The organism is Halolactibacillus alkaliphilus, assembly GCF_900115465.1.
In the GTDB taxonomy this organism is placed as follows: domain Bacteria; phylum Bacillota; class Bacilli; order Bacillales; family Amphibacillaceae; genus Halolactibacillus; species Halolactibacillus alkaliphilus.
In genome coordinates this window covers 21394-133614 of the sequence record NZ_FOWN01000005.1, presented here as the reverse complement: position 1 = coordinate 133614, position 112221 = coordinate 21394, and the positions used below count along the sequence as shown (strand labels likewise).

General features: G+C 37.8%; 110 protein-coding genes, 2 tRNA genes, 1 other RNA gene, 1 pseudogene, 1 riboswitch and 4 other annotated features. Of the genes and pseudogenes, 10 read left to right on the top strand and 104 right to left on the bottom strand.

From position 1 onward, the window contains the following. From tnpA to gpr, 5 genes are all read right to left on the bottom strand, one after another. The coding region (gene tnpA, locus BM163_RS03915) for an IS200/IS605 family transposase (RefSeq protein WP_143088178.1) at positions 1–195 on the bottom strand (195 nt) is incomplete at its 3' end. Between the two features lie 394 nt (positions 196–589). Beyond that, positions 590–2404 (bottom strand): translation elongation factor 4, encoded by a 1815-nt coding sequence (gene lepA / locus BM163_RS03910; protein ID WP_089800447.1) that lies wholly within the window; start codon positions 2402–2404, stop codon positions 590–592. Between the two features lie 86 nt (positions 2405–2490). After that, on the bottom strand, positions 2491–2703 hold the full coding sequence (locus tag BM163_RS03905) for a hypothetical protein (protein ID WP_089800445.1): 213 nt from the start codon (positions 2701–2703) through the stop codon (positions 2491–2493). A 70-nt stretch (positions 2704–2773) separates the two neighbouring features. Beyond that, positions 2774–3709, bottom strand: coding sequence for a stage II sporulation protein P (spoIIP, locus tag BM163_RS03900; protein ID WP_089800443.1), 936 nt, complete (start codon positions 3707–3709; stop codon positions 2774–2776). 59 nt (positions 3710–3768) lie between these two features. Continuing rightward, positions 3769–4791, bottom strand: coding sequence for a GPR endopeptidase (gpr, locus tag BM163_RS03895; protein ID WP_089800441.1), 1023 nt, complete (start codon positions 4789–4791; stop codon positions 3769–3771). Positions 4792–4962: 171 nt separating this feature from the next. Between gpr and rpsT the strand changes: the two genes are divergently transcribed. Then, the gene (gene rpsT / locus BM163_RS03890) at positions 4963–5229 is read left to right on the top strand and encodes a 30S ribosomal protein S20 (protein ID WP_089800439.1); all 267 of its coding nucleotides are present in this window, start codon (positions 4963–4965) and stop codon (positions 5227–5229) included. An 84-nt stretch (positions 5230–5313) separates the two neighbouring features. Here rpsT and holA read toward each other — a convergent pair whose 3' ends face one another. The 12 genes from holA to BM163_RS03830 all read right to left on the bottom strand — a co-directional run bounded on the left by holA (position 5314) and on the right by BM163_RS03830 (position 15153). Further along, entirely contained in the window at positions 5314–6333 is a 1020-nt protein-coding gene (gene holA / locus BM163_RS03885; protein WP_089800437.1) for a DNA polymerase III subunit delta, read from the bottom strand. A 123-nt stretch (positions 6334–6456) separates the two neighbouring features. Continuing rightward, on the bottom strand, positions 6457–8454 hold the full coding sequence (locus tag BM163_RS03880) for a DNA internalization-related competence protein ComEC/Rec2 (RefSeq protein WP_170243622.1): 1998 nt from the start codon (positions 8452–8454) through the stop codon (positions 6457–6459). 303 nt (positions 8455–8757) lie between these two features. Continuing rightward, on the bottom strand, positions 8758–9219 hold the full coding sequence (locus tag BM163_RS03875; protein ID WP_089800432.1) for a ComE operon protein 2: 462 nt from the start codon (positions 9217–9219) through the stop codon (positions 8758–8760). Between the two features lie 23 nt (positions 9220–9242). After that, a complete protein-coding gene (locus BM163_RS03870) occupies positions 9243–9884 on the bottom strand; it encodes a helix-hairpin-helix domain-containing protein (protein ID WP_089800430.1) in 642 nt (213 codons plus the stop codon). A gap of 227 nt (positions 9885–10111) precedes the next feature. Next, positions 10112–10846: a class I SAM-dependent DNA methyltransferase gene (locus BM163_RS03865; protein WP_089800427.1), complete on the bottom strand. Its 735-nt coding sequence runs from the start codon at positions 10844–10846 to the stop codon at positions 10112–10114. Between the two features lie 2 nt (positions 10847–10848). Continuing rightward, complete coding sequence (rsfS, locus tag BM163_RS03860; protein WP_089800425.1) at positions 10849–11205, bottom strand: ribosome silencing factor; 357 nt, start codon at positions 11203–11205, stop codon at positions 10849–10851. 49 nt (positions 11206–11254) lie between these two features. Beyond that, positions 11255–11821, bottom strand: a complete 567-nt coding sequence (gene yqeK, locus BM163_RS03855; protein WP_089800423.1) for a bis(5'-nucleosyl)-tetraphosphatase (symmetrical) YqeK — start codon at positions 11819–11821, stop codon at positions 11255–11257. After that, entirely contained in the window at positions 11814–12377 is a 564-nt protein-coding gene (locus BM163_RS03850; protein ID WP_089800421.1) for a nicotinate-nucleotide adenylyltransferase, read from the bottom strand. Before BM163_RS03850 ends, yqeK begins: the two co-directional genes overlap by 8 nt. Before the next feature lie 14 nt (positions 12378–12391). Next, positions 12392–12682: a ribosome assembly RNA-binding protein YhbY gene (gene yhbY / locus BM163_RS03845; protein WP_089800419.1), complete on the bottom strand. Its 291-nt coding sequence runs from the start codon at positions 12680–12682 to the stop codon at positions 12392–12394. Positions 12683–12697: 15 nt separating this feature from the next. Next, on the bottom strand, positions 12698–13528 hold the full coding sequence (gene aroE, locus BM163_RS03840; protein ID WP_089800417.1) for a shikimate dehydrogenase: 831 nt from the start codon (positions 13526–13528) through the stop codon (positions 12698–12700). A 12-nt stretch (positions 13529–13540) separates the two neighbouring features. After that, positions 13541–14650: a ribosome biogenesis GTPase YqeH gene (yqeH, locus tag BM163_RS03835; protein ID WP_089800416.1), complete on the bottom strand. Its 1110-nt coding sequence runs from the start codon at positions 14648–14650 to the stop codon at positions 13541–13543. Beyond that, positions 14629–15153 (bottom strand): YqeG family HAD IIIA-type phosphatase, encoded by a 525-nt coding sequence (locus BM163_RS03830; RefSeq protein ID WP_089800414.1) that lies wholly within the window; start codon positions 15151–15153, stop codon positions 14629–14631. Before BM163_RS03830 ends, yqeH begins: the two co-directional genes overlap by 22 nt. A 320-nt stretch (positions 15154–15473) precedes the next feature. Between BM163_RS03830 and sda the strand changes: the two genes are divergently transcribed. Both sda and sigK read left to right on the top strand, forming a co-directional pair. Further along, positions 15474–15632 (top strand): sporulation histidine kinase inhibitor Sda, encoded by a 159-nt coding sequence (gene sda / locus BM163_RS14185; RefSeq protein ID WP_089800413.1) that lies wholly within the window; start codon positions 15474–15476, stop codon positions 15630–15632. Between the two features lie 32 nt (positions 15633–15664). Then, complete coding sequence (sigK, locus tag BM163_RS03820) at positions 15665–16369, top strand: RNA polymerase sporulation sigma factor SigK (RefSeq protein ID WP_258390163.1); 705 nt, start codon at positions 15665–15667, stop codon at positions 16367–16369. A gap of 42 nt (positions 16370–16411) precedes the next feature. Here the strand turns inward: sigK and mtnN are convergent, their stop codons facing one another. The 16 genes from mtnN to cymR form a co-directional block, all read right to left on the bottom strand. Next, a complete protein-coding gene (gene mtnN / locus BM163_RS03815) occupies positions 16412–17104 on the bottom strand; it encodes a 5'-methylthioadenosine/S-adenosylhomocysteine nucleosidase (RefSeq protein WP_089800409.1) in 693 nt (230 codons plus the stop codon). Positions 17105–17133: 29 nt separating this feature from the next. Next, positions 17134–17871, bottom strand: a complete 738-nt coding sequence (locus tag BM163_RS03810) for a YrrS family protein (RefSeq protein WP_170243621.1) — start codon at positions 17869–17871, stop codon at positions 17134–17136. A gap of 158 nt (positions 17872–18029) precedes the next feature. Then, entirely contained in the window at positions 18030–18506 is a 477-nt protein-coding gene (gene greA / locus BM163_RS03805) for a transcription elongation factor GreA (RefSeq protein WP_089800406.1), read from the bottom strand. A 165-nt stretch (positions 18507–18671) separates the two neighbouring features. Further along, positions 18672–19313, bottom strand: coding sequence for a uridine kinase (gene udk / locus BM163_RS03800; RefSeq protein ID WP_089800404.1), 642 nt, complete (start codon positions 19311–19313; stop codon positions 18672–18674). Beyond that, entirely contained in the window at positions 19310–19978 is a 669-nt protein-coding gene (locus tag BM163_RS03795) for an O-methyltransferase (protein ID WP_229675495.1), read from the bottom strand. The genes udk and BM163_RS03795 overlap by 4 nt, the downstream gene beginning before the upstream one ends. Before the next feature lie 65 nt (positions 19979–20043). Next, the gene (gene mltG / locus BM163_RS03790) at positions 20044–21243 is read right to left on the bottom strand and encodes an endolytic transglycosylase MltG (protein ID WP_229675496.1); all 1200 of its coding nucleotides are present in this window, start codon (positions 21241–21243) and stop codon (positions 20044–20046) included. 198 nt (positions 21244–21441) lie between these two features. Further along, positions 21442–21723 (bottom strand): DUF1292 domain-containing protein, encoded by a 282-nt coding sequence (locus BM163_RS03785; protein WP_062319041.1) that lies wholly within the window; start codon positions 21721–21723, stop codon positions 21442–21444. A 22-nt stretch (positions 21724–21745) separates the two neighbouring features. Then, positions 21746–22159, bottom strand: coding sequence for a Holliday junction resolvase RuvX (gene ruvX / locus BM163_RS03780; RefSeq protein ID WP_089800403.1), 414 nt, complete (start codon positions 22157–22159; stop codon positions 21746–21748). A 1-nt stretch (position 22160) separates the two neighbouring features. After that, the gene (locus BM163_RS03775; RefSeq protein WP_089800401.1) at positions 22161–22427 is read right to left on the bottom strand and encodes an IreB family regulatory phosphoprotein; all 267 of its coding nucleotides are present in this window, start codon (positions 22425–22427) and stop codon (positions 22161–22163) included. A gap of 90 nt (positions 22428–22517) precedes the next feature. Beyond that, the gene (alaS, locus tag BM163_RS03770; protein WP_089800399.1) at positions 22518–25151 is read right to left on the bottom strand and encodes an alanine--tRNA ligase; all 2634 of its coding nucleotides are present in this window, start codon (positions 25149–25151) and stop codon (positions 22518–22520) included. Between the two features lie 104 nt (positions 25152–25255). Beyond that, positions 25256–25463, bottom strand: a binding site (T-box leader). 40 nt (positions 25464–25503) lie between these two features. Continuing rightward, the gene (locus tag BM163_RS03765) at positions 25504–25707 is read right to left on the bottom strand and encodes a YrzR-like zinc ribbon domain (protein WP_089800397.1); all 204 of its coding nucleotides are present in this window, start codon (positions 25705–25707) and stop codon (positions 25504–25506) included. Positions 25708–25772: 65 nt separating this feature from the next. After that, on the bottom strand, positions 25773–28085 hold the full coding sequence (recD2, locus tag BM163_RS03760) for an SF1B family DNA helicase RecD2 (protein WP_229675497.1): 2313 nt from the start codon (positions 28083–28085) through the stop codon (positions 25773–25775). Positions 28086–28105: 20 nt separating this feature from the next. Then, positions 28106–28765 (bottom strand): tetratricopeptide repeat protein, encoded by a 660-nt coding sequence (locus tag BM163_RS03755; RefSeq protein WP_089800392.1) that lies wholly within the window; start codon positions 28763–28765, stop codon positions 28106–28108. 22 nt (positions 28766–28787) lie between these two features. Further along, the gene (mnmA, locus tag BM163_RS03750) at positions 28788–29897 is read right to left on the bottom strand and encodes a tRNA 2-thiouridine(34) synthase MnmA (RefSeq protein WP_089800390.1); all 1110 of its coding nucleotides are present in this window, start codon (positions 29895–29897) and stop codon (positions 28788–28790) included. Between the two features lie 14 nt (positions 29898–29911). Next, positions 29912–31060, bottom strand: coding sequence for a cysteine desulfurase family protein (locus tag BM163_RS03745; RefSeq protein WP_089800388.1), 1149 nt, complete (start codon positions 31058–31060; stop codon positions 29912–29914). Positions 31061–31110: 50 nt separating this feature from the next. Then, positions 31111–31530 carry a cysteine metabolism transcriptional regulator CymR gene (cymR, locus tag BM163_RS03740; protein ID WP_089800386.1) on the bottom strand — a complete coding sequence of 140 codons (420 nt, stop codon included), beginning with the start codon at positions 31528–31530 and terminating at the stop codon, positions 31111–31113. Positions 31531–31723: 193 nt separating this feature from the next. On the opposite strand from cymR, the gene BM163_RS03735 reads away from it, so the two are divergent. Beyond that, positions 31724–33007 (top strand): replication-associated recombination protein A, encoded by a 1284-nt coding sequence (locus BM163_RS03735; protein ID WP_089800384.1) that lies wholly within the window; start codon positions 31724–31726, stop codon positions 33005–33007. A gap of 86 nt (positions 33008–33093) precedes the next feature. Beyond that, the gene (locus tag BM163_RS03730; protein ID WP_089800377.1) at positions 33094–33660 is read left to right on the top strand and encodes an RsfA family transcriptional regulator; all 567 of its coding nucleotides are present in this window, start codon (positions 33094–33096) and stop codon (positions 33658–33660) included. Positions 33661–34131: 471 nt separating this feature from the next. Here the strand turns inward: BM163_RS03730 and BM163_RS03725 are convergent, their stop codons facing one another. The 4 genes from BM163_RS03725 to hisS form a co-directional block, all read right to left on the bottom strand. Further along, positions 34132–34353 (bottom strand): hypothetical protein, encoded by a 222-nt coding sequence (locus tag BM163_RS03725; protein ID WP_143088177.1) that lies wholly within the window; start codon positions 34351–34353, stop codon positions 34132–34134. A gap of 245 nt (positions 34354–34598) precedes the next feature. Further along, positions 34599–34783: non-coding RNA, 6S RNA (gene ssrS, locus BM163_RS03720), on the bottom strand. A gap of 63 nt (positions 34784–34846) precedes the next feature. Then, entirely contained in the window at positions 34847–36628 is a 1782-nt protein-coding gene (aspS, locus tag BM163_RS03715) for an aspartate--tRNA ligase (RefSeq protein ID WP_089800368.1), read from the bottom strand. Positions 36629–36641: 13 nt separating this feature from the next. Beyond that, complete coding sequence (hisS, locus tag BM163_RS03710; protein WP_089800367.1) at positions 36642–37907, bottom strand: histidine--tRNA ligase; 1266 nt, start codon at positions 37905–37907, stop codon at positions 36642–36644. Between the two features lie 63 nt (positions 37908–37970). Beyond that, positions 37971–38190 (bottom strand) — a binding site (T-box leader). A gap of 276 nt (positions 38191–38466) precedes the next feature. Between hisS and BM163_RS03705 the strand changes: the two genes are divergently transcribed. After that, positions 38467–39591 (top strand): N-acetylmuramoyl-L-alanine amidase family protein, encoded by a 1125-nt coding sequence (locus BM163_RS03705; protein ID WP_089800365.1) that lies wholly within the window; start codon positions 38467–38469, stop codon positions 39589–39591. A gap of 64 nt (positions 39592–39655) precedes the next feature. Here the strand turns inward: BM163_RS03705 and phoU are convergent, their stop codons facing one another. The 12 genes from phoU to BM163_RS03645 form a co-directional block, all read right to left on the bottom strand. Further along, entirely contained in the window at positions 39656–40315 is a 660-nt protein-coding gene (phoU, locus tag BM163_RS03700; protein ID WP_089800363.1) for a phosphate signaling complex protein PhoU, read from the bottom strand. Between the two features lie 20 nt (positions 40316–40335). After that, a complete protein-coding gene (pstB, locus tag BM163_RS03695) occupies positions 40336–41142 on the bottom strand; it encodes a phosphate ABC transporter ATP-binding protein PstB (RefSeq protein WP_371859477.1) in 807 nt (268 codons plus the stop codon). Between the two features lie 14 nt (positions 41143–41156). Further along, complete coding sequence (gene pstA / locus BM163_RS03690) at positions 41157–42044, bottom strand: phosphate ABC transporter permease PstA (RefSeq protein ID WP_089800359.1); 888 nt, start codon at positions 42042–42044, stop codon at positions 41157–41159. After that, positions 42044–42949 (bottom strand): phosphate ABC transporter permease subunit PstC, encoded by a 906-nt coding sequence (pstC, locus tag BM163_RS03685; RefSeq protein WP_089800452.1) that lies wholly within the window; start codon positions 42947–42949, stop codon positions 42044–42046. Before pstC ends, pstA begins: the two co-directional genes overlap by 1 nt. 121 nt (positions 42950–43070) lie before the next feature. Then, positions 43071–44060 (bottom strand): PstS family phosphate ABC transporter substrate-binding protein, encoded by a 990-nt coding sequence (locus tag BM163_RS03680; protein ID WP_089800357.1) that lies wholly within the window; start codon positions 44058–44060, stop codon positions 43071–43073. 257 nt (positions 44061–44317) lie between these two features. Next, complete coding sequence (gene dtd, locus BM163_RS03675) at positions 44318–44767, bottom strand: D-aminoacyl-tRNA deacylase (RefSeq protein ID WP_089800355.1); 450 nt, start codon at positions 44765–44767, stop codon at positions 44318–44320. A 12-nt stretch (positions 44768–44779) separates the two neighbouring features. Beyond that, positions 44780–46975, bottom strand: a complete 2196-nt coding sequence (locus BM163_RS03670; protein ID WP_089800352.1) for a RelA/SpoT family protein — start codon at positions 46973–46975, stop codon at positions 44780–44782. Between the two features lie 361 nt (positions 46976–47336). After that, entirely contained in the window at positions 47337–47852 is a 516-nt protein-coding gene (locus BM163_RS03665) for an adenine phosphoribosyltransferase (protein WP_089800350.1), read from the bottom strand. Further along, the gene (recJ, locus tag BM163_RS03660; RefSeq protein WP_089800348.1) at positions 47842–50145 is read right to left on the bottom strand and encodes a single-stranded-DNA-specific exonuclease RecJ; all 2304 of its coding nucleotides are present in this window, start codon (positions 50143–50145) and stop codon (positions 47842–47844) included. Before recJ ends, BM163_RS03665 begins: the two co-directional genes overlap by 11 nt. Before the next feature lie 60 nt (positions 50146–50205). After that, positions 50206–50526, bottom strand: coding sequence for a LapA family protein (locus tag BM163_RS03655; protein ID WP_089800346.1), 321 nt, complete (start codon positions 50524–50526; stop codon positions 50206–50208). A gap of 71 nt (positions 50527–50597) precedes the next feature. After that, on the bottom strand, positions 50598–52886 hold the full coding sequence (gene secD, locus BM163_RS03650) for a protein translocase subunit SecD (protein WP_089800344.1): 2289 nt from the start codon (positions 52884–52886) through the stop codon (positions 50598–50600). 70 nt (positions 52887–52956) lie between these two features. Further along, the gene (locus tag BM163_RS03645) at positions 52957–53238 is read right to left on the bottom strand and encodes a post-transcriptional regulator (protein ID WP_089800342.1); all 282 of its coding nucleotides are present in this window, start codon (positions 53236–53238) and stop codon (positions 52957–52959) included. A gap of 137 nt (positions 53239–53375) precedes the next feature. Here BM163_RS03645 and BM163_RS03640 point away from each other — a divergent pair, with 137 nt between their 5' ends. Continuing rightward, the gene (locus BM163_RS03640; RefSeq protein ID WP_089800340.1) at positions 53376–54902 is read left to right on the top strand and encodes an oligosaccharide flippase family protein; all 1527 of its coding nucleotides are present in this window, start codon (positions 53376–53378) and stop codon (positions 54900–54902) included. Here the strand turns inward: BM163_RS03640 and BM163_RS03635 are convergent. The 9 genes from BM163_RS03635 to BM163_RS03595 all read right to left on the bottom strand — a co-directional run bounded on the left by BM163_RS03635 (position 54889) and on the right by BM163_RS03595 (position 63366). Next, positions 54889–55533: a DUF421 domain-containing protein gene (locus BM163_RS03635; RefSeq protein ID WP_089800338.1), complete on the bottom strand. Its 645-nt coding sequence runs from the start codon at positions 55531–55533 to the stop codon at positions 54889–54891. The genes BM163_RS03640 and BM163_RS03635 overlap by 14 nt on opposite strands. Positions 55534–55700: 167 nt before the next feature. Continuing rightward, entirely contained in the window at positions 55701–57239 is a 1539-nt protein-coding gene (locus tag BM163_RS03630; RefSeq protein ID WP_089800337.1) for a hypothetical protein, read from the bottom strand. Positions 57240–57487: 248 nt separating this feature from the next. Next, positions 57488–57769, bottom strand: coding sequence for a preprotein translocase subunit YajC (gene yajC, locus BM163_RS03625; protein ID WP_089800335.1), 282 nt, complete (start codon positions 57767–57769; stop codon positions 57488–57490). Positions 57770–57791: 22 nt separating this feature from the next. Next, positions 57792–58931, bottom strand: coding sequence for a tRNA guanosine(34) transglycosylase Tgt (tgt, locus tag BM163_RS03620; protein ID WP_089800333.1), 1140 nt, complete (start codon positions 58929–58931; stop codon positions 57792–57794). A 17-nt stretch (positions 58932–58948) separates the two neighbouring features. Next, complete coding sequence (gene queA / locus BM163_RS03615; RefSeq protein WP_089800332.1) at positions 58949–59977, bottom strand: tRNA preQ1(34) S-adenosylmethionine ribosyltransferase-isomerase QueA; 1029 nt, start codon at positions 59975–59977, stop codon at positions 58949–58951. Between the two features lie 35 nt (positions 59978–60012). Beyond that, a complete protein-coding gene (ruvB, locus tag BM163_RS03610) occupies positions 60013–61023 on the bottom strand; it encodes a Holliday junction branch migration DNA helicase RuvB (protein WP_089800329.1) in 1011 nt (336 codons plus the stop codon). Between the two features lie 13 nt (positions 61024–61036). After that, entirely contained in the window at positions 61037–61633 is a 597-nt protein-coding gene (ruvA, locus tag BM163_RS03605) for a Holliday junction branch migration protein RuvA (RefSeq protein ID WP_089800327.1), read from the bottom strand. 356 nt (positions 61634–61989) lie between these two features. Beyond that, complete coding sequence (gene nadE / locus BM163_RS03600) at positions 61990–62739, bottom strand: NAD(+) synthase (RefSeq protein WP_089800325.1); 750 nt, start codon at positions 62737–62739, stop codon at positions 61990–61992. Between the two features lie 111 nt (positions 62740–62850). Continuing rightward, positions 62851–63366, bottom strand: a complete 516-nt coding sequence (locus tag BM163_RS03595; RefSeq protein ID WP_089800323.1) for a LysM peptidoglycan-binding domain-containing protein — start codon at positions 63364–63366, stop codon at positions 62851–62853. A 172-nt stretch (positions 63367–63538) separates the two neighbouring features. Between BM163_RS03595 and BM163_RS03590 the strand changes: the two genes are divergently transcribed. After that, the gene (locus tag BM163_RS03590; RefSeq protein ID WP_089800321.1) at positions 63539–64081 is read left to right on the top strand and encodes a transcription repressor NadR; all 543 of its coding nucleotides are present in this window, start codon (positions 63539–63541) and stop codon (positions 64079–64081) included. Positions 64082–64188: 107 nt separating this feature from the next. On the opposite strand, the gene pheA is transcribed toward BM163_RS03590, so the two are convergent. The 33 genes and pseudogenes from pheA to BM163_RS03425 form a co-directional block, all read right to left on the bottom strand. Further along, positions 64189–65052 carry a prephenate dehydratase gene (gene pheA, locus BM163_RS03585; protein ID WP_089800319.1) on the bottom strand — a complete coding sequence of 288 codons (864 nt, stop codon included), beginning with the start codon at positions 65050–65052 and terminating at the stop codon, positions 64189–64191. A gap of 20 nt (positions 65053–65072) precedes the next feature. Next, positions 65073–65522 (bottom strand): transcriptional regulator ThrR, encoded by a 450-nt coding sequence (thrR, locus tag BM163_RS03580; RefSeq protein WP_089800317.1) that lies wholly within the window; start codon positions 65520–65522, stop codon positions 65073–65075. 27 nt (positions 65523–65549) lie between these two features. Further along, positions 65550–66830, bottom strand: coding sequence for a GTPase ObgE (gene obgE / locus BM163_RS03575; RefSeq protein ID WP_089800315.1), 1281 nt, complete (start codon positions 66828–66830; stop codon positions 65550–65552). Between the two features lie 34 nt (positions 66831–66864). Next, positions 66865–67389 (bottom strand): Spo0B domain-containing protein, encoded by a 525-nt coding sequence (locus BM163_RS03570; RefSeq protein ID WP_089800313.1) that lies wholly within the window; start codon positions 67387–67389, stop codon positions 66865–66867. Between the two features lie 141 nt (positions 67390–67530). Next, entirely contained in the window at positions 67531–67821 is a 291-nt protein-coding gene (gene rpmA, locus BM163_RS03565) for a 50S ribosomal protein L27 (RefSeq protein WP_062319426.1), read from the bottom strand. Positions 67822–67829: 8 nt separating this feature from the next. Further along, complete coding sequence (locus BM163_RS03560) at positions 67830–68171, bottom strand: ribosomal-processing cysteine protease Prp (protein WP_089800311.1); 342 nt, start codon at positions 68169–68171, stop codon at positions 67830–67832. Positions 68172–68184: 13 nt separating this feature from the next. Further along, positions 68185–68493: a 50S ribosomal protein L21 gene (gene rplU / locus BM163_RS03555; protein ID WP_062318973.1), complete on the bottom strand. Its 309-nt coding sequence runs from the start codon at positions 68491–68493 to the stop codon at positions 68185–68187. A 14-nt stretch (positions 68494–68507) separates the two neighbouring features. Then, positions 68508–68579 (bottom strand) — a sequence feature (ribosomal protein L21 leader region). Positions 68580–68619: 40 nt separating this feature from the next. Beyond that, a complete protein-coding gene (locus BM163_RS03550) occupies positions 68620–70047 on the bottom strand; it encodes a ribonuclease E/G (protein ID WP_089800309.1) in 1428 nt (475 codons plus the stop codon). Beyond that, complete coding sequence (locus tag BM163_RS03545; RefSeq protein ID WP_089800307.1) at positions 69983–70870, bottom strand: site-2 protease family protein; 888 nt, start codon at positions 70868–70870, stop codon at positions 69983–69985. The genes BM163_RS03550 and BM163_RS03545 overlap by 65 nt, the downstream gene beginning before the upstream one ends. Further along, the gene (locus BM163_RS03540) at positions 70867–71481 is read right to left on the bottom strand and encodes a M23 family metallopeptidase (protein WP_089800305.1); all 615 of its coding nucleotides are present in this window, start codon (positions 71479–71481) and stop codon (positions 70867–70869) included. The genes BM163_RS03545 and BM163_RS03540 overlap by 4 nt, the downstream gene beginning before the upstream one ends. A gap of 235 nt (positions 71482–71716) precedes the next feature. Then, complete coding sequence (gene minD / locus BM163_RS03535) at positions 71717–72517, bottom strand: septum site-determining protein MinD (protein ID WP_089800303.1); 801 nt, start codon at positions 72515–72517, stop codon at positions 71717–71719. After that, positions 72510–73187: a septum site-determining protein MinC gene (minC, locus tag BM163_RS03530; protein WP_143088175.1), complete on the bottom strand. Its 678-nt coding sequence runs from the start codon at positions 73185–73187 to the stop codon at positions 72510–72512. The genes minD and minC overlap by 8 nt, the downstream gene beginning before the upstream one ends. Before the next feature lie 16 nt (positions 73188–73203). Beyond that, complete coding sequence (gene mreD, locus BM163_RS03525; protein ID WP_089800299.1) at positions 73204–73734, bottom strand: rod shape-determining protein MreD; 531 nt, start codon at positions 73732–73734, stop codon at positions 73204–73206. Continuing rightward, entirely contained in the window at positions 73734–74609 is an 876-nt protein-coding gene (mreC, locus tag BM163_RS03520; protein WP_089800297.1) for a rod shape-determining protein MreC, read from the bottom strand. Before mreC ends, mreD begins: the two co-directional genes overlap by 1 nt. 20 nt (positions 74610–74629) lie before the next feature. Next, positions 74630–75664 (bottom strand): rod shape-determining protein, encoded by a 1035-nt coding sequence (locus BM163_RS03515; protein WP_089800295.1) that lies wholly within the window; start codon positions 75662–75664, stop codon positions 74630–74632. Positions 75665–75827: 163 nt separating this feature from the next. Next, a pseudogene (locus BM163_RS03510) lies at positions 75828–75968 on the bottom strand (JAB domain-containing protein); the annotation flags it as partial. Next, a complete protein-coding gene (locus BM163_RS03505; protein ID WP_229675503.1) occupies positions 75935–76471 on the bottom strand; it encodes a group II intron reverse transcriptase/maturase in 537 nt (178 codons plus the stop codon). The pseudogene BM163_RS03510 and the gene BM163_RS03505, both read right to left, overlap by 34 nt. A 630-nt stretch (positions 76472–77101) precedes the next feature. After that, a complete protein-coding gene (gene radC, locus BM163_RS03500; RefSeq protein WP_229675499.1) occupies positions 77102–77671 on the bottom strand; it encodes a RadC family protein in 570 nt (189 codons plus the stop codon). 192 nt (positions 77672–77863) lie between these two features. Further along, on the bottom strand, positions 77864–79060 hold the full coding sequence (locus BM163_RS03495; protein ID WP_089800290.1) for an RNA-guided endonuclease InsQ/TnpB family protein: 1197 nt from the start codon (positions 79058–79060) through the stop codon (positions 77864–77866). Continuing rightward, the gene (locus BM163_RS03490; protein ID WP_089800289.1) at positions 79057–79611 is read right to left on the bottom strand and encodes an IS607 family transposase; all 555 of its coding nucleotides are present in this window, start codon (positions 79609–79611) and stop codon (positions 79057–79059) included. Before BM163_RS03490 ends, BM163_RS03495 begins: the two co-directional genes overlap by 4 nt. 524 nt (positions 79612–80135) lie before the next feature. Further along, on the bottom strand, positions 80136–81020 hold the full coding sequence (locus BM163_RS03485; protein WP_170243620.1) for a LysM peptidoglycan-binding domain-containing protein: 885 nt from the start codon (positions 81018–81020) through the stop codon (positions 80136–80138). Between the two features lie 100 nt (positions 81021–81120). Beyond that, complete coding sequence (locus BM163_RS03480; RefSeq protein WP_089800284.1) at positions 81121–81687, bottom strand: PilN domain-containing protein; 567 nt, start codon at positions 81685–81687, stop codon at positions 81121–81123. A gap of 6 nt (positions 81688–81693) precedes the next feature. Next, entirely contained in the window at positions 81694–82716 is a 1023-nt protein-coding gene (gene pilM, locus BM163_RS03475; RefSeq protein WP_089800282.1) for a type IV pilus biogenesis protein PilM, read from the bottom strand. Positions 82717–82732: 16 nt separating this feature from the next. Then, the gene (locus BM163_RS03470; protein WP_089800280.1) at positions 82733–83509 is read right to left on the bottom strand and encodes a prepilin peptidase; all 777 of its coding nucleotides are present in this window, start codon (positions 83507–83509) and stop codon (positions 82733–82735) included. A gap of 23 nt (positions 83510–83532) precedes the next feature. Beyond that, positions 83533–85902 (bottom strand): prepilin-type N-terminal cleavage/methylation domain-containing protein, encoded by a 2370-nt coding sequence (locus BM163_RS03465; RefSeq protein WP_089800278.1) that lies wholly within the window; start codon positions 85900–85902, stop codon positions 83533–83535. A 16-nt stretch (positions 85903–85918) separates the two neighbouring features. Next, positions 85919–87505 carry a prepilin-type N-terminal cleavage/methylation domain-containing protein gene (locus tag BM163_RS03460; protein WP_170243619.1) on the bottom strand — a complete coding sequence of 529 codons (1587 nt, stop codon included), beginning with the start codon at positions 87503–87505 and terminating at the stop codon, positions 85919–85921. A 26-nt stretch (positions 87506–87531) separates the two neighbouring features. Further along, positions 87532–87999 (bottom strand): hypothetical protein, encoded by a 468-nt coding sequence (locus tag BM163_RS03455; RefSeq protein ID WP_089800274.1) that lies wholly within the window; start codon positions 87997–87999, stop codon positions 87532–87534. 123 nt (positions 88000–88122) lie between these two features. Beyond that, positions 88123–88530 (bottom strand): prepilin-type N-terminal cleavage/methylation domain-containing protein, encoded by a 408-nt coding sequence (locus tag BM163_RS03450; RefSeq protein ID WP_089800272.1) that lies wholly within the window; start codon positions 88528–88530, stop codon positions 88123–88125. 96 nt (positions 88531–88626) lie between these two features. Next, positions 88627–89838 (bottom strand): type II secretion system F family protein, encoded by a 1212-nt coding sequence (locus BM163_RS03445; RefSeq protein ID WP_089800270.1) that lies wholly within the window; start codon positions 89836–89838, stop codon positions 88627–88629. 31 nt (positions 89839–89869) lie between these two features. Further along, positions 89870–90931 (bottom strand): type IV pilus twitching motility protein PilT, encoded by a 1062-nt coding sequence (locus tag BM163_RS03440; protein WP_089800268.1) that lies wholly within the window; start codon positions 90929–90931, stop codon positions 89870–89872. 10 nt (positions 90932–90941) lie between these two features. Beyond that, the gene (locus BM163_RS03435) at positions 90942–92621 is read right to left on the bottom strand and encodes a GspE/PulE family protein (RefSeq protein WP_089800266.1); all 1680 of its coding nucleotides are present in this window, start codon (positions 92619–92621) and stop codon (positions 90942–90944) included. A 69-nt stretch (positions 92622–92690) separates the two neighbouring features. Beyond that, a riboswitch (cyclic di-GMP riboswitch) is annotated at positions 92691–92774 on the bottom strand. A 108-nt stretch (positions 92775–92882) separates the two neighbouring features. Beyond that, positions 92883–94145 carry a bifunctional folylpolyglutamate synthase/dihydrofolate synthase gene (locus BM163_RS03430; protein ID WP_089800264.1) on the bottom strand — a complete coding sequence of 421 codons (1263 nt, stop codon included), beginning with the start codon at positions 94143–94145 and terminating at the stop codon, positions 92883–92885. Between the two features lie 159 nt (positions 94146–94304). Continuing rightward, on the bottom strand, positions 94305–96950 hold the full coding sequence (locus tag BM163_RS03425; RefSeq protein ID WP_089800262.1) for a valine--tRNA ligase: 2646 nt from the start codon (positions 96948–96950) through the stop codon (positions 94305–94307). A 52-nt stretch (positions 96951–97002) separates the two neighbouring features. Beyond that, positions 97003–97234: a binding site (T-box leader), on the bottom strand. Positions 97235–97348: 114 nt separating this feature from the next. Here BM163_RS03425 and BM163_RS14265 point away from each other — a divergent pair. After that, positions 97349–97537, top strand: a complete 189-nt coding sequence (locus BM163_RS14265; protein WP_089800260.1) for a YszA family small membrane protein — start codon at positions 97349–97351, stop codon at positions 97535–97537. Between the two features lie 151 nt (positions 97538–97688). Here BM163_RS14265 and BM163_RS03415 read toward each other — a convergent pair whose 3' ends face one another. From BM163_RS03415 to hemA, 3 genes are all read right to left on the bottom strand, one after another. Continuing rightward, positions 97689–98675, bottom strand: coding sequence for a hypothetical protein (locus tag BM163_RS03415; RefSeq protein WP_089800258.1), 987 nt, complete (start codon positions 98673–98675; stop codon positions 97689–97691). A 77-nt stretch (positions 98676–98752) separates the two neighbouring features. Then, on the bottom strand, positions 98753–100054 hold the full coding sequence (hemL, locus tag BM163_RS03410; protein ID WP_089800256.1) for a glutamate-1-semialdehyde 2,1-aminomutase: 1302 nt from the start codon (positions 100052–100054) through the stop codon (positions 98753–98755). 54 nt (positions 100055–100108) lie between these two features. Beyond that, the gene (gene hemA / locus BM163_RS03405; protein ID WP_089800254.1) at positions 100109–101275 is read right to left on the bottom strand and encodes a glutamyl-tRNA reductase; all 1167 of its coding nucleotides are present in this window, start codon (positions 101273–101275) and stop codon (positions 100109–100111) included. 198 nt (positions 101276–101473) lie between these two features. Here hemA and BM163_RS03400 point away from each other — a divergent pair, with 198 nt between their 5' ends. After that, entirely contained in the window at positions 101474–101956 is a 483-nt protein-coding gene (locus BM163_RS03400; protein ID WP_089800252.1) for a hypothetical protein, read from the top strand. A gap of 56 nt (positions 101957–102012) precedes the next feature. Here BM163_RS03400 and yihA read toward each other — a convergent pair whose 3' ends face one another. The 10 genes from yihA to BM163_RS03350 form a co-directional block, all read right to left on the bottom strand. Next, positions 102013–102594 (bottom strand): ribosome biogenesis GTP-binding protein YihA/YsxC, encoded by a 582-nt coding sequence (yihA, locus tag BM163_RS03395; protein ID WP_089800250.1) that lies wholly within the window; start codon positions 102592–102594, stop codon positions 102013–102015. Then, positions 102594–104912, bottom strand: a complete 2319-nt coding sequence (gene lon / locus BM163_RS03390) for an endopeptidase La (RefSeq protein ID WP_089800247.1) — start codon at positions 104910–104912, stop codon at positions 102594–102596. The genes yihA and lon overlap by 1 nt, the downstream gene beginning before the upstream one ends. A gap of 120 nt (positions 104913–105032) precedes the next feature. Then, on the bottom strand, positions 105033–106280 hold the full coding sequence (gene clpX, locus BM163_RS03385) for an ATP-dependent protease ATP-binding subunit ClpX (RefSeq protein ID WP_089800245.1): 1248 nt from the start codon (positions 106278–106280) through the stop codon (positions 105033–105035). Positions 106281–106646: 366 nt separating this feature from the next. After that, the gene (tig, locus tag BM163_RS03380; protein ID WP_089800243.1) at positions 106647–107933 is read right to left on the bottom strand and encodes a trigger factor; all 1287 of its coding nucleotides are present in this window, start codon (positions 107931–107933) and stop codon (positions 106647–106649) included. A gap of 176 nt (positions 107934–108109) precedes the next feature. Next, positions 108110–109072 (bottom strand): tetratricopeptide repeat protein, encoded by a 963-nt coding sequence (locus BM163_RS03375; protein WP_089800241.1) that lies wholly within the window; start codon positions 109070–109072, stop codon positions 108110–108112. A gap of 169 nt (positions 109073–109241) precedes the next feature. After that, positions 109242–109481, bottom strand: a complete 240-nt coding sequence (locus BM163_RS03370) for a DUF2164 family protein (protein ID WP_089800239.1) — start codon at positions 109479–109481, stop codon at positions 109242–109244. 823 nt (positions 109482–110304) lie between these two features. After that, positions 110305–110378 (bottom strand) — tRNA-Arg (locus BM163_RS03365). 4 nt (positions 110379–110382) lie between these two features. Further along, positions 110383–110456 (bottom strand) — tRNA-Gly (locus BM163_RS03360). A 186-nt stretch (positions 110457–110642) separates the two neighbouring features. Continuing rightward, positions 110643–111155 (bottom strand): metallophosphoesterase, encoded by a 513-nt coding sequence (locus tag BM163_RS03355; RefSeq protein WP_089800237.1) that lies wholly within the window; start codon positions 111153–111155, stop codon positions 110643–110645. 20 nt (positions 111156–111175) lie between these two features. Continuing rightward, positions 111176–111769, bottom strand: a complete 594-nt coding sequence (locus BM163_RS03350) for an XTP/dITP diphosphatase (protein WP_089800235.1) — start codon at positions 111767–111769, stop codon at positions 111176–111178. Between the last annotated feature and the right edge of the window lie 452 nt (positions 111770–112221).

Sequence of the window (112221 nt, the reverse complement as noted above, 5' to 3'; positions counted from 1 at the left end):
GAACAGAATATGAACATGGTCAATATCGTGGTTCCATTCAACTAATGTGATATTATATTTTTCACTCAATGACACAAATTTATCTTTGGCATAATCCGAAATCGTATCATCTATTACTTTTCTTCGATACTTCACAACTAACACAAGATGGTAATGCATCAAAAATACTGAATGATTGTTACTGTCTAATTTCATTGTTATCTCAATCCTTATACTTAATAAGACTGATTATACCATAATAAGAAAAAAGACAAAATAAAAAACCTTTGGGCTGTCGCCCAACCGACATTCATCTCCCCCTTATCGTCGGCTACGCCCTTCACACGCTTGAAGAGGGAGACTTCTTTCGGAAGTGCCTTAAAATTCCAACAAACTTATTTTCATGGACGTCCTTTCAAAATCTCTCACAAAAATAGCCCGTTACAAAAAGAAAACCTGCACTTCTCAAATTATTAAGTCAGAAAGAACGGAGGAAATTCGCTAATAGTTCCTTCTGGCAAGCCTCAGCAGACTTTCATCACCAAATTACAATGCTTGCCAGAGGCACACGATAAAACCTCACCAACAGCTGTTAGTGAGGTTTATTGCTTCATTCATCATCCATTTGCAAGACAGCCATGAAAGCTTCTTGAGGCACTTCTACAGAACCTACCATCTTCATGCGTTTTTTTCCTTCTTTTTGTTTTTCAAGTAATTTACGTTTACGTGAAATATCACCACCATAACACTTAGATAACACGTTTTTACGCATTGCTTTAATGGTAGAACGGGCAACAATCTTATTACCTATTGCTGCTTGAATCGGTACTTCAAATTGTTGACGTGGAATTAAACTTTTTAGTTTTTCTACAATTTGCTTTCCACGTTCAAATGAGAAATCACGGTGAACAATAAACGATAATGCATCAATTGTTTCACTGTTAAGGAGAATATCCATTTTTACAAGTTTCGATTGTTTATAACCAACAAGTTCATAATCAAAAGACGCGTAGCCTTTTGTTTGCGACTTTAACTTATCAAAGAAATCATAAACAATTTCAGCCAGTGGAATTTCATATATAACATTTACTCGATTTTCGTCTAAATATTGCATATCTACAAAATCGCCACGTTTCGTTTGGCAAAGCTCCATTACTGGTCCTACATAATCATTCGGCACCATTACTTTCGCTTTTACGTATGGCTCCATCACCTTTTCAATTGCTTGTGCATCTGGCATAAATGATGGGTTATCAATTGAAATGACCTCACCATCTGTTTTTTCTACTTGATAAATAACACTTGGCGCTGTCGTAATTAAATCAATACTAAATTCACGTTCAATACGTTCTTGGATTATTTCCATGTGTAATAACCCTAAGAAACCACAACGAAAACCAAACCCAAGCGCTTGTGACGTCTCAGCTTCATATTGAAGCGATGAATCATTTAATTCTAAGCGTTCCAACGCTTCTCTTAAATCATTGTATTTATTCGCATCGACTGGATACAGACCACAAAAAACCATAGGGTTTAATCGGCGATAGCCTGGCAATGCCTCTTTTGCTGGGTTTTTACTCAAGGTAATTGTATCCCCTACCCGAGAATCACCAACGTTTTTAATAGCCGCTGTTAAGTAACCAACATCTCCAACTTCCAACTTATCTAGTTTTAAAGGCTTAGGCGTGAACACACCTAATTCATTTACTTCAAATTCTTTTCCTGTTGCCATCATCTTAATCTTATCGCCAACTTTAACTGTACCTTCTTTAATACGAACATATGCGACAACACCTCGATAAGGATCATATAATGAGTCAAAAATCATCGCTTTTAAAGGTTCATTCACATCACCTTCTGGCGCAGGGATCCGATCAACAACCGCTTCTAAAATTGACTCAATCCCTATCCCAGACTTCGCACTAACAAGGAGCGCCTCCTCGCCATCAATACCGATGACATCGGTAATTTCTTGCTTGACGCGCTCTGGATCTGCGCTAGGTAAATCGATTTTATTAATAACTGGGATAATCTCTAAATCATTATCCAGTGCTAAGTAAACATTAGCCAAAGTTTGGGCTTCAATGCCTTGCGCCGCATCAACAACTAAAATAGCCCCTTCACAGGCAGCTAAGCTTCTTGATACTTCGTAAGTAAAATCGACGTGGCCAGGTGTATCAATCAAGTGAAAAATATATTCTTCCCCGTCTGTATGTTGATATTTTAACTGAACAGCATTCAGTTTTATTGTAATACCACGCTCACGTTCTAAATCCATCGCATCTAACATTTGTTCTTTCATCTCACGTTGTGTGAGTGCTTGTGTTTTTTCTAATATACGGTCAGCTAATGTTGACTTCCCGTGATCAATGTGGGCAATAATCGAGAAATTACGTACCCTTTTCTGGTCTCTTCCTTTTGTCACAATGCTTCACTCCTATTTTTTCGACAACAATACAGTGTTGATTATAGCAGTGAATCAACAATGATTCAATTATTTTTACGAGAAGTTTAAAACCATTTGCCCACAATTCGAATAATCAAATCAAAGATATAAATCACACGCCACTCAATCCATTGGCTAATTTCATAAAAAAACATCGGCTGATGACCTACGTCTGCTGCAGCATGTTGATTGATGGTCGACATTGATAACACAGGACTGAAGCTGATGAAATGTAGAATAAGGATTATTATTCCTATGCGGATGATCTTTTTCTTCATAAATTTCTCTCCTCGGCTCATGAGTTTTATCTTTGCGATTTTTTCGGCTTTAACGCTCATAAGATATAAGTTAATGGAGAACACTAAGGCATTCAGCTATTTTTTCTAATGAACGCTCTGCTTCCTCCATTGTATTATCCACACCACCAACTTCTATTAATACACTTGTAGCTACGACATCTTGATTATAAATACCGTTACGTCCACTTCCACCGAGTAGTTTTACTCCTCGGCTAATGCCGGGGTATTTAGTATTTAATGCTTCTGAGAGACGTCTAGCGAAAATTTCATTCTTCTCAAAACCTGGATGATCCTTTCCAATTACGAATAAAAGTTTCGCGTAGGATACGTCATCGATTCTTACCGTCGTCACTTCTCGTCTGTTACTATCACGATGAATGTCGAAACTATACGTAAGATTTGGCACTTCTTGAATGATTTTTTCTAATGCGCGGCGTGATACATCATATGATTTTTGGTAAGTTAAATTTTCCTTTTTTAGTATAGTTTGAATATCTGTCTGATCTCGGTAAACTTTAAAACCCGCTTGCGATAAATGACCCTCAAACCCAGGTAGTAATTGTTGGATATTGATTATTTCACTAAAGGCTAACTCCGGCTTACTTTGATTAAGGTGTGGCAAAAATGATTCTCGGTTATGGGTTGTATAAAGAAAAATAGTTGGTTGATGATCAAGCACGCTGTGTGTTTGATCCTTCTTATTAGCAACCTTCACAAGAGTAGACTGGACGTCTTTAACAATATGTTGACTCTCAACGTATCCAGCGATAGGGCCTATAGGTGAAACAATCGCTGGTAAGACTTCACTCGATGTCGCTAAACGAGGTAATGGCTTAGCCTCTATGACCAGCGTATGAGAGAGTAGTGATGCGTAATAGGAGATATTCTGTTTTAGTACATATGGTGAAATAAGATAGATTAAACCGACAAATATACAACAGAATACTATTTGTAAAAAATAGTAGCCATATTTTTGAGTCAACATTACTAGCCACACCTTTCAATCAATCTCTAATAGTTTAAGTTTATGCTGTTCATTAATAATTAGACCTTGTTAGCAGCATTTTCAATATAATCATGAATGCCTTTTGCTAGTAACTGTTGCAGGTAATGGATATCATCATCAATCGATTTAGGTGTCACGATTAAATTTCTTCCCTCATCAGTTAACACCTCGTTTATAAGATGTCGCTGGTCATCTGTTGAAAGAGACCCAAATAAACCAAAATATTTATTTGCTTCGCTACCTGTTAATGGTTCTGTTTCTTCAATATCTCCAACATGAAGCACACCTTGAAACAGACGTTGTTTAGGCGCACGAAGTGCTTCTTGTGCTTTATTGAAATATTTAGACATAACGGTCATTGCATCATACGTAACCGTCACAGCATCAACAACGGTTGGTATACCCATACTAATAACAGGGACACCTAAATAGGCTTGATCAATTGATTGTCTTTTTTGACCTACACCAGACCCGGGTTGAATGCCTGTATTGCTAAGTTGAATGGTTCGATTAACACGCTCAACATGACGAGCTTTTAATGCATCAATCAAAATTACAAGCTCTGGTTTTGTCTCCTTAACGACACCTTTAATTAAAGCTTCCGTCTCCAAACCCGTTACCCCCATCACACCCGGAACAAAGGTGCTTAAAGAAGGTGTCGGCTTTACATCTAAATGTTCAGTGACATTTAAATAATTAATAACACCTGGTCCAAGTGCATCAGGCGTAACGCGGGCGTTACCCAAACCTACAACTAAAATTTTTTTGTATCGCTCAGGTGACTCAACAAGTGATGTCATTGCGTGACTAATTACTTGAACCACGTTCTTTTTTTCACCGTCACTATCTGCCAGGTGAAAGGATAGATAACGACCCGCTTTTTTATTCGTGTTTTTTTCACCCTGGTCAGTAATTGTCACATCCGAAACAGGGATACCTTCGATAACGACATTGTCGACCTTAATCCCTGTCTCTTTATGTTTAAGCGATGAGACATTTATCACATCTTCCATTTCTAATACTAAATCACTTGAAAATAATGCGGTTTCATCTTGATTCATCAACGTTTCCTCATCTCTTAGAATTTTTTAATAGCCTTACCAATTTTATGTTTTTTTAAACAATCTCTTTAATTTCATTATATTTATATTGAAAACTTCGCCAAGCTTTGGTACAATAGCATCTGTTCCATGATTACTTATATGGATGTTTATAGGTGGAGGTGAAAATACATGGCAAATATTAAATCAGCTAAAAAACGTATCCGTACAAATGAGGATGCTCGTTTACTTAATGCACCAGTTAAAACTGAAATGCGTACAATGATTAAACGCGTTGAAAAATTAGTAAATGAAAACAATGTTGAAGATGCGAAAGTAGCTCTTAACGTTGCAATTAAAAAAATTGATAAAGCAGTTCAAAAAGGCATTGTGCACAAAAACAATGGTTCACGTCAAAAATCACGTTTAGTGAGAAAAGTAAATCAATTAGGTGCATAAAAAACTTCAATGACCAACATAAAAAAACGATCCTCATTCGAAAAGGATCGTTTTTTATATGCTCCATTTTAAGTCTAGGCACCGTTATTCAGCTATTAATTTATAAAGTAGCATTTCAAAAGCTATCTTTTTATCCATTCTACCTTGCTTGATTGTATAGTCAGTCTCAGCACATAGATCAATTGCCCGATAAAGTTGCTCATGTGTAAAACGCTTAGCGCGTGTTTCTGACATCTTAACTACATAAGGATGCACTTTGATTTGCTGGACGATTTGCCGTTGACTATAGCCTTTTAATAACAACGTCTTGACTTGATAAATCGTGCGTATTTGTGATGATAGCAATGCCAAAAGCGCAATTTCTTCCTCATTTAATCGGGTTAAATCTTTATACGTATCTAGCGCTAGCGCTAAGTCTTGTTTAATAACGGCATCTACTAATGTGAAGCTTGATGCTTTAGCAGAGTGTGAGATTAACGCCCTAGCATCAGCATCACTGATGACACCCGTCCCTTGAAATAAACTTAACTTTTCTATCTCTTTTTCCAAAAGTTGAAGCGATGCTCCTACTTCTTGAACTAATAAATCCTCAATACGCTTAGAGAAATCAATCCGATACTGTTCTTTAAAGTAGCGAAGCCATGGGTCTAAATCACGTTCCACAATTGATTTACATTCAATAAATTCCCCTAACTGTTTTAACTGTTTGACAACTTTTTTTCTTTCATCTAATTTCTCAAAAGGGACGACAAATATTAATGTCGAGAAGTCAACCGGGTTCAACAAATATTCTTGTAAGCGATCTAAGTCATGTTCAACGACTGATTTTACCCGTTTTCCAGTTAAGAAATAACTCATCTCACAAACAACGACCTTACTCCCGCCAAAAAAAGGAAACGTTTCAACTTCTAACAACGCATTAGATATAGGTTGTTCTTCCATGTCAAATGTAATTAATTGATCTTCTTTTTCATCTTGGTTAAGCTTAAGATCAGTAATAGATTGAATAAGCGACTCTATAAGATAGCGTTCATCACCGTATACGACAATCACCGGTTGTTTAGCTATTTTCTTAATGTTTTGTTTTGCTGATAAATAATTCATAATTTTTTGCTCTTAACATTCAAGAGCCGACCTCCCCTCATACATCGTTTGTAACGATGACTCTCTATTTAGTTTAAAGATGTTTAAGCTACTTCGCAACACTTAAAACATTCAAAACATCATTCATTTAATTGTTTGTTGATTTACAACGTCGATTCGATACCAACCGTTGGACTTATGATAACGGTAAGTAATTGCACCATGTGTATCGGTACGATAGATTGTAACTTGCTTTTTTTCTAATCGGGTTAAAACATCGTCATGCGGGTGACCAAAACTGTTGTTCTGACCAACCGAAATAAATGCATAGGTAGGCTGAATCGCTTCAAGAAATGCTTGATGCGTTGAAGTAGCGCTGCCGTGGTGAGGCACCATTAATACATCAATACTGTGTAAACGATATGTGTCTAAATAGTCTTTTTCTATTTCTTTTGAAATATCTCCTGTAAGAAGAAATGTTAGTGGACCCAATAAGACACGTATCACCATGGATTGGTCATTTTCATCTGAGTGCGACTTTACCGGAAGTAAAACATCAAAATTACTCCCCTTAATGTTATATCTGAAACCACTATTTAATACGGTATTGGATAGTTTATCGGGTAATAGCGCATCATCGAAGTAAGGGGATGTATAAACATTCATCACCTTGAAATCCTTTATAAGATACTTTAAACTACCGAAGTGATCTTGATGAGCATGAGATAAAAAAACACCATCAACTTGCGTAATGCCTCTGTAATGTAAATACGGCTTTATTATACGTAAGTATGCTTTATCCGTTGGCTCAATAAAATCATTGCCAACCGTTGCACCAATATCATAAATAAACACACCTTGCCGATGTGGTGTTTCAATTACCAACACATTGGCTTGGCCAATACTGAGCTGGGTAACAGATCCGAAAGGACTAAGATACGGGGCTAATTTCATCATACCTATTACAAAAAAAAGCAATAGGCCAAACATACAGGCTTTTTTATTGCGCTTTAAATCAATCCATTTTAGCACAATAAATAACACGATAAAATAGCATAACATATGAAACGTATCAGGCTTACCAGTAACAAGTGGCCAGTAAAACATCCTGTCCACACTATCTAAAAAATAATATATAGTTGAGAACAGCCAGGTTAACAGAGGATCAACTAACCAAAGAACAGACGGTATAAACAAACTGATAAAAAAGCTTAAAAATGCTAGCGGGATAATGATAAGTGAAAAAAAGAGACTGATTGGCGGATTAACCAATAAACTAACGGGGTTAATGTAATAAAAGCGACTCAGTTGGAGGGGTAAAGTAATAAAGAAACTGATACTGGTGACAAATAGCAAGAGCTGCCATGATTTATTGCACCTAGCAAAAATTGGTTTAGATAAGAGGAGACTATACGTTACGAGAAAGGAGTATTGAAAGCCTAATTGATAAATCCAGTGCGGCCAAACAATCACTAAGAATAAGAAAACAAGCGACAATGCATCCATTGTTTCGATTTTCCACTTAATACTAAGTGCAAAATAACCCAGCAAACCTACTAAACTTGCCCGAAAAACCGATGGTGAACCACCTGCAATAAAAGGAACCAGCAAAAAAACAACAAGTAATAAACGGAGTGTAAGCTCTTTAGTAAAATAGAATAGTCGTTTAAACATAAATGATAGCCATAAAATAAACAAGCCAACATGCAGGCCAGAAATAGCGAGTAAATGCGTTAGATGCCATCGTGTAAATAAGGAGGTGAAATCTTCATCTAGGAAACTTCTATCTCCTAGAACAAGGGCACTAACTAAACTCGATGATGTCTCACTTAATTCAGCTATCACTTTTTCTAACACGCTTCCTCTTAGGGTGAACAAGGGAGTATAAAACCTTTCTCCTGTGTAGGTAACATGCGTTGCAATCCTTTGCGCAGTAACATTTTCTGATAGTAAGTATGACTCATAATCGAAACTTCCTGGATTTTCTAGTATTTCTCGACGATCTTCTTCAACAGTCACTGCAAGTTGTTGTCCCTCAACAAGATTAAAGCTAAGTTCATCAAAGTGAGTGATTAACATATGTGTCTGCTGATTGTTTGGTTTAACTATAAAACGCTGATAGTCTGTGCGATTTATTTTCACGTCTTTGACCTCAACCATTAATTCAGGTTCAAAAGGCCTCTCTTGATCGTATTTAACGATTGTGTTGTAGTGAGTGAACCTAAAGAGGAGGAGTAAGAGAAAAGAAAACAAACAGAACGCCTCAAATAAAGTGATCCGATTTAATATGATGAGCATACTAACTAGCAATAGTGTAAAGATGATTGTAAGACTGCGTGAGGAGGTAGTGGAGGATACATAAACAACTAAACAACATAATAAAACAAAAATATAGAGACGATGTGTCATAAGAGCACCCCACATATTATGTAAGGCGCCCCTCTTTTACTCAAGTTTATGTACCAAGGCCAAAGCATCTTCATCTAAAGGTACATGCACTGTTTCTACACCTGCTTCTCTAAAAAGTTCGATTGCATACGGATGATTCTTATAATCTTTTGCGTAATACACCTTTTTAATCCCTGCTTGAATGACAGATTTTGTACACTGTAGACAAGGGAAATGTGTCACGTAAATTTCAGCACCATCTGTTGGGACGCCAAACTTTGCACATTGTAATACAGCGTTCATTTCTGCATGCACTGTTCTTACACAATGGTTATCGATTACATAACACCCGGCATCCGTGCAGTGCGCACTGCCTGATACACTACCATTATATCCACCAGCAATAATCCGCTTATCTCTAACAATTGTTGCTCCAACCGTTAATCGTTCACATGTGCTACGCAAAGCAATTAAATGTGTTTGCGCCATAAAATATTGATGCCAAGAAATTCTTTCCATTCAATCATTCCTTTCATTTTACCCTAGGGAATTTGGACAATTTCTGCGAAAGCCGCAATGGTTTTTTCCCCAATACCTGATACGTTTACTAAGTCATCAATCGTTTGAAACGGACCATGTTGTTCGATATATTGAACAATAGCCTCTGCTTTTTTTTGACCTATTCCCGGAAGTGATGTTAATTCTTCAATTGTCGCAGAATTGATTCTTATTTTATCATGATTTTGACCCGTATAGAGGTCCAACTTCTCTTCAAGTATTTGCTCATTTACATTAGGAACGTAAATAACCATCTCATCATGTACTTTCATCGCTAAATTCACATACCTTATATCAGCTTCTGGCGAAAATCCACCTGCCATTTCAATGGCATCGATCACCCGCATATTATTTCTTATACGGTACACACCCGGTTGATACACTTCACCTTTGATATCAACGTATAAAGATGGCTGATCCTTTAGACTATCATTTTGATCATTGGTAGCATCGCTCACCGCTTTATCATTCAATCCACCACTAGACGGCGTACTACTTAACTCTATTTCTGCTAACGGGGAGCGTTCATCTATCCCTTGTGACGGTTGTATTAGCACGATAATTGTTCCGAAAATAAATAATATGATGAGTGCAATGACTAATTTATATTCTTTAAACCGTTCCATACATTACCCCTCTTCTTAAGAGAATCCCTGAACTCCCAGATCTAAAATCCGCTTGGATTTTCACGGAAAGCATCATCTTGCCAAAAAAGATACATTAGTTATACCACATACGCTACGCCCTTTAAAAAGGAGAATAAAATAAAAAAAACACAAAAGCTGGATTAAAAGCAAACAAAAATACAACTTGTTTGTTTTTAATTCAATCTTTTATGTTTTATTCAGCTTATTTATTTTTTGGCGACAAAAAACATTCGTTCAGTTTTGTTCTCTTGATCGATATCAATGGGTGTTTCACTAAAATCCCCATAAGTCATAACCTCACTAAAACCAACGCGGCTTAACCAAGATTTGTATTGGGACATACTATACGTTCGTTGGTGATGCGACTCATCATAACGTTTGTAGTGTTCGCCCTCCCTAATAAAAAAAGTCAAATCATGTGTCATCGCACCAGGTGAATCACCGCGATCACAAAACCAGATATAACTATAGTCCTCTTGAACTTCTGAGTAGACTTGATCACTCATTTTTTCCACATGATTTAAACTATGCACGTCGAACATAAACTGACCACCAGGACTTAAACTATCATAGATTGCTTGAAATGTTTTAAGGACGTCTTCTTTTTCTGTCACATAGTTGATGACATCACAATAACTTATGATAAGCTGTTGATCAACAAAGCCTGAAAGCTCTCTAATATCTTGTTTAACCCACTGAATACGGTTATTACCACCACTTCGATAGGCTGCTTCTGTTAACATTTCTTCTGATAAATCTACCCCAGTCATGTGATAACCCAACTGGCTAAGACGACGTGTAATCTGACCTGTTCCACAACCAACATCTAAAATTGATTGCACCGGGTTGGCCCGCATTTTCTCAGTAAAATTAACCCACATATCATAAGGTGCATCTTGCATAAGTTCATCATACAGTGAAGCTAAATATTGATACGACATCACTAAGCCTCGTCATTTGAAGATAAAGCTAATACAGGTGCATCTCCCCAGAGGCGTTCCAAGTTATAATAATTTCTTTCTTCTTTATGGAAGACATGACAAACTACATCGCCAATATCAACGAGAATCCAACGCGCTTTATCAAAGCCTTCCAGCTTTTTCACTTCAATTCCAGCTTTTTCTGCTTGGTCTTTTATTTCACGTGCAATAGCTTGAACTTGACGTTCATTAGACGCATCACAAATTAAGTAGTAATCCGCAACTGATGTTAATTCCCTTACATCTAATCCAATAATGTCATAACCCCGTTTTTCATCGGCCGCTTTTGCTGCTAATTCTAAAAGTTCTTTACTAGTCAATAAAACCCCTCCTAAATATCTTTCCTATTCATTTTTATTCTGTCGTTGCCTATTTAACTCGATCCACCAAATCATTGTATAAATTCAATGCATCTGGGTACACTTTACGTGATTTACTTACCAGAAAGCTTATAGAGTTTTTGCAAGCTAAAAAAACAGCCGCATCAAGATCATACGTCGCCTTGCGTCTAACTACTTCTATTCCTGGTATATCACGACCAGGTTCAATATAATCCGCTAAATAAACAACCTTTTCTAAATCCGTCATTTGTTTATGCCCTGTCGTGTGCCAAAAAATTGCGGCACGTACGTCACTGCTCTTGATACCGAGTTCAGTTTCGACAAGTACTGAAGCAACAGGACCGTGCCAGAGCTCATGGTGATAATCTAACAAGTCATTAGGTAACGTTGCTGTCATTTCTATTATGCGTCTCATCTCATCAAGTGGTCGATACTTACAATAATCATGAAAGACACTTGCTAGCATCGCTTTTTCTGGGACAACATGAAACCGAGCCGCAAGTTCAAGTGCCGTTTCTGTCACACGTTCTGTGTGTAAGTAGCGTGATTCCGTTAAGTGTGGTTTGACTAAACTTAATGCTTGTTGTTTATTCATACAGCTTATGCTCCCTTATATACCGGTCAACGGATTCAGGTAATAAATAGCGCACTGGTCGCCTCGTTTTGATTCGTGAACGAACGTCTGACGAGGAGATGTCCACCACTAAACTGTCAACAAGTCGAACAGGATAAGGAGTCACTAAATCAAAACCAGGACGCTTAACACCAACAAATTGAATAGCATGAATCAACTCATCGATTGCTTGCCATTGTGGTAAATATTCGACCATATCTGCACCAATGATAAAGTAAAAATCAATGTCTGGATATAATTCTTTTAACTGTTTAATTGTATCAATTGTGTATGATGGACCTGTGCGTTGCAACTCTATACCTTTGACGAAAAAGTAATCTCTGCCACTTGTTGCTTTTTCCACCATCTCTAATCGCTTATCTGCACTTACACTGGCAGCATTTTTATGGGGTGGTATTTGAGAAGGGATAAACCATACTTCATCTAAACCTAACTCATGATAGACATCATCTGCGATAATTAAGTGACCGATATGAGGCGGATCAAATGTCCCACCTAACAGTCCAATCTTTTTCATAAAGACAAACTCCCTTAAGGTAACTGAATAGTTGGCTTTTCTATTGATGGCTTATATAAAACAATCGTATGGCCAATAACCTGAACCAACTCACTATCTGTCCCCTCAACTAAGGCTGAAGCAACCTCTGCTGTTTCTTCTAAACAGTTTTGTAACACGGTGACTTTGATCAGCTCACGTTTTTCTAACGCTTCATTAATTGTTGTCACCATGTTTTCATTTACACCATCTTTTCCCACTTGAAAAATCGGACGTAAATGGTGTGCTTCCGCACGTAAAAATCTTTTTTGTTTACCTGTTAACATACATATTCCCTCGTTTCATTTTATTAATTTTTCTTCAAATGCTTGAATAACTGGTCGTACATCAACAGTAAAACCTGTCCAAAGTTTAAACGCTAATGCCGCTTGATAAACGAGCATCTCATGCCCATGATGAATCTGAGCCCCTCTTTTTTTTGCGTCTTGTAATAGCGTTGTATGAAATGGTTTATAGACAATATCACTTACAACGGTATCCTTTGATAAGTGTTTTAGACTGATCGCTTGATTTCGGGTGTGAGGTTCCATTCCGACAGACGTTGTATTGATTATACAGTCATACATATCGAGCGTTTTTTCAGCTTCTTCATAGCTGATACCCGCCAATTGTTTTGAACCTGATAGTGACTCAAGTAATGCATCTGCTTTTTCCACCGTACGGTTACAAACAGTAATCGCGTCACATATCTCATTATTAAGCGCATGAACAATTCCGCGGCTTGCACCACCCGCACCTAACACAAGAAAGCGACTTTTCGTTGTAAATAACGCTGGAAAATGGTATTTGAGCGAGGTGACATAACCTCTCCCATCAGTATTATATCCAATCCACTTGTCATCCTCTACAACTACCGTATTGACCGCTCCTATTGCTTCTGCTTCTGAGTCAACACGATCAAGAAACGGCAAGATATCTACTTTATACGGAATCGTAATGTTAAAGCCATCACAGCCCATTTCCTTTAAACGTGTTACTTCTTCACTAAATGTTTTCGGTGATATTTCTTTTAATTCATAGTGACCTTCTAGCTTGGCTTGCGATAAAAAAGCTTGATGTAAAAAAGGTGACATTGAGTGACCAAGTGGGTAACCTAATAAATAAAACTGCATCTTTTCACCTACTTATATAATAGCTGGTCGAACGCTAACAGGGACATCACTTGGCGATGACACAGCGAGCGTTGCAGGGGCACCTGAAAGTGTAATCCAACCTAGACCTGGTAGAACAATGTCTGTCTTATCTTCAGATATTTTAAACGTTCTCTCTTGTAACGGTGGATATTCAGCTTTAGATTCGGCACTTGGCGGAGTTAATAAATCACCTAAATGGTCTACATAGAGTTGATCCGCTTTTTCAAGTTTCGTTCGGTGAATATCTAAGGCATTAGAAAAGTATAACACAAACGGTTGCTTCTCACCTTTAATAAAATCAATCCGGACTAATCCACCAACAAACAACGTTTGTTGGTCATTCAATTGATATACACGCGGTTTTATTTCTTTTGTTGGGGTAATTGTTTTGATATCTTGCTTAGATAAATAATGCGTAAGTTGCTGACGATTAATAACGCCTGGTGTGTCATAAAGACTCGCATGTTGATCGAGAGGAATATCTATAAAACCAAGTGTTGTACCAGGAAAGTATGATGTTGTAATCGCATCTTTTGTTCCTGTTGATTCACTGATTAAATAATTAATAAATGTTGATTTTCCTACATTGGTACATCCAACAACATATACGTCTTTCCCTTTACGATACCACTCAATGTTTTCCTTCGCCTCTCCAAAACCTTTACCTGTTTTAGATGAAACTAAAAAGACATCTTGTACAGTCAAGCCATAATCTTTTGCTGATTTTTTCATCCATTGCTTTAGTCGACGTAAATTTGTTGATTTAGGTAATAAGTCAATTTTGTTACCAATAAGAATAATGGGGTTATTGCCAGTTAATCGGTGTAAACTCTTAATAAAACTACCGTTAAAATCAAACACATCTACAATCTTTACAACTAAGCTCTTTGTCTTTGCAATCTGACTGATCATCTTTAAGAAATCACCATCAGAATACCCTACATCTTGCACTTCATTATAATGTTTAAGTCGGAAACAACGTTGACAAATAATTTCCTCATTTTCAAGTGCTGATTTGGGTACAAATCCTGCTTTTTCTTTATTTTCTGTTTGAATCTCTACACCACAGCCTTGACATGTTATTTTTTCTTCCCTTGCCATTCGATCCAACCTCTTTTCTCTAGTTTATTTAGTATAAAACGTTCAATTTTTCGGTTAAACTTTGTTGCTTTATCATCTGTTTGCAAGATTGGTACGACAAGAATGGTATGAAAACCGCTACGATTACCGCCAAGTATATCTGTCATAATCTGGTCACCAATGACGACCACTTCTTCTTTCTTTAACTGCATCTCTTTTAGAGACTTGTAAAAAGCTGTTTTTAACGGCTTGTTTGCCCGATGAATGTACGGTCGATTAAGTGGTGTAGTAAAATGCTTTACTCTCTTTTTATCATTATTAGACACAACACTCACCTTAATGCCATGTTGAGCCATTTGATCAAACCACTCAGTAATAGCTTCTGTAGCATCAGGTTCATTCCAAGCGACTAAGGTATTATCTAAATCAGTTATAATTCCCTTAATATTTCTTTCCTTTAATAATTCTGGTGTGATTTCAAAAATATCTTTAACGTGTTGGTCAGGTAAAAACTTTTTCAACAAAATTAACTCACCTCAATATGTTCATTGTATAGCTTTATTATATGCGTGAACAAGTTTATTCACATATGTTTCAGCCAAACTGACATTATTTTATCATAACATGACAAAAAGCGTTCGACAAATCTCTCCATTATTTTCGTTGTGGATAACTTTATCTACATACCAATAACTTCGTAAGTTTACGTATATAAAGGTTTTCTAATAGTCCAAGCTGAATTACACACAGTTTATCTACAGGTTTTACACAATTCGTCTTAAGTTGTCAAAATAAAACGGATTTGATAGAGTATACTTATCCTTAAAAGAAAGGAACGAAATTAATGCACCATCTATCCAATCACCAACTCATTGAAACATTAGAAAAAGCGAAACAACTTTCGTTAGATAAACACTTCATTTTATTAATTTTTTTAGAGATGGAGAAAAGACAGCTTAACAAACCAAAAAAACATCAGCATAATTCAGTTCATTCATCATAAGTTATATTATAACGAAAATGGTGGTGATTGTATTGTCAACTTGGTTTTTTCTTCTTCACTTCCTGATGAATAACAGCTTTTTGTTTGTGACATATGTTAAACACCAAACCTTTCCTCATCCGTTAAAAAAAGAAGAAGAGCATGCCTTTATCTCCGCAGCTATAGCTGGAGATCAAGATGCCCGGCATAAACTCATTGAACATAACCTACGGCTAGTCTGCCATTTAGTCAAGAAATACGAAAAAAAGTCAACACATCAAGATGATTTAATATCCATAGGCATTATCGGCTTAATTAAAGCAATTGATACGTACCACCCGGACAAAGGGACCAAATTAGCTACTTATGCCGCTCGTTGTATTGAAAACGAGATTCTCATGTACTTCAGGCAACAAAAGAAAACGACTAAAGAAACATCTTTAGAAGAACCAATCGGACATGATAAAGATGGCCACGCTATCTCCTTATTGGACGTGTTAACTTCCCCTAATATTGACCTAGATGAACAACTCCAAACACATCAGGACCTCGTCAAAATAAAGAAGTACTTCCCCCTATTAGACGCACGTGAAAAAAATGTGCTCGTTATGCGCTTTGGCTTATTTAACTGTGAAGAGAAAACACAAAAACAAATAGCACAACAACTTAATATCTCTCGTAGCTATGTCTCACGTATTGAAAAACGTGCATTATACAAACTATACCAAGCCTATCAACAAGATATATCATCAAATTAAATGCCATGCAAAAGCACCTGCTCTCACACGGCATCTTAAAGTTTATAATTTTGTTAATACAGTCATAATCATTTCAGCCGCATGTTTTGCTGCTTGATCTAAATACGCTTCAAAAGACACATTTGATTCTTTTCCAGCAATATCAGATAATGACCGAATAATTACAAAAGGTACTTGGTACTGATAACATACTTGAGCAATTGCCGCAGCTTCCATTTCGACGGCCATTGCCTCAGGTAAATGTTCTAACACAACGCCCACCTGGCTTTTTGATTGCATAAAACTATCTCCTGTTGCAATTAAGCCTTGCTTTGATTTTACTTGATCGTGTTCACTGATCGCTTCTTCAATCGCATGAATTAATCGGGTATCTGCATGATACATAGCAGGCATGCCTGGCACTTGACCATATTGATAATTAAAAGCACGCACATCAACATCATGATGCACAACATCTCTGCCAATGACAATATCACCTACAGACAAACTTTCATCAAGTCCACCAGCAGAACCTGTATTTATCACCGCTTCTACATTAAACCTTTCCAGTAAGATCGTCGTTGCAAGCGCCGCATTTACTTTTCCTATGCCTGACTGCAATAAAACGATGGACTTTTCTTTTAATGTACCAACAGTAAATTGGCAATTGGCGACAGTCACCTCATCCTTTACAACCATCTGCTGTTTTAGCAGTCTTACTTCTTCATCCATTGCACCTATAATGCCAATTGTCACATCTCTATCCCCTATCTCCATATACGTTTCTAGTTGGTCTCATCAACTTCTGTTATATTTTCTTGGTCGTTGTCACTATTGCTATTAGATGAAAAACGATTCATCTGGTCATGACTATGTAACATATCTACTTGTGTCGGCGTATAGCCCTGATTTTCTCTCCACTCGATATGTACGCGGAAGTTTTCACTAGATAAACGGTCAGTATATGTCGTAATCACTTTTCCAGGTCCGTTACCACTGACCCATAAATATTGCATATTTTCCGCATCAATCCCTGTAGCGAGTGTCGCTGCTTGTAACATTTCTTTCCAGTCCGTTGAATCTTTTTCAAAGCTAATCGCGTGTGGCTCTTCTTGCACCGTAAGAATAGGTTGCCAATCTGCCGTATAGCTTGAAACGACATTTTCTTCCGCAGACTCAACAAAGGTTAATTCATAATCATCCGGCGTTTTAGGTGACAAATCCCCATCAGCCTCTGTATTTGGTCTATCCGTTGGTCCATCCTCTTCGTCGTCTTCATCGTCAGTAGGAATGATATCTGATCGTTCTGATTCATCATTCTCTTGATCCAAAGCTGTTGGGTCGTCCATTCCCTCTTCATTTGCCCCACGGTCACTGTACATCAAATTTGCGATGATCGGCGCACTTATAATTGATAGTATAAAAATCAGAAGAATGCCTACCAAAACAATGATCCAACGATTGTTTTTACGTTTTTTCTTTAGACGTCTTGTTCTGCTGAATACTAAGTCTTCATCTTGCACAATGAGTCGCCTCCCTATACTTCATACTACAACCTTTAGTATACAATAGTTCTCGATCACGCGCTATAAATCAAAAGAAAAAGTGACTTTTCTTAGGCGAGGGAGAGCAGCCTTTGATGACCGGTCTCTTAGACGAAAGAAAGCCACTGTATTCACAATTATTTTACACCTGTAATACGCACAAGCATATCGCCACCAGGTGTCGGGACACTCACTTCCTGACCAATCTCACAGCCGATAAGGCTTTTAGCTATAGGTGAATCGTTTGAAATTTTACCTTCAAACGGATCAGCTTCAGCACTACCAACAATAGTATATTCTTCTTCATCACCATCTGGCAATTCAACAAATGTCACTGTACGCCCCATTTGCACAGTTGATTGATCACTATCATCATTCTCGATAATAACAGCGTTACGAATCATTGTTTCAACTTGAGTAATACGCGACTCAACGAAGGCTTGATCATCTTTTGCAGCATCGTATTCTGAGTTCTCTGACAAGTCTCCAAAATCACGTGCAACTTTGATACGCTCGACAACTTCTGGACGTCTAACTGTTTTTAAATGTTCTAATTCACGCTCTAACTTTTCTTTACCTTCTTCGGTCATATAATAACTTTTTTCTAAAGCCATGACTAACTCTCCTTTTAATACAATTCACGTTATGTGTCTCTTTTATAGTATGCCATCTTTTATTCAATGATGATTAAAAGACTATTAAAAATCATAGTAACGGATTCTCAACAATATTTCAATAGCTTTTTACATTTCCTTCATAACTTCTGAAAGCGTTTTGCATTATTTATGTTGTTTGGTTAAAATCATTTCGATTTTAGTGGCCATAATATCAATAGCCACATGATTCTCTCCACCTTCTGGGATAATAAGGTCCGCGTAGCGCTTGGTTGGTTCTGTAAACTGCAAATGCATGGGTCTTACGACCGTTAAGTATTGTTCAATGACTGAATCAATCGTCCGTCCACGTTCATTAATATCACGTAATAATCTGCGTATAATCCGTAAATCCGCATCCGTATCAACAAAAACTTTAATGTCCATCAAATCTCTTAAGCGCTCGTCCTCAAGGACAAGAATCCCTTCTAAGATGATCACTTCTTTTGGTTCAACTAACATCGTATCGTCTGATCGTGTATGACGTTTAAAGTCATAGATTGGCTTTTTTATTTCTTGATGATCTAATAACTGTTGCATATGCTCAACTAATAGATCATTATCAAATGCGAATGGATGATCATAATTTGTTTTTAATCTCTCTTCAAATGGTAAATGCGATTGGTCTTTATAATAGAAATCTTGTTCAATCACTAAAACCGATTTGTCTTCAAAACGATCACAAATTGATCGGGTTACTGACGTCTTGCCTGAACCTGAACCGCCTGATACACCAATTACAATTGGTTTACTTCTTTCACTTGTCATTTAGAAAACTCCTTTTCTTCATTCGGTTGATCAGATTGCGTTGTAATAGCCACACCATCACCTATTGGGACAATGATGGTCTCATAACCTGGCAAACTGCTTAACCATTGATTGTATTTATCTATTTTTTGAGAGAGTTTTGCTAATCTCTTACTTGCTTCTTGCGCATCAGATACATAACCTTTAAATAGGACATTATCCGTAATAATAACCGCATCTGATTGAATATGTTGAGTAAACGTTTCAAAAAAGCGTTGATACTGACCTTTAGCCGCATCAATAAATATCATGTCATATGGACCCTTACTGTTAAGTTCTTCAGCTATATCAAACGCATCGCCAAGTAATAGTTCAATTTGGTGATGTTTATCATAAGCCTTTATATGCTCAACAGCTTCATCGTAACGCGCGCGATCACGCTCGACGGTCACAATGTGTATAGTTTCATTCACACTTGCCATTTGTAAAGATGAATAGCCAATGGCAGCCCCTATCTCTAAAATGCGCTTAGGTGCTTTTAATCGAATCAATTGTTTTAAAAAAGCAATCCCATCACGTTCCATAATGGGAACATTTTGCAATTTTGCTTTTTGCTCAATGAGATCAAAAGGAAAATCAGACGGTTTAATCAATGAGGCTACATAGCCAAATACATGATCTTTCACTTAGTTCCCCCCTATTTTTTACTTGTACATAGAAAATCAGGGAAGTCAACTTCCCTGATTAGATTTTAAATATCACGATTTAAATATTCATTTGCTTTTCGACGATGTTCTTCGAATGTTTCAGAATAATAAATATTACCTTCTGCCGCAACAAAGAACAAATAATTTGTTTCTGTTGGGTTCAACACAGCATCAAGTGAGCTAACACCAAAGTTAGAGATAGGACCAATAGGTAAACCAAAGACTCTATACGTATTGTATGGTGAGTCAATTTCTAAATCTGAAAAGAGCACACGATCTTTATGTTCTCCGAGCGCATAAAGCACTGTAGGATCTGTCTCAAGGCGCATACCTTCTTCAAGTCGATTATAGAAGACGCCAGCAATTAACTTACGCTCCTCTTCGTTACGCGCTTCACGTTCCACGATTGAGCTAAAAGTGAAAATCTCATGGACACTAAATTGCTCTAATTCATCAATCTCACCATAATACTCCAACAAAACGTCTTCTGTTCTATCAAGCATTTGTTCAACTAATGACTCTACTTTTGGATTTTCTTCATATACGGGATATGTTGCCGCGAATAAATAACCTTCTAGCGGATATCGAATGTCATCATCTAAGATGACTTCTGATAAAATACTAGGATAACGTTCAATAAGTGATTTGATGTAATCTTCATCACGCATTAATTCTAGAAAAGCGTCTTCATCAATATTCGCGTTATTTGCTAAAAGTCCCGCAATTTCTTCGATTGTCCGCCCTTCAGGAATGGTTACATAAAAAAGTGCCTCTTCATATACACGACCAGATTGTAAAGCATCAGAAACCTCTGCAAGCGTCATACTTGGTGAGAGTGTATATTCTCCAGCTTGAAAATCAGCCACGTTATTTACTTTAATATAAATTCGATAGATGAGCGCATTATTAATAATGCCATTGTTTTCTAAAATATCTGCAATGGTTGATGATGAAGATCCTAATGGAATATCTACAACCACTTGCTCATCACTTGCTTCATTTACAGGGCTCAATCCATCTGTAATATAATCATAAACTAACTTCCCGCCAATTCCAAACAACAACAATAAAACAAGCAGTGAAACGACGACAATTTTTCGGGTAATACTTGCCTCTTTTGCTCGCACTAAGAAATTAGCGCGCATTTGTTGTTTCGTCTTTTCAAATGTATTAGTTGAAACTGATTCATCATTAATTTCATTTTTATTAGTTAATTCTGAGTTGTCTTTTTTTTCATTTGTCACATGCGTCCCTCCTCATCTGATACATTATACTAAAAGCTGCGTGATTTTTCCACAGGTTTCTCTTAATTATCGCTAATGGGTCAACAACCGAGCTTATATTTAAAAAGAGGGGATGCACAATCATCATTCCTTTAGCTTAGTAACACCAAAGAAAAAGCATACAATGGCATCACGCACCTTTGTATGCTTTTACATATATTATAGATCCATCTGATCAACGAGCGTATTGAAAGTCTCTTCAACAATATCCCATTCTTCGTCAGATTCGATTGAAAATAACATTAAGTCGTCCTGATTATCTTTTTCCTCATATCGGAAAACAAACACTTCTTGCTCTTCATCCTCAGATTGCTCAACAGGGACAACCGCAACATATGATTGGTTATTTTCCTCGATGTCGAAAGTGAAAATCACCTCATACAAGTTTTCTTCTCCATTTTCACCAGGAATAATTATGCGTTCTTCTTCAATTAAAGCCATTTAATATAGCCTCCTTTTGTTTTTATTTTGAATCAAGGTAACCTTGTAAAATCATGACAGCAGCCATTTTATCGATGACTTTTTTTCGTTTTTTTCGACTCACATCTGCTTCAAGTAAAATACGTTCTGCTGCCATGGTAGATAGACGTTCATCCCACATAACAGTTGGTAAATTAAATGTCGCTTCGATATACTTAGCATATTCTATCGCCTTTTTACCTCGGTCACCTACATCATTATTCATGTGTTTCGGTAAACCGACAACAACTTCTGAAATCTCATGCTCTTTAATAATTTTGGCTAACGCTTCGTCTGCTGATGCTACATCTTCTTCATCCCAACGAATCGTTGTAATGCCTTGTGCTGTCCACCCTAACATATCGCTTACAGCAACACCAATCGTTTTAGAACCGACATCTAAACCCATTTTTTTCATGTTATACCTCTTTATGTTGATCAATGAAATCTTTCACTAACACTTCGATGAGTTCATCACGATCGAGGCGACGAATAAGGTTTCGTGCATCCTTATAACGCGGTATATACGCAGGATCACCTGAGAGCAAATAACCAACAATTTGATTAATAGGGTGATAGCCTTTTTCCTCTAATGCGTCATACACAGTTAATAAGACGTCTTTAACGTTCGTTTCAACTGGTTCCTCTGAGAAGTTAAATTTCATCGTCTGATCCATATTCTCCATACTAACACCTCGTCCTTAACTGAAGTTTTCTTCTTTTTCGTATTCTTAGACTTACGTCCATTATACCGTTAAACTGGATCAATTAACAAGTTATCCAATAGAAGAAATCATAGTTTTTACTTCTTGAAGTGCTTCTTGAATTTTTTCTGGTGATTTACCACCCGCTTGAGCCATGTCCGGACGGCCACCACCGCCACCGCCACAAATTGTTGCAGCCTGTTTAATCAACTTCCCAGCATGATACCCACGTGCCACTAAATCCTTTGATACCCCACTGGCAAATTGTACTTTTCCATCATTGGTTGTCGCAAGTAAAATAATACCCGATGGCATTTTCTGCTTTAAATCGTCAACCATGGCACGTAACTGATTCATATCAGACACATTTACTTGTTCAATTAAACAACTTACCTCATTAATTTGTTCAATTTTATCTAAAATATTCTTTGCTTCCTGGGTCGATAATTTCTGTTGCAGCGTATCATATTCTTTTTGCAATTGTTTAAATTCCTTAAATAACTGGTCAAGTTTTTCTGGAACAGCAAGTGGTGTCGCTTTTAATAAGTGACCTGCTTCTTTTAGCGCGCGCTCTTGGTTACTAACAAATTCATACGCCCCTTTTGCTGTAACAGCCTCAATTCGGCGCGTGCCCGCACCAATACCTGATTCAGAAACAAGTTTAAACAAGCCGATCTCTGCTGTATTATTCACATGGCAACCACCACAAAGCTCGAGGCTATATTCACCTACTTTAACAACGCGGACAACATCACCATATTTTTCACCAAACAACGCCATGGCACCCATCGCTTTCGCTTCATCAATTGAATAGTGAGCGATATCAACCGGTAAGGATGCCCAAATTTGTTCATTTACTTTTGACTCAACTAAGTGTAATTCCTCAGCTGTAACGGCACTAAAGTGTGAAAAATCAAAACGCAAGCGTCCATCATCAACAAGTGATCCGGCTTGATTCACATGTGTACCGAGTACGTCTTTTAATGCTTGATGCAGAAGATGTGTGGCTGTATGGTTTTTCTCAGTTAATAATCGACGCGTTTGATCAATTTCCGCGGACACAGATGAATCTAGCGTTAGATGTCCTTGAACAATCTCCACACGATGGAGGTGTTGGCCTTTTGGTGCTTTTTTAACTTCTTTAACTAGCGCTTTAAATGTATCATTAAAAATTATACCTAAGTCTGACTGTTGACCGCCACTTTCTGCATAAAATGGCGTTTCGGCTAAAACGATAAACGCTGTTTTTCCGCCTGTTTGTTCAACAAACGTTTGGTTTTCAATAATTGATACAACTGTTGTATTAACGAGATATTGATCATAACCGACAAACGTGCTCTCTCTTGTTAATTCACTAAAAACACCGTCTTGTACTTGCATCGAATCAACTTTTTGACGCGCATTACGTGCGCGTTCTCTTTGCTTTTGCATTTCCTCAGCAAAACCTGCTTCATCAATTGTAAAACCTTTTTCGTGCGCGTATTCTTCTGTTAGCTCTTTAGGAAAACCATACGTATCATATAACTTGAACACATAAGCGCCTGGGACAACTGTTTCATTTTTCTTTTTTTGTTCATCGATAATTTCTGACAAGATAATCAAACCATCATGTAATGTTTCATGGAAACGCTCTTCTTCTGTTTGAATAACATTCATAATAAACGCTTGTTTTTGTTTGACTTCAGGATAAAAAGCTTCCATTATTGATGCCACTGTCGGTACAAGCGATGCCATAAATGCGCGTTCAATGCCCAATTGTTTACTAAAACGCACCGCGCGTCTTAATAGACGACGTAAAACATAGCCACGCCCTTCATTTGAAGGTAAAGCACCATCTCCTACCGCAAAACTCACAGTACGAATATGGTCACTAATTACCTTAAAAGCTGTATCTGTTTCTTTACTATCACCATAATTATAACTTGTTAATTTTTCAACTTCTTTAATAATTGGTAAAAACAAATCCGTTTCAAAATTTGTTTCAGTCCCTTGAATAACTGACACCATCCGCTCTAAGCCCATTCCCGTATCAATGTTTTTCTTCGGTAATGGCGTATACGTATCATCCGGATTATGATTGTATTGTGAGAAAACTAAATTCCAAATTTCCAGATAGCGGTCATTCTCGCCGCCTGGATATAGCTCAGGATCTTCAGGATTATTGCCATAAGCTTCTCCACGGTCATAAAAAATTTCTGTATTTGGACCACTCGGCCCTTCACCAATATCCCAGAAGTTTTCTTCCAAACGAATAATCCGCTCTTCAGGTAATTTGATTGCGTCTTTCCAATAATGAAATGCTTCATCATCTTCTGGATGAACAGTCACCGAAATTTTTTCCGGATCAAAACCTATCCACTTGTCACTCGTTAAAAATTCCCATGCATACTTAATGGCTTCTTCTTTAAAGTAATCTCCAATTGAAAAATTCCCTAACATTTCAAAGAAAGTATGGTGACGAGGCGTATAGCCTACATTTTCAATGTCATTTGTACGAATCGATTTTTGCGCATTTGTTATACGCGGATTCTCTGGAATCACACGCCCGTCAAAGTATTTTTTTAACGTCGCTACCCCTGAATTAATCCATAGTAAGGTTGGGTCTTCTTGGGGAATGAGTGATGCACTCGGTTCCACACGATGACCTTTTGATTCGAAAAAATCTAAGAACATTTGTCTTACTTCACTTGAGGTTAATGCTTTCATTTGTTTTCTCTCCTTTTAATCTCGCATTTTTTGTTTATATTTACCATTATCCATCTAACCAGTAAACCGAAGACAACGTAAAAAACCCCCATCCCTGCAAAAATTGCAGGGACGAGAGTTAACTTCGCGGTACCACCCTGATTATAGCTTTAGCTATCACCTTAGGTGAATGATAACGGTATTCAGCCGGTAAAGGATTAGTTTACACTCTAAACGAGCTTCCATATCTCTTCATTTCGTTAACCTTTCAGCCTATGGGCTAACGTCTCTATAAATGGGCTGATATGTACTCCTGTTTGTCTACGTTTTTTCATTCGTTTCATCGATATTATAGAGAATCTTTCACCAGATGTCAATCGCATACTTGACTCATCTGAACATCCTCTATTTTTTCTTCTCGCGAAGAGACCGCTAAATGCACATCGCCTTCTTCATCAATCATGTATCCAAACCACTCAGCGCCTTTAACTTTAAATTCTAAGCAGCACTCAGCGCAATAGTAGTGACCAGGACCAATAACACCTAAGGTAATGTATTGACAATGATAACAGCGCAACCGAAATCACCTCTTTTTGGCTCAGTATGGCCAAAATAGCGACTTTTATACACGAATTGATGTTATTATAAAAAGTCAAAAGGTGATAATGTCTGTTCTTCTATATCTTCTTCTAGCTGTTGACGGAACGCTTCATCGGTAAATACGTTGGTGATTTTTTCAATCAGTGATGTGTAGCGTTCATTCGTATCAATTTGAGACACCCCATCTAAAAACGCTTGTTTATCACCGCAAATAATCAATGATTGCTTCGCTCGTGTCATCCCGGTGTATAATAAATTCTTTTTTAACATCCGGCGATACGCGCGGTCTACAGGCATCACAACGATTGGAAACTCACTACCTTGTGATTTATGAATCGAAATACAATACGCATGGGTAATGTTAAGTAAATCATTACGCGTATAAATAACATCATCATCTTCAAAAGTAACAACCACTTGTTCCTCTTGTTCGATGTTTTCATTTTCCCTAAAGATCGCGGTAACTTTACCAATATCACCGTTAAAAACATTATCTTCAGGTTGATTGACAAGTTGAATAACTTTATCGCCTGTTCTAAAGATTTGATCTTTGGTATGAAGTTCACGAACGCCTTGTCTTTTCGGGTTAACCATCGCTTGGATGCGCGCATTAATTTCGTTAATACCTACGTCAGTCTTATACATTGGCGCGAGTATCTGTAAGTCCTGAATATCAAAACCTCGCTCAATTGCCCGTAAGACGATCGTTTCAATGGAAAGTAAGAGATGTTCACGCTGGCAAGGTATAAAGTTGAAATCATTTGCCTTCGATAAGTCCGGTAATACGAGTGTATCGTGTTTGACTTTGTGGGCTAAGGTAATGATTTTCGATCCTTCTTTTTGTCGATACACTTCATCTAATTTAATTTTAGGCATTTGATTACTGTGGAGTAAATCACTTAACACTTGGCCAGGTCCAACTGAAGGTAACTGGTCCTCATCACCGACAAGGAGTACTTGCATACTGGAAGGAATGGCTTTAAAAAGTTGATTAGCTAGAAAAATATCGACCATCGAAAACTCATCAATAATAATCATTTTTCCTTCTAACTGATTATCTTGGTCTCTTTCAAAGTTTTGGTGCCCGTCCCAGCCCAGTAGGCGATGAATCGTATACGCGGGAAGCCCCGTTGACTCAGTCATTCTTTTAGCTGCACGACCTGTTGGCGCAGCTAAAATATAGGGGAATTCACTGCGTTTTTTATAATCTTGTAGCTGTATGCTAACATTATTCAGCTCACTAAACGCTTTTAATATTCCTTTAATAACGGTAGTTTTTCCTGTTCCTGGTCCACCAGTTAAAATCATAATTTTCGTCGTGAGCGCTTGTTTAATAGCTTCATACTGAACTTTACCATATGCTAAGTGCTCATCTTCTTCAATTTCACCAACCACTTTCAGTAATTCCGCTTCCACTAAGGATTCCTCAACTACTTGTTCACTAATTCTTTTCAAGTGTGTCGTAAAGCCCGCCTCCGCATAATAACTTACAGGTAAGTAAATGCGCTGGTCTTCTTCAACTAAATAATCTTCTTCATGCATCTCTGTTAACTCTTTTAAAATCAGCTCATCTGTAATATGATAACGCCGCGCTTCAAGTAAACGTCCCACTCTATCAATCAGTACTGGTGTAGGCAAATATACATGCCCCTCATTGAGCGCTTCATTAAGCACATAAAGAATCCCTGCTCGGATGCGAGAAGGGTGATTTAATTGAATGCCTCGATCAGAAGCAATTAAATCAGCACGATGAAAACCAAACCCTTCTATATCAAAGACATATTGATAGGGGTTCTCTTCTAGTATTTTAATGGCCTCATCTTGATAATGTTGATAGATTTTTTGAGAAAGTTTAAGACCAATTCCTACTTTTTGCAGAGCGACTACAATTGTATCAAAACCTTGATATGTTTTTAATCGCTCAACGAGGATCTCACGACGTTCATCATTCAGCCCTTTAATACCGGTTAAAACTGTTGGGTCTTGAATGATTTTATTGATTGCCCCTTCACCTAATGCCTCGACAATGCGGTTTGCTGTTTTCTTTCCTATTTTAGGAAATAAATCACTGGATAGATAACTTACGAGTCCTTCTTCGGTTTTTGGCACATATCTTTCATAATGATCCACTTGGTATTGTTGCCCGAACTTTTTATGGTTAACAAAGGTGCCGTAAAAGACATACACTTCGCCAGGAAATATTTCACCGAAATAGCCCTTAATAACCAATTCATCTTCATCCAATGTTTCATTCGTTTTTAACACTTTAATTTTCGCAATAGAAAAGTGTTCGGCTTGATTAGTATATATGGTATAAATCAGTTCACCACGGATATAATGCGTTTCTTCTGACACAGTCACCGCCCACCTTCTTACTATTGGTCTAATAATGTTTTTATTTGCATAAGCGTTCCTTGTGCGAGTGTATGGTTTGGTTCGATTGTCAGCACATGCTCTAAGTCTTTCATTGCTTGATCTGTTTTTTCTAAAAATAAGTCGGCAAGCGCTCGATTATATCGTGCGTCTGCATGTGTCGGCTGACTTTTGACGACTCTATCAAACACTTCTCGTGCTTTTTCGAATTCTGATAATTCAGCCAATGTTAACCCATACTGCATAGCGACTTCATTATCATACGGTTGAAGCTCAGTTGCACGCATGAAAAAGGGAAGTGCTTGTTTAACCTCTTCCCGATTAATATGTGCTAAGCCTATCATAAAGTAAACATCTGCTTCCGTTAACCCTAAATCAAGCGCTTCTTTATAAAAACGAAGTGCTTGTTTATATTTTTTAAGCTCAAATGCAATATTACCTAGTCCATAATAAGCTGTCGCCGCTTTTGAATCAAGTGCAATTGCCTGATTATAAAACTCCTCTGCGCGTTGGTAATCATTCAAATGCGCAAGAACATGTCCAAAATTAATATAGCCTATTGGATTCTGAGGCTCTATTTCAATCGCATCATGAAAAGCTTTAACCGCCATTTCATAATTCTCTTCTTGCATATATTTTATTCCTGTTTCTATTAACGTCATTATTGGCCTCCTTATAACCGCCTTATCCTAAATAGTCTAGACGTTGACCATCTTTATAGACTTCATCTATCGTTGCCCCACCAAGACACACGTCACCTTGATAAAAGACAACAGCTTGACCTGGTGTAACAGCTTTTTCTTCATCATCAAAGCTAACATATAGTCGTCCATCAGTTTGTTGTGTGACCGTCACACCTGAGTCTCTTTGGCGATACCTGAATTTAGCGGTTGCTTTAAAAGTTTTGTCTTGGATAGAATTCACAAAATTAACATCACTAGCTAATAATGCATCAGATGATAGATACGGATTATTTTCGCCTGCTTCAACATATAATACGTTCTCTTCTAAGTTTTTACCAACAACAAACCACGGGCCACCAGGGCCACCGATGCCTAGACCTTGACGCTGGCCAATCGTGTAATACATCAATCCATCATGCTCACCCTTGTCAACGCCATCCATCGTTGTCATTCGGCCGGGTTGCGCAGGGAGATATTCACTTAAAAACGTTTTGAAATCTCGCTCACCAATAAAGCATATACCCGTACTATCTTTTTTCTTAGCAGTTGCTAAACCATGTGTCTCTGCGATTTTACGCACGTCACTTTTAGGCAGGTGACCTAGTGGAAACATCACTTTTTCCAGTACATCACTTGATAATTGATTTAAGAAATATGTTTGATCTTTATTCGTATCAACACCACGTAATAACTCGATTTTTCCATTTGTTCGCCTCAACTGTGCATAATGACCTGTCGCCACATAATCAGCACCAAGTGAAAGTGCATGGTCCAAAAAGGCTTTAAACTTAATTTCTTTATTACACATCACATCTGGATTCGGTGTACGCCCTTTTTTATATTCATCTAAAAAGTAGCTAAACACTTTATCCCAATATTGCTTTTCAAAGTTAACCGCAAAATAGGGTATATCTAGCTGATTACAAACACGAATTACATCTTCATAATCTTCTGTCGCGGTGCAAAATCCGTCATCATCCGTATCATCCCAATTTTTCATAAAGATACCGATAACATCGTAACCTTGTTCCTTTAAAAGTAAGGCGGTAACTGAAGAATCAACGCCACCACTCATACCGACGACAACACGTGTATTTTTATTGTCGTTCATCGTTATCTTCTCCTTTAGTTGTTTAGCTTGCGCAGACGCTCTATTACTTGTTTAACACGTCTCGCCGCTTCTTTTATATTTTCATCTGAGTGATTGATACCGAAACTAAATCGGATCGCACTTTTTGTTCGTTCACTCTGCTCACCATAGATAGCTGTTAAAACATGAGAGGATTCCATCGCACCTGCTGTACAAGCACTTCCTGATGACACAAGTATACCCTCCAAGTCTAAGTTCATTAGAACTTGTTCAATGTGTGTCCCTAAAAAACTTACATTTAAGATTAATGGACTTGTCTCATCAAGCTCTGAATTAACGCATACGTTACTTAACGTATTTAACTCATTGAAAAATAGCTTTTTTATGCGTTGATAATGTGCATTGCGATGTAATTCCGTACCATGTATTAATTCAACAGCAGATTTAAAGCCGACAATACCAACAATATTCTCCGTTCCAGGACGGCGCTTACGCTCCTGTTCACCACCAAAATGTCGTGCTTGTAACTTCACATCATGCTTTTTATATAAAGCACCAATGCCTTTTGGTCCATTAATTTTATGGGCTGTCAGAGTTAATAAATCTACCCCGAGTTTATTAACATCCATTGGCATAATGCCATACGCTTGGACAGCATCGGTATGGAAGTATGCTTGATGGTCTTTTATTAATGCCCCGATGTCTTCAATAGGTTGAATCGATCCTACTTCATTATTGACCATCATAATTGATACTAATATCGTATCATCACGTAAAGCTTGTTTAACATCGTCCAGTTCAACAACACCTTTAGTATTTACCGGCAAATAAGTGACGTCAAAACCGATTGTTTCAAGGTAATGGCAACTGTCTAACACAGCATGGTGCTCAATATTAGTCGTAATGATATGCTTACCTTTATCTCTGTATTTTAACGCTGTACCGACAACGGCTAAGTTATCAGCTTCTGTCCCACCACTTGTGAAGATGATGTCCCGCTCATCTGCTTTTATAGATTGAGCAATGACACGTCTCGCTTCATCGACCACTTTTCTTGCATGACGGCCATACTGATGAATACTTGACGGGTTACCATAGTTTTGTTTCATCACATCCGTCATTTTGTTGATGACTTCCGGATGGAGCGGGGTTGTTGCAGCATGATCAAAATAGATCGTTTCCATTACCGTCATCCTTTCCAATTCTAATTGTTACATCTCTTGACTGCGGCTAATTAAATATAAAACATATAAGGATCATTTTCTCCTGATTCTTTATAACTAGCTAAATCATCTAACGTTGTTGTATCAAGAACATTCTTTACAGCATCACGAATTTGTATCCATAAATGTTGTTTTTCTGGACTTTCATCTTCAATACCTTCTACAGGTGTGATGGGTCCTTCTAAAATTCGAATGATATCGCCTGCGGTAATTTCATGGGCAGATTTAGCGAGTTTATAGCCCCCATAAGCGCCACGAACACTTTTCACTAATCCGGCATTTCTTAAAGGTGGCACGAGTTGTTCTAGGTAATGCTCACTTAGTTGATGTTCTTCTGCAATTTTTTTTAAAGATACCGGACCTTCACCTACATGTTTTGCGAGAACAATCATAACCGTTAAGCCATAACGTCCTTTCGTTGAAATCTTCATCTATTAACACTCCTAGTCGTTTAATTCTGCTGTCATTATAGCATGAAGGCAAGCTATTTCGCTATGTCTTCACATTTGATAAACGCATGACTATATAAATTCCTACAAATGTAGTATATTTTATATGAAACCGTCATAAGACGTCAAGTCATTAGCAATGATTCATACCAATTTGTAATAAAGGAGTTTTTATATGGCTAAACAACCACTCGCTTATCGTTTACGCCCTACACATATTGAAGACATTATCGGTCAACAACATTTAATCGGTGAGGGCAACATGATAAGGCGCATGATTGATGCAAATCGCTTAAGTTCAATGATTTTATACGGACCACCTGGCACAGGAAAAACATCCATGGCTATGGCCTTATCAGCAACTTTAAATCTTCGTTATCGATTATTAAACGCGGTAATTGATAAGAAAAAAGACATTGAAATCGTCATTGAGGAGGCAAAAATGCACGGCAACTTAGTCGTCATTATGGATGAGGTTCACCGATTAGATAAAGCTAAACAAGATTATTTACTCCCACACGTTGAAAGCAATCTCATCACTTTAATCGGCTGTACGACAAGCAACCCTTACCATGCGATTAATCCAGCTATTAGAAGTCGCGTTCATCTATTTGAGTTAAAAGCATTGACTAAAAAAGATGTATTAATAGCCATACAGCGTGCTATATCAGATGTTGACAAAGGGTTAGGTCAATTAAAGGTTCATGTGACAGAGGAGGCACTTGGTCATTTTGCCGAGAGTTCACGTGGCGATTTGCGCGCTGCTTTAAATGGTCTTGAGCTTGCGGCTTATTCAACAGCTAAAAATAGTGATAACATTATCTTAATTGATTTAACGGTTGCTGAGCAGTGTATGCAAAAAAAGAGCTTTAGCCATGATAAAGATGGCGATCATCACTATGACGTATTATCAGCCCTACAAAAGTCGATTCGCGGCAGTGATGTAGACGCCGCCCTACATTACCTTGGTCGCTTAATTGAGGCAGGAGATTTAGACAGTATTGGCCGCCGTTTAACTGTCATCGCCTATGAAGATATCGGTCTCGGCAACCCCCAAGCTGGCCCACGAACATTACACGCCATTGAAGCGGCTGAGCGGGTAGGGTTTCCAGAAGCTAGGATTCCACTTGCAACAATCACAGTTGAGCTAGCACTCTCACCAAAGTCAAATGCGGCGTATAAAGCCCTTGATCATGCACTAAAAGATATCCGTACGATGAATACAGGTGAAGTACCAGAACATTTAAAAGATAGCCATTATCAAGGTGCGAAAGAAATGGGGCACGGGATAGGTTATAAATATCCACACGATTATCCAAATGCTCGCGTTAAGCAACAATACCTGCCTGATAAAATAAAACATAAATCATATTATCGCCCTGTAGAAACAGGAAAGTTTGAAAGAGCGCTAAAACAAATGCACGAGCAGATTAAAGCATTGAATAAAAAAAGCGAATGATGTTCACACTACTTATATCTTTCTATCTTCGCTCATAGACTAACATAACTGAAGATGAGAGAGTAGAGATAAGGAGTGTGAAAATTATGACAAAATTACGACACGATGCGTGGAGCCACGAAGAAGACGTCTTGTTAAAAGACACAGTTTTATATAACATCGAATCAGGCGGTACACAGCTAAAAGCCTTTAAAGAAGTTGCCAGTCACATACACCGCACACCAGCTGCGTGTGGATTTCGATGGAATAAAGAGTTAAGACAGCATTACGTTCAAGAGATTACTGAAGCTAAACGCCTTCGGCTAAACAATAAAGAAGTAGCTGCTATTCAAAAAAATTCAAATTGTCCAGATGTCCATCACTCGTCTGAGTTAATCAAGACATGCTTTTCTAGCATTTTACAACACACAATGAAACAGCAACATTTAATAGAGTCACAATACGCGACGATTGATAAATTAACAGAAGAAAATCAAAACTTAGCCCATCAATTTTCAACACTTGAGGCTAAACTGAAAACGGTCGAAGAAGATTATCAAACATTTATAACGATTATGGAACGCGCACGAAAAATGGTCGTACTCGATTCAACAATTGATCAAACCCATTTCGTGATGGACAAGAATGGTAATTTACAGTTCATTGCAAAATAAACATCACATAAGAGGAACTTAGGTGATTCATTCACCTAAGTTCCTCTCGTACTTTCAAAATATTTTTAAAATCCGTTGACAAAGTCCTCTTCTGAGCCGTATTAGTGTTTCTTTGTTCGATCAACTTAACTCATACGTAAAATATAGGAGTTTCTTACAATTATTAAAACGTCAAGCGTTTATAAGTGGAGAGATTGAAGACTTTTATTTTATCGTTTTAGAGCAAGAAGGCACCTTCTTCAAACATTTGTTAGAATGTTAAGTGGGGGTAGTTCAATATTAACCCCTCGAGCAACAACAAATATTGTCCAATTGCACAATCACGTCCAATATCCTTTACTAATTATACTTCAGCCATTTTCACCCCTGCTTGAAGGGATGTATCCTGAGAGATAAAGCACCCATCATTAACTAACGTTGTTTTCGCTCCGAACGTCATCTGACAATGTTTACAATAGAAGCGTTGTTTTCTCAATTTGAGATAGACCTTTTTAGTTCCCCAGCTGGAATAACAATCGCAGAGGTCTTCGTGCCATTTTTAATAATCGTATCGTGTTCATTGTCAACTTGGTAGTGATCACAGTGCGTTGGGGTATAGGTTAGTGTTCTGTTGTCAACCTTCCGCATAAGTGCAGGCATGACCATTCTTTGTTCACGCGCAGGCACAATCCTCTTCAAAAATAATATGTTCATCTTGAATATCAAAGGGGATTCTTATATTATTTGATATAGGCAAGTGAGTTCCCTCCTAAGGATTAGTTTTAGTCGACTTCAGTTCTACAGGGAAACTCACTTGTTTTATTTGAAAGAAAAAAGGTGCTAGTGAGTTATTTTAGCGAGCAATCTATGCCTCACTTAAAATCCCTTCACCAACACCAAATATTATACAACCCAAAAAAGCTCACTGCTAAGCAGTGAGCTTTAAAATCATGTGTAAAGATAATCCCGATCGTGCCGTCTCAATAGAAAGTTTTGAACCCGCTCTAGGCAGGTGGGTGCCCTGTCCCTTGACTCTTAAGTCCTCAAACGAGTGGGGCATGTAATCCTCAAGAAAACATTGGGCTCCCGACTTTAAAATGTTCGGTCAAAACATTTGGATTTTCAACGTACACATCAGGATTAGCTTGTAAGAATATCTTAGCATACTTCACAAGGAGAATCAACCCTATTTGAAAGGGGTTTCACATCATGAGCCCTCTGTATTTTTAACTTTAAATGCTAAATGCAGCTCATCTAATTGTTGCTCACTCACGGTTCCTGGCGCGTTTGTTAACGGGTCAGAAGCTGAGGCTGTTTTAGGGAAAAGAATCGTATCACGCAAGTTCGTTTTACCCGCTAATAGCATCACTAAACGATCAAATCCTAAAGCGATTCCACCGTGTGGTGGCGCACCATATTCAAGCGCCTGCATAAGGAAAGCAAATTGTTCATTGGCTTCTTCTTTTGTGAATCCTAGCACTTCAAACATCTTCTCTTGTAGATCTTTTTTATAAATACGCAAAGATCCTCCGCCTAATTCGAAACCATTCAAAACGAGGTCATAAGCTGACGCTTTCACTTCCTCAGGTGCTGTATGAAGCTTATCAATGTCTTGTTTTTGTGGCAAGGTGAATGGGTGGTGTGCCGCAAAATAACGCCCTAAATCTTTATCATATTCTAATAATGGCCAGTCTGTAACCCATAAAAAGTTAAAGGCTGTCTCATCAACTAAGTCTAAGTCTTTAGCAATCTTTTGACGAAGTGCACCTAAGCTATCATAGACAACAGCTGTTTTATCAGCGATAAATAATAATAAATCATTGTCTTTTGCTTCAAGTGTTGTTTTAATAGCAGCTTGTTCATCAGCATCAAAGAACTTGGCAATTGGACCTGTTAATTCACCTTCAGTTACTTTTAACCATGCCAGTCCCTTCGCACCATAAATCTTAACAAATTCCGTTAATTTATCAATATCTTTACGCGAGAATGCATCAGCAAAACCTTGTACGTTTATCGCACTCACTTTGCCGCCATTCGTTACGGCATCTTTAAATACTTTAAAACCTGCATTTTCGACAACGTCTGATAAATCAACTAACTCTAAGCCAAAACGAGTATCAGGCTTATCTGAGCCATAACGACTCATTGCATCATCATACGTTAAGCGAGGAAGTGGTAATGTGAGTTCAACACCTTTTACTTCCTTCATCACACGTTGCATCATACGCTCTGTCATAGCCATAATTTCTTCTTCACTCATAAAACTTGTCTCAATATCGATTTGAGTGAATTCCGGCTGACGGTCAGCACGTAAATCCTCATCTCGGAAACAACGAGCAAACTGGAAATAACGTTCAAATCCAGCAACCATAATAAGCTGCTTAAATAATTGTGGTGATTGCGGCAAAGCATAGAAATGGCCTTGATGAACACGTGAAGGCACAAGGTAATCACGCGCACCCTCTGGTGTACTCTTCGTTAACATAGGCGTTTCCATTTCTAAATAACCTTCATCATTTAAGAATGAGCGCATTACTTGTGATGCTTGGTGGCGCAATTTAAATGTTTGTTGCATTGATTCACGACGCAAATCAAGGTAACGGTACTTTAAGCGCACATCTTCTGAAACGTCTTCTCCATCTAATACAGTAAATGGTGGGTTTTTCGCTTCGTTTAATACGTATACTTCTTCAACTAGTACTTCAATGTCACCTGTGGCCATTTTATCATTAATCGTTGACTCATCACGTTTAACGACGTCTCCGCGCACTTCAATGACATATTCACTACGTACAGATTCTGCAATTTTAAGTGCTGATTCATTTTTTGCTGGTGAGAATACCGCTTGCACAACACCACTTCTGTCACGTAAATCAATGAAAATTAAGCCACCTAAATCCCGACGCTTTTGTACCCAACCTTTTAAAACTACTTGATTACCTGTATCAGAAATCCTAAGATCTCCAGCAAGTTGTCTTTTCTGTGTCATTGTTACATCCCCTTTATCGTTTTGTCTGAATATACTGGACTAACTTATCAAATTGAACCTTTTCTTGTGCACCTGTTTCCATTTCTTTCACTGTAGCTTGTTGGTTTTCAACCTCTTCATCACCGAGTATGACAACAAACTGCGCTTGATTACGATCGGCATCTTTAAATTGGGCCTTCATTTTACGGTTTAAATAGTCTTTATCAACTTTCAAGCCGTTTTGTCTTAGTTCTTGCGTCAAGCGATAGGCTGGAATTGCTGCTTTTTCTCCCAGACTAACAACATAAACATCTAAACCTTGATTGACTGGTAAAGTTATGCCCTCTTTTTCAAGCGCCATTAACAGTCTTTCAACACTCAAGGCAAAACCAATCCCTGGTGTTTCTGGTCCATCCAAATCTTCTACAAGACCGTTGTATCGACCACCACCCGATAGTGTTGTAATCGCTCCAAAACCTGGGGCATCACTCATAATCTCAAAAGCAGTATGATTGTAGTAATCTAGTCCTCTCACTAAATTACTATCAACATCATATTTGATATGAGATGCATCTAAATATTGTTTTAATTCATCAAAATAGTCTTTTGCTTCTTCAGTTAAATAATCTAATATTTTGGGTGCTGACTTCATCGCCGGATGATCATGATCTTTCTTGCAGTCAAGAACGCGTAAAGGATTTTGATCTAGTCGCATTTGACAGTCTGCACATAGTTCCTCACGATGCGGATTAAAATGCTCGACAAGCGCCTTACGATGGTGTTCTCTACTTTCTTTATCTCCCAATGAGTTAATGACCAATTTCAGTGATGTTAAACCGAGTGATTGGTAAAACGTCATAGCTAATGTAATGACTTCTGCATCTATAGCTGGATCTTTAGAACCTAACGCTTCAACACCTAACTGGACAAATTGGCGCATTCGGCCTTGTTGTGGACGTTCATAACGAAACATTGGTCCATTGTAAAAAAGTTTTTGTGGTTGATTAGCTGAACCATATAGTTTATTTTGAACAAATGCACGTACAACAGATGCTGTACTTTCTGGTCTTAATGTTAAACTTCTGTCGCCACGGTCGTTAAATGTGTACATTTCTTTTTGGACAATATCTGTCGTATCACCAACACCTCGTTGAAACAACTCTGTATGCTCAAAAATAGGGGTTCGTATCTCCTGATAATTAAAGCGACGACATAAATCAATAAATTGTGCTTCGACATATTGCCATTTTTCTGAATCTCCCGGCAAAATATCTTGTGTACCTCTTGGCAAACGTATCATATAAATCTCTCCTAACAATTAGTATAATTTTACAATTTAGACACAAAAAAAACGCCTCCCTATAAAAGGGACGAGCGATTACCCGTGTTGCCACCCTAGTTGAACACTTATTTAAGTGAACCACTTATCACAATAACGCCTGCTCGCGACTATATTTACTGTTAGTTCAATATAGTACCTCAGAGATGTCCTTCATTAAAATGCTAAATAGAGATTGTTTCAGCCTCGCAATCTCCTCTCTTGATTCGCACTTTTTAACTACTGTTCTCATCATCGGTGATGTTCGATCAAATTATTTGAATTGTTTATAATATTACTGATAAACAAGGGGAATGTCAAGCTGGTTTTTGATATTTTTACTTCTCAATACCCTCTTTACAAATACAATAGCACCGTAAATATAAAAGATCCATCATTTCTTACTATTATAAGATAAAGCAATTCATCAAAATAGGCCAATTAAATTGAAATGTTTTGACTGATTAAACACTCTCACGTAATATAGACATTGACATAAACGAAGGGAGTGAGCTGTTGCTAACAATCAGCAACGAACATAATGAAACTACTGCAAAAATTAACATCTTTTTTATTGATTATAATCACAATCATGACCATTTTCTATCCGATACATACGCACGCACAAACTATACGCATTGAAACAGATGACTTACTCGTTCGAAGTGGGCCTGGTACCCAATATGAACCGATAGGTCACGTGAATACCGGGGATACATTTCAAATTGAAGGAAGTGATTCTCCCTGGGTTCAAATATCTTACAATGACAGCACCGGGTGGGTACATGAAGATTACATCACGCAAATAGATAGTAATATAGTGGCTACTGAAGAAGATGAGAATGTTCTTGACACGAATACAGATATGACTAAAGACTCAATGACAGATATCACACAACGTTTTCCAGAACAACGACGCACGTCCCTTGACAGCATTCACCTAAGAGAATCGGCGAGTATATCGAGTGACATAGTAGCTCATCTTAAAAAAAACACCCTAATTACCGTGCTTAATGAAGAAGGTGATTGGTATGCAGTCGAAACAGCTGACACATCAGGTTATATTAAGAAAAATATTCTTGATTTAGTTTTAACTACACCTATAGGTCAATCGGTACTTTTAGATAAGACGATCGTTGTTGACCCGGGACACGGCGGTATTGATGTTGGTGCAATCAGCATTAATAATGATTATGAAAGTCATTTGACTATGCAAACGGGACGTGTGCTTGAGCGCATGTTGTCTAGGCACGGCGCACACGTCGTCTTTACACGAGACGATGATTATTACTATAGCTTATCTTCAAGAACAACACTAAGTAATTACGTCAAGGCGGATATGTTTTTAAGCTTGCATTATAATAGTGAGCCAAGTTATCCAACTGCAAATGGCATAAACACATACTACAGAGAGCCAGGATTCAAGATATTAGCCGAAACTGTGCATCAAGCAATATTAGATGAAAGCGGCGCTAACGATCGAGGTATTGAATCAGGTAATTATAGTGTACTAAGAAATAACAGACGACCTGGATTATTATTAGAACTGGGCTTTTTATCTAATCCAACAGAGGAACAGAAGCTACAAAACGTAGGCTATCATGAACAATTGGCTAAAGGGATTACCGATGGAATTTATCACTATTTCGAAAACCGCTCATATTAAGTAACTAATAACCTCTTCCCACTTACTTATGACGTTAGGAAGAGGTTAGTTTATTTATAGTTCGTTATTTATTGAGGTCGTGAATCTCACCTTTTACTAAATACATAATATTTTCAGCGACATTTGTTAAATGATCACCAAAGCGTTCAATATAGCGGGTACTAAAAGCGACTTGCATAATTAATTGAATCTCATTTTTTTGTGTCGCTTTATTTGACAGCATGTCTTTTAATACCTGGCCAAATAACGCATCAATCTCATCATCTTTTTGTGAGAGCTGTTTTGCTTTATGAATATCTTCTTCATCATAAGCTTCAATGGCTAAAGCAATCATCGCATTAGCTATTTCAGTCATTTGTTCTAAACGAGGATCAATGGTTAAATTATGTTGGTTACCGAGGTGAATTGTTGACCGTGCAATATTTTTAGCATTATCTGCCATACGTTCTATATCAGTTGCTAGTCGAATAGCAACAATAAGCCGGCGCAAATCCGTTGCGACAGGTTGCTGTTTTGCAATCAATAAAATCGCCATGTTATTTATTTCTAAATCTAACTCATCCAGTGCTTTATCATCCTCGATCACTTGTTTAGCCGTGGCAACATCAGAGCTATAAAGCGACTTAACTGATCGATTTAGCTGTTCTTTACTTGCCTCTAATAGAGCAATAACACGCCTTTTCACTTGGAGTAACTCATCTTCAAATTGTTGTCTACTTACCATTTAACTTAGCCTCCTCTAATTTAACCAAAACGTCCTGTAATATAATCCTCTGTACGCTCATCTTTTGGATGTTGGAATATATCATCTGTATAATCATATTCAATTAACTCACCATTTAACATAAACGCTGTGCGATCAGAAATACGTGCAGCTTGTTGCATATTATGTGTCACGATGACAATAGAAAAATCTTTCTTTAATTCTTGGATGAGCTCTTCTACTTTTAGTGTTGATTTTGGATCAAGTGCAGAGGTAGGTTCATCCATTAAAATGACATCGGGTTCAATAGCTAGCGCACGTGCAATACATAGGCGTTGTTGTTGCCCCCCAGACATACCGTAAGCATTCTCCTTCAAGCGGTCTTTAACTTCATTCCAAATCGCTGCACCTCGTAAGCTATTCTCAACAATTTCATCAAGTATTTTACGGTCTTTAATACCATGAATTCTTGGACCATAAGCAATGTTATCGTAAATTGACTTTGGAAATGGGTTGGGCTTTTGAAATACCATACCTACTTTAGTTCGTAAATCTTCTACCATAAAATTCGGATCGAGAATATTTTCCCCACGGTATTCAATAGTTCCCGATGTATGAACACTTGGAACAAGTTCAACCATACGATTTAACGTTTTTAAAAAGGTTGATTTCCCACAACCCGAGGGGCCAATAATTGCCGTTACTTCTTTTTCATATATGGGAAAATTCACATTTTTTAAAGCGTGTGTATTACCGTACCATAAATTTAAATCTTTTGTATCATATACTTTTGTTGCGTTCTTTCTCTCTTTTTCACGTTGCTGTTGCATATCTGTCACAAATTTCATCATAAAGTCCCCTTCTAATAACGTCTTTGGAATTTATTACGAATCACGATGGCTGTCCCATTTAAAATAAATAGCATTATAAGTAACACAATAATAGTGGCAGATGCTAAAAACTGATACTCTCCGACTAATGATGCGTCAAGTGTCCAGTAGTAAATCTGCATCGGTAATACAGTAAACCGATCAAACAATCCACCTGGAAACGGTAGGAGTAATGCTGGAATACCTAAAACTACAAGCGGGGCTGTTTCACCAATTGCACGTGATAGTGCCAATATTGAACCAGTTAAAATACCAGGTAATGCCGCTGGCAAAATAATGTTTTTAATCGTTTGCCATTTCGTCGCACCCAGTCCTATGGATGCTTCACTCAAATAACCTGGAACGGCCCTTAAAGCTTCTTGACTTGACACAATCACAATCGGTAAAACGAGTAATGACATAGTCAAACCGCCGGCTAATACAACACTACCGAGGTTGAGCATATTAGCAAAAATAGTCATCCCCAAAATACCATACACAATCGATGGTACCCCAGAAAGATTTGAGATATTTGTTTGAATAATAGATTGCAGTTTCCCTTGTTTGGCATAAAGCTCGTTATAAATGGCGGTGCCAACACCTAGAATAATCGTAACCGGAATGACAACAGCCATAAGCCAGAGCGTTCCTAAAATGGCGCCCATTATCCCGGCACGATCTGGATTTGTCGATAGCTTTCCTGTTAGGAACTCCAGATTGATATAAGGAATGCCTTCTGTTAGTATTTGATAAAATAACACACCAAGTATAAATACACCAAAGGATGTTGCCAGTAAGAAGATACCACTCATGCCTTTGTTTAAAGCTACCCGACGTTTCATGCGATTTTGAATCTTCTTTGATGTCATATGTGTAGCCATTAGTATTCCTCCCTAAATCGACGTGAAATATACCGCGCTAAAATATTCATCACAAGTGTGAAAACAAATAGCGTCATTGCTACAGCATACAAGCTATAGTAAATCGTAGAACCAGGACTTGCATCTCCACCAGCGACTTCAACGACGTATGCCGTCATCGTCTGCATTGATTGCGTGACATCAAAAGTGAAGTTCTTCGAGCTACCAGATGCAATAGCCACAATCATTGTCTCACCTACAGCACGTGAAATTCCTAAAACAAAGGCTGCAACGATACCTGAAAATGCCGCCGGAATAATCACTTTAAATGTCACTTCAAGCTTTGTCGAACCTAAAGCTAGGGCACCTTCTCGCATCGCATTTGGCACGCTATTCATAGCGTCTTCTGAGAGAGAGGCAATCATTGGAATAATCATGACACCCATAACTAAACCTGGGGCTAAAATGTTTGTCGCGCTCATTTCCGGGATAAATTGTCGCAAAAATGGGGTCACAAATGTAAAAGCAAAGAAACCATACACAATCGTCGGGATCCCGGCAAGTAATTCTAGTACTGGCTTTAATACACGCCGCATGTTATCTGACGCATATTCACTTAAATAAATAGCTGTCATCATACCGATTGGACCAGCAACAATCATCGCAATGACTGAGGAAATAAGCGTACCATTTACTAATGGTAAGACACCAAATTTCGGATCTTGACTGAGCGGCCTAAGTACTGTGCCTGTAAAAAATTCGACAAATGATACACGATCAAAAAACTCGACGGTTTCAGTAATGAGTACAAATACAATACCAATCGTCGTTAAAATTGAAATCAACGCTATCCCTAATAGGAGATTAGGCATCGCTTTTTCTCCAATGGTTTGCAAAGATTTTTTTTGTCGATTCTCTTCAATCATACTTTTTACACGCACAGTAGATGCGCTTTCAGCTTTATTCTCTACCACATTAAACCCACCTTTTTTATCAAGCCAATAAGTTGAGCAAAAGCTCAACTTATTGGACCTTCATTAATCTAAATTAAATGCCTGATAATTCCTCTACCAATGCTTCTACTTCAGCTACTGGTAATGGTGCAAAACCAGTTTCACCAGCAAACGTGTTTACATTCTCCATTAGATAGATAGCGAAGTCTTTAACTTGTGCTTTGTCCTTAGCCATATCAACATTCAAGTAAGTAAATACCGGACGAGTAAACGGTGCATAATCGCCATCCTCTGCGATTGTCTCTAGCGATGGCTCAACTGCCCCTTCACCAAAGTCTACACTGACCACACCTAATTGATCTTGGTTATTTACATAGTACCCAAAGCCGAAGAAGCCAATGGCATTTTCATCTTCTCCTACTAGCGTTACAAGCGTTGAATAATCTTGTTGTAAGTTAACATCTGCATTTAAATCTTGTTTTTCTAATATATTTTCATAGAAGAACTCATATGTTCCGTGGTTTTCGTTTGGACCATATGTGTTGATTTTTTCACTAGGAAAATCCGGATTAATATCTGACCAGTTTTCAATATCGCTATCTGCTTTGAAAATGTTGATTACATCTTCTTGCGTTAACTCTGTTGCCCAATCATTATCTGGGTGAATGACGAAAGTTAATCCATCAAGTGCAACCTTTAATTCTTTTACTTCAATACCTAAGTCATCTGCCATTTGTTGTTCTTCTTCTTTAATATGGCGTGAAGCATCGTTAAAGTCTGTACCATCTTCTACTAAAAACTTTTTAAATCCGGCACTTGTACCAGATCGCGCAACTTCTACTGACACACCTTCTTGTTCAGTTAACATATACTCCTCAGCAATACGTGCCATCAACGGGTAAACTGTACCTGAGCCGTCGATAACGACACTGCCTGATAATTCTTCTGCTGTATCGTTAGTTTCTGTTCCAGCATTATCTGTTGTTTCTTCTGATGTAGTATCATCGTCGTTACCACAAGCTGCAAGTACCCCCAACATTAAAATCAGTGTAAACAGTATCCATACCTTTTTCATTTTTAGCATTTCTTTCGTCCTCCTTATTGGCATCTCTTTTTTTATGACATATCTCTTTGCCACAAATTCATCATAACCAATAGATATGAAGCTATCGTTAATCGGATGTAAAGAAGTTGTAAATTCAGTTTTTATTTAACCTCGTTGTATCAATCGATCCTTTCTTTATTCCATTAACATACCAAAAAAGACGCAAGTAACCTGAATAGATTACTTGCGTCTTTATTTCAATACACTGATGTATAACGTTGGGTCAGTTACGTTGATTATTTTCTTTCGTCTGTATCTAAAATTAATGTCACTGGTCCATCATTTATTAACGAGATATCCATCATTTCTCCAAACTCTCCTGTTTCTACATGGACACCCGTTGCTGCTAACTTTTCATTAAACTGATGATATAGTTCTTCTGCATAGTCCGGCTTTGCTGCAGCCATAAAATTAGGCCGTCTACCCTTTTTTGTATCTCCATACAAGGTGAATTGCGATACCGACAGCACTTGACCACCAACGTCTATTAAACTATTATTCATTTTTCCATCCTCATCTTCAAAAATACGTAGGTGAGGAATTTTGTTCACAAGATAATCAATATCTGATGCCGTATCGTCATGCGTAATACCGACGAGCAATACGAAGCCAAAATCGATTTTTCCACTCACAGTGTCATTAATGATAACTTGCGCGCTTTTGCTGCGCTGTAATATAACTCTCAAACTAAAACTCCTTTACTGTACAATCCGTTCTACGGTGTAAACGTCTTTTATTTGTTTTAATTTCTCAACGACCTTACGTAAATGTTGAACATTATGGATAAGAATCGTCAAATGAATTAATACCATCTTATTACGATCTGACTTTCCACTTACAGCAATGATGTTGGTGCCCATCTCATTTATATTATGAAGAACGTCATTTAATAAGCCGCGGCGATCATAACCTGATATTTCAATATCAACATGATATTGTTTTGTGGTTCCCTCGTGATTTTCCCATTCTACAGATAATGCTTTCTCCTGCATTTCCTTACTGCTCACATTCGGACAATCTTTTCTATGAACAGAAATACCACGACCCTTTGTAACTATGCCAACAATCGTGTCTCCAGGAACTGGATTACAACATTTTGCTAAACGAACAAGTAAATTATCTACACCTTCAACCTTAACACCTGACGCTTTTGACTTTGCTGGCTTCGCTCTTTGTTTTTGCTGTACCTTTTCAATACTTTCTTGTAATTCTTGCTTGTCTTCTTTTTTACGGAATTTATCTGTTAAGCGGGTCGCAATTTGGGTGGCATTAATTCCTTGGTAACCTACCGCCGCATACATATCCTCAATGCTAATAAAATTAAATCGGTCCGCTACCTTTTGTAAATTGTCCTGAGTTAGAACTTCTTTAGGCTCATATCCGGTAGCGCGTACTTCCCGGTCAACTAATTCTCGGCCTTTCACAACATTCTCTTCACGCTGTTGTTTTTTAAAGAATTGTTTGATTTTATTTTTAGCTTGTGACGTTGTTGTCATCTTTAGCCAATCTCGTGATGGTCCATAGGAATGTTTAGATGTCATCATTTCAATGATATCCCCATTTTTTAGTTGGTAATCGAGAGGTTCCATCTTGCCATTAACACGCGCGCCTATTGTGTGGTTTCCGACTTCTGTATGAATCTTATAAGCGAAGTCAATAGGAACAGCGCCCTTAGGTAATTCTATCACATCACCTTTTGGCGTAAAGACATAAACCAAGTCAGCAAACAATTCTACTTTTAATGATTCCATAAATTCTTCTGCATCATGTGTGTCTGATTGTGATTCCAGAATTTCTCTAAACCATGCTAACTTCTCTTCAGAATTTGCTTTTTTGCTTAAAGTTTTGCCCTCTTTATAAGCCCAGTGAGCAGCAATACCGTATTCGGCAATTTCATGCATTTCTTTCGTTCTAATTTGCACTTCTAAAGGTGACCCCATCGGCCCAATCACTGTCGTATGAAGTGACTGATATAGATTCGGTTTAGGCATAGCGATGTAATCTTTAAAACGACCCGGCATTGGTTTCCAACATGTATGAATGATGCCCAGTACCGCATAACAATCTTTAATACTATCAACAATGATTCTTACGGCTAATAAATCATAAATCTCATTGAATTGTTTGTTTTGCAATACCATCTTACGATATATACTATATAAGTGCTTTGGTCGGCCTGAAAACTCCGCCTTAATATTCACTTCATCTAACTGTTTTTTAACTTCTCCAATAACATCATCTAAATAATGCTCTCGTTCTTCACGTTTTTGCTTCATTAAATTTACAATGCGATAATACTGTTGTGGATTTAAATAGCGCAAACTTGCATCTTCTAACTCCCATTTAATTGTTGAAATACCTAGCCGATGAGCAAGTGGCGCAAAGATTTCCAACGTTTCGTTTGCAATGCGACGCTGTTTCTCTGCAGGTACATGTTTAAGCGTCCGCATATTATGCAAACGATCCGCTAGCTTGATCATAATGACGCGAATATCTTTTGACATGGCCACAAACATTTTTCGATGGTTCTCTGCTTGCTGGGCTTCTTTTGATTTATATTTAATTTTACCTAGCTTTGTCACGCCATCGACTAGCATAGCAACTTCTTCACCAAATGTTTTAGCTAGTTCTTCTAATGTAATCGGGGTATCTTCCACTACATCGTGTAAAAAACCTGCTGCAATTGTTTCTTTATCTAAACCTAAAGACACAATAATACTAGCGACTTGCACAGGGTGAATGATATATGGTTCACCTGATTGTCTAAATTGTTCTTTATGCGCCTCTTCAGCGAAATCATATGCGCGACGTATAAAGGCGAGTTCGTCTTCATTTAAATAACGTGAGGCTTCTTCAATCACCTCATCAATAGTTAGTACTAAATCCCTGGCCATATTTATCACCTTAATCCCTTGTCAGTTAAGTTTAATTCTTAGAGTGTGAACTACTCCCACCACTTACCACCCTTACGGGTTGCTTGAAGTGGGGGCTTCTTGGGTAATCGCCAATTTTGATAGCTGACGAAATTGACCAAGCTAACCCTCTTGTTCCAAGAGTTTATATTTTCATTAGGCACTTGCTAATAATTAAATTATTTCTTTCCATCATAACATGTATTCTTTATATTTTATAATAACTTCTACGATATTATCAATAAAAGCAAGCTCATTCTCCATAAAATTAAACTTTAAGCAACCAGTAAATAACTTTTACTCTTTGAATGACAGAAAAAACGCGCCAAAAGGCGCGTCCATTTTACTCGTAATGCATCAATGTTAAAACATCATAACCTTCCAACTTTTCTCGACCATTTAAATAGTCTAGTTCAATTAAAAAGGCACACCCAACGACAATTCCACCGAGTTCTTCTACAAGTTTAATTGTAGCTTCTATTGTGCCGCCAGTCGCTAATAAATCATCCGTAATCAACACCCGTTGACCAGGTTTAATAGCATCTTTATGAATCGTTAACACATCTTTTCCATACTCTAAACCATAATCTACTTTAATCACTTCTCGAGGTAGTTTACCTTCTTTACGTACAGGCGCAAAACCAATTTCGAGTGCGTATGATACGGGACATCCTACAATAAACCCTCTCGCTTCTGGTCCAACAACAATATCAACGTTACGTTCTTTCGCATACGCAACAATCTCATCAACCGCCTTTTTATAAGCGGGGCCATTATCCATAAGCGGAGTAATATCTTTAAATTGTACCCCTTCTTTCGGCCAATCTTCTACTAAGGCAATATGTTTTTTATAATCCATGTATTTTTTCCTCCTCTAATGAGTCTTCCGACTCTAATGCGGTAAGTAACCACGTCATTAACTCTTGATAACTTGAATAATATAACAACGATTCAATGTCAGTTTTTACTTGTTGTTTTTTATAGACATCAGCTGTTTCAAGTGGTTGTTTTTTTACCGCTGAATGAGGTATGAGAACCCCATCCGTTATTTTAACAAATTCTAGCTCAGAAAACACGTCAATCATGAATTTAATTTTATTATGTTTCCAGCCTTTATGTTCCGCTACTCGTGTCGCGTCTCTTTCTAGATAAAACTGTTGCTGTTTTAAAATAAACGCATATAACCACTTAAAGTCATCACGTGAAGGCATCATTTGCATAGAATCTAACGGTGCCTGATAACACAAGTAAAGATTATCGGGTTTTAATGTTTTAACTAATGTAACGAAACTATTCATCGATTCAGGCAAATCGGTCACAATCAGATTACGAACTGGGTATGCTTGATTGATAACATCGACCACATGATCACTTTTAATCCCATTGTGTTCAAACGGCTGAGTAAAATGCACGATTGAACTATCACCAGTTAAATGTGGAAGTACATCCTTGTACCAAAATTTCCGCCCCCGAAAATCAAACAATTGTTGGGTAGATATTTTTCGATCTTCAAGCATTAATTGAACAGAACGCACATTGTTCCATTCATTTATAGATAAATAACCAATTACTTCGATTGTTTGGTTTTGATTGAGATGAAAATAATCTTCACCGAAACCAAAACCAATCACATTCACTTGAAATTTATTCTGTTCGAGACTGAATTTCAGGTGTGTTTGATCAGCACCAATTTTTCGGATATCTTTAGGAACACCTTTTAAGTAGAAGAGCGGTTTAGGGTTTGCCATACCAAAAGGCGCCAAACGATTCAACTGACTTACTAATTCGAGGGTTAACTGGCTTACATCGACGGCTAAATCTATTTGTTTATGTTCTTTAAAATCTTCTTCGGATAATGTCTCTTCAGCAATTTTATTTAATGCCGAACGTAAGTAAGGTAATTTACCAAGTTCAACAGTCATTCCTGCCGCCTGTGCGTGACCTCCAAAATGAACGAATAACTCTCTGACTGACATGCCGTGTTCAAACAAATTATACGCATCAATGCTTCTTGCCGATCCTTTTGCAATACCTTGTTCAGGTTTTATCGCAAGACATAAAACGGGTCGCTGGTATTCCCTTACAAGCCGACTAGCAACAATACCTAAAACACCCTCGTTCCAATCTTCTTTTGCTACGACTATGACATGACGATGTTCATCCGGATTCGCTTCAACGAGTGCTATTGCTTCTTTGGCTATCTCTTTGACAATCTCTTGTCTTTCCGTATTCATATCATGAATCATCTGTGCTAATTGATTCGCTTCTTCTAGGTCTTCTGATATCAATAACTTCACAGCTGGCATAGCACTTCCAAGACGGCCAACAGCATTCAATCTTGGACCGATACCAAAACCAATATCTTCTTCATCCACATCATCTTTAATACCAGCAATGTGTTTTAACGCAACGAGTCCCGGTCTTTTTGTTTGCTGTAATTGCTTTAAGCCCAGTGTCACTAATACACGATTTTCGCCCACCAAAGGGACGAGATCACTGATTGTTCCAATTACCACTAAATCTAAAAACTTTTCAGGTAAATAGCCTAGCAAGTATTGACTTAACTTAAAGGCAACGCCAACACCCGCAAGAGCTTTAAACGAATAATCCTCTGATATTTTAGGATGAATAATAGCATATGCTGCAGGAAGTGTCTCTTGTACCTCATGGTGATCAGTAATGATCACGTCAAGACCAATCTCATTTGCCACATCAATCGACTCAAATGCCGCAATTCCCGTATCTACTGTAATTACTAAATCAAAGCCATCTTGCTTAATTTGTCTCATTGCTGTCGGATTTGGTCCATACCCCTCAGTAAAACGATTCGGTATATAACAATCACACATCGCTCCGAGCTCTCTAAGTGTTTCTAACATAAGTGTCGTTGATGTTACACCATCAGCGTCGTAATCACCAAGTATCATAATCTGTTCATTGTTATCAATCGCTCTTAAAATCCGCGTCTTAGCTTTGTCAATATCGGCTAAATGAGCAGGATCTATCAAATCTTCAACTTGAGGATATAGAAATGCTTGCTTTTCTTGCGCTGTAGTTAATCCCCGTTGTTCTAATAAACCTTCAATAATCGCATCTAATTCATTGACAGGTTCTAATGAATCAAACATCCATTTCATTTTACTCTCTAACATAAATTCACCCCTGACCCATCTATTATACTAGACATGGTCAGGGGGTTCAATTCATGTTGATTAATTATTTTCAGAATCGATAACTTCTACTTGAGCTTCTTCCTCTTCCGATTCAAAATTAACGGCAGCAGCTGCTCTTAGTTGTTTATTTTCAGACTCTAATTGACGAATTTTTTTCTTTGCTCCAATTAAATGCGCGATACCAAATCCACTCGTAATCAAGCCACCTAACAAGGTAGAAACTAAAATAACAAGTATAAGCGGTGATTCACTTGTAAAAAACAAATAATTCACTTCAACTGGGTCAACATTAATGACCGCAAACGTTGCGACGATTAGTGCAAAAACAAGAGCGGCAATTACATAAGTTTGTCCTTTCATCACTTCACCTCATTTACTTATATTAGTGCTACTTTTATTTACCACTAATAGGAATGATTTAAACACACGTGTTAGACTTGAGGACCATCATTGCGTTTTTTTTCTACAAACACAATCGGTTTTTCTTTAATGTTTCGCCCACGAAAGACAAGCCAAAGTTGAGCTGCGATAAAGTTAGATGAATACATCCCTGCAAATAAGCCTATCACTAAAGCAAAGGAGAAATTAGTAATGGCAGGCGCACCAAATATCCATAAAAAGATGGCTGCTACAATAACCGTCACAACGGTATTAATACTTCTCACCAATGTTTGAATTAAACTATCATTGACGACACGTGCTAGTTGATCATATGAACGAATAGTTTTTTTCTTTCTCACATTTTCTCTGATTCGATCAAAGTTTACAATCGTATCGTTAATTGAATAACCAACAATGGTTAAGATAGCCGCTACAATCGTCACATTAAATTCTACTTGCGTTAAACTGAAAACAGCAAGAATGAAAAAGGCATCGTGAAGTAGAGCGATAATTGCTGCAATAGCAAAGTTAATTTCAAAACGAATGGTCACATAAATCACAATAAAGACAGATGCAATAGCCACGGCAATCATCGCATTACGAGCTAATTGTTGACCTACAACTGGACTTACTGTACTAATACTCGCTTCTGTATCATATAGTTCATTAAAGTAACTGCGTACTTCCGCGACTTCTTCTTGACTTAATTGATCACTTAAACGAATGACAACTACTTCATTATTATCTCCAGCAAAAGTAACTGTATCCGGTTCATAATCAAATTGCTCAAAGTGGTCAAACACAGCTTCTTCAGAAATACTCTCGACTGTGTTTACTTCAATACGCGTCCCACTTGTAAAATCAATACTTAAGTTAAGCCCGGCAATCAACATCGATATAATTCCAACAACGATGAGTGCACCGCTTGCGATAAAATACTTCTTCCGGTGCTGAACAAAATCAATGCGTTTACCAAAGAACTTAGGTTCTTCTTCCGTTGTATCACTAAGTGAACGTATTTGCTCTTTTTTAACACCAATCCAATGTGGTCTTTTATCTAAGGTACGACTCTTAATCCATAGCCCCATTAAGAAGCGTGAAATAAAGACGGTCGTAATAAAACTAAGTACGATACTTACAATGAGTAATGTTGCAAAACCTTTTACTGAGCTAGTCCCGTATATAAATAGCACTGTTGCTGCGATAAGTGTTGTAATGTTCGCATCAAGAATAGTTGATAATGAATTTTTATTAGCCGATTCAAATGAAGCAATCATCGACTTCCCTTCACGCAACTCTTCCTTCATCCGTTCAAAAGTTATAATATTCGCATCCACAGCCATACCAACCCCTAAAATAAGGGCAGCAATTCCTGGTAAAGTCAGTACCCCATTCATTAACTCAAATACTAAAACGACTAAGTATATATAAAGACTGAGTGTAATAACGGTAATGACACCACCAAAACGATAAATAGCGAGCATAAAGATAAAAATAAACAGTATGCCTAATGCCCCAGCAAACAGTGTTTGATTTAATGCATCCACGCCAAATTGTGCTGAAACAGATGTAGTATAGACTTCTGTTAAATCAACCGGTAATGAACCTGCATTTAAGAGGTCCGCTAACTGTTTTGCTTCATCAACTGAGAAGTTGCCATCAATTTGCACTTGAGCAGAATTAATCACATTTCTAATAGAAGGTGCCGAAATGTATTTAGGCTCTCCTTCTAATCGATCTTCCCCAGTGTAAAAAGGTTCTTTTCTAAATTCTTCTATATATTGGTCGCCTTCTTCATAATCAAGCCAAATGACCAAAACATTTTGTAATGTATTATCTTCTAAAATGGTCCGCGTAATGTTACCAAATTGCGCACCATCTTTCAATTGGAGCGTTACAATAGGCTGGTTAGTATTTGAATCAAAATCTTGGCGTGCGCCTCCTTCAACAAGGTCAGCACCTGAGAGCATAACCTCGTCTTCAGCATTTCTAAAAGACAGTTGTGCTGTCGTTTGTAAGATTTCCCGTGCGTCATCTTCATTTTGAATCCCAGCTAATTGAACCCTGACGCGATTTGGTTCTTCAATCGTAAAACTCGGTTCACTTACCCCTAAAACATCAACACGTTGACGCAAGGATTCTACAGTAGCATCCAGCATGGCTGGTGTCACTTCTTGTTCATCATCTAAAGCTTCGACATCATACAAAATCTCGACGCCGCCTTGCAAATCAAGGCCTAACTTTACATCACTCGCAATATTAAATACAGTTGTTGAAATCACGGCAATTAATGTCACTAGGACAATAAAAAAGCCAATGATACGGTTCTTTTTAATCATATGTATCTTTTCCTCTCATCTCTGTAATTCTAATTGTTTCTCTTTGTTGTTTGATTATTTAATCATGCGTCTAATCTGATAATACACCCGCAATTGCTCCCTCTAGATCATCGGATTGATAGGCTAATTGGGTCATATAACTCATAAAAATGTGCGGTTTTAAATGAAGAATATCTTCAACTATTTGGTGTAGCGGCATTGCGCCATCTTTTTTCCAAACTTTTTTAAGTAAACACTGCCAGACACGTTCGCTTGTGGCTTCGTTATATCCAAGGTAGATCAATTCATTTACCTTACTATCAATAACACGGCCTAGTTGCGGTTTCCATTCTGATATTAATTGACTGTTCATACGGTTTCCTCCTCTCATCTTAAGGTGGGTCATCTGTATCAATCAAACGTAGTTGTAAATTCATTTTACTAGCGTATAAAAGTATAACACATCTATTGTATCGGAAGAATCATATTTTGGAAAGGTGGGATTTAAAAATGTCTAAACCACAGTCATTTATAGAAGGTACACTAACCTTAGTAATGACGGGATTAGCGGTAAGGGTATTAGGCTTTTTTCTTCGTTTAGTGATGATTAGAGCGGTAGGAGAAGAAGCTATAGGTCTTTACCACCTCATTTTACCTACCTTCTTTTTTATTTTTACTTTTACCCAATTTGGTTTACCTGTAGCTGTAAGTCAACGCGTAAGTAAATATTGTGCCAATAAAGACTTTGTAACTGTTCGACGGGTTTTGTATCTAAGTATAGCTACAGGATTGGCTATTAGTCTCGCCACAAGTAGTTGCCTTTATATAATTAAAGATACGTTACTCATCCAACTCTTCTCCGACCGTCGCGTTAAACTTGCCCTTACACCGCTCCTATGTCTCATTCCACTTGCGACTGTCTCGAGTATTTTAAAAGGATTCTTTCAAGGACTACATAATATGAAACCTCAAGGAGTTTCTCAATTACTTGAACAAGTTACCCGATTAGCACTTCTTATGTACGGTATGAAGGACTATTCGAACGACACCGTTGCCATGCTAACAGAAAAATTATTATGGCAAAGCGTCTATAGCGAATGTGTCGGATTAGTTTTTTTAGCAGTGACATACCTTAGAACCTCATTGCCCCAAACCGTCACTAAATTAAAAGCCAACAATCTAATGAAACAGCTGTTTTCTATTGCACTACCAACTACTGGTATGAGACTTGTTCATAGTTTCGGTCATTTTTTAGAACCTCTGATCATTCATCACCATTTTGTTTTAAGTGGTTTAAGTATTACTGGTGCGACAAGAGCCTATGGCCTATTAACAGGGTATATATTCCCTCTCCTAAGCTTTCCTATTTTTATTACGCAAGCAATTGCCACCGCAACGATCCCTAGTGTAACAGATGCGATTGAAAAGAAAAATCACCGCCTTATCCATTACCGGATTCATCAAGTCATCCGTTACTCAATGATGATTGGGATATATTTCACTGTAATCTTGATGGTATTCCCACACACTTTGCTACATTTATTTTACGACACAAAAGAGGGACTAACGACTATTAAGCTTATGGCACCTTGTTATATATTTACTTACTTGCATTTCCCTCTCCACGCTGTCCTACAAGCAAGCGACAATACAGATAAGGCTATGATCAATAGTCTCATAAGTTTTTTTATTAAAATTGCTGCATTAACTCTTTTTATGAGAATTCTTAAACCTACTCTTGGGATTATTATCGCTTTCTCAATACTCTCTATAGCGTCAACATGGCTCCATTATAGGAGTGTTACTAAAACAACAGGCTATTGCATCACTCAATCATTTATCATGCAATTAATCGGTTTGTTTTTATGCTTTTTTTTCTTAACAATCGGCACCAAATATTTGTTAGAGATGTTCAATGCTTTATTTTTACACGAAATTGCAGGTCTTATTTTATTGACTATTAACTATATAGCTCTTGTGTTGTTAATTGGGCTTATTCCTAAATCTGAATGGATAACCTTCATTACGAAACAGTAAAAATATCGGTATCTTTCTTTAAAAACCAGGTGTCATGTTGATCGACACTCAAGTATAATACATGAGTCATTGCATCAACACGAGCAAGTTTTAAGTAATCCCACAACGCTTGTTCTGTTAACCCTGACTGACGCAATGTTTGCTTTTGAATTTTGCCATATAGGATGACGTCATACACTACACCATGCCCTTCACTGCCTGTCTTTTTAAAGGCCGTTAACTTTCCCGATGATTCCAAAAGAGCATAATCAAGTTCTTGAATACCCCTTATATCTTTATCATGCAGCTGTTGGATAAAATCTGTTAAACTGTATCGTTCCTTACGCATCGCCTGAAGGTTAAATTTCCCTTCTCGATAAATTATAACTGCTTCTCCGTCAAAAAACTGACGAATATATGGTATTTTTAAAGCCAGAGTGGCACTGAATCGTTGGCAAACCACTAAGATACCTATAGGAATATAAATATCGGTAAATGATAAGGATGGGTCTTCAATTAAATTTGCTCCTAGCTCAGCAATCATCATAAATATAACGACATCAAATATGCTAAGTTCTCCAACTTCTCTTTTTCCCATTAAACGAAACACAATGACCATTGATAGATAAGAAATTATCGTTAAGACTACCATGATTTATTACCTCCACTCATAATTATGATTATCATGAGTCGCAAGTGTTTATTTTATGTACTGTAAAAAATGAAAAAAGCTATAATTATTGAGTCATATCTACTCAATAACCATAGCTTTTATAGCGGACAACTTTTATCTTAATTTATTAATAGTTCATACACAGATTACAAGAATATAACTGAACTAATAATACCAACAAAACCGATAACACTTAAGATATATACCGGCAATTTTGGCATCTCCTCATTATTCTCCATGGCCTTACCAAACATAAAGAAGACAAATGGGTGTACAAGGAATGTCATAGAGAACGTAAAAGTAATTAACCCTGCTGCTTCAGCACCAAACATCCCTTCTTGAATAGCTGCAAACAAGCCGAAGTGAGAAATAGCACTTGCTTTAGCCATTGCTCCAAAGTCTAGACCCATTGAACTGAAACTCAATAAAATCAACCCGCCGAAAATAGCAATAAGCTGCCAGCCAAAACCGAATTGTAAGAGCGCCGTCATTTCGCCCTTATCGTCATTGTCTGGTTTCTTAATATTTTTCAGTCCTAGAATGAGCAAGACAAAACCAATACCAGACATTATAATTGCTGGAATCATTAAGAGTGAACCTCTATCCGAACTCATAGCTAAAATCGAAAAGACAAAAATATGCATAGCGAAGGGAATATTAACTAACATAGGCGCGCGATTAGCTGCACGTTTACCTAAATCACCTGCTGTACAAGCTCCTGTTAATCCCGTGTGTGATAAAGCACCGGCCATACCTGGTGCGAGGTTTCTAACCGCTTGTGTTTTTCCAAAGTACATCAATAGCGCCATACCACCAAACATCCAGAATATTTGACCAAAGAATCCATACCCTAGGACACTAGCCGCACCTTCCATATCAAATACTTCAATAATACGTGAACCACCAACTGTAAAGTTACCCGCTAGTACTACTGGAATACCGGCAAATAGTAACGCTTTAATTGTTGGACCAAAAACATAGTTGTAGTAAATCATACCGAGTGCTGTTGCAATAACCATCGCGAAGAAAATGGATGGTAATGCGACAATCTGATTCACAAAAGCAGCAAGGTGAAATGCTAATATTAATATACCTGTAATGACGATAATTTCAAGCACACCTTTTCGAATGTACAATGGCTTTTCTAAAATTTTAGCTTTACTATCAATCAGAATGATTGAACCAACTAAACCTAAATAAGCCATAATCGGATAGTAACTTGATAACGGACTACTATTCAAACCTAAAATAACACGACTTAATGCTTCAATACCAATTAATAAAAAGAATGAACGAACAATAAGGACCATTTGCGTGCGTGTTGTTCCAAGTACTGCCTCATCTTCATTATGTATCAATAAATCTTTTGTTGCTCCTTCTTTATTACCAAAGATCTTTCTAATTTCTTGCCCACCAACAAAGAATGTTACAATAAGTGCAATACTTGTTGTTTTTGAAATAAGTTCAACAACAGGGAATTGCGCTAATCCCGGCTCTGCTACTCCACTAGATACGAGAATAAAACCCATTGTCAATCCAAAAATAACAATAATTAAAATCGGTGAATACCTCGTTCCAGCTACCACGGTCCTGGAAATCAGCACCATTGGAATAATGATAAACAACGATAATAAAAAGTGATTAAGTAGTTGTAAACTCTCTACTTGTTGTAATAGTTGCTCCATAGTTTTTTCCCCTCTCATTTTCAAACGTTTCCATAATCCGTTTAATTGTATTACTAATTTGTGAAACAGTAAACAAGTTTTTTAACTTGTTCACAAAAGGTTCATGTTTGTGGTTAAGAACTACCATACTGGTTGATTTCGTTCAGTATTAACTCCGCTTAACTATGATACCATCTAAAAAATATACATCACGATACTAACAAACTTTTAAAAAACCCTAACACAACTTCATGTGTTAGGGTTAATGATTATGCTTGTTCTTGCTGTACAACTGAGCGGATAGCTGAACGATCAAAGCGAAGTTTTTGACTTTCATTTACTTTAATCACTACAACATTTTCATCAATCGCATCAACAACGCCATGAAGGCCACCAATGGTAACAACTTGATCACCTTTAGCTAAATTTTGCTGCATTTGATTTACTTGTTTCTGACGCTTTTGTTGTGGACGAATCAAGAAGAAGTAAAAAACAACTACCATGATTAGTATTGGTGAAAGGCCAGCTAACATTTGTAAAATATCATTCATAATTTTTCCTCCCTTCTCTTACTTAAAAGTTTTTCGCATTCGGCTTATTAAAACCATATTGTTCAAAGAATTCCTCACGGAAATCACCTAAACGATCTTCTCTAATCGCTTGTCGAACCTGCTCCATCAATTTTACCAGAAAATATAGATTATGATAAGAGGTTAATCTTAAACCGAATGTTTCATCTGTTTTAATGAGGTGTCGCACATAAGCACGTGTATAGTTTTTACACGTATAGCAATCACAATTAGGATCAATGGGTGAAAAATCACGTGCATATTTCGCATTACGTACGACAAGGCGTCCCTCGGATGTCATCAATGTTCCATTTCTTGCGATACGTGTTGGTAACACACAATCAAACATATCTATACCTCGAATAGCACCATCAATCAATGAATCAGGTGAACCCACCCCCATCAAATAACGTGGTTTTTCATCAGGTAACAGCGGTGTTGTGAATTCTAACACACGATTCATGACATCTTTTGGTTCACCTACAGATAAACCACCAATGGCATAACCAGGAAAATCTAACGATGTAAGATCTTTAGCACTTTGTTTACGAAGGTCTTCATATTCTCCTCCCTGAACAATACCAAACAACCCTTGGTCATGTGGGCGTTTGTGCGCTTCTAAACATCGCTCAGCCCATCGACTCGTTCGCTCAACAGAATTCTTCATGTATTTATGTTCAGCTGGATAAGGGGGACACTCATCAAAGGCCATCATAATATCTGACCCTAGCGAATTTTGAATGTGCATCGCCTTTTCAGGTGAGAGGAACAATTTTTCTCCGCTGATATGATTTCTAAAGTGAACCCCCTCTTCTTCGATCCGGCGTAAGTCACTTAGACTGAAGACTTGAAAACCACCTGAATCGGTTAATATTGAGCCATCCCAATTCATGAACTTATGCAATCCACCAGCTTCCTCAATAATATCTTCGCCAGGTCGCAACCATAAATGGTAAGTATTCGATAAAATAATTCCTGCACCCATGTCCGTCAATTCTTCAGGACTCATCGTCTTAACTGTGGCTTGAGTCCCAACGGGCATAAAAACCGGTGTTTCAAACGAACCGTGCGGTGTGTGAACTCTCCCTAGACGGGCACCCGTTTGTTTACATGTTTTAATTAATTCGTAGCGTATAGCTGTCATAATAATCCTACTTTCTGTTAATAAATAAACATTGCATCACCAAAACTAAAAAATCGGTAACGTTCATTGATCGCTTGATGATAAGCTTCCATAATAAAGTCTCGGTCACTAAAAGCACTAACTAACATAACCAACGTCGATTTAGGTAAGTGGAAGTTCGTAATCAATCCGTCGATAGCTTTAAACTTATATCCAGGATAAATAAATATATTCGTCCACCCAGATGCCGCTTGAATCGCGCCATCATAGTCCCTTGCAATAGTTTCTAACGTCCGCGTTGAGGTTGTACCTACAGAGATGACGCGACCACCCGAGCTTTTTACGCGGTTAATTTTTTCTGCCTCTTGTTCGGTTAAAATATAAAATTCACTATGCATATCGTGTTCTTCTATCTTCTCCACACTGACAGGTCTAAACGTCCCAAGACCGACATGAAGTGTCACAAAGCAAATCTCAACACCTTTAGCTTTAGCTTCATCTAATAAGGCTTCTGTAAAATGTAGCCCTGCTGTCGGCGCTGCCGCAGAACCTTGTTCCTTAGCATACACTGTTTGATAGCGGCTTTGATCATCTAAAGTTTCTTTAATATAAGGAGGGAGCGGCATCTCTCCTAATTCGGTTAAAACTTCTAAAAAAATACCTTCATAACTAAATGACACAAGACGTCCACCGTGTTCTAACAACTCTGTACACGTTGCTTTAAGTTTGCCCTCACCAAATGATATAACCGTACCTACTTTAACTTTTTTTGCTGGTTTCGCTAATACTTCCCACGAATCTCCTTCGCGTTGCGTGAGAAGGAGGAGCTCAATGTTAGCTCCTGTATCTTCTTTTGTACCAAAAATTCTAGCTGGGAGCACTTTAGTATTATTTAATACTAAGGCATCTCCTTTATTTAAATAATTAAGTATATTAGTAAAACGACCATGCTCAATCGTCCGTTTTTCTCGGTTCATAACAAGTAACCGAGAACTTGAACGGTCTATCAAGGGGGTTTGCGCAATCAATTCTTTTGGTAAATCAAAATCAAAATCTTCTATGTTCAATAGAATCACCTCTTTAACATTTACTTATGCTTAATTTAACGTATCTGTTCGTTTCCTGGCAATGGACGTTTAAAATGTTTATACGTTTGATCGGTTGCCACACGTCCTCTAGGCGTCCGTTGAATAAAGCCTTTTTGAAGTAGGAAAGGTTCATAAACATCTTCAATCGTCTGTGATTCCTCACCTATTGTTGCTGAAAGTGTATCAAGTCCAACAGGACCACCACCAAATTGATCTAAGATAGCCAGTAGTAATTTATGATCAATATGGTCAAGTCCGATCTTATCAACTTGCAACATATCAAGTGCTAGCTCAGTTGTCACCTTACTAATTTCTGTTTCGCCTCTAACCTGTGAAATATCACGTACACGTTTGAGTAATCGATTGGCTATTCTTGGTGTGCCTCTTGAGCGTTTAGCAATCTCAATCGCAGCTTGGGTATTAATTCCGACGCGAAAAACGTCTGCACTTCGAATAATAATCTCTGTTAACGCAGCAGCATCATAATACTCTAATCGACTTAGCACACCAAATCGGTCTCTAAGAGGTGCCGTTAACAGTCCCGCTCTTGTGGTTGCACCAACCAACGTGAAAGGAGGCAAATCAAGGCGCACAGAACGTGCTGTTGATCCGGTACCAATGACGATATCTAGACAGAAATCTTCCATTGCTGGATACAATATCTCTTCCACAGCTCGAGGGAGACGATGGATTTCATCGATAAATAGTACATCTCCAGCCTCCAGTGACGATAAAATAGCAGCCAAGTCACCTGCTTTTTCAATAGCAGGACCAGAAGTCGTTCGAAATGCCACACCCATTTCGTTTGCGATAATATGCGCAAGTGTTGTTTTCCCAAGACCTGGTGGACCGTAAAGCAAGACATGATCAAGCGGTTCTTCACGCATTTTAGCCGCTTTAATAAAAATCGCCAAATTCTCTTTCGCTTTTGTCTGCCCAATGTAGTGACTAAGTGCCTGTGGTCTCAGGCTGAGTTCTTCTTCCTCACCCTCTAAAGGTACACCTTGAATCATTCGTTCCTCCAAGTCAACTCCCCCTTTACTGCATCAATAACATAAGTCCTTTACGGATTAATGCATCTGTCGTTTGTTCTTTGGCTTGCTTTAATTGTGGTTCAATTGCTTTAATTTCCCGGTCTTTATAACCTAAAGATTTTAGAGCTTCTTTCGCTTCAGCTAACGCACTAGGATCATTGCTTTCAACCTCTTCTGCCAACTGGATTTTTTCAGTCACTATAAACGGTAATTTACCTTTTAAATCTAGAATCATCTGACGGGCTGTTTTCTTGCCAACACCAGGAAAACTAGTTAAGTATTTCTCGTTTTCCTCTTCGATTGCTTGAACAAATATATCTACTTCACCTTGTCCAACAATTGATAACGCGCCTTTTGGTCCAATACCCGAAACATTTAAGACTTTTCTAAACAGTGTTTTTTCTTCCCTTGTTTTAAAACCATATAATATGTGAGCGTCTTCCCTTACATGAAAATGCGTATAAATCTTAACGACATCTCCAACATGTCGTTCAAAATCAAATGGATTAGCACAAATAATATCATAGCCTATACCGTTTATATCAATAACAGCAGAGATGTCTGTCATTTCAACCAGTGTTCCTTTTATATAATCAAACATATTGTCACTCCATCCGCTCTTGCAACTTATCGTAGTAATGCCACGTGCATACAATACATCATTATAACATTTCTTAACCGACTTTTGTTTAGCTTTTAAGACTTTTTAAACAAATAACGTGACATTATGTCTCTATTTATTTAAGATTTTTTTGTTTTTTAATATGACCTCTTCTTTTTACACCAAAAAAACCTAGCAAGTCCCGTACGAGAGTCCTGCTAGGTTATGCATTATCAAGCAACAGTCTAACGAAAAATCATTCTACCTTAATTTAAAACCGTACCTTCTCCAAAAATAATATCATAAACTTTTTATTATGCACACGTTAAGCCTCATTCTAAAGTACACTACTCGGTTTACATGTCTTCATATGCTTTTGGGAATGCAATACCATCACGCTTATGGTGTGACCTGGCATGGAGCTGCTCAATGGTTGCTTTATCTTTTTCTGGAATCGTCTCTCCTTTTAAATAACGATCAATCATATCGTATGTTGTGCCCATTTCATTCTCATCAGTTTGCCCTTCCCAAAGCCCTGCACTCGGTTTTTTTTCTATCACTTCTTTCGGTACCCCTAAGTATTTAGCCATCTCTCTAACTTCACCCTTGGTCAAATGAACAAGTGGTGCCAAATCAACACCACCATCACCATATTTTGTGAAGTAGCCTGTATGCCACTCTGCTTTATTATCGGTACCAACAACGAGGTACTGGTGATTCGTAGCAATCGTATACAGTGTGCTCATGCGTAACCGCGCACGTAGATTGGCATCCGCTAACTGATCATTGGCTTTATTATGCATTTTTTCTTCATCCAATACATGAGTGATCGTTCCGAAGAGGGTATTGTGTGTATCTGTCAAGTCAACCGTCATCGCCTTTAAATCAGCTGACTCAACCACACGCATCGCATCATCAAAATCACCAGGATGACTCTTACACGGTAACATTACACCTAAACTATTTTCAGGCACTGCACGTTTAATTAGATGTGCGACGACAGCGGAATCAATTCCACCACTAATACCAACAACTAACCCCTTAACATTTGCTTCTTTCACCTTTTTTTGTAACCACGAAACTAAATACTCTACTTTTTTTTCCATCTGTTTTTCGCTCCTTTTAATCAACCTCTCTCTATTATTGCTTAGACAGATGAAATTTTCAATCGAATCACACGATGAGTTTAATCACCTAAATATCCATTAGTCACTATCTTATAGGTACCAACGCCAACAGCCATATGGACATGGATAGGAATGATGTAAAGGGCGTTTAATTGGTGGCCAAGGTTGATATTTTTTTTTCTTAGCCCCTGATAGTGTGCTACCGTACTTTTCTATTGGCTGCTTTGTCGGCAAGTGCTTTACCTTTTTCATGGCAGCATCGCTCGTTGTTGTCACATCTTCTTGTGAGTCTTTATTATCAGATGATACGTGTTGCTTCTCGCTACTCACATGAGCAATTGATTGTTTCAGTTCAAGTGAACCCATGAAGTTATCCTGCTTATTTTTGTCCACATTGCTTTTAATCTCATTTTCCTCCTCAATTTCTTCACTAAACGTCTCTGTTACTTTTTTCAAATTAGGTATATACACTTTCATACCTGCGACTAAACAATCTGGTTGAATAAAATCTGGATTAAATTGGCGTAAATCATCCATTGTCACCTGATATTTATTCGCAATCGTCACAAACGTTTCTTTCGGTCGGACAATATGAATTCGCATCATTAGCTACCTCCTTTAACTCTAGCTTATGCATATGAAGGTAAAAATATAAAAAAACGTGATAATAATTAGATTATTAACTCCTATTGGTTTAACAGAAATCATTGCATTTTCAACGCTGAACACATACACTAAAAGAAACAAACAACAAAAACACAATGAAGGATGATCAATTATGGGAGAAAAAAAATTATCCGGGAGCGAGCGCCGCGAACTTTTATTACAATTACTTAATCAAGCGTCTAACCCTCTGACAGGTAACGCCCTCGCTAAAAAAGCTGGCGTCAGTCGCCAAGTCATTGTACAAGATATTTCATTATTAAAAGCAACCGGGGAACAAATTATTGCCACGAGTCAAGGTTATTTACTCTTTAGACATACTCAAAATAATCAAACATTTAAACGGATGATTGTTTGTCAACACACACCTGATGAAACAGCAGAAGAATTATATTTGATGGTAGACCAAGGCGTTATTGTAAGAAACGTTGTCATCGAACACCCGGTATACGGGGACCTTGAGGCAACATTAATGTTAAAAGACCGTCACGACGTAAAAGAATTTCTTGATAAAATTCACACAACTAATGCACCTTATTTATCTGAACTAACTGATGGGGTGCATATTCATACACTTGAAAGTGATCGCGAAGAAAAAATTGAAAGTTGTATCGCGGCTTTAGAAGCACGCGGCTTTATTTTTAACGCGGATCTATAATAAGCAACACTTACGCCTGGTTGTCCAACAACACCAAATATTACCCAACTAAAAAAGACTTAAATTATCCAATTGGATGGTTTAAGTCTTTTCCTTATTTAGTCCCCTTACCGTTCATTCACATGATAGTAAGGATAACTTCCCAATACCTCAACTTGACACCCAATTGCCTCAAGCTCTTGTATAGTATTTGGAATGAGTATATCGTCCATTTTTTGTTCAATATCTATCAAGAAATAATATTGACCTAGCGATGTTTTCATCGGTCGTGATTCAATTTTTGACAAATTAATTCGACGCCATGCAAATGCTGATAAAACTTGGTGAAGCGCACCTGCATGATCAGTAGGTAAAGCAATCATAAACGTTGTTTTAAAACCTTTAATCGGCATGTGTTTTGTTCGCAGAGCTGTATCATTCTTATGTAATACGACAAAACGTGTATGATTGTTGAGAATGTCATGAATATTCGCTTTGACTATCTCTAAATCAAACGTGGCTGCTGCTTGTTCATTAGCAATAGCACCTATTAGTCTGTTTGGATGTTGACTCACCAACTCTGCTGCTGCACCCGTTGAATTGAACGTCTCTTTTTTAGCTCCACGCATCGTTTGTGTTAAAAAATAGTGGCATTGGGCTAGTGCATGGGGATGCGAATATATAGCCTCAATATCTCGCCATTTATCTACATTGCGCTTATGTACCATAAAATGTTGCTTTATAGGTACAACAATTTCACTGACGATTTTTAGCGACTTTGATTCAATTAAATAATCAAGCGTTAAGTTGACCGTTCCTTCCAAAGTGTTTTCTAGAGGAACAACAACAAATTTTACATGACCAAACTTAACCGCATCAAAACAGTTTGGAATGGTTTGATAAGGCATGTGTCTCTCACCCTTAAATAACGCATCCACTGCAATACTCGTAAATGTGCCCTTTGGACCTAAGTAACCGATAGAATAACTCATCCCTTATCCTCCATTCATGTTTAAGCGCCTGAGCCTAAAACATCAACTTTTTCAATAAATTGATGCTTTTTAAGGCACGTTATCAATTCATCTAAATCTACTCTTAAATGTTCAATATCCAGCGATAACGTGACATTCGCTTTCCCGTTTAGCGGTATAGACTGGTGGATCGTAAGAATATTCCCACCTGCTTTTGCTACCATATCTAGCAGGTGAGACAACGTACCGGACCTATCTTCTAAATGAAAAAACAAGGTAATGATTTTTGTTTGTTGAATAGCTTGGAACGGGAAGACAGCATCACGATATTTGTAAAAAGCACTCCTAGACAATCCAACTTTTTGAACTGCCTCAAAAATAGATGCCACTTTACCTCGCTCTAAATCTTTTTTTACTTGTAACGTCTTTTTCATCGCTTCCGGTAAAAAGTCTCCTCTTACGAGATAAAATGTGTCTTTTTCATTTTTCACTCGTCGCTGCCCCCTTTAATAACTCTTTTATTCAATAAACTCAAATTCATATTTCATCAAGCGTACGATGTCACCATCTTTTGCCCCCCGCTCTCTCAAGGCATCATCAATGCCCATTGAACGCATTTGGCGAGAGAATCTTTGAATGGATTCATCACGTGTAAGGTCTGTCATCTTAAATAATTTTTCAATCTTCTGACCGGAAATGACATAAGCACCATCATCATCACGTGTAATAATAAACGGCACTTCTTCTGGCTGATGTTTATAAACAATATGTTCTGGTGCTTCTTCTACTGACGTTATTCTGTGTGGAATTTTATCTAGCTGATCAGCAATTTCAAACAAGAGCTCACGTAGCCCTTGACGTGTGATAGTTGAAATCGGATAAATTGGATATTCTTCTGTTAACTGTTCTTTAAAGAAGGCCAATTGTTCCTCAGCCTCTGGTATGTCCATTTTGTTTGCCACAATAATTTGCGGACGATCTAATAACGTCTCATCATAAGCGCGCAACTCTTCATTAATAGTAACAAAGTCTTCATAAGGATCACGTCCTTCTGTTGCAGCCATATCAATAATATGGACAATTAAGCGCGTGCGCTCAATATGTCGTAAGAATTGATGCCCCAGACCAACACCTTCACTTGCTCCTTGAATAAGTCCTGGCAAATCAGCCATAACAAAACTGCGATGGTCCTCTGTTTCTACCATGCCTAAATTTGGTTGCAGGGTAGTAAAGTGATAATCAGCGATTTTAGGTCGCGCAGCACTAACGACTGATAATAGTGTTGATTTACCCACACTCGGGAATCCAACAAGCCCCACATCCGCCATAACCTTAAGTTCAATGACAATATCACGCTCAATACCTGGTTCTCCATTTTCTGCAATTTCAGGTGCAGGGTTTTTTGCTGAAGCAAAACGAATATTACCTCGACCACCTCGACCACCCTTACAAATAATCGCCTGTTGCTTATTCTCGGTTAAGTCTGCTAATACCTCACCTGTTGTGTCATCTTTAATTGTCGTACCTGGCGGTACTTTAAGTACCATTGGTTCAGCATTTTTCCCATGCTGGCCCTTACTCATTCCATTTTCCCCACGTTTTGCTTTAAAGTGACGTTGGTAGCGGAAATCCATTAATGTACTTAAGCCTTCATCTACTTCAAAGACCACGTCCGCACCATCGCCACCGTCACCACCTGATGGTCCACCGAACGGGACATATTTTTCACGTCGGAAAGATGCTAAACCATTCCCGCCGTCACCAGCTTTTACATATACTTTTACCTGATCGACAAACATAACCTCACCTCTTTTATCTGTATTATTTGTGTACTTATTTACTATTGACTAATAATGTGTTTTTTATAATTAGCGTCTGTTGATCCTCTTCTGAAGCCAAAGTGAATGCAGCAAGTATTGCTTGCATCATGTCTGATTTTTTATTTAAATGATTGAGTGTACAGCGATAGTTCAGTGTCACTGATTCTATATCTAAACGTTCAAGGGAAACGACTAGCTTATCAATCGATGGAGACCATTTCACAAAAAAACGCATAGCATTCGCTACTGATAAAGCGATCGATTCATCCCAATCAGTTGGCGCATTATGAAGATGAAAACTTTCAACATCTACTGTTAATGGCAAATCCGCTATATAATACGTTAATACTGCACTTACCTTATCGAGTGTAAGCATTAATACAAGACGTTCACGTTCGAGTTGTCCCATCCAGTTCATCATAATTTCAGCTGCTTTTTCTCGTTGATTCATCTGTTGATACCCCAGCAATAACTGAAGTTGATTCGCTTGGTCGTGCCGCTTTTTATTTAATAATGTTTTCAGGCTCCATTCACTCACCGTTAGTCACCTCACGCATAATTGTAAGAAAATTATAACAAATATCCATTAAGGTGTACAATCTATTGCGAAAAATAATCAAATAAAAAAGCGCATCTCCAAAGAATAACTCTAAAGAGACACGCTTTTTATTCTAACGTCTTATGCTTCCTGTGCAACAGGATACACACTTACGCGTTTGCGATTACGGCCAACGCGCTCGAAACGTACGATACCGTCTGTTTTAGCGTAAAGAGTATCATCTCCACCACGACCAACGTTTGTACCAGGATAAATCTTAGTACCACGTTGACGGTAAAGAATTGATCCGCCAGTAACCATTTGTCCATCGGCACGCTTTGCGCCAAGACGTTTTGATTCTGAATCACGACCGTTCTTTGAGCTACCTACACCTTTTTTAGATGCGAAAAATTGTAAGTCTAAACGTAACATCATCGGTTTCAACCTCCTTGTTTTTCAAAGATAGTTATATACTGACCATAGTCATGTGCAATGGTTTCTAAAGTGGTTAGCATACCTTCAAACAACAACTGAGCCGCACGACGTGCTTCTTGGTCGCTATTATCAGGTAAAATCACTTTTAAATAACCACCATCCGCGCCTTGGTCAATGATAGGTTCAATTCCACTATGTTTCATGACTGCGTTGGTCATACCGAAAGTCACGGCAGATACTGCAGCACAAACTAGATCGTGCCCGTGAGGGCCACTGTCTGCGTGTCCACTTAATTCAAAACCTTGAATTGAAGTATCAGGCAAACGATAAATAATTGCTTTAATCATTGTTCATCCAACCTTAAGCGTTGATCTTTTCGATAACCACTTTAGTGTATGGCTGACGGTGACCTTGCTTACGGTGATAGTTTTTCTTTGGCTTAAACTTGTAAATAGTTACTTTCTTTTGACGACCGTGTTTTTCAACTTTCGCCTCAACAGAAGCACCTTCTACTAATGGCGCGCCAACTTTTACGTCGTCACCACTTACAAAAAGAACTTTGTCAAATGTAACTGTTTCACCAGCTTCAGCAGCTAACTTTTCAATGTAGATTTCTTGACCTTCTTCTACTTTGATTTGTTTACCACCTGTTTCGATAATTGCGTACATCCTACTGCACCTCCTTAAAGACTCAGACTCGCCATCACAGGCGCATCGACATGCTTATAACCTGATCTGCGCGGTTGTAGCAACGGGTGCTACATTACTTGCATAACGAACAAATCATACCATGTGTTAGAGGAGCATGTCAATAGTTTCAGCTGGATTATTCAAAATAAATTCATTGATTAATGCGTGACTGCCACTGCGAACAATTTCATAACCTGCTTTTATGTCTCTTTGTATAACATACGTATCAGGCATTACTTTTTCTTTTAATTGCGCAACATTTACCAGCGTTTTAAATCGCTGTAAGAAGTTTTTATTCATCGCTATCAAACAACTATCTGTATCCATCACAATCAAAGCACGTTCAAGTTCGTAACAATGTGTTTCTTGCGTTCGTTCTAAAGATTGGATTTCTTGGTTAAAGAGTGTGTACATGACACTCTCTGTTGTACGTTTTCTTGTTAACTCAAATAACCCAAGACGCGTAAAGCCATACAGTGTGACTGGCGCTGGATCACTGGTTACCGCTCGTTTCAACGCATCATGTACTAGTTGTTGATCTTTTTTATTTATCATACGTATAAAATCAATGACAACCATGCCCGATATATTCCGCTTCTGTAACTCCCGCGCGATGGCCTTGACGGCCAGTCGATTGATATTAATAACAGCCTGTTTACGCGAGGCGTTTGTCTTATAACTAGAGGAATTAATATCAATAACGGTCATAGCTTCAGTTTGTTCGATCACAAGTTCCACGCCTTCCGCTAACTGGACAACAGGTGAGGCCAATTGATTCATATAGGTCGTAAGTTGGGACGAAATATCCCTTAAGGCCTGGCGCTTCACTTTCACTCTATCAGCAATTTCTGGAAGCATACATTCGATTTGCCGTTTCAACTTGACGTCATCCACAATAATTGTCTCTACTTGGTCAAATGTTAGACGCTGAACCTTCGCTACACTAATCGTTGCTTCACTTGAAATCATTCCTGGCTTTTTCATTTGTTTTTGCGTCGCCTTAAACTGTTCAAACTGTGCATGAAAGTAGTGAAATTTCCGAATTAACATTTGGGGGTCGGACTCAGCCGCCTTTGTTCGAACGATCACACCCCCTGTCTCTATATGAGGTGTAAGACACGTACGCAAATAGTCGCGCGTTTCATCAGAAAGCTTTTTGGAGACATTCACTTTTTCTTCAAATGGTAAATACACCAATGCTTCATCTGATAAATCAATTTTTTGAGTTAATCTTGCACCTTTTGATAAATACGGGGCCTTAGTAACTTGGACCATCACATATTGACCTTCTGTTAAAGGCGAATGTTCTGTTGACAGAGCGTCTTTATAGTCAAGATATCCGAAAGTATCTGTCCCAATATCAATAAAATACGCTTGTAGCTGATCATCTTTTTTTTCAATTCTCCCATGAAAAATCGCACCAACACCTTGAAGTCTGTTAGGCCTAATAAAGTCTACATCTAATAGTTTACCTGCATCTAATGTGACATGTAATGTTTCTGTTAGCGTTGTTAAAAGATAGAGTGTTATCACTTTGTTCACCTATTTCATTTAAATATTTAACCGGATTAAAATACAATTGGATCATTTGTTGTTCTTGTATGAATTGACCCGTTTCTTTAACCATCCATACACATGGTTGACTTAACTTTAAGTCATCAAGTAAACGATGTGGGATGGCATTTTTATGGATATGTTTTATTTTAGGTTGTCGATTGAGCATTTGTCGGGCAAGCAAAAAGCGATACCATGTATACGTTCGATTTTTTGAGTCTAGCCGAATTTCCTGAAAAAGAAAACCAATAAGGATTAATATAGAGAATGAAAAACCATGGATAAACATGAACCAACTACCTACGATTGCTAAACTTCCTATTGATAAAGCAAGCGTGAAATAATAACTCTTTTTAAACGGCAGAACAACAGACAATAATAAATAGAGTATTTTCCCACCATCGAGTGGCCAAATGGGTAACAAATTAAACGTTAACAATGTGATATTTAATTGTTGTGCATGGTTAAAAAACGTTGTATACCCTGTATATCTTCCAAGTACAATACACACAGAAGCGATGGCCACGTGTTGTAAGGGCCCCATAAGCAAGACAAGCCACTGTTCTTTATACGGCCGCATTAAAAATGCATCTGTATCCATCACACAACCAAACATAAATAAACGCATTGCTTCAATCGGCCATTTGAACACGACGGCGGTAAAATAGTGCCCACACTCGTGCCATGTCATGATGATCAATAAGATGAGATAGTCCGTCAGTTGACCCGTCAGAACGACCAAAACAACCATCAAATAAAACGAAAAGTCGACAGTAAACAGGCGCCCATGTAGTTTTGTCATGGACGCTCTACCACATGTAACGCTAGTTCACCTGAATCACCAACGATCGCCACTTCACCAATTTGTTCATTTGCCTGAATATATTGATAAGGTAAAACCGTTGTCTTTGTTAGATGCTGGTAGACAAGTTCTTCGCCCGATTCATGTTGTACCCTGACTAACTCATACCCCTTCTCGCCTCTACCAACATAAGTAACAACCCCCGCTCGAAGAGCATAAATCTCTTTACTTGTTGTTGAAACGACCACACCTTCGCTTAACTGATTTATTTGAGCGACCGATAAAGCGAGATTATTCTTATTAGTATGGGTAAAAGGTGACATAACGTAAATGACCTCCCCAAAGCGTGACTGATACCAACTATAGACTGGAGCAAAAGGGAATTCAACGGTCAATGCCTTTGTTACTTGTTGATTTAATAGATAGGGACTCATCTTTGTTTGACTAAAACTCACAAGACAAAATAACATGGATGCTAACACAAGTTTTATTAAATGTCGGGTAGACTTTGTAAGATGTGAGGATTCTTTTGAAACATGTCCGATTTTTTTGCTGTAAAGTTCTTTTTGACGCTTTAGCATTTTTACATGCGATGACACATTTGGCCTCATTGATTGCCCTCTCCTTCTTTTCCCGTTGGATTAAATAGATGTGGATGTACTCTCTATCCATCACCTTATTTATACATACGCAAAAAAGAGGACGTTCATGACCTGCATTCGTCAGTTATTTAGATAACGACTATAAATCTTTAAAACAAAAATGCTTGAGATCAAATCGCATAATTTAATCCAAGCATTTATCCTAATGACGCTATTAGATTTTTTCTTATGTCTTCTCACGCGTTTATTTTTCTCGCATCCCGAAGAATTTTTTGACTTTTGTTAAAAAGGTGAGCTCTTCATCAAATGATTGTAACGGTACAGACTCACCTAAAATACGGCGTGCGATATTTCGATAACTTATAGATGACTTGATATTTGGATTTAATGCTACTGGTTCACCGTGATTGGACGCCTTAATAACTTCATCATCATCTTGCACAATACCAATTAAATCAATTGATAGCACTTGAACAATTTCATCGATTGTTAACATATCGCCCCGTTCCATCATATGATTTCGAATCCGATTAATGACGAGTCTCGGCGGTGTAATATCTTCTTGTTCAAGCAAGCCAATAATGCGGTCTGCATCACGCACACTAGATTTTTCAGGTGTTGTCACGACAATCGCATGATCAGCACCGGCGACAGCATTTTTATACCCTTGTTCTATCCCTGCAGGGCAATCAATCAAAATATAGTCAAATTCTTGTTTTAATTCATCCACCATAGTAATCATTGCCTCTGGTGATAAATCGTGTTTATCACTTGTTTGCGCAGCTGGTAATAAGAATAAGTAATCAAAGCGCTTATCTTTAATGAGCGCCTGCTTTAATTTACAACGCCCTTTCGCCACATCAATAATGTCATAAATGATGCGGTTTTCAAGACCCATCACAACATCTAAATTACGCAAGCCTATATCCGTATCCATTAAACACACTTTTTTATCCATTAATGCTAAGGCTGTCCCGAGGTTAGCAGTTGTTGTTGTTTTACCAACACCACCTTTACCTGAGGTAATGACAATCGCTTCAGACATTTAAAACACTCCTTTCAAACCCATTCATTACCGGGCGTTTCTTCATCACGTGTTGCAATCGATCCATCATTATTTGTCCATCTTCTACGTATGCGCACTCCATAAAAACACCGTCTGTTTCATAATCCGGTGCACGAGAATACATATCTGCAATCCTTAGTTGCACTGGATTCATTAAAGAAGCCGCAATAACGACATCTTTATTCCCTTCATATCCCGCGTGAGCAATACCTCTTAATACGCCTAATACAAAGACATTGCCTGTTGCTTTTATCGTCCCACCCGGATTGACATCTCCAATCACAAGCGCGTCTCCAACGATATCAATGATTTGCCCTGAACGAACCGTTCGTGTGTGTATATGAACATCAGTGGCTTCTTTTAATTTTAACGCCTCTTCTTTTAAGATGACATGGGAAACGATATCTTGGACAACAAGCCGCTGTTTAGCTTGAATCAATGAACGCAATTCTTCTTTTGCCTCATTATGTAATAAGCGATTACCAAGTTCCACTTTAATTGTAATCAACGAATCAACTTCATCAAAGTCATCTTGATTGAGCATCTCGATTAATTGGTCCAAAACATCTTGGAATGGCGCATCATCGTTTAAGAATAATGTTAAACCATCCCGTGTCCCTTTAATCATCACCAATTGTTTTTGGGACATCATAACACCTCCGTTCTTACTTCTGTTCAAACCTTTGTAATGAATAGCGCGTAAGCAAGCGTTTAAACAGAACAAATTGAATCAAAAATACAACATAATTAACCGCAAGCGTCATTAACAGTCGTTGTTCAAAGTACTCTACAGTAGTTAATGAAATCACACCGATAAATCGATAAAGTTCAAATATTAGAAAATCCATCAAGCTAATGGCGAGGAAAAAAACAAAACTCGACACATAAAAATTCACGTGTAAGATTTTCCTCAAGTAGTGAACGAGATACAACGTCACTGCGTAACTAAACATATAGACACCGATAATATTTGCGTAGACAATATCCATCATTAAACCACTTATAATCGCATATAAAAAGCCGTGGTAAGTGGTTTCTTGATCGTAATACAATCCGATTAATACAAGGAAGACAAAAACACCATGGATAACGACTGTAAATCCATTTGCAGGTAATATATCTGGTATCAGCAAGAAATTTGCTCCTTGCAAAACAACGAGGATAAATAAGATCAACGGAGGAAATAAGCGTGACATCACTCTGACTCACCTTCTACTATCTCATCTCGCGTTGTTAGGGTACGGTCCACAATAATCACATGGTTTAAGTTTTCCACATCAGCTGATGGTTTTACATAAGCAATTTGTGTTAAACCGTATTGATCCGTTGTCACTTCTTCAATCGAACCAATTTCTAGCCCTTTAGGGAAGACACCGCCTAATCCTGACGAAAAGACCGTGGCTTCGAGTGGTATATCTTCATAACTATCCGTAAATTCCAATAAGAGCTGTTGTCTTTCTGCATCATAACCGAGAATAAATCCTCTGGCATCATTATCAGTTTCAGGTAAATCTACATTAACAGAGATGCGATTTGAACGATCAAAACCATTGAGTAATAACACGGTTGATGAGAATTGGGCTGTCGATTGGATTTTTCCAATCATGCCGTTAGCTGTAATAACAGCCATGTCCTTTTCTACTCCATGTTGCTTGCCTCTATTGAGTGTGATTTGTTCAAACCAATCCTCTGGACTTCTGGCAATCACAGTCGCCTGGATAGGGCGATAATCTGTGATTGTCTCTGTTTTATCTAACAAGGCTCTAAACTCCTCGTTTTCTTTTGTAAGTTCTTGTATTTCATACAGCTTCTGTTGATACGTTGATAAATTCTCTTTTAACACTCGGTTCTCTTCATAGACATTTTTCATCTCATCGATGCTATTAACTACACCAACAACATAATATACTGGACGTAAAAACACATTTTGAAATGAACCGACTGTATCTTGGATAAATTCCTCAACAGAAGAAAGCTCTTCACGATCGCGAATAGTGAAGCCTATCAAACCAACAAGTATGACGAGGCTTAAAAGAATCGTAAATAGCCGTTTTCTTCGAAAAAACGACATAATGAAACCTCCAATAAGCGTTAGTTGTTCCGGTTAGCAACATTTGGATGCGATTTAAAATGTTCGATGTACTCTAAAGCTTTACCCGTCCCGATAGCTACAGAATCTAATGGCGATTCAGCAATAAAGACTGGCATTTTTGTTTCGTCTGAAATAACGTCATCTAAACCTTTTAGTAACGCACCTCCGCCAGACAAGACAATCCCACGCTCCATAATATCTGAAGAAAGTTCAGGTGGTGTCTTCTCAAGAGTTACTTTTACTGCCTCAACAATGGCTGCCACAGTATCATGTAGTGCTTCAGCAATTTCTTTTGATGTCACTGTAATCGTTTTTGGTAAACCGGTTAATAAGTCACGGCCTCGTAAATCAATTGACTGTTCTTCCTCTGTCACACGCGCCTGACCAATTTCCATTTTCACTGTCTCTGCTGAGCGAACACCAATCATTAAACTGTATTTTTTGCGAATATATTGGATGATTGCTTCATCCATATCATCACCTGCTGTACGAATCGATTCACTCGTCACAACACCACCAAGAGAAATAACCGCTACTTCCGTCGTTCCTCCACCGATGTCAACAATCATACTGCCTGTTGGCTCCCATACTGGTAGTCCTGCCCCAATTGCTGCCGCAAATGGCTCTGATACCGGGAAAGCTTCTCTTGCTCCCGCTTGCTTTGTCGCATCAATAACAGCACGCTCTTCTACCATAGTAATACCTGAAGGTACACAAACCATAACATTCGGTTTTCTCGCAAACGGTGAACGGTTCTTCTGTGCTAATCGAATATAATATTTCATCATGACGGCTGTTGTATCGTAATCGGCAATAACACCGTCTTTCATCGGTCGAATGACAGAAATATTTCCTGGCGTACGTCCAATCATATTGCGTGCGTCACTTCCAACTGCTTCAATATTTCCTGTTGTGTTGTTCTTGGCTACAACAGACGGCTCTCTCACAATAACGCCTTTCCCTTTAATATATACGAGCGTATTTGCTGTCCCTAAATCAATCCCTAAATCTTGCGTTAAACTAAATTTCCCCACTTTAATCTTCCTTCCTTATTTACACGTCTCTATATTTTTTGATGGTGTATCATTCATTTGAGTAACAGTAAACACCTAACACAAGTTACTCACCTCGTGTTAGGTGCTTAAAATTAACCTTGCTTATTTAATTATACGAGAATTTGAAAAAAATAGATAGGGGTTAGACGTACCCTTTTTCTTTTAATGACACAAATTTATGATCACCTATGATGATATGATCGAGTAATGAGATGCCAATCAATTCTCCACACTCAACCAATCGTTTTGTCACGTTAATATCTTCTTGAGATGGTGATGGATCGTAGGGTCGGTAGTAAGAAGCAAATCTACCTCCCTCAGAACCGTACGTACTCCTTTCAAAGTATACGGCTCGCCAGTATGAGAGAGAAAACTAGAGGAGAAATCTTTGGAAGCGGTCGGTAAATAGTGCTTTTGTTTCAGACGATGATAGGCTTGTTTTTTAGACAATCGGTACTTATGCGCGATCGTACGATAAAGACTTTCATACGCAAAATAATCCAATGAACGTAAAACTTTTTTATCGCGTAATAAACAATAATACTGGTGAATAGAAGCTAACTCGTTTTGATAGATCGAACAAATTGTTTTTTCATCATGATAAACCAAATATCCTCGACTCTTAGGACACTTATCACTATAGGCACCATAATCAAAATTCTTGATGACATGCCCCAATTGATCTTTTGTCAGGGCTAAATAAAGTCTTTTGTTCGATTTGTCCAAATGAACGAGGTAACCTTCATATTGAATAGAGTTAAATCGACTGATTTTTATCGTTGGCATAAATAGACGACATGCACATAAGAACTGATTTATCGGTTGATTTAAAGAAAAGATAATAAAATTAGTTGATGAGCGACTTCTATATACATACGAGCCTTGGTATTGTTCAATAACTCTTATTATGTTTATCATGCCTTGACTACAACGCTCACCAACCTCTAAGGTGCACCGATCAACTGTGACAATAAAAAGTTGATCACTATGACATTGACACACGTTCCATCCCCTCCTCTCTCATACCTGTCTTCCTTTTCCATGCTAAACAGATTACCTGCAAACGTTGAATACTATGAAGACTCCGGTACCTTATAACTTCCGTTACTTAGGTAGTCCCTACCTTATTAATCAACCAAGATGCGTCATACTTAGGTACTCCTTTTGACTATTGCTTTCCTTCATGGGAAAACTCGGGGAAACAGGCTTATCATACGGCGCATCTGACGCATACGGCGCATCTTTTTCCATAACACATCCAAAGATCCGTAAGTCTAGAGTTCAGGCAGTATAGCTTTTACCGTATATGACTTAACCACAACATCATGCGATGGTCCCAGCAATTATTTTTAACGACTGGTAAGATGCATGGCTACTAAACGTTATAAGCAGTTTAGGGCAATGCCACTTGATTGATTAACTGTATAGGCGCACGCCAGATGGATGATTATGCAGACAAACAATAGAGGCACAAGAGCGCTTAATAGCCTCGCGAAATATCTCGCGTGGATGTGAGATAGAGGCGTTCAGGCTCCCAATAAAGATGGTTTGTTGGTGAATGACCTGGTTCTTTGTATCAAGGAATAGACAGATGAAATGTTCTTGTTTTAAGAGGCGCATATCTTCCATAACATAGTTCGCCCCGTCCTCAGGACAACGAATGACGTACCGATCGGTCTTTTTAAATCGTCCCATACGGTTACCTAATTCAATAGCCGCTAAAATACTGACAGCTTTAACCTCACCGATACCTTTTAATTGAACAAGCTCTTCTAGTGTTGCTTCTCTTAATAACTCTATCCCGTCAAAATGTTGATACAAACGAATGGCCAAGTCATGGACACTTTCTTCTCGTGTCCCTGACCCAATCACAATAGCTAAGAGCTCTTGGTCTGATAGATGACTTGCACCTTTATTTATGAGTCTTTCTCTTGGCCTATCTTGTTTTGGTATATCTTTCATTCTGACATGAAGTTCCTTCAACATATAGTGTATCTGCTACTAAAACTGTGTACAAAAGTGTACAACTGCCTTAGAATGTTCCTGTTTCTTCGTGCCCGCTTTCGCCTTCTTCTTACGAAGAATGGCTACCATGCGCCAAATTGACGCTAACGTTTGTATGGCACTCCACAGGCGTAAATTCGGACGTAGCCCGCCCTAAACATATGCATCTTAGTTTTAGGTTAAGATTGCATATTCTTTTGCTTTAAGCAAATTCAACGCGGCATTTTTGTCTCTGTCCATTGTGTTCCCACATTCACACGTGTAAACACGGTCTTTGAGTTTAAGGTCTTTTTTCTTTGCGCCACAACTCGAACACAATTTACTCGACGGATAAAATCGGTCAACCCTCCTTAACTCTATGTCGTTTTCAACACACTTGGCTTTGAGCCAAGAAGAAAAAGCATAGAAGTTTTGCCCGGCAATCGCTTTCGATAAATGCCTGTTTTTCATCATCCCGCGCACGTTTAAATCTTCAATCGTAATATACGTTGGCTTGGTTTTCACACAACGGTCTACGACAGAACGAACGTACTCTTTTCGGATGTTCGCTAAGCGTTGATAAAGCTTTTGCACACGAAGCACATTCTTTTGCACGTTTTTTCTTTTGTACTCGTTAGTAGCAGGTTCACCACCTTTCGTTTTTAAATGTTTGTACACTTCCTGTTTTCTCGAAAGGGAACGCTGTTCCCTCTTTAATTTCTTTTCCAATCGTCTTACTTCTTTTGTTTTGTTAATATTTTTGTACGTCTGTCCATTGCTGAAAACCGCAAAGGTTTTCAGACCCAAATCAATGCCGATACCTTCTTTTGGCTTTCTCTTTTTCTTTTTGTTTTCATCAACTTCGATAAGGACTGAAACGTAATAGCGACCAGCCTTTTGGCTAATTGTGCCACTCGAAGCTTTCTCGCCTTCGGGGATGTAGCCAAATTCTTTCAACCGAACCCAACCAATGGTCGGAATTTTAATGCGGTGCCGTTCAATTGTCCAATCCCCTTTGTTGTTTTTGGGGAAATACGCTTTGACATCTTGTTTTCGCTTTTTTTTGAACTTCGGAAATTTCGCTTTTCCCTTGAATAACTGCTTAAAAGCACCTTCTCCATTCATGATGGCTTGCTTTCTCGCCTTCGAAGAGACGCCTTTAATCCATTCAAAGCCTTCTTGTTTCGAAAGCTCATTATTCACATATTTATCAAAGTCCATCCCACTTACGAAACCGAAGGTTTCTTTTCCTTCCAAATAACGTTCATAGTGTTCTTGGTTGTAGGCAATATAACGATTATACAAAAAGCGAGAAACTCCGATAACTTGGTGGATTTTGATTTTTTGTTCGTCCGAAGGACGAATCTCTGTCTTAAATGCTTTTTTCTTCACAGTTCATCGTCCTCCTTGATGTTCTTTTTGTATTTTCGCAAGCCATAAATCCGACACGAAAAAACATGAATAATTGCGATTAAATCCTGTATCATCTCTTCTTGCGGAGAAAACGATTCATTATTCACGACAACAATTTCTGTACCAAATCGGATGAATCGGTCTTTGTGTGTCACATAAATCGTGCTCACTTTGCCGTCCATAACATCATCAAGAACTTGATGCCATTTTTTTCGCTTGTAATTTAGTCCGCTTCCTACATCCTCAATAACTTCATCAACAATCACGCCGTTGGCGTTCACAAATTGCCTTAAAAAATCAACTTGCTTTTTCAGGTCATCTTTTTGGTTTCTGTTCGAAACCCGAGCATAAAGAACGGTTTTGCCACGCTCTTTTTTCGTTTCCCCCATATACACATCATACTGCTTTTGTGTATAAAATCTCCTTCCTTTGGGGTTTCGATAGGCAATCAATTTCCCTTCCTTTTCCCAACGTTGAAGAGTTTTAACGGTTACACCCAATATTTCTGAGAATTCACTTGGTTTATAAATTTTATCCGCGTATGCCTTTTATCGCGATTGACACCTTTTGTATATGAATTCAATTGCAGTTGATTACTCCTTTCTACATAGGATGACTTTATTTTATTCTTTTCTCATGATGAATCAAGTTTCAGTTGTTTCAAGTCAACCTAAATTGAGATCACCTTTGAAGGGGATTAAATGAAAAGTTCTGAGTTTTTAGCTTTTAGCTATGTATTTAGATACTAAAAATAAAGTGAGGTCTTTTCTACACGTGTTTGAAACATCACGTGCAGAAAAGACCTCACTATTATCATTTATAAACTTAACAATTAAAATTACCACTAGGCTAAAGTCATAGTAGATTCATAAGTAAGGGATTCTAGCCAACCTTAATTCATTAGGCTACTCTCGGACGGTTCTTCGGTCAGAAGCCTTATCGCTCCGACTTCAATGCTTTTACTTACGTTAACATCTCCATCGTGATGGACAGGACCTGCCCATTCACATAAAGCAAGATTCTTAACGTCGTTATTACGCCCACGACAACGCACTCACTTATCTTTCAAATACATAACACCTGGTATAATGATTTCTTCACCAACGTTTAGCTCCTCATCTAAATCATAATTATTCATTTCTCTTAAAAAGATATCGTAATACGACTTTCCGTAGTATTCGATGGATAGCTTTTCAAACGTGTCTCCTTCTTTAACCGTGTGAGAGACTTCGTCGAAATAATCAATATCTGGCTCCGTTGTATTTGAACCTGTTGATGTTTGGTCGTTATGACTGTCATTTGAATTATTGCTGACTGAATTGCTGTGGTTATTATTTGGTGCGTTTAATGATGGTACTGATGATTGGCTTTCTTGTCGATCTACATTTTTCCATAAAACTAAATCTCTATGGAAAATTTCTTTATTTAATACTCTCGAATCATCGCTATTCAACATATCATTAGACCACGCGTATTGAAATGGGCGTGGCACACTATAAAATTGAACGGTAATACTTCCAGAATATTGATTATTTATCCGATCTTCTTGCATAACAAAGCTAGAAATAGTCACCTTTTCTTTTTCGTTCTCCAACAATATAACAAAATCTTTAATAGATTTATAATCAGCAATATAGTTAAATGTGGCGGAGGACTCATATAGCCCATCGGCTAAATTCTCCGCAATACGTGGCTCAGAGAAAACAATAGATGGAACGGAAACGCCTGACTCACCCAAAACCATGTCTTCCATTGTATTAATAAAAAACTCTTGGTCATTTGTGGGATAAAACAACAGACGTTTCTCTATTATTTCAGCCTCGAGAAGTTTATATTCTTCTTCTAATTTGGGCAACCGATTAGCCATTGAGCGCTTTTGAATTAGTTCTTCGGTTAAAAAGTCGGACTCTATCTGCTTCTCTTCGATTTGTGACAGCAAAGGTGAAATTATAAACTCTAGATAAAGGTAGGTAAATCCTATGAAGAATAGAGCGCTAATAAGGATCAACTCTCTTAAATTGAATCTAGCTCGCAATCTGTTAATCAAGTTCTTCAACATCTTCACCACCCTGAATGTTAAATTCTACAGAAAATCCATAATAACCGTCACTGTATGTAATAGATGGAACAAATATATTCTCATATCGATTGAATTGTCTCAAATTATATTCTAGATTTGCAATATACTCTCTAGAAATAGCCATCCCTTTAATAGAAACCGATTGACCATTGACGGTGACTTCTTCAAAAATCACTTCATCTACTTTAGCTTGAGCTAAATCAACTAATAATTGTTGCGTAACGACCTCACTTTCATTTAACGTCTTAATGGCATGTGTGAGTTGGTCAACAGATGTTCTTAATTCTTCTGTTTCTGCTTGAAGGTAAATTACTCGCTCAATATCTTCTTGAAGTTTCGGGTCGTTAACATCTGTTTCGAGCTCTTGAACTTCCCTAGTAAGAGGCCTCAATTCATTTGATAATATCCACGGGATTGCAATGACGATAGCCGCTAGTATAAACACACCTAAGCCAACCCATTCGCCAGTACTACTTTTTTTAATTTTAGAGGGAATAAACGGTTGGAAAAAATTAAAATCTCTCAAGTTAACTTACCTCCTTATTAAGATAGCAATCGCAGTTAAATAGTGAAACAACTCATCTTTATAACTATTAATGCATTCAATTTGTTGTGCTTGGTCGATTACAGTCACGGGTTGATTTAATTGATTTTTAAGAGCTTCAACAAATATTTGATCTCCCGCTCCCCCTCCATACAAGAGCACGTGATCAATACTATTCTTAGAGGATCTACTCGTATAGAACTTAAAAATCCTTTCGATATTACTAAGAACATTGGCCTGAGAACGATCGAAGTCTAGCTGTTCAATCGGCATATCCTGAGGTTGATTAGTCATAACATTATCAATACTGCGGTTTAATTCAAGCTTTCCTTTCTCAAACAGACTCACATCAATATATTTTGCACCTATATCAACACACGCAATGGTCATGTTTAACGTTTCTATCTTGTTTCCATTAGCGCTATCGATATACGGAATGAGTTTACTTAACGCATTAAACTGCGCATCTAATAAGACAGGGGTAAAACCTGAGCGTTTTAAAAAATCATAATAATACTTTGCCTCTTTTTTTTCTAGCGCTGCTACTAATAACTTGTATTGTGGACTCCCTTCTCGCTCGACTTCTGCTTGAATAGTGTAATCTATCACATATTCTTCAACAGACACTGGTAAATATTCTTCAATTTCAAATGTCAACATATCTCGGATTTTTTCTTCTTGCACCTTTGGAATATAAATATCTCGAGTAATATAACGATCACCACCTAGAACTAAGGCAATATTTTTCGTTTTAACACCGTAGTCGTTTAGATGCTTTTTAAGTTCCACTATTAGCTTATTCTCATCAAAATGTGGCACAAAAAAGTTTTTTTCTCCTTGACGTTCTGTACGTTCATGCTTCTTAGGCGTTTCAAATTTAAACATATTTTTAATACGTAACGGTTTTAGAGATTGATCCTCCGCTTTTAAATGGTGTAATGAGCCAATAACTACTTTTGTGTACGTACTACCAATATCTAGAGCAATAACATTCTTATTCCGTTTAAACATCTTCCTACAGCACCTCTCATAATAAATTTATGTACCAGTCAATTATAGTGTCACCAAATGTCATCATCACAATAGCTGCTAAAGATATAAACGGACCAAATGGAATCATATCTTTGCGCTTTTTAAGATGAAATAAAACTAATACAATTGATAACACACCACCAATAACGAATGAAAAAAAGATGAGGCCCAATGTATGAGTGAAACCAAAATAATAACCCAAAGCCCCCATTAACTTTATGTCGCCTCCACCCATTGCGCCTTTGGTAACAATCGCGATGAGTAAAAACGAACCGCCACCTAGTATGAGGCCATAGATATTACTAAATAACTCCGATAAATTAGACGGATTAAGAACTAATTGAAGTAAGCTGTGACTGACAACCCATACGAATATGCTTGCTGTTATATTATCCGGTATAAGTAAATGATCTAAGTCAATAAACGTGACAACAATAAGCAAACTGACGAGCCCAAACGCAAATAATGTGTCTAAATCTAAGCCCATACCATTTATGTAAAAGACGATGACATAGAATAAAGCATTCAATGTTTCAATAAAAGGATAGCGGGGAGAGATTTTCACCCCGCAACCTTTACATCGGCCTTTTAAAAATAGATAACTAAACAATGGTATCAATTCTAACGGTGTAAGTTGTTTATGACAGTGCTGACAATGTGAGGGCGGGTAAGCAACGGACTCCCCCCTAGGCAAACGATAAATCACGACATTTAAAAATGAACCAATGACAAGACCTATGACACTAACTAAAACAAGATATATTATTCCCATGGCAACTCCTTAAAGTAAATTATTTATTCGAGCATAAAAGGTGCGTCCGATGGGTTCGCTATTATTTCGTCCAAATCTAGTATTTTAACAGCTCCATCACCTTCTTTATCCTTAAAGCCCTTCGGGGCAATAACTATTCCTTCGAAGTGCCCTCCTTTAATTTCCACTTGACCATTAGGGGCATATAAAATCCCTGTTAACCGTTGAAATCCATTAATTTTTATATCACCGCTCAATGCAACAATGATGACATTCTCTGCCCTCTCAAAATGTTTGGAAGATGTAAACCCATTCTCTGTAACTACCTTTATATTACTTGTCACTTCAGTATTTTCAACGTCAACATAACCATGATCTAAATACCAATTTTTAAGTTTGGGTTGTGGTGTCGTAACCCGTGGGATGTTTTGTTTTGGGACAGGCTGATAAGGACTTTTAATCAATCTATTTAAAAAACTATTATTGGCTTGATAGTTATGTGTTACTGTCCCGTGGTAATAAATATTATTTCCATCTGTTATATCAGGTGTTCCTCCTGCAGTAATTATTAAATCACCATTAACAAAAACATTTCCTTCAAACTTAATCGAGCCCGATATAGTTAGATTTCCATTAACATACAAATCACCTTTAAAACTTGGTGTGTTACCAACATTAGCGTTACCTTGAACATATACATTATGATTATAGGTTGTACTCGTCGACGTTGATGAAAAATCTGAGCCAATGTAAAGATCTCCATAAATCATTCGACTTCCTCGATCATTAAAACTATCTCTCACAACAAGGTTTCCGGGTTCTTCAGCATGCCCTAACTGCTCACTTCCGCTAGTAAATTTGACACTACCATCGACATATATATTCGATACTTTTAAGTGAGCGTTATTATTAATCCAATTTTGATCTATCGTTGTATCAATAAGAAGCGATTTACCCTTACCAACTAACTCACCAGAACTTATCTGACTGCTACCTCCTAGTACCCAGAGTAGTTCACTTGAAAAATCAGGAATGACCTCCTTAAACCTTACATCTTTTATAGATGAACTAAAATGGCGATCATATTTACCTATAATTTCATGTTTTAAATTCGGAAAATAATCTTCGCTTCCATAGGATTTCAAACCTAAATATGTTGGATATCTAACCAAAGTGTGACTAATATTATAAGTTTCTGAAACTTCCTCTCCCTTGTTGATACTCACTTCTATTTCAGTAACTGAGAATTCAATGTTTATTCCCGTTATCGCTGTCCAATCAGTGACTGTTAATGATGCATCATCCAATAGATTTATTTCAGCAATCGACTTGACATAACTGCCATTTGCCACTTCATTAACCCTTAACATATGATTTGCGAAGTCTAACGTCACCATAATACCTGAATTATCACCATCACCTAACGACAGGCCAACACCATGGTTATAAAGATTATTTTCCAGGATTTTATCATCCACCGAAAAATCGACTGTGACACTAAAAGGCTTACCAACATAGCTTTCTGGGATAGCCATCCCTATTAAAGCACCTTGTGGATCATCGTTACGATCCCAATCTAAATTCAACGTAGGGTGATTCGCATGCAATAAAACATCACTAGCTACCGATGTTTTAAAAAGTTTGGCTCGATCAAAATACACGTCCTCAATAAAATTTTGCCAGTAAGGGCTTCCCGCTCTTCTTAGTACAGGGATACGTTCTTCATGTGTAAATTGACCCAAGCGACCAGCAAAAGTATAAGGACTGACTTCAAATTGATAAAAATGCCCAGCTTTTAACTCGCTACTATCAAGCGAAGTCCAATAAGTGCCCGATGGTTCCTCTTTAATCTCTTCTCTATATATTCTAAAACCACTTGGAAAGTATGGGTTGTGATGATCTTCTTGCGATTCATGCCACCTTGCGGTGCTTAAAAAGACAGGCGGATTACTATGAATATTGTATTCTGCTCTTATTTCAATGTCATCATCAATCCAAGGAAATACTTCTACTGTCCAATTATTATTTGCATAAACACCAATATTCAAGTCTAATTCAGGAGGTTTTGGCTTTCCTATCTCAACACTTGAAACATATGCTTCAAATCGTCGATTCCCTCTTATTTCTTGACTAATCGCCATAAGTGGTATCTCTGTCTCATAATTAGATTCTTGAAAAACAGTTATTTGAGCAGCGGCTGGGTCGTCTGGATGTTCAGTAAAATGTGTTTTTATTTCTAATAATTCTAACTCCATTTGCTCTTGGTGTTGAAATGTCTCTTTTGTTAAATTTCTACCTTCTCCAATTAGAAAGAAACCTTGACTGTAAGCCCCTGTGAAACCAATGATCATTACACTTAGGATTGCCAGTGAAATAATCGCTTCTATTAGTGTAAAACCTTGTTCATTTTTCATGTTTCACTCACATCCTTTAAGGTTGTAATTTAGGTCCGCTCACTTGCCATAAATCTTCCATAATATAGCCACTAATATTTTTAAAAACACCTTCTAAATCTTCAGCACTTCGTGCAACAAACACTCTGTCATTCTCCATAAAATCATTAATAATATCTGAATCATCTGATTGAACAGCTATACCAACTGCCTTTGCGATATCTTTTAAACTTAACAAGTCCTCTGTAATTCCTGAAAAACCAATAACAAAAACGTTATCTTCTAGCTCAAGGTCTTTTGTTCCGTGCGGAAGATTTTTAGCTCTAACAAGACGTTCTCCAACCATATTCACGTAATCTGTGCCTTTAGCATCTAATTCAGCTCCATTGCCTACTGTACTTGGTCCGAGACGCCTTCCAGGTAAGCTGTTATTTAATAACGGATTACTCGACCAATTTTCAGTAATATTGTCTTTACCCAAAAAATAATTATTATTGTAATAATAGGTTGTTCCAACAAACCAACTAGAAGTTCTAGAAACTTCTGCAGAAGCCATAGTAGTCACTCCATCTACTAAGATAATCATATAATTCTTAACTTCTTGAGTAGTTTCTAACTCGTAAGTTGAAAGCTCATTACTAAAATTAAGCAATTGATAATACCCTCTTCTTATACCGTCACCAGTATTAGTACCTCCGTTCGCTTTGATATTATCAATTAAGGATCTCCACTCTTCTAAATTATCTTGCTTTATTACAGAAAAACCATGGCTATTGTCAGGACTGGATTTTTCTAAATTACTATTAGGAATATTTGCATTCGTATGGAATGGAACAAAGGATACATATGCATTTTCTCCCTCACTCAGATCGTTTACCATTAATTTTAAGCTATCTCTTAATATACTAATTCTGCTTTTTTCATCAGGATTATCTGTATTATCATTACCATTTACTTTTTCATTGACTCGCCAATTCATACTACCTGATGTATCTAACACCATTGACATGGCCGCAACGGGACGCTTATCAATCTCAGGTGTCTCCTCGGTCCGGTAAGCTAATGCCACTGCTGCACCACTATGTGTACCATCTCCCCAATCAACCAAATGTAATGCGTTTAGCGCTTCAATTGTTGTTTTAATATCAAAGGTTTGTTGATGATTTTCATAACCGTTTAAGAAAAGCGTTAATAAGTTATCGTTCTGTGGACTGGACTCTTTAATGAATCTCAAATCCAATGTTAAACCATCTACTGGTAACGTTAAATCTGTCATAATATAGCCATTTTCTTTATATTCATAATGAACTAAGTGCGTTTTACCTGGGCTAAGTCCAATATAATTCCATGGTGCAGCAACTCCTTCTAATTTACCAGAAGTGTCATTAAAAGAAGGTTTAAAATCGTCTTCTGTTACCGCAAATCCTACGGTAAAAAAGCGCATGCGATTATTAATCGTTTCAATCGCATAGCGCATATTTGCTTGTTTTTCATATTCATTAGCAGTGAAGGATTGCGAACGAACGCCAAGCCCAAGAATACTCCATATGACCGCCATCAACATAAAACCAATACCCATCGCCAAAATTATTTCTATTAACGTAAAACCCTTCTGATTCTTCAACAATGGCACCCACCTTCTAAACATATTTACCGATTACTCCAACGTGTATTATTATAATTATTTTTATTAATAAAGAGCGATAAATCATGGATTGCCCCATTTGAGTGCAGTGTAGAAATCGCATGAATTTTCACTTCATCATCAACGACCGTCACCTCTATTTCAACATCTGATATGGGATCGTTTTCTGGTAAAGAGAGTGTGTCAGTCAATAATGTTACAGTACCACCTTCAACTTCTTCTATAAAACGGTCTATCTGAAGGTTATATTTAGAATCTGCATCTTCTGTCATTAAGGCCGCATGCGCAATTTCTATACCGGACCGCGCCATATAGTACCCGCGCAGGTTATTTTCCTGTACAACGACTTGATTCGTATTTGCGTCAGCCAAAGCAAACATTGACACAAATAAAACAGACAAGACAACCATCACAAGGAGTACTAAAGGTAACACAAAACCATGTTCATTCGTTAAACGTTCTTTAATTAACATAGGTTACACCTACTTCTTTTTTAATATTGAAGCCTATTAATTAATATTAACACGATTCAGTATTAAAAGGTCTCCCCCTCTGTAATAAGAGGGAGACACATTAGACTAACATACCAATAGTTGTTATTCTTCCCAGTCAGAAAAACCAGCCGCTGGCGTCCAAGTTTTTGTTTCTTCATCAAAAGTTACAGTGATAGTAACATCTGAACCATCTTCTTCACCAGCAACGGCATATAAAGTTTTACCTGAATCATCATAATCCTCTTTATTAATTAAATCAGCCCCATCTAATGCATCAAGATCCGCTGGCCAATCACCAGTATTTCCATAGTACAGTTGAGACACACTTACAAGCGTACGGTGATTCGCTTCAGCTGTACGTTTTTCTGCTGCATCTGTCGTAGAGGCAAAGCGTGGTACCGCAATTGCGATTAAGATACCTAAAATAGCGATAACGACAATCAATTCAACCAAGGTGAAACCTTTTTCGTTTCTTGTTTTGTTTAAGTGTTTGTTGATTAACTTTAACATGTTAATTCCTCCTTATTTTTTCACTTAAGTATAATGGGTCCTGCTTAGACTTTCGTTATAGTATTTTGAGGCAACACCCCTTTCATTCGGCTATTTTTATATGGTTTGAATCATATCAAACATTGGTAACATCATCGCAATCACGATGAAGCCAATGACGACAGCCATAACTAAGATAAGCATCGGTTCAAGTAATTTAAGCAATCGATCAATGGCATCTTCAAGCTCTCGGTCATAAAAATCAGCACTTTTGTCTAACATTTCTTCTAAGCTACCCGATTCTTCACCAACTTCCGTCATAGAAACAACCATCGGTGGAAACAAATCATGACGACGCATCGCATGCCCTAATGCCTCACCTTTTTCTACATCTTTAGCCATGTTCATGATCTTTTCTTCGACGATTACATTTCCCGACACTCTAGCCGACATTTTTAGTGATTCAATCAATGGCAAACCACTCGCTGTCAAAGACCCCAATGTCCGAGTAAAACGTGACGTCACTATTTTCAACATTGGTCCTTTTATAAGAGGTAATCTAAACTTCAACTGATCGAAAGTACGCCGACCTGCTTCACTTCTGAGAACAGTTCTTACAGTGAAAAATGCACCTATTACAATAACTAACACAATATACCAACTATTAATCAAAGCATTACTCATACCAAGTAAAAATCTTGTTGGTCCCGGAAGGGGTACGCCCGATCCCTCAAACATAGTAAGAAACGTCGGCATTACAACAATCAGCATAAAAATAACCACAACAACCGCAACAGCTGAAAGAACGATTGGATACACCATAGCACCTTTTATTTTAGATTCAATCTTACTTTCCTTTTCATAATGCATTGCAAGTCTAGCCATCACATTGTCTAAGTTCCCACTCATCTCACCAGATTCTGTCATGTCCGTTAAGAGCTGCGGAAAGATCATAAGGTGCTTTTTCATGGCTTGTGAAACAAGTGTGCCTTTTTGTACATCCTGTGAAACATCTTTAAGTGCTTGCTTCAATTTTTTATTTTCTGATTGCTGTTGCAGTATATCTAAAGCTGAAGCAACCGGTACACCAGCTTTAATCAACGTAGCAAATTGATTACAAAAAATCGCCAAATCTTTTGGCTTTATCTTAGCACTGAGTGCACTTATGCTCTCACGTGCTTGATGCTTAACTAGCGCTTCTTCTATAAGGATGGGCTTATACCCCTTTGCCTTCAACATTTTTATAACTTCCGCACGCGTACCGGCATTAAAAACATCTTCAACTTCCGTCCCATCACTTGAGACGGCTTGATAGCGAAATGCAGGCATATCATCAACCTCCTACTAGATCTGATCATGCTTAAAAGTTTGATCCTATTTGTGTTTTAACATATTGTAAATCACTCGCATAACGATACAAGTTTTCTTTTGATATTTCACCTTCTTCATAAAGCGAAATCAAAGACTTATCCATCGTAATCATGCCATACTGTCCTCCCGTTTGCATGGCGGATAAGATCTGGTGTGTTTTCCCCTCTCGAATCAAGTTTCTAACGGCGGGTGTTGCAACTAAAACTTCAAAGGCAGCACGTCGACCGTTTATTCCTTCTCTCGGGAGCAATTGTTGAGATATGATACCTTCTAACACGCCAGCCAATTGAATTCGAATCTGTTGCTGTTGATATGGTGGGAAAACATCAATGATTCGATCAATGGTTTTCGGTGCGCCGATCGTATGCAGTGTTGCAAGGACAAGGTGACCTGTTTCAGCTGCTGTTAGCGCCGTGGAAATCGTCTCTAAATCACGCATCTCACCAACTAAAATAACATCAGGATCTTGCCTTAGTGATGCCCTTAAGCTATTTCCAAAACTTTTTGAATCTGTTCCGATTTCTCTCTGATTAACAATACTTTCATTGTGTTTATGTAAATATTCAATCGGGTCTTCTAGCGTGATAATATGCTCTTTTCTCGTTTGGTTCACATAATTTATCATCGATGCTAAGGTGGTACTCTTTCCACTACCAGTTGGCCCCGTCACTAATATAAGACCACGACGCTTATTTATGAGCGCATGCGTGACATCTGGCAAATACAATTTTTCTATTGAAGGAATGTCTATTGGAATTGTTCTAAGCGCCATAGCATAACTACCTCGTTGGCGATAAGCATTCACCCGAAAACGGCTCGTACCAGGTAAAGCATATGAAAAATCAATTTCTCCATTCATATTCAACAGGTTAAACTGCTCTTCAGTTAATAAACTCTTAACTAACAACTCTGTATCCTCAGGTGACAACTTATTTAAACTCATCCGCTTCAAATCACCATCAATTCGCGTGACTGGAGGAGAACCTACAGTTAAATGCAAATCGGATGCACCACACGCCATTGCCTCTTGAAGCAATTGTTTAACGTCCATTCTATACCTCCTAAACATCCAAACTATACGTAATCTTCATCATTTCGCTCACTGGAATTTTACCTTCTAAAACAAGCATTCGACATGTGTCATGCAACGTGGTCATCCCGGCAAATACCGCTTTATCTTTTATTTGATCGACACTCCCCTTGTTATTAATTAAATCTCTAATATCTCTAGTAATCGGCATAACTTCATGGACCGCAGTTCTACCCAACGTACCACTTTGATCACATTTTTTACATCCCTTGCTTTTGAAAATACGTGTACCTCGTTCAACTTTTAATAGTTCTGCATCAACAGCGCTAACTTGTACTTCCTCTTTACAATATGGACAGTTTTTTTTCACTAAGCGTTGAGCCACAATACCAACCACAGAGGATGCAATTAGGTAACGATCTACCTCCATATTTAACAATCGACTAATTGTACTGGCCGTGTCATTCGTATGGAGCGTACTAAGAACTAAGTGCCCAGTAATTGCTGCTCTAATCGCAATGTTCACTGTTTCAATATCTCTAATTTCTCCAATCATTATTATATCTGGATCTTGTCTTAATATAGACCGTAGACCTGAAGCAAATGTTAAATCAGCTTTTGGATTTACCTGCACTTGCGTTACACCATCTAGTGAGTATTCAACAGGATCTTCCACGGTGACTATATTTTTATTTTCCCTATTCAAATCATTTAAAACAGAATATAAGGTTGTTGATTTACCGCTTCCAGTTGGTCCAGTTATTAAAATAATGCCATTAGGGCTTTTAATAATATCGCTAAATAAAGTCAAATTATTTTGAGTGAAACCCAAATCCTCCTTACTCATCATGAAACTACTTCGATCAAGTAAACGAATAACGACTTTTTCTCCAAACACTGTAGGTAAAATGGATATACGCATATCAACATCACGATTATTAATTTCCCTTTCCACTCGACCATCTTGTGGTTTACGACGCTCGGAGATATCCATTTTACCCATTATCTTTATTCTCGTAATAATAGCTGAGTGAGCACTTTTAGATGGACGCATAATTTCTCTTAAATCGCCATCTATCCGAAAACGGACACGTAAATAATCATCAAAAGGTTCAATATGAATATCACTGGCTTTACTTTTTACTGCTTGAGAGATAATTGAATCGATTAATCTGACAACTGGAGCATTGTTGATATCAGCAAGCGCTTCATCATCTAAATCTTCTAATTCCTCCGTAGAAAATTCTTCTTTAAAATCTTCTATTGCTTTATCCACATCCGCTGATCCATAGTATTGATCCAAAGCTTCTTGAATATCTTTTCTCGTAACAATAACGGGTTCAACATTTAGTCCCGTCGCCAATTCAACATCTTCTATAGCATATAGATTTAAAGGGTCACTCATCGCAAGTGTTAGAGTATTCTCTTTACGTTTAATGGGGATAATTTGATGACGTTTAGCCAAGGTATCAGAAATTAACATAGGTATCTCCGGATCAATAAAAAATTTCTCTAATTCTAAATGCGGAATACCTAATTGAAATTCAAGCACCTCTATTAACTCTGACTCCGTGATAAAGCGCTGACTTATTAAAATCTCACCAAGTTTTTTATCAGTGTTCTCTTGAATTTCAAGCGCTTGATTTAAATGCTCCGATGTGATAGCTCCAACGCCAATCAATAAGTCGCCTAAGCGTTTTCTTTTATTCACTTATATCACTCATTTCATTACATGATTTATCTAACTAGATTTAGATTGTATAAAAAAAACCAACTTAAAAAATCAGTTGGTCGGTTGCACTATTGACTCCGAATACTCAAAGTGCCCAGGTAAAGAGTATCAATCATCGTCTCCATTAAGATATTAAATATGTGTGAAGAAGTTAGTAATTACATCACAAATGTGACATTGGATTTAATATAATTATATATGCTAAAGTATACGCTTTTTTTACTATTTATACAAGTCGATTTACACAATATTCTGGCGAACTTTACCAATGAAATCAAGCGAACCTACGACATAGGTCACCTGATGATCATCTGCTTTTAGTTGATGTAAATAATTAAGCCAGTCGTTTGTCTGTGTAACGGTTACATTTTCTGGCGTAAATTGCTTTAGCTCTTCTATTGTAGCTGCTCTAGGATGGTCAAAGGTTGTTAAAACAACATGATCAGTAATTGTGGCAATTAATTCTAGCATCTTTTTAATCGGCTTATCTTTAAACGCCGCAAACAATACCACCTTCTTTTCATCATCCTCTGCCATTTCCCTCACCGTTTCAACAAACATTTCCATCGCTTCTGTATTATGTGCCCCATCAATAACAATGTTTGGGCGTTGTGATATTTGCTCAAATCGACCTTTGATTATTGCTTCTTTAATACCTTTTTTAATCTGCCCTAAACTCACATTGTCCCTGTTTTGATTTAACACAAACAATGTTTTAATCGCCACGGCAGCATTATATGCTTGATGTTTCCCTTTCATTCTTAAAGTAAACGCTAGCTTTAAATTCATCGACTGGTAAAGCCACTCATCGTTGTCTTTTTTGATTGTAAAACTATCACCAAAGAAATAAAAGGGCGCACGTTTACTATTGGCTTCTTTTCGAATGACCAGTTTTGCTTCTTCAGTAACATCCCCAATTATAACAGGTACCTCTTCTTTAATAATACCTGCCTTTTGCTTTGCTATATCTTCTAACGTTGTCCCTAAAAACTGCATGTGATCATAGCCAATCGAGGTGATGACAGATGCTATCGGCGTGAAAACGTTCGTCGCATCACTTTTACCACCTAGTCCAGCTTCAATCACTGCTACGTCGCTATGATCTTGAAAGTACTTTAAGGCGATAACGACCATGATTTCAAAAGGACTCGCTGGGTCTTGATCTTTTTCAAATTGATCAATGACTGGGAAAAATTGATTAAAGTAATCCACATATAATATCGCATCCATCGGCTGTTGATTCAACTTGATCATTCCACGACGATCGGTCAACGAAGGTGAGGTGAATGTTCCAACGCGTTTGCCACAAGCTTCATAGCATGAAGCTAAATACGTGACGGTTGAACCTTTGCCGTTTGTCCCTGCGACGTGAATCCCTTTAAACGGTTGATCATAAAATCCCACAGATGCCAGTAGCTTTTTCACCCTCGAAAGACCCGGTTTAATTCCCACTTTTTCACGTTGATCCAAATAGTGATTTACTGCCTTGCACGTTGTAAACATACAACGAACCCCCTTCGTATTCTCTCTTTAGTCATGCCTAACATTGTAGACGTTTTTATCACATTTGAAAAGGTCCTTTTTCAAATATCTTTTTTCTCTAGAAATAGACAAAAGAGACATAAGCTTTGTGCTTACATCCCTTTTAACATGATGCCTATTTTATTGATTTAATTCTTTCATTCTTGCCGCTACTTTTTCGCGTTTTTCAATGTAGTCCTGCATTTTACGTTGTTCTTCTTTAACAACTTTTTCAGGCGCTTTACTTACAAAGCCTGGATTAGATAATTTCTTTTCTATACGTTCAACTTCTTTTGTTAATTTCTCAAATTCTTGCGTTAGGCGCGCCATTTCTTTAGCAATATCGATTAGACCTTCTAAAGGTAAGAAGAGCTCTGCCCCAGTAATAACGGCTGACATTGCTTTTTCTGGTATCGTCACCTTCGTATCAATTGTTAAACTCTCTGTGTTACAGAATTTCTCAATATAGTGCGATTGTGTAGTAAGTGCTGTTTTGACATCAACATTATCGACTTGAATAAGGAGTTCAATTGGTTTTGACATCGGCGTATCCACTTCAGAACGGATATTACGTACGGAACGGATGATACTAATGAGACGTTTCATCTCTTCGGCAGCTGCCGGATTCATATCTTGTTCCTTTACCTCTGGCCAGCTTGCTACAGTAATCGATTCACCTTCACGTGGAAGATGTTGCCAAATTTCTTCTGTCACAAACGGCATCATCGGGTGAAGCATACGTAAAATTTGATCGAGTACATAAACCAATACAGAACGGGTCGTTTGTTTGGCTTTTTCATCTTCACCAAAGAGTGGCAACTTAGCCATTTCAATGTACCAATCACAAAATTCATCCCAAATAAAGTTATACAAATGTCGGCCAGCTTCACCAAAGTCATAGCGTTCGGTGTTTTTGTTGACAAGTGCAATTGTCTCATTAAGACGCGTCAAAATCCATTCATCACTGACATTACGGTTCTCACTAAAGTCAATATCTTCTGGTGTCATGCCTTCGGCATGCATTAAGACAAAACGCGATGCATTCCAAATCTTGTTAATAAAGTTCCAAGTTGATTCAACTTTCTCCCATTGGAAACGCAAATCTTGTCCTGGAGTAGATCCTGTTGCCAAGAAGTAACGCAAGGAGTCAGCACCATATTTTTCAATCACATCCATCGGATCAACACCGTTACCGAGTGACTTACTCATCTTACGTCCATCCGCATCACGCACCAGTCCGTGAATGAGCACATCATCAAATGGACGCTCATTAGTAAAATGTTTTGATTGGAAAATCATGCGTGCCACCCAAAAGAAGATAATATCATAACCTGTCACGAGTGCATTAGTTGGGAAATATCGTTTGAATTCTTCGTCATCAATATCCGGCCAGTTTAGCGTTGAGAATGGCCAAAGTGCTGATGAAAACCATGTATCCAGTACATCCTCATCTTGATTCCAGTTCTCAATATCAGCTGGAGCTTCTTTTCCAACATAGATTTCTCCCGTTTCTTTATGATACCACGCTGGAATACGGTGACCCCACCAAAGTTGACGAGAAATACACCAGTCACGAATATTATCCATCCAACGTAAGAATGTGCCTTCAAAACGTTCTGGAACAAACTGAACTTTCTCATCTTCATTCGCTTGTGCTTTAACAGCTGCTTCAGCAAGTGGCTGCATCTTCACAAACCACTGTGTTGAAAGATACGGCTCCACAACGGCTCCACTTCGCTCTGAGTGACCAACCGCATGCATATGTTCTTCTATTTTAAATAGCACACCTTCATCTTGTAAGTCTTTCACAATTTGCTTACGGCACTCAAAGCGATCAAGCCCCTCATATTTTCCTGCATTTGCATTCATTGTCCCGTCTTCATGCATGACAAGAACACGTGCTAAATTGTGTCGATTACCAATTTCAAAGTCATTTGGATCATGTGCTGGTGTAATTTTAACAGCACCCGAACCGAAGTCCATGTCAACATAATCATCTGCCACAATCTCAATTTCTCGTCCGACGATTGGTAAAATTACTTTCTTCCCAATCAGATGTTGATAGCGTTCATCCTTAGGATGAACCGCAACAGCTGTATCACCCAGCATCGTTTCTGGACGTGTCGTTGCGATCTCAATATGTCCTGTGCCATCTTTCAAAGGGTATTTCATGTGATAGAAGTGTCCCATGACATCTTCATGAATAACTTCTATATCAGATAATGCTGTTTTTGTTTGCGGATCCCAGTTAATGATATATTCGCCGCGATAAATAAGTTTTTCTTCATATAATTTAATAAAAACTTCTTTTACTGCTTCAGATAATCCGTCATCAAGCGTAAAACGCTCCCGTGAATAGTCTAGTCCAAGGCCCATCTTTTCCCATTGCTTACGGATAAAAGATGCATACTCCTCTTTCCATTCCCACGCCTTATCCAAGAATTTTTCTCGACCTAAATCGTAACGACTTATACCCGACTCTTTTAATTTAGCCTCTACTTTTGCTTGCGTTGCAATGCCGGCATGGTCCATACCTGGCAAGTATAAAACATCATACCCTTGCATTCTTTTCATGCGTGTGACGATATCTTGTAAAGTTGTATCCCATGCATGACCAATGTGTAGTTTCCCTGTCACGTTTGGTGGTGGAATAACGATAGTGTATGGCGGTTTTGTTTCATCATTTTTTGCTTCAAAGAACTTACCGTCAATCCAATACTGATAACGTCCTTCTTCTACAGCTGTAGAATCGTACTTTGGCGGTAAATTATGTTTATTTAATTCCATTTTTCTTGCCTCCCTTAAAATATAAAAAAACTCAAATCATTCCCTTATTAATATAAAGGACGAATTGAGTTACATTTCCGTGGTACCACCTTTGTTTATAGTGATGACTTCACTATACACTTCATCCATTGATAACGGTATGTGACCGGCTTAACCTACTGTTTTGTTCAATCAAGCTACATCCGAGGCTACCTTCAGAGCATTCAGCGCTTAAGAGTTTTTCAGCCAAGAACTCTCTCTCTTTGAAGTTAGAATACCTTACTCTTCCTCATCATCGTATCATTATTGTTCTGTTCTTTATTTTAGCGAATATTGATCATAAAATCAACATATCTTTTTATATAGCAGTAAAAAAAATTGCCCCCTTACTAATGACTAGATAGAGGAGGTGTCATCTATTGAGTCGTCATTACCGATATAAATTACCTGCCGGTTGTCGGCAGGCATTGATTATCTTTGAGTGCTGGTTAACTCCGTTATTAGTCTATCAATTTTTTCGAACAATTTTGTTGCCAACAAGTCTTGATGTCGTCTTATTAATCCTATTCGCATTTTCATACTGTGCTTTTTATTTCAAATGGATCTAGTAAACTAGATCCATTTATTTGCTTTTTAAACCTTGCTTGATTGATATAAAGAGTGCTCTCTACTCATTCTTAAACGCCCGATAACATCATAAACTTTTTTCTATATATTGAACCGATACGTTGTAAAAAACTTCGTTTTCTTACAACGTTTTTATTCTGTACTGGGTAAGATGACGACCTGACCTGACGACAAAGATGATTCAAGATGTGGATTCACCATTTGTATTTTCACAAGGTCGACTTTATGATTCTGACAAAAAGCTGTAAGTTCGATCGTTTCCTTAACAATGAGACAAGGTAGTTTTACGTATGGATTGCTTAAATTTTTCAATCCGTACTGCTGGTAGCGCATCTGAGCTGCTAAGACATCATTTTCTCTTTCATTTATCTCAGCTTCTTTTGCCACTTCTACAACATTTTTCACAACTTCTTCCTCCTCTTTCCCCCTAGCACCGTCTGTTTCATCAGATACTAGAGCTGATTCGTCTAATTGATTCATTTGTTTAATTTGATGAACATTACTATCCATTAGTTTGTCTACCTCTTCTACAACTGGGTGTTTTATATTACTAATCGACTGATAACCTTCCTCAACTCTCGTCTCTTTGTCTAAGACGTGACGTTCATTTTTTTCTACACGTTCTATCTGCAATGCTTCACTGTCTATTTCTTGATCAGGATTAACTCGTAATCCACCTTGAACATTTGAGACGTTTACTAATGTACTATTAACAACTTGTGCTAATGCACTGGCTGGTTCTACTAATTTAAGCATCGCTTTAAGTGTAAATAGTTCGCGTGTTGGTAAAACATAATCGAGATCATACACCGTCAGGTGCGCCTCAGAACACCTTGCGCCAAACAATTGTATAGGATAACTAAAATGTGCACTTGCTTCATGCTCTTTTACTTTTCTAATGTCCGTTATTGTTATGGTGTTTGCCGGAACAGTTTGTTCTTCACTTATTTCATGTGGGAGCGGAACATAATATATTGTCAAATCAAGCGTTCCCGACAACCCTTCGCTCGTTTGGTTAAGCCGACTAGGTTCTACATCGACACCAATAAGGGTGTCAATCGCCTCAGATAAATAGAACGTTTGGTTCACAGCAATTTCTGTCACATGTTCTTGAAACAAAAAATCATCTCCTTTACAAGACACTGTATATTTCAAACAGTTTAGTCTATGCAAAAAGAGATGAATTAAGACATACCTTATACGTGTGATGCTATAACTTTAAAACTTTCATCAATCGCTTGAATCGTTTGTTCAATCATATCTTCCGTATGTGCCGTGGATAAGAATACCCCTTCATAAGGAGAGGGTGGTAAAAGGATGCCCTGCTCAAGCATCGTTTTATAATAAAGATTGAATAAATCATGACGACTATTTTTTGCTGTTTCATAATTATAGACAGGTGTCTCACTAAAATATATACCTATCATGGAACCAGCTATGTTAACTTGCAGGGGAATATTATATTTAGTTTTTTTAGCTATGTAGCCTTCCTTCAACTGATGAAGTAAGGTATTCAGCTGATGATAACGCTCCTTAGTCAACTGTTTTAATGTTTCAATCCCCGCCGTCATAGCCAGTGGATTACCGGAGAGGGTGCCCGCTTGATAAACCGTTCCACTTGGTGCAACATGGGACATAATAGCCTTCTTTCCTCCGTAACAACCGACAGGTAAACCCCCACCAATAACTTTACCGAGACAGGTTAAGTCCGGTGTCACGTTGAAATGCCCTTGTGCACTGTGGTAACCCACACGAAATCCTGTCATAACTTCATCAAATATCAACAGACTCCCATATTCTTCAGTTAAGGTGCGTAACATTTCAAGAAACCCTGTGACTGGTGGTACAACACCCATATTGCCTGCGACCGGCTCTACAATTACGCACGCTAAATCGTCTCCATATTCAATAAAAGCATGTTTCACACTTTCAATATCATTATACGGCACCGTAATCGTATGCGCCGCTAGGGTGTCTGGTACGCCTGGGGAATCTGGTAATCCTAATGTCGCAACGCCTGAACCTGCTTTAATTAAGAGCGAGTCACCATGTCCATGGTAACACCCTTCAAACTTTAAAATTTTATTTCGTTTTGTATATCCGCGCGCCAAACGCAACACACTCATGGTCGCCTCAGTACCCGAATTAACCATCCTAACCATTTCCATTGAAGGTACGCGGTCAATAACGAGTTGGGCTAATTCATTTTCTTTCTTTGTAGGTAAACCAAAACTCGTTCCCGACTGTAATGCTTGTGAGAGCGCCTCGATGACTGCCGGGTGCCTATGTCCAAGAATAAGTGGTCCCCAACTCAATATGTAGTCAATATAACGTTTACCATTGACATCTTCTAAATAAGCCCCTTCACCTTTCTCCGCAAAAATAGGTGTCATATCAACCGATCGAAAAGCACGCGCCGGTGAATTAACGCCTCCAGGCATTAAATCTTGTGCTTGTTCGAACAGTAATTGTGCTTTATCATTCATCCAACCATCCATTTACACTCTTCCTCTCTTCTCTATTACAGTAGTTTGATATTTTATGAATCCCATTTATTCTAGGTTATCTAGTTGCAGCTTTATACTTTCAAGTAAAGCCGCTTTTAAATGATGTTTAATCACCGTTTGTTCTTTCTTAGTTAAATCCGGTAATTGCGTCGTAACGCTCGTCATCAGTACCCGTAACCTTTCATCACGTTCGGTGAATAATGCGTGACGTATTTTGTCATGCTGTTGCTGTTTCAGTTCATTTTTTATATGAGCCACCTCCAATTCAATCACTTGTGAAATTCGCCTTGCTTTTTGATGCCTTACGAAGTGATGGCGGTCAATCATTTTACCCAGTGAATCTAAATCATGCAACTCGATACGATCTAAGTCATTTACCGTTTCTTGAATACTTCTTGGCATAGCCATATCAATCATAAGCAGCGAAGACTTCGTTTGAAGTTTTTCAACGTCACTTTTTTTAATCAATGGCTCATTTAACTCTAATGTTGAGACGACCACATCTACTGACTTAAGATAATGTGCCCATTGACTAAGTTGACCAGTGATAATTGACGGTTGATCTAAATTGCCTAACTTTGATTGATCGCGATTTAATACAATCAATTGATGGGTTCGATCTTTTAAATGATATTGAAGAAACAATTGCCCCATTTTACCCGCACCAAGGAGTAAAATTGTTTGTGGTTTTTGTTTATACTTTTGAATAAATTGATACGCACTATAACTAAGTGACACGGCATGATCATTAATACCTATTGTTTTATGCATCTCTTTACAAAAGCGAAAGGTTCTTTGAAAAATAGTATGAAAGCTTTTTTTCACTGTATCACACTTCGTCGCTTCTTGATAAGCGCTCTTCACCTGGCCAAGTATTTGGGTTTCTCCTAATACGTGCGCACGAAGGCCTGCTGATACATGCAACAAGTGTTTTAACGCTTGTTCATCCCTGTAACAAACAAATTGCTGTTCAAATTTTGCTAATGTCAATCTAAAATACGATAACATAGCTTTGCGGATGTATTGTTCACTATCACTTGATGAGTTAAAATACACTTCAAACCTCTGACACGTTGAGAGAATGACCACTTGATAACTGTTTTGATTTGATAAAAGCGGATATAAGCTTTTTTTATGTTCATCTGATAAAACGAATTGTTCTCGCTCATCGAGTGATACTCGCTCATTATTTACAGAAAATACAGTAAGCATAACCCGATTGCCTCCCCTTTTTAAAAATAGCTTGTTGTATAGCTAACAACGGATATTCATAGTTTTAACGTCGTAAACATGATAAAATAATGTTTGAAGTAAAAAAATCCATCATCTTATAATCTTTTACACGGTATCATATTTCTTTATCAGAAATCAACTCGTAACGTGTGACCGAAGGGAGTGTTTAAATTAAGTATGAAAAAGCAACACCATATAGCCGCTTATTTACTTATTGGCCTTGGCTTATATTTTCTAAGTCAACAAATTTACATACCTATCGCAAGTGATTTAGCAACCTGGCCGACATTACTCATGTTGATCGGTGCCATTTTTCTATTTAGTGGTTACAATCATCGAGATTACGATAAGTTATTACCTGGCGGTATTTTATTTTTTCTAGGTCTCCATTATTACCTAACGCCCTTTTATCCTTACTGGGTCGATCATCGGAGTATTTATTTCATTATTGTAGGACTAGCCTTTTTACTGCGCTATCAACAAACAAAGCACGGATTCTGGGTGAGCTTAATACTTCTTAGTATTGGTTTATTTACTTTATTGTCAAGAACAGATACTGCTTTTCAATATTATATTGAATCTTTTATGACACTATTAGAAGTATATTGGCCTATCGGTTTAATTGTTTTTGGCATCTACTTATTAATTAAAAGAAAATAATTAAAACGGCCAAAATAGCCACCATCACGAGACCTAAGTGATGGTGGCTATTATTCTTATAAAAAGCGCTCTATTTCACGCCAAGCTTCTTCTTTCCCTTGACCTGTTTCACTTGAGAACGGTACAACAACATCACCTTTTTCGAGCTGAAGGGTGTCTTTTACTCGCTTAATATGTTTATGAATTTGATTTTTCTTTAATTTATCTAATTTTGTCGCTACGACAATGACCGGTAAATCATAATGCTTTAAGAAATCATACATTTTAATATCATCTTTTGTTGGCTCGTGTCGCAAATCAACAACTAAGATGGTGGCTTTTAAATTTTCGCGTTCAGTGAAGTACGTTTCCAACATCCGCCCCCAAGCTTCGCGTTCAGTTTTAGACACTTTTGCATAACCATAACCAGGCACATCAACAAAATGAAAAATCTCATTAATTAAGTAAAAGTTTAACGTTTGCGTTTTTCCGGGTTTTGAAGATGTCCGCGCTAAAGATTTACGGTTAATCATCTTATTAATAAACGATGACTTCCCAACGTTTGAGCGACCCGCTAAAGCAATCTCTGGAAAACCTACATCTGGGTACTGTTTAGGTGCCACAGCGCTAATTGTAATATCTGATTTAGTGACTTTCATTATTTCACCTCCACTAATGCATATTTAAGTACATCATCCATATGAGATACCGGAATAAACGTAACGGCATCCCGTACACTTTTTGGAATATCTTCTATATCTTTCTCATTATCTTTGGGGAAGATAATTGTCGTAATACCACTTCTGTGTGCGCTCATAGATTTTTCTTTCAGTCCACCGATGGGTAAAACTCGGCCTCTTAACGTAATTTCACCTGTCATACCAACTTCTTTTCTTACTGGTCGTTTCGTAAGAGCGGAAATAAGTGCTGTTGCCATTGTAATCCCCGCAGAAGGGCCATCTTTTGGCGTAGCGCCTTCTGGTACGTGAATATGAATATCGCTTTTTTCATAAAAATTGCTCTCGATTCCGAGTACATCTTGTCGCGCGCGAATATAGCTAATAGCGGCTTGAGCAGATTCTTGCATGACATCGCCAAGTTTTCCTGTTAATTGCAATTTACCTTTACCAGGAACAACACTGACTTCTATACTTAAGATATCTCCTCCAAAGGCTGTATATGCAAGACCCGTTGCCGCACCGATAAAGTCCTCTGTTTCACGCTGCCCATATCTAAAAGGCGGATGTCCTAGAAACTCTACAAGCTTCTTAGCCGTAATAACAATACGTGTATCCGTATCATCTAAATGACGTCTAGCCGCTTTTCTTACTAAGCTAGCAATTTGACGCTCTAATTGCCTTACGCCTGCTTCCCTAGTATAACGACGAATTAATTCTATAATAGCATCTTTTCTTATTTGAACAACATGACCATTTAAGCCGTGTTTTTTAACTTGTTTAGGTACGAGGTAGTTTTTTGCGATAAATTGTTTTTCAATCTCTGTATAACCTGACAACTGAATTACTTCCATTCGATCAAGTAACGGTGCTGGAATACCTTCCTGTTGGTTAGCAGTGGCTAAAAAAAGTACTTGGCTCAAATCATATGGTTCCTCGATAAAGTGATCACTAAACTGATGATTTTGTTCTGGGTCCAGTACTTCAAGCATTGCTGACGCCGGATCACCTCTAAAATCATTTGCCATTTTATCAATCTCATCAAGCAGTATGACGGGGTTAACTGTTTTAACTTTTTTCATCGCTTGGATCATCCGTCCAGGCATGGCACCAACATAAGTGCGGCGATGGCCTCTAATTTCAGATTCATCCTTTACCCCACCGAGTGATACTCGCGTAAACTTACGGCCCATTGCCCGGGAAATAGACTTTGCGAGAGACGTTTTTCCTACACCAGGTGGCCCGACAAGACATAGAATTGGCCCACTTAAATCATTTGTCAATTGTTGAACAGCGATAAACTCTAGAATGCGCGCCTTAATTTTTTCTAAGCCATAATGATCTTGATCTAAAATAGCCTCTGCTGCACGAATATCTAGCTCATTCGGTGTTTGTTTTTGCCACGGAAGTGCTATTAGCCAATCTAAATAGTTTCTTATAATGCCTGATTCTGCAGACGTTTGTGGAATACGTTCAAAACGCTGCAACTCACTTTTAGCAACAGTTTTAATTCGATCGGTCATGTCGCTTGTTTCTATTTGTTTTAATAAATCACTCACATCTTTTTGTTTCCCATCCCGATCACCTAGTTCCTTTTGAATCACTTTCATTTGTTCGCGCAAGTAAAACTCTTTTTGAGATTGTTCAATCGATCTCTTAACATTTTGATTAATTTTCTTTTCAATCTTTAATAATTCTTGTTCATTTGATAGCATTTGAATAAGAGCTTTTGCACGCTCTTCTAAATCAACACATTCTATCAACAGTTGTTTTTGACTCATCTTAATATCTAAATAAGAACTGACAACATCACTCACATGTGATAAATCATCAATATCTGCAATATCTTGATAAGTTTCTTTTGACAGTTTAGTTGATAACTCTACATAACGTTTAAAGGCATCAGAAATTGAACGAATGAAGGCATCTTCTTTCAACTCGTTTTCGACTTTCTTTTCAATTATTTTTTTTGCATCCGCCGTATAAAAATTATTGACTTCCTTTATGTTGTCAATCTCTGCACGATAGAGACCCTCAACTAATACTCTAAATGTCCCATTAGGAAGTTTTAGCATTTGTTTAATATAGCCAACAACACCAATAGGAAAAACGTCATCTTTTTTGGGCGTCTTCACCCTCGCATCTTTTTGAGCAACTAAAATGATCCGACGGTCGTTCATCATCGCCTGTTCAATAGCATCAATCGTTTCTTTACGTCCTATATCTAAATGCGTTACTACATTAGGAAATACGATAGTGCCCCTTAAAGGTAGAAGCGGCACATGTGGATTTTTCGTCATAACATCCCTCTTTTCAGCTCTAAGTCGTAAGCAATTACCAACGACTCATGTTTATAATAAGTGGATTGAATAGAAAATCCCTTGTGAGACACAAGGGATTTTTTCTTCATATCCTTTTCATTAAGCAAGCTCAGTGCCATCTTCAAGTAATAGTTTTGGACGATTAGCTTCGTCTTCTACAGTTTCTTTCGTGATGATACACGTCTTAATATCTTCACGCGATGGTAATTCATACATCACATCAAGCATAATCCCTTCAAGGATTGAACGAAGACCACGCGCACCTGTATTGCGTTCCATTGCTTTATGAGCAATGGAAACAAGAGCATCATCTTCAAATTCTAATGTCACATTATCCATTTCAAATAGACGTTTATATTGTTTAACGAGCGCATTTTTCGGTTGAGTTAAAATTTGTACGAGCGCATCTTGGTCTAGTGGTTCAAGTGCACCGATAATCGGCAAACGACCGATAAATTCAGGAATTAAACCAAATTTGAGTAAATCTTCCGGTAAAACTTTTTGGAGCAGTTGCGCTTTGTCCATATCATTAATATCTGTTTCAGCACCAAAGCCAATAACGCGCTTACCTAGACGACTTTTAATGATTTGATCGATACCGTCGAAAGCACCACCGACAATAAAGAGTACATTGGTTGTATCAATTTGAATAAACTCTTGATGAGGATGTTTACGGCCGCCTTGCGGTGGGACGCTTGCAACTGTCCCTTCAAGAATTTTAAGAAGTGCTTGTTGAACACCTTCACCACTAACATCACGTGTAATGGATGGATTTTCTGATTTACGGGCAACTTTATCAATTTCGTCAATATAAATAATCCCTTTTTCAGCTTTTTCTACATCATAATCAGCTGCTTGGATAAGCTTGAGCAAAATATTTTCTACATCTTCACCAACATAACCCGCTTCTGTAAGAGATGTCGCATCTGCGATAGCAAATGGTACATTTAAAATACGCGCAAGTGTTTGAGCAAGTAAAGTTTTACCGCTACCTGTTGGTCCAATCATTGCGATATTACTTTTTTGAAGCTCTACATCACCCGTTGTTTTAGGTGCATTGATGCGTTTATAGTGATTATATACTGCAACGGATAAATTACGTTTTGCTTTTGATTGACCGATGACATAATCATCAAGAATTTGATTAATTTCTTGAGGCTTTGGTACCTCAGCAAAATCCATTTCTTCATCCGTACCTAACTCTTCTTCAACAATTTCAGCACATAAATCGATACATTCATCACAAATGTATACCCCAGGACCTGCGACTAACTTCCTTACTTGTTCTTGACTTTTACCACAAAAAGAACATTTCAATTGCCCTTTTTCTTCGTTGAATTTATACATTACGTTCACCTCTCTATAATAAACACCATCATCTTTCATGACTTGTTTGCTTTCATTATCATATCAAAGAATCGGCGATATTTAAAATAATAGCCCTTATGCATTTCAAATCTACTTTATTAACCATCACGCTTAAATTAAAAGCATATGTATTTTATCATAAAGTTATGTATGTTGTCTTTTAAAAACCTTCACAATGCTTGACTTTTACATATTTAAGTTTAAAAAAGACCAAAAAAAATATGTATAACCCCAATTGTTAGGTACTAAAGATCATATTTACCAGTAAATCATGTGCTTATATAAATGTTAGAAAACAAGGCGACCATCGATCGCCTTGTTTCTCTAAGTCATATGAAAGCAAAATTACTTTGCTACACTGTTGTCAACTAAGAAATCAATTGCTTTTTTGAATTTAAGATCATCTTTAATGCCATCTGTGTTGCCACCAAGCATTTGTGTTAATTGATCCATTTCTAGGTTATACATATCTGCCATTGATTCCAATTCTTCTTGAACATCTGCATCTGTTGCTTCAAGTTCTTCAACTTGCGCAATAGCCTCAAGTACAAGGTTTGTTTGAACACGCTTCGCTGCATCTTCTTTCATTTGGTCTTTCAATTGTTCTTCTGACTGACCTGAGAATTGGAAGTACATATCAAGTGTCATACCTTGTTGTTGCAAGCGTTGTTCAAATTCACGTAACATACGATCTAATTCAGAATCGATCATTGCCTGTGGCACATCAATTTCTGCATTGTCAGACGCTTGATTAATAAGCGCTTCACGCTTAGCAGCGTCTGCTTCGTTTTGTTTTTGTTCTTCTAAACGTTTTTTCGTTTTATCTTTTAATTCTGCAAGTGTTTCTACTTCATCATCCACGTCTTTAGCAAACTCATCATCAAGTTCAGGCAATTCTTTTGCTTTTACTTCATGAATCGTTACTTTGAATGTTGCTGGTTTACCAGCAAGATTTTCAGCGTGGTATTCTTCAGGGAAAGTTACGTCAACTTCTGTTGCTTCACCAGTTGTCTTACCAATAAGTTGTTCTTCAAATCCAGGGATAAATGAACCTGAACCAATTTCTAATGTGTGATTTTCAGCTGCTCCACCTTCAAAAGCTTCGCCATCAACAAAACCTTCAAAATCAATAACAACCGTATCACCATTTTCAACAGCACCTTCTTCTTTAACAACTAATTCAGCTAAAGATTGGCGTTGGTTATCTAAATCTTTTTCGACGTCTTCGTCTGTTACAGTCACATCAACGTTTTCTACTTCTAATCCTTTGTAATCGCCTAATTTAACTTCCGGCTTTACTGTTACTTTAGCAGTAAAGTGCAATGGTTGACCTTTTTCGATTTGCGTAATATCAATCTCTGGCTGGTCAACTGGCTCGATACCAGCTTCTTCTACTGCATTTGAGTAGGCTTCTGGAAGTACGATGTCTACTGCATCTTGGTATAAAGATTCTACACCAAAACGTTGTTCGAACATACCACGTGGAATACGCCCTTTACGGAATCCTGGTAATTGCACGTCTTTTACTACCTTTTTAAACGCTTGATCAAGCGCCTCGTTAAATTGTTCTGCAGAAACTTCTACGGTAAGAAGACCTTCATTGCCTTCTTGTTTTTCCCATTTAGCTGTCATTAAATTTCCCTCCATGATTACATATATATTAATTTTATTTGCCGTTCATCTATGATACGTTAGCTCTGTTTCACAACCGAACGCAAACTACAACCATTATATTATAACATAAACCTTATCTGTTTCAAGATTTAGTGTTCAAGTGGTTGTAAATTTCTTAAACAATTTAGTACTTTCTATTCTTCTAGTATGGAAAAATACAGTTGTTCTGCCTCCATTAACTGCATTATTTTATCATCTACTTCTGATGAAGCAGGATTTTTAGGGTCATTAAACGCTTGATTAACAATCGTAACAATTGCCTCTTTTAAAACACCTGCGTCTTCCCCTTCGACAAAAGGATAACGCACATAAATAAAGCGTTCAAGTATTTGCATCGCGAGCCGGTAAAATGATGGATTACGTTCTTCTATTTCTCTCAACATTTTTTGTACGGCCTTAAATAAAGGATGATCTGTAAAGTAAGGATGCGTCTTTGGATTAAGTCTCATCTCTTGATTAAATTTATGTATCGTAATAACCTCATCAATCCGATTTGCCTGTAGCAGACTAATAATTACAGACTGGATAACAGGATGAGTGTCGGCTTTAAGTAACGTTTTAAACGTGTCTAAATATGGGGTAATATCTGACTGTTGTAAATGGTTAATTAAGTGCCACTGTGCAAGTGTGTTATGATTATTGATCGCATCGTTTAGTTCACGTTTCGTCACATTGATTTCAGAAATGATTTCTTCATCAACGAGAGGCTCATTAAGTTCTAATAAATTTTCAAATTGATATCGGTACGTCACATCTTTCACATCAACGAGGACTGTTTCTAATAATTCTTTCACTTTTTTATGTTTATGAAATTGAAATAACAAGGTCGCATAAATATGTATGTAAGTCAGATAATCATTCGTATGTTGGTCAATCAATGCTTCTAAAAATAATTCAGCTTCTTTTAAGTCACCTAATTCCGCTAAACATGTGACTTTTGCGACCATTATGTCAACATCATCGATGCCGTAATCAATTAATTCTTCAAAAACTGGTAAGGCCTTTTTATATTGATGGCGTTTAAAGTAATCGAAAGCTTCTTTTTCAAGTCTTGCTTGTTCTTTAGGGAAGAGAACGAGCTTATCTTTATTCGTCATTTTTTACACCTCCTAAATTGTGCATAATAATTATTCTATGTATTTTGTCCTAGTTATAAGGATACCCTAAATATCATAAAAGTAAACAACCTCATGTTATTTTATTGGACTATCTCGGCCCTAAATACTCCCAGGTCGTCATCTCAACCTAAATGATAAACATCACGTTCTATTTGCGCTTAACAGCTTTTAGAGCACGAATATCTTCGTCCATTGACCAAGCTTTTTCTTCAACCAATGCTCTAACTTTTTCAATGGCATGATCTTCGTAAATGCCCACGATATCCTCTTCCAAAAACTGTATGAATTGATCTGTCGCTACACTCCCAATAGTTAAATCGAATGTAATGGCTACATATTCCCTTATTGCATCACTAATAATCGTATACTCTTCTCTAGTTAGTCGCATGTTGCGCCTCCTCTTATTGTGAATTACTCGTATTGCAGAATGTTATATGATGTCTCACTATCCTAAAGCGACCTTCTCGATCTTTCAGAAGTATTTGTAACTCTGGCTTTTTTTGCTTAATAGCATTTACGAACTTTATATGCATTTACGATGTTGATTAGGCCACTCCATTTCATTAATTCTAAGGTTTTTGTTTGCCTATCCTAATGTTAGTTCTAGCTTGCTTATAATCATTCTCTAGATAAGACATTCTTGCGGAGCATATAACATAGAGCTTCGCAACCGAAAACTTTACGAGGCTTTTAGTAAGCATACCTGGAGAGATTCGAACTCCCGACCCACGGCTTATAGGGCGGTGAATTCTAGACTTAGGTGCGTTGATATAAAATCCTTTCCGATTATTTTTATAGACTGCTTAAAGTTTTGGTTAAACAGCTTTCTTAGATACAGGGGATAAAACCATATATTGTCCATTCATTAGATGGCGTCACACTCCCATACTTACAAGTATGTTAATAGGCAGATCAAACTCAAGCTTATACCCAAAGTGTTGACACAATGCATTATGTCAATACTTCTTCGATAATGACCGATCACATGTTATCTTGATTTTCTTCAAAAAATCTAGACCCATAATCACTGAATATGGCTTTTAGAATATTCATTTGAACAGGCATATTTTCTTCATGTACCATAATATGACCTTTACTCTATTTCGCACTGAATTTCAATCCTCTAACCCTTGGTATATAAACACAAGTTTTAACTTTCCTATACTACAAAAAAAACCTCACAACCATTGAGGCTGTAAGGCTTTTGTTAGCATCCCAGGAGAGATTCGAACTCCCGACCCACGGCTTAGAAGGCCGTTGCTCTATCCAGCTGAGCTACTGGGACATAATGGAGCGGGTGAAGGGAATCGAACCCTCATCATCAGCTTGGAAGGCTGAGGTTTTACCACTAAACTACACCCGCATAAAAATGTTTCTATCAATAATTTCTCTAACAGACAAAATATATTATAGTTTTTTTAAAGATAAATGTCAATAATATTTCAGACAAAAATTCAAATATTTCACTTAGCAGGTTGAAATCACACTATAAAAGCGTTCCATTTTATAAAAAGAACACTTACAACAAAGGGCCTGAGCGCCCTTTGTACTATAAGATAAACTGTTGCGATAAACTTTTGACTTCTTTACCGTTTAATTGATAGAACGTCACACTATAGGCTGTATTTCCCCAAGAAAGAATAGCATACGTTTCTTCACGTCTGCCTCGAGGTAGTCGAATACTCCCTGGGTTTATCACTAATTGATTACCAATTTTTGTAGCGTGGGCAAGATGCGAATGGCCGTGACACACAATTGTTGCCTGTTCTTCTTCAGCATGGTAAGCAATTGGATCAAGCGTTATCTTTACATTATGACGATGGCCATGTGCGATGAAAAAACGCAATCCTTTAATATCTATCATTAATTCTTCCTCATACTCAGGATCATAATCACAGTTTCCGGCAACTTTATAGAATCCTTCCATCGCTGGATGATTAAAATCTAATTCAGAATCTCCACAGTGAATCATCCCATCAACTTTTTCCTTATAGCGCTCTTTTAGTTTCTTTAATTCATCTTTAAAACCATGACTATCACTCGTTATTAATACTGTTGGCATAGTAGCAACCTCCCTCTTATTTATCTTTTATCCAACCAATCAGCGATTTTTCTTAGTGCATTTCCCCGGTGACTAATCGCCGCTTTTTCATCTGGAGATAATTCAGCCATTGAGCAATTATAGCCTAAAGGTTTAAAAATCGGATCGTAACCAAAACCATTCTTTCCTCGTCTTTCTGTTAGAATAGTTCCCTCACAGTATCCTAGCTCAACTGAGGTATCTTTTCCAGGTTTACTTAATGCAATTGCACAAACAAAGCGGGCTGACCTCGCATTTTCATTGATACCTTTTAGATTACTTAACACTTTATCAATATTAGCCTGATCATCCTTTTCAAGCCCTGCATAACGTGCAGAGTATACGCCAGGCTCACCATCTAATGCGTCAATCTCTAATCCCGAGTCATCACTAATTACTGGGATTTTTAGCAAGGACGAGATGGCTTCTGATTTTAATATTGCGTTCTCACTAAATGTTTTTCCCGTCTCCTCGATGTTACTAATAGTTTGATCCAAATCTAATAATGAGACGACTTCAATCCCTTTCGGTTCAAATAGAACTTTAAAATCCTCTACTTTTCCTTGATTTTTTGTCGCGATAAGTATTTTATTCATCATTTAACTCCCTTTGATCATGACTTGGTACAGATTGATATTTCTTGTCAACACCCCATGACTGAAGTTACGAGGGTTCTTGACTACTATTAAAAATATCTTAATATTATTAACTATACTTTCAGACATTAATTTTAAAGTACCATAACCTCATCGTCATTTCAATACATGTACCCTCGTGAGGTGCGACGAAGGTGTAGAGTACGACTTAACATTTAATCAAAAATTTCAATCCACGCACCCACATGGGGTGCGACGATAAGAAATAGTCGACGTCATACGCGCCTTTATTATTTCAATCCACGCACCCACATGGGGTGCGACTTAGGCTCTAGTTCTGGAACTAATTTTTTTGATATTTCAATCCACGCACCCACATGGGGTGCGACTTAACGTCATCTGAACGCTTAACTTCTAATGGCGAATTTCAATCCACGCACCCACATGGGGTG

Bases quoted from the DNA above. Each gene is read 5' to 3' on its own strand.
- pstC (WP_089800452.1), bottom strand. From the start codon at position 42,949: ATGATTGAAGAGAATCGACAAAAAAAATCTTTGCAAACCATTGGAGAA.
- sda (WP_089800413.1), top strand. From the start codon at position 15,474: ATGCACCATCTATCCAATCACCAACTCATTGAAACATTAGAAAAAGCG.
- mreD (WP_089800299.1), bottom strand. From the start codon at position 73,734: ATGTCACGCTTATTTCCTCCGTTGATCTTATTTATCCTCGTTGTTTTG.
- secD (WP_089800344.1), bottom strand. From the start codon at position 52,886: ATGATTAAAAAGAACCGTATCATTGGCTTTTTTATTGTCCTAGTGACA.
- cymR (WP_089800386.1), bottom strand. From the start codon at position 31,530: ATGAAGATTTCAACGAAAGGACGTTATGGCTTAACGGTTATGATTGTT.
- BM163_RS03865 (WP_089800427.1), bottom strand. From the start codon at position 10,846: ATGTCGTATCAATATTTAGCTTCACTGTATGATGAACTTATGCAAGAT.
- ruvX (WP_089800403.1), bottom strand. From the start codon at position 22,159: ATGAAAAAAATGGGTTTAGATGTCGGTTCTAAAACGATTGGTGTTGCT.
- tgt (WP_089800333.1), bottom strand. From the start codon at position 58,931: ATGACAGCTATACGCTACGAATTAATTAAAACATGTAAACAAACGGGT.
- yqeH (WP_089800416.1), bottom strand. From the start codon at position 14,650: ATGGCAAGGGAAGAAAAAATAACATGTCAAGGCTGTGGTGTAGAGATT.
- BM163_RS03725 (WP_143088177.1), bottom strand. From the start codon at position 34,353: ATGAACATATTATTTTTGAAGAGGATTGTGCCTGCGCGTGAACAAAGA.
- yqeK (WP_089800423.1), bottom strand. From the start codon at position 11,821: ATGAATAAACAACAAGCATTAAGTTTAGTCAAACCACACTTAACGGAA.
- BM163_RS03850 (WP_089800421.1), bottom strand. From the start codon at position 12,377: ATGAAAAAGATTGGACTGTTAGGTGGGACATTTGATCCGCCTCATATC.
- BM163_RS03735 (WP_089800384.1), top strand. From the start codon at position 31,724: ATGGCTAAACAACCACTCGCTTATCGTTTACGCCCTACACATATTGAA.
- BM163_RS03785 (WP_062319041.1), bottom strand. From the start codon at position 21,723: ATGGCTTTAATTGAAGAAGAACGCATAATTATTCCTGGTGAAAATGGA.
- BM163_RS03425 (WP_089800262.1), bottom strand. From the start codon at position 96,950: ATGGAATTAAATAAACATAATTTACCGCCAAAGTACGATTCTACAGCT.
- BM163_RS03745 (WP_089800388.1), bottom strand. From the start codon at position 31,060: ATGGAAACGATCTATTTTGATCATGCTGCAACAACCCCGCTCCATCCG.
- BM163_RS03430 (WP_089800264.1), bottom strand. From the start codon at position 94,145: ATGTTTACAACGTGCAAGGCAGTAAATCACTATTTGGATCAACGTGAA.
- BM163_RS03665 (WP_089800350.1), bottom strand. From the start codon at position 47,852: ATGGATTATAAAAAACATATTGCCTTAGTAGAAGATTGGCCGAAAGAA.
- lon (WP_089800247.1), bottom strand. From the start codon at position 104,912: ATGACGAAAAATCCACATGTGCCGCTTCTACCTTTAAGGGGCACTATC.
- BM163_RS03465 (WP_089800278.1), bottom strand. From the start codon at position 85,902: ATGAAAAATGAACAAGGTTTTACACTAATAGAAGCGATTATTTCACTG.
- BM163_RS03375 (WP_089800241.1), bottom strand. From the start codon at position 109,072: ATGACGAATAAAGATAAGCTCGTTCTCTTCCCTAAAGAACAAGCAAGA.
- BM163_RS03445 (WP_089800270.1), bottom strand. From the start codon at position 89,838: ATGCCTGCATTTCGCTATCAAGCCGTCTCAAGTGATGGGACGGAAGTT.
- BM163_RS03680 (WP_089800357.1), bottom strand. From the start codon at position 44,060: ATGCTAAAAATGAAAAAGGTATGGATACTGTTTACACTGATTTTAATG.
- BM163_RS03655 (WP_089800346.1), bottom strand. From the start codon at position 50,526: ATGAAAGGACAAACTTATGTAATTGCCGCTCTTGTTTTTGCACTAATC.
- aroE (WP_089800417.1), bottom strand. From the start codon at position 13,528: ATGCAGTTTTATTTATTAGGTTACCCACTTGGTCACTCAATGTCACCT.
- udk (WP_089800404.1), bottom strand. From the start codon at position 19,313: ATGACAAGTGAAAGAAGTAAACCAATTGTAATTGGTGTATCAGGCGGT.
- BM163_RS03455 (WP_089800274.1), bottom strand. From the start codon at position 87,999: ATGTTAATTAAAGAACGTTTAACGAATGAACATGGTTTTGTGTTACCT.
- gpr (WP_089800441.1), bottom strand. From the start codon at position 4,791: ATGAATCAAGATGAAACCGCATTATTTTCAAGTGATTTAGTATTAGAA.
- aspS (WP_089800368.1), bottom strand. From the start codon at position 36,628: ATGACACAGAAAAGACAACTTGCTGGAGATCTTAGGATTTCTGATACA.
- BM163_RS03590 (WP_089800321.1), top strand. From the start codon at position 63,539: ATGGGAGAAAAAAAATTATCCGGGAGCGAGCGCCGCGAACTTTTATTA.
- BM163_RS03875 (WP_089800432.1), bottom strand. From the start codon at position 9,219: ATGGAAAGAATTTCTTGGCATCAATATTTTATGGCGCAAACACATTTA.
- BM163_RS03630 (WP_089800337.1), bottom strand. From the start codon at position 57,239: ATGGAGCAACTATTACAACAAGTAGAGAGTTTACAACTACTTAATCAC.
- BM163_RS03775 (WP_089800401.1), bottom strand. From the start codon at position 22,427: ATGGAGAATATGGATCAGACGATGAAATTTAACTTCTCAGAGGAACCA.
- hisS (WP_089800367.1), bottom strand. From the start codon at position 37,907: ATGATACGTTTGCCAAGAGGTACACAAGATATTTTGCCGGGAGATTCA.
- pheA (WP_089800319.1), bottom strand. From the start codon at position 65,052: ATGAGTTATTCTATCGGTTACTTAGGTCCAAAGGGCACATTTACGAGT.
- hemA (WP_089800254.1), bottom strand. From the start codon at position 101,275: ATGCTTACTGTATTTTCTGTAAATAATGAGCGAGTATCACTCGATGAG.
- rpmA (WP_062319426.1), bottom strand. From the start codon at position 67,821: ATGTTACGTTTAGACTTACAATTTTTCGCATCTAAAAAAGGTGTAGGT.
- BM163_RS03645 (WP_089800342.1), bottom strand. From the start codon at position 53,238: ATGAACAGTCAATTAATATCAGAATGGAAACCGCAACTAGGCCGTGTT.
- mnmA (WP_089800390.1), bottom strand. From the start codon at position 29,897: ATGAACGACAATAAAAATACACGTGTTGTCGTCGGTATGAGTGGTGGC.
- yihA (WP_089800250.1), bottom strand. From the start codon at position 102,594: ATGAAAGTCACTAAATCAGATATTACAATTAGCGCTGTGGCACCTAAA.
- BM163_RS03470 (WP_089800280.1), bottom strand. From the start codon at position 83,509: ATGGGAATAATATATCTTGTTTTAGTTAGTGTCATAGGTCTTGTCATT.
- minD (WP_089800303.1), bottom strand. From the start codon at position 72,517: ATGTCTGAAGCGATTGTCATTACCTCAGGTAAAGGTGGTGTTGGTAAA.
- BM163_RS03350 (WP_089800235.1), bottom strand. From the start codon at position 111,769: ATGAATAAAATACTTATCGCGACAAAAAATCAAGGAAAAGTAGAGGAT.
- recJ (WP_089800348.1), bottom strand. From the start codon at position 50,145: ATGTTAGAGAGTAAAATGAAATGGATGTTTGATTCATTAGAACCTGTC.
- yajC (WP_089800335.1), bottom strand. From the start codon at position 57,769: ATGAATGATATTTTACAAATGTTAGCTGGCCTTTCACCAATACTAATC.
- holA (WP_089800437.1), bottom strand. From the start codon at position 6,333: ATGAATTATTTATCAGCAAAACAAAACATTAAGAAAATAGCTAAACAA.
- rpsT (WP_089800439.1), top strand. From the start codon at position 4,963: ATGGCAAATATTAAATCAGCTAAAAAACGTATCCGTACAAATGAGGAT.
- BM163_RS03440 (WP_089800268.1), bottom strand. From the start codon at position 90,931: ATGGACGTTAAACAATTGCTTCAAGAGGCAATGGCGTGTGGTGCATCC.
- pilM (WP_089800282.1), bottom strand. From the start codon at position 82,716: ATGTTTAAACGGAATAAGAATGTTATTGCTCTAGATATTGGTAGTACG.
- ruvA (WP_089800327.1), bottom strand. From the start codon at position 61,633: ATGTTTGATTATATAAAAGGAACACTGGTTGAAATGACAGACATCTCT.
- spoIIP (WP_089800443.1), bottom strand. From the start codon at position 3,709: ATGTTGACTCAAAAATATGGCTACTATTTTTTACAAATAGTATTCTGT.
- BM163_RS03870 (WP_089800430.1), bottom strand. From the start codon at position 9,884: ATGGAACGGTTTAAAGAATATAAATTAGTCATTGCACTCATCATATTA.
- clpX (WP_089800245.1), bottom strand. From the start codon at position 106,280: ATGTATAAATTCAACGAAGAAAAAGGGCAATTGAAATGTTCTTTTTGT.
- pstB (WP_371859477.1), bottom strand. From the start codon at position 41,142: ATGAAATTTGTGACAGATATGCAACAGCAACGTGAAAAAGAGAGAAAG.
- BM163_RS03545 (WP_089800307.1), bottom strand. From the start codon at position 70,870: ATGACAAAACTACATGGGCGCCTGTTTACTGTCGACTTTTCGTTTTAT.
- mreC (WP_089800297.1), bottom strand. From the start codon at position 74,609: ATGTCGTTTTTTCGAAGAAAACGGCTATTTACGATTCTTTTAAGCCTC.
- BM163_RS03450 (WP_089800272.1), bottom strand. From the start codon at position 88,530: ATGTTAAAGTTAATCAACAAACACTTAAACAAAACAAGAAACGAAAAA.
- BM163_RS03595 (WP_089800323.1), bottom strand. From the start codon at position 63,366: ATGATGCGAATTCATATTGTCCGACCGAAAGAAACGTTTGTGACGATT.
- greA (WP_089800406.1), bottom strand. From the start codon at position 18,506: ATGGCTTTAGAAAAAAGTTATTATATGACCGAAGAAGGTAAAGAAAAG.
- BM163_RS03640 (WP_089800340.1), top strand. From the start codon at position 53,376: ATGTCTAAACCACAGTCATTTATAGAAGGTACACTAACCTTAGTAATG.
- BM163_RS03670 (WP_089800352.1), bottom strand. From the start codon at position 46,975: ATGGCCAGGGATTTAGTACTAACTATTGATGAGGTGATTGAAGAAGCC.
- obgE (WP_089800315.1), bottom strand. From the start codon at position 66,830: ATGTTTGTCGATCAGGTAAAAGTATATGTAAAAGCTGGTGACGGCGGG.
- BM163_RS03540 (WP_089800305.1), bottom strand. From the start codon at position 71,481: ATGAGGCCAAATGTGTCATCGCATGTAAAAATGCTAAAGCGTCAAAAA.
- yhbY (WP_089800419.1), bottom strand. From the start codon at position 12,682: ATGTTAACAGGTAAACAAAAAAGATTTTTACGTGCGGAAGCACACCAT.
- tig (WP_089800243.1), bottom strand. From the start codon at position 107,933: ATGACAGCTAAATGGGAAAAACAAGAAGGCAATGAAGGTCTTCTTACC.
- BM163_RS03505 (WP_229675503.1), bottom strand. From the start codon at position 76,471: ATGCCAACGATAAAAATCAGTCGATTTAACTCTATTCAATATGAAGGT.
- BM163_RS03905 (WP_089800445.1), bottom strand. From the start codon at position 2,703: ATGAAGAAAAAGATCATCCGCATAGGAATAATAATCCTTATTCTACAT.
- radC (WP_229675499.1), bottom strand. From the start codon at position 77,671: ATGTTGAAGGAACTTCATGTCAGAATGAAAGATATACCAAAACAAGAT.
- pstA (WP_089800359.1), bottom strand. From the start codon at position 42,044: ATGGCTACACATATGACATCAAAGAAGATTCAAAATCGCATGAAACGT.
- BM163_RS03355 (WP_089800237.1), bottom strand. From the start codon at position 111,155: ATGCCAACAGTATTAATAACGAGTGATAGTCATGGTTTTAAAGATGAA.
- BM163_RS03400 (WP_089800252.1), top strand. From the start codon at position 101,474: ATGAAAAAGCAACACCATATAGCCGCTTATTTACTTATTGGCCTTGGC.
- phoU (WP_089800363.1), bottom strand. From the start codon at position 40,315: ATGGTAAGTAGACAACAATTTGAAGATGAGTTACTCCAAGTGAAAAGG.
- BM163_RS03755 (WP_089800392.1), bottom strand. From the start codon at position 28,765: ATGACGTTAATAGAAACAGGAATAAAATATATGCAAGAAGAGAATTAT.
- minC (WP_143088175.1), bottom strand. From the start codon at position 73,187: ATGTCCCAAAAACAATTGGTGATGATTAAAGGGACACGGGATGGTTTA.
- nadE (WP_089800325.1), bottom strand. From the start codon at position 62,739: ATGGAAAAAAAAGTAGAGTATTTAGTTTCGTGGTTACAAAAAAAGGTG.
- BM163_RS03560 (WP_089800311.1), bottom strand. From the start codon at position 68,171: ATGATTAAAGCAATTATTTATCGTTTGCCTGATACTTCAATTCAAGGT.
- BM163_RS03370 (WP_089800239.1), bottom strand. From the start codon at position 109,481: ATGCGACTAACTAGAGAAGAGTATACGATTATTAGTGATGCAATAAGG.
- BM163_RS03705 (WP_089800365.1), top strand. From the start codon at position 38,467: ATGAAACTACTGCAAAAATTAACATCTTTTTTATTGATTATAATCACA.
- rplU (WP_062318973.1), bottom strand. From the start codon at position 68,493: ATGTACGCAATTATCGAAACAGGTGGTAAACAAATCAAAGTAGAAGAA.
- BM163_RS03730 (WP_089800377.1), top strand. From the start codon at position 33,094: ATGACAAAATTACGACACGATGCGTGGAGCCACGAAGAAGACGTCTTG.
- alaS (WP_089800399.1), bottom strand. From the start codon at position 25,151: ATGAAAGCATTAACCTCAAGTGAAGTAAGACAAATGTTCTTAGATTTT.
- BM163_RS03635 (WP_089800338.1), bottom strand. From the start codon at position 55,533: ATGGTAGTCTTAACGATAATTTCTTATCTATCAATGGTCATTGTGTTT.
- hemL (WP_089800256.1), bottom strand. From the start codon at position 100,054: ATGGATGGTTGGATGAATGATAAAGCACAATTACTGTTCGAACAAGCA.